Below are 111958 nucleotides of genomic sequence, written 5' to 3' on the forward strand. Positions count from 1 at the left end.
GACTGGCCGCGCACTTCGCCAGCGGTAACGGCAACTGTCGCGATCGTGTTCTGGCTTATTATCAGGAGACGCTGGCCCAGTTTTGTGCCCAGGGCATTATCAGCGGCTGTCTGACGGTGAAACTGTCTGCCGAGGTGTGCGATCTCTCTGAAGATATGCGCACCGCGATGGATAAAGGGGCCACGGGTGTGATCACCCTGCTGGCGCAGGCGCTGGCGAAAGGTCGTGAAGAGAAGTCACTGACCTTCGTCGGCGAGCCGCTTACCCAGGCGCAGGTGCTCTACTCCCTGTGGCTGGGTGCCAACCTGCAGGCCAAAATGTCCCGCAGCGCGCTACCGCTGGAGAGCGCGCTGGACCATGTTAAGAACATCATTGCCACGCCTGGCGTTTAACAGGCGTTTTTATTTCATGATTTACTAGACGACCGGTCTACTCAGGAGCCACTATGTCAGCCGAAAAATTGTTCACCCCGCTTAAAGTGGGCGCGATCGTTGCACCTAACCGTGTCTTTATGGCACCTCTTACTCGTCTGCGCAGCATTGAGCCGGGCGATATCCCAACCCCGCTGATGGGCGAATACTACCGCCAGCGCGTCAGCTCGGGCCTTATCATCTCCGAAGCGACCCAGATCTCTGCCCAGGCCAAAGGCTATGCAGGCGCACCTGGCCTGCACAGCCCGGAGCAGATCGCCGCGTGGAAGAAAATTACTGACGGCGTGCATGCTGAAGACGGCCGCATCGCGGTCCAGCTGTGGCACACCGGCCGTATCTCTCACAGCAGCATCCAGCCTGGCGGCGAAGCTCCGGTCTCTGCCTCTGCCCTCAACGCGGGCACCCGCACCTCTCTGCGTGATGAAAACGGTCACGCGATCCGCGTCGATACCACTACCCCGCGCGCGCTGGAATTGGACGAGATCCCAGGCATCGTCAACGACTTCCGCCAGGCAGTCGCTAACGCCCGTGAAGCCGGTTTCGACCTGGTCGAGCTGCACGGTGCCCACGGCTATCTGCTGCACCAGTTCCTCTCCCCGTCTTCTAACCAGCGTACCGACCAGTACGGCGGCAGCGTAGAGAACCGCGCCCGTCTGGTGCTGGAAGTGATTGATGCCGTATCCAAAGAGTGGAGCGCCGATCGCATCGGGATCCGCGTCTCGCCAATCGGTTCTTTCCAGAACGTCGACAACGGCCCGAACGAAGAAGCCGACGCGCTGTACCTGATTGAAGAGCTGGCCAAACGCGGCATCGCCTATCTGCACATGTCCGAGCCAGACTGGGCCGGCGGCGAGCCCTACACCGACGCGTTCCGCCAGAAAGTGCGCGACCGCTTCCCGGGCGTGATCATCGGGGCCGGTGCCTATACGCCAGAAAAAGCGGAAGACCTGATTAACAAAGGGCTGATTGATGCCGTGGCCTTCGGTCGTGCCTACATCGCCAACCCGGATCTGGTGGCGCGTCTGCAGCGCAAAGCCGAGCTGAACCCGCAGCGTCCGGAGAGCTTCTACGGCGGCGGCGCGGAAGGTTATACCGACTACCCTTCTTTATAATCCCTTCATTGATAGCGGCGATGATTCGCCGCTATACTAAAACATCGTTTCTGTTCAAGATGATAAAAAGCTAAGAGGATAATATGCGCCTACTTCACACCATGCTGCGCGTTGGCGATCTGCAACGTTCCATCGAGTTCTACACCAACGTGCTGGGCATGACCCTGCTGCGCACCAGCGAAAACCCGGAATATAAATACTCCCTGGCGTTTGTGGGTTATGGTCCGGAGAGCGACGAAGCCGTTATCGAACTGACCTATAACTGGGGTGTTGAGAGCTACGAGCTGGGCACCGCCTACGGCCATATCGCGCTGGAAGTGGATAACGCGGCAGAAGCCTGCGAGCGTATCCGCAGCAACGGCGGCAACGTAACCCGTGAAGCCGGTCCGGTTAAAGGCGGCACCACGGTGATCGCTTTTGTCGAAGATCCGGACGGTTATAAAATCGAACTGATCGAAGCCAAAGACGCCGGTTGCGGTCTGGGTAACTGATCCCTGCGGGCGCGCCATGCGCCCGTTGTTTTACTGCATCTCATTGCAAAATTTGCCATAATGCCCACTGCTTTTTACCCCTTGTAAGAGATCCAGATGTCCGATAACGCTCAACTTACCGGTCTGTGCGACCGTTTTCGTGGTTTTTATCCTGTAGTCATTGATGTCGAAACCGCTGGATTTAACGCCAAAACCGATGCGCTGCTGGAAATTGCCGCCATCACGTTGAAAATGGATGAACAGGGCGATTTGCTGCCGGACTCCACGCTGCATTTCCACGTCGAACCTTTTGAAGGGGCGAACCTGCAGCCGGAGGCGCTGGCGTTTAACGGCATTGATCCGCATAACCCTCTGCGCGGGGCGGTCAGTGAATATGACGCGCTGCATGCCATTTTTAAAATGGTGCGCAAAGGCATGAAAGATCAGAACTGTAATCGCGCCATTATGGTGGCGCATAACGCGACCTTCGATCACAGCTTTATGATGGCCGCCGCCGAGCGTGCGTCACTGAAGCGTAACCCGTTCCACCCGTTTGTCACCTTCGATACCGCCGCATTAAGCGGGCTGGCGCTGGGGCAAACCGTGTTGTCGAAAGCCTGCATCACCGCCGGCATTGAGTTTGACGGCACCCAGGCGCACTCTGCCTTGTACGATACCGAGCGCACCACGGAACTATTTTGTGAAATCGTTAACCGCTGGAAACGCCTCGGCGGCTGGCCGCTACCGGAAGCTGACGACAACGCATAAAAAAAGCGACCACAGGGTCGCTTTTTTATTTACCGGGCCCGGTGGATCACTCGGCGCCTGGCTCTTCAGATTTGTATTTTGCAGCCGTCTCTTTGATCAGCTGTTGCAGTTCGCCACGCTGATACATCTCAATCAGGATGTCGCAGCCGCCAACCAGTTCGCCGTCAACCCACAGCTGCGGGAAGGTCGGCCAGTTCGCGTATTTTGGCAGCTCAGCGCGGATATCCGGGTTCTGCAGAATATCAACGTAAGCAAAACGTTCGCCACAGGCAGAAAGCGCCTGGACCGCCTGAGCGGAGAAACCACAGCTTGGCAGTTTCGGAGAACCTTTCATGTACAGCAGGATCGGGTTTTCAGCAATCTGCTGCTGAATTTTTTCAATAATAGTAGTGCTCATGTTTTGCTTCCTTTAACTTCTGTTACGGCAATCGTCTGACATTGTAGCGTTTCAGACCGACAACGGAAAATAACATTTTTGTCACTTATATGATTTTACCGCGCGTGCCTTAAAGATGCATTCAGAACCTAACTTATCGCCAGATTAGCTGCGGTTTTGTTCAGCTAATGTACAGAATGCCCCTGTGAAAAAGTGATATTTTTGCACTCGCTAACGAAACGTAGTTTTAGATGCAAAAAGTTTATTAACGTCGGGCCTTTTTATAGATTAGAATCGACGGGTTTTGTAAATCATACGCAGGTTTGTTTATAACCCGCTATTACCAGAGGATTGCCCAGTGGCGCGAATAAATACATTCTCGATCACGCTCTGTGCTTTGCTGTTTACGTCTCTCACCTTCACGCCGGTGGCTAACGCCTCAGAGCAGGCGCGGCCTTCTGCCGCGCATAAAACGCATCTGGCGAAAGCAACCGAACCTAAGAAAAAAAGCAGTACCAGCAAAACCACCAAAAAAGAGAGCACCAGTAAAAAGAGCAGCACCAAAAAAAGCCTCGCAAAAACACAGACAACCCATTCCAGCAAGAAAAGCCGCACCACTTCCCGCAGCGCCAGCCGTACCACGCAAACCGCCTCCCGCGTTGTGACAGAAAAATGCACCACCCGTAAAGGGCGTAAAGCGCAGTGCGTAAAAACCAGCAAAACCACGACGCTTGCCGAAGCGCATAAAGTGCGGATGCAGAAAGCGCAAAAAACGGCAATGAATAAGCTGATGGGTCAGATTGGAAAGCCTTATCGCTGGGGCGGTACTTCTCCGCGTACCGGCTTCGACTGCAGCGGCCTGGTTTATTACGCTTATAAAGATCTGGTTAAATTCCGCATTCCACGCACCGCTAACGAAATGTATCACCTGCGTGACGCCTCCCCGGTCGATCGCGGTGAGCTGGAGAGCGGCGACCTGGTGTTCTTCCGCACGCAGGGTCGTGGCACCGCCGATCACGTTGGCGTCTACGTCGGCAACGGCAAATTCATTCAGTCCCCGCGTTCGGGCCAGGACATTCAGATCACCTCCCTGAGCGAAGACTACTGGCAGCGCCATTACGTCGGCGCGCGTCGCGTCATGAAGGCCAACACCCTCCGTTAATCCCCTGCCCCGCCGGTACGCTGGCGGGGTAAGTTCCTCTTTTGCATACCCTTTCAATTTGCTACTCTATCCCTTCATTCAGTAGGGCTATTGAATGGATCACTATAATAAGGAGAGAAGCAATGTCGTTTGAATTACCTGCATTACCGTATGCAAAAGACGCCCTGGCCCCGCACATCTCGGCGGAGACCCTGGAGTACCACTACGGCAAACACCACCAGACCTATGTTACCAACCTGAACAACCTGATCGCCGGCACCGCCTTCGAAGGGAAATCCCTCGAAGAGATCGTGCGCACATCTGAAGGCGGCGTGTTTAACAATGCCGCTCAGGTGTGGAACCACACCTTCTACTGGCACTGCCTGGCCCCGAATGCAGGCGGCGAACCGACGGGTGAGCTGGCTGCGGCCATCACTGCCGCGTTCGGCAGCTTTGCGGAGTTTAAAGCGAAGTTTACCGATGCCGCAGTGAAGAACTTTGGCGCTGGCTGGACCTGGCTGGTAAAAGAGGCGGACGGCACACTGGCTATCGTTTCTACCTCTAATGCGGGAACGCCGTTAACCACCCGCGCGATCCCACTGCTGACCGTCGACGTCTGGGAACATGCGTATTACATCGATTACCGTAATGCGCGCCCGAATTACCTTGAGCACTTCTGGGCGCTGGTAAACTGGGAATTTGTGGCGAAGAACTTCGCCGCATAATGAAAACGCCGAAGGAATTTCCTTCGGCGTTATTTTTATTCGGTGGCGCAAACCGGCGCAGGCTGTTTTCGCCCGGAGGCAAAGACCAGAATAAGCCCCAGCGCCGCGATAATGGCGCCCATCACCGGTACAAAGCTGTAACCCATCCCGCTGGAAATCACTGCCCCACCGGCCGCCGCCCCCAGCGCATTCCCCAGGTTAAAGGCACCGATATTCACCGACGACGATAACCCCGGCGCATCGCTGGCCACGCGCATCACGCGCATCTGCAACGGCGGAACTACCGCGAAGGTCGCCATGCCCCACACCACCATCGCCACGGCCGCCCCCACTTCATTACGCGCCAGCCACGGAATAGCCAGCATAATGACGATCAGCAGCAGTAAAAAGCCTTTCAGGGTGCCGCTCACGGATTTGTCCGCCAGCTTGCCGCCCAGATAGTTGCCGATGGAAAAACCGACGCCAATCAGCACCAGCATGGCGGTGATAAAGGCCGGTGTCGCCTGGTTGATATCATGTAACACCGGGGCAATGTAGGTATAGAGGGTGAACATCGCGCCAGCGCCGAGAACCGTGGTCAACAGGGCAGAGAGCACCTGCGGACGCAGCAGCACCGCCAGCTCTTTGCGTACCTCCGGCTTTTCACCCGCCCCACCAGCCGGCAGGGAGAAGAACAGCGCAATCATCGACACCACGCCCAACAGTGCGGTGGCCAGGAAGGACATTCGCCAGCCAATTACTTCGCCCATCCAGGTTGCAGCCGGCACGCCGCCGATATTGGCGATGGTCAGGCCCATAAACATGGTGGCGACGGCGCTGGCCTGCTTGTGCTTCGGCACCACGCTGGCCGCCACTACCGACCCGAGGCCAAAGAAGGCGCCGTGGTTCAGGCTGGTCAGGATACGCGACAGCATCAGGGTGGTGTAATCCGGCGACAGCGCCGAGAGGACATTACCGACGGTAAAGATCGCCATCAGGAAGATCAGCGCATTGCGGCGTCCGCGATGGGACAGCAGCAGGGTCATCAGCGGCGCACCCACCATCACGCCGATGGCGTAGGCGCTGATCAGCATCCCTGCAGCGGGAATAGAGACATCCACGCCCCGGGCGATAACCGGCAACAGGCCCATCGGGGAAAATTCGGTCGTGCCGATACCAAAGGCACCAATGGCCAGGGCCAGCAGCGGAAAATTGATTCTCATACTTCAACTCCAGACACCGTGTCGTGAGGCGACACAGAACAATGAAGGCGAAAGCATGACATCAATCGCAAAAAATGAGAAGTTAACAATTTAGCAAAAGATTTTTGCAGGGTGCGTAACAATCAGCGGAAGGAACGAGGGAGAGCTGACCTCTCCCGCATCAATCAGTGCAGTGCCGCAGTCAGACCGCTGGCAACAATCAGGCTCAGAACAATAATAGTGGTAATCAACGAAAACTTAAGATCGGTACTCATCAATTTTTCTCCTTTTAATCACCCTACGAAGAGTGAGCTTGCTCATTTTTACACAGTTCAGGGTAAAAATCTTGCTGGATTTAGATTGATATCGGTTTTTGCTCTTCCCCTTTTGCCCAAGATAAGACAAAATTCCACGCTAAATTTATTAGCGTACCGGCCATTGACCCCCTCCTGACGTCCTGTGTCGTTTTCCCGGCGTACCGCAATTCAAATTGCGCAATTAGGGCGAGTGAAGGCAAACGTTTACCTTTTGGTTTTTCAGGAGCTTAGATATGGTCTGGAGTGACATCTGATGGCAACAATTAAAGACGTGGCGAAACGCGCAAACGTTTCCACTACAACCGTATCACATGTTATTAACAAAACCCGCTTTGTGGCGGAAGAGACCCGCAACAACGTCTGGGCGGCCATAAAAGAGCTGCACTACTCTCCCAGCGCCGTGGCCCGCAGTCTGAAGGTTAATCACACCAAATCTATCGGCCTGCTGGCGACCAGCAGCGAAGCGCCCTATTTTGCGGAAATTATTGAAGCGGTAGAGAAGAACTGCTTCCAGAAGGGCTACACCCTGATCCTCGGCAACGCCTGGAACAGCCTCGAAAAACAGCGGGCCTATCTGTCGATGATGGCGCAAAAGCGCGTCGACGGTCTGCTGGTGATGTGTTCCGAATACCCGGAACCCCTGCTGACGATGCTGGAAGAGTATCGCAATATTCCAATGGTGGTGATGGACTGGGGCGAAGCCAAAGCGGACTTTACCGACTCGGTGATCGATAACGCCTTTGAAGGCGGCTATATGGCCGGTCGCTATCTGATCGAACGCGGCCACCGTGAAATCGGCGTGATCCCGGGAGCGCTGGAGCGCAACACCGGCGCCGGACGCCTTGCAGGCTTTATGAAGGCGATGGAAGAAGCATTAATCACGGTGCCGGAAAACTGGATCGTGCAGGGCGACTTTGAGCCGGAGTCCGGCTACCGCGCGATGCAGCAGATCCTCTCCCAGAGCCCGCGCCCGACCGCCATCTTCTGCGGCGGGGATATTATGGCGATGGGTGCACTCTGTGCCGCCGACGAGATGGGCCTGCGCGTTCCGCAGGACGTGTCGCTGATCGGGTATGATAACGTGCGCAACGCCCGCTTCTTTACCCCGGCGCTGACCACCATCCACCAGCCGAAAGATTCGCTGGGGGAGACCGCCTTCAACATGCTGCTGGACCGTATCGTCAATAAGCGCGAGGAGTCTCAGTCCATTGAGGTCCATCCACGCCTGATTGAACGCCGCTCCGTTGCGGATGGTCCGTTCCGCGACTACCGCCGTTAATCCTCTCCGGGAGTCAGCCCCTCTGGCTCCCGCAGCCACTCCCTGTTCATCGTTTCACTGTCGCCAAGATAATCCAGCAGCCAGGCCAGAGCCGGTGACATATCGTTTTGTTGCCAGGTCAGGCAGCACGCCGCATCCGGGAAAGGGTTTTCCAGCGACAGCGCCACCCATTTGCCGCTGTCGATCCACGGACGGGCAAAGTGCACCGGCACCATTCCCACGCACAGTCCGGCCGAGAGGCAGGTGGCTGAGGATTCCCAGTCCGGGGTCACGATCCGCCGCTGGTTGTCCAGCAGCCAGGTGATGCGTTTGGGCAGCGAGCGGGAGGTATCTTCGCGCACCAGCGAGGGCCAGTTGCGCAGGGTATCATCGCTAAGCGGCCCTTCCATGGCGGCCAGCGGGTGATGGTTGGCGACCACGCAGCTCCAGCTCAGCGTCCCCATATCGCGAAACGCATAGCGTCCCCCGACCGGGATCGCCTGGGTGGCACCGATCGCCATCTCCACCCTGCCGTCCGCCAGCGCGTCCCAGACGCCGTTAAAGACCTCCTGGGACACCCGCAGTTCGACGTCGGAAAAGTGGCGGTAAAAATCGACAATCATCTGCCGGGTGCGCTCGGGGCGGACGATATTATCCACCGCGATGGAGATATGGCTGCGCCAGCCGTTGGCGATCTGCTGGCACTGCTCGCGGGTGATCTGCATTTTTTTGATAACAGACCGTCCCTCTTTAAGGAACCACGCCCCGGCGGGGGTCAACTCCACGTCGCGATGACGCCGCTCAAACAGCGGCACCGCCAGCCACTCCTCCAGCTGACGCACGGTGTAGCTGATGGCGGAGGGAACGCGATGCAGCTCCTGGGCTGCCCCGCTGAAGCTGCCGTTACGCGCCACGGCATCCACCACTTCAAGAGAATATTCTGACCACATTTTCTGCCTGCAAATTTTTTGAATGCAACCGCCAAATATTAGCGTTTCACAAGCGGGTTTGCACTCCCTACACTCACCGGCTACCCCTACCTGCGCCCAAACGGAGAATAGAACAATGACACCCGGGAAAGGATTTTTAGTCTGGCTCGGCGGCTTAAGCGTGCTGGGCTTCCTCGCCACCGATATGTACCTGCCTGCTTTTTCGATCATGCAGGAGGATCTGCAAACCCCGGCGGCGGCCATCAGCGCCAGCCTGAGCCTGTTCCTGGCGGGTTTTGCCTTTGCCCAGCTGCTGTGGGGCCCGATGTCCGACCGCTTTGGCCGTAAGCCGGTGCTGCTGGCCGGTTTAGCCATTTTTGCTCTTGGCTGCCTCGGCATGCTGTGGGTTCGCGATGCCACCTGGCTGCTGGTGCTGCGCTTTATTCAGGCGGTGGGGGTTTGCGCCGCGGCGGTAACCTGGCAGGCGCTGGTGACCGATTACTATCCGGCCTCACGCACGAACCGTATTTTTGCCACCATCATGCCGCTGGTCGGGCTCTCTCCGGCGTTGGCCCCGCTGCTGGGCAGCTGGATCCTCGCCCACTTCAGCTGGCAGGCGATTTTTGCGGTACTGTTTGCGATTACTCTGGTGCTGATGATCCCGGCCTTTAGCCTCAAACCGGCGGCGGCTAAAAAAGGCCAGTCTGAACAACGCGTGACTTTTGTATCGCTGCTGCGTTCGCGCACCTACCGCGGCAACGTGCTGATTTATGCCGCCTGCTCCGCGAGCTTCTTCGCCTGGCTGACCGGTTCGCCGTTTATTCTGAGCGACATGGGCTACAGCCCGGCGGCGATTGGCCTGAGCTACGTGCCGCAGACCATCGCCTTCCTCATCGGTGGCTATGGCTGCCGCGCCGCGCTGCAGAAATGGCAGGGTCACCAGATGCTGCCGTGGCTGCTGGGCCTGTTTGCCGTCAGCGTGATTGCCACCTGGGCGGTCGGGTTTATCACGGGTGTGGGCCTGGCCGCGCTGCTGATCCCCTTCTGCCTGATGGCGGTGGCGAACGGCGCGATCTACCCCATTGTCGTGGCGCAAGCGCTGCGTCCCTTCCCGCAGGCAACCGGCAGCGCCGCCGCCCTGCAGAACACGTTGCAGCTGGGTCTCTGCTTCCTGGCGAGCCTGCTGGTGTCCTGGCTGATTGCCACTCCGCTGCTGACCACCACCAGCGTGATGGTAGCGACCGTGGTGCTGGCGGCGCTGGGCTATCGGATGCAGTACGTCCCCGCGGGCCAGCAGGATGAGCGTCTGCACGCCGAATCATCCCGGGCCTGACGGAATTATTGATTAGCTTGCTAACAATATCCTGTTGAATCACCAGGATATCAGTCCTATACTGACTTGAGCGTTCTGATAAATACTAAAAATATTAAGTGTTAACGGGAGCCGGAGTGCTCCCGTTTTACCATGGATGGCCTTTCGGCAAGGGTCCTCTCCCTTCCTCTGTTCTACGTCGGATATTAGCCTCACGGGTTACACCGTGAAATTTCTCACTCTACATAAAGAGCGTCTACGCTATTTATGGATTCTGATCACATCAGGTGATGGAGAAGCTATGAGTTCATCGTGTATAGAAGAAGTCAGCATCCGGAATGATGACTGGTTCCGGATCGTTAATGAATTGCTGAGCCGCGCGGGTATTACCATCAACGGCCCGGCCTCCTCCGATTTACAAATTAAACACCCCGATTTTTTTAAACGCGTCCTGCAGCAGGGCTCGCTGGGTCTTGGCGAGAGCTATATGGACGGCTGGTGGGAGTGCGAGCGGCTGGATATCTTTTTCAATAACGTCCTGCGGGCGGGGCTGGAAAAGCAGTTGCCCAGCCACCTGAAGGATACGCTACGGATCGCCACCGCCCGCCTGTTCAACCTGCAAAGTAAAAAGCGCGCCTGGATCGTCGGCAAAGAGCATTACGATCTTGGTAACGATCTCTTCAGCCGCATGCTCGACCCCACCATGCAGTACTCCTGCGGTTACTGGAAAGAGGCAACCACCCTCGAACAGGCGCAGCAGGATAAACTCCGTCTGATCTGTGAAAAACTGCAGCTGAAACCCGGCATGCGGGTGCTCGATATCGGCTGCGGCTGGGGCGGGCTGGCGCATTTTATGGCGCATCATTATGGCGTCAGCGTGGTGGGCGTGACCATCTCAGCGGAGCAGCAACGCCTGGCCCAGGCGCGCTGTGCCGATCTGGATGTCACTATTCTGTTGCAGGATTATCGCGATCTGCGCGACCAGTTCGATCGCATCGTCTCTGTGGGGATGTTCGAACACGTCGGGCCGAAGAACTACCGCACCTATTTTGAGGTGGTGGATCGTAACCTGAAACCGGATGGTCTGTTTCTGCTGCACACCATCGGCTCTCAAAAAACCGATCATCGCGTCGACCCCTGGATCGATAAATACATCTTTCCGAATGGCTGTTTACCTTCAGTACGCCAGATCGCCAATGCCAGTGAACCCCATTTTGTCATGGAAGACTGGCATAACTTCGGCGCTGATTACGATACCACCCTGATGGCATGGCATGAACGTTTCCTCGCCGCCTGGCCGGAGATCGCAGACAACTATTCCGAACGATTTAAACGGATGTTCAGCTATTACCTGAATGCCTGTGCCGGGGCGTTTCGCGCCCGGGATATTCATCTGTGGCAGGTGGTGTTTAGCCGCGGCGTGGAGCACGGCCTGCGGGTGGCGCGCTAAACAAAACACCCCGGCAAGCCGGGGTGTTTTTTTATTACGCGTCGTTGAGCGTCTGTTGGATGGCGGCCGCCTCTTTAGCCGCCAGCACCCGCTCCACGGTATCGACCACCGCCTGAGTTTGCGGATCGATTTCAATATTGACCCGATGGCCCAGCTTTTTATTGCCAAGGGTGGTGCGCTGCAACGTCTCCGGGATCAGGTGTACACAGAAACGGGTTGGGGTCACTTCGCCCACCGTCAGGCTGATGCCGTCCACGCCAATAAATCCTTTATAAAGGATGTATTTCATTAACGACGGATCCTGAACTTTAAACCAGATCTGGCGGTTATTTTCCGAGGTCAGGATTTTAGAAATTTCAGCGGTAGTCATAATATGGCCCGACATTAAATGTCCGCCGATTTCATCGCTGAATTTCGCCGCGCGTTCCACGTTCACAATATCCCCTTCAGCCAGATCGCCCAGGTTAGTGATACGCAGCGTTTCCTTCATTAAATCGAAACTGATCAGGTTCCCGTTGATTTCGGTGACCGTCAGGCAGCACCCGTTGTGCGCAACCGATGCCCCGGTCTCCAGCCCATCGAGCATCTCATCCGGCAGGGCGACGACGTGGGTGCGGAAGTTGGGTTTTTCATCAATAGACACCAGTTTCGCGGTGCCCTGCACAATACCAGTAAACATGCTTACGACTCCTGTTTGTTCCTTCGGTGAAGACACCGTTTTATCGCACCACAATAACAGTTGAAAATAGAGGTTGCCAGTACCCCACCTTTTCTGGCGATTTTTTCACTAGATAATTAGCTTATCCCCGCTACAATAGCTGGAATTCCCCGCATCTTCTTTTTGCTGCTTTTTCGCAGCGGCTTTTTCTCTTTCAAATAACAACAATATCAAAGGTGTTCACGTGCAGAAGTACTTGATTGAAGCGCGTCAGTTATTAGCTCTGGCGATCCCGGTAATACTCGCGCAAATTGCCCAAACCTCGATGGGATTCGTCGATACCGTGATGGCGGGCGGCTACAGCGCCACCGACATGGCCGCGGTCGCCATCGGCACCTCTATCTGGCTGCCGGCGATTTTATTTGGTCACGGCCTGCTGCTGGCGTTAACCCCGACCATTGCGCAGCTCAACGGCTCCGGGCGTCGGGAGCGTATTGCCCATCAGATCCGCCAGGGGTTCTGGCTGGCCGGTTTCGTCTCGGTGCTGATCATGATCGTCCTGTGGAACGCGGGCTATATTATTCATGCCATGCGCAATATCGATCCGGCCCTGGCCGATAAGGCCGTGGGTTATTTACGCGCCCTGCTCTGGGGGACGCCAGGATATTTATTCTTCCAGGTGGCACGAAACCAGTGCGAAGGCCTGGCGAAGACCAAACCGGGCATGGTGATGGGGTTTATCGGGCTGTTAGTGAATATTCCGGTGAACTACGTCTTTATTTATGGCCATTTCGGCATGCCGGAACTGGGCGGCGTCGGCTGCGGCGTGGCGACGGCGGCGGTGTACTGGGTGATGTTCTTTAGCATGCTGTCGTACGTTAAGCGCGCGCGTTCCATGCGCGATATTCGCAACGAAGCCGGTTTCAGCAAGCCGGACATGGCGGTGGTAAAACGTCTGGTGCAGCTGGGCCTGCCTATTGCCCTGGCACTGTTCTTTGAAGTGACGCTGTTCGCGGTGGTGGCGCTGCTGGTCTCCCCGCTGGGGATTGTCGACGTGGCCGGTCACCAGATCGCCCTTAACTTCAGCTCGCTGATGTTCGTGCTGCCGCTGTCGCTGGCCGCCTCCGTGACCATTCGCGTCGGCTATCGCCTCGGCCAGGGTTCTACCCTGGATGCGCAAACCGCCGCCCGCACCGGGATTGGCGTTGGGGTATGCATGGCGGTCTGCACCGCGCTGTTCACCGTCACGCTGCGGGAGCAGATCGCCCTGCTCTATAACGACAACCCGGAAGTGGTGATCCTCGCCTCCCAGCTGATGCTGCTGGCGGCGGTGTATCAGATCTCCGACTCCATTCAGGTGATCGGCAGCGGCGTGCTGCGTGGCTACAAAGATACCCGCTCGATCTTCTTTATCACTTTTATCGCCTACTGGGTGCTGGGGCTACCGAGCGGCTATATTCTGGCCCTCACCGACCTGGTGGTGGATCGGATGGGCCCCGCCGGTTTCTGGATGGGCTTTATTATCGGCTTAACCTCCGCCGCGATCATGATGATGCTGCGCATGCGTTTCCTGCAACGCCAGCCATCAAGCGTGATTTTGCAACGCGCTGCACGCTAATTGCGCAGTAGCCGCCCGCGGGCGGCTACTTTCTCCGCATTTTGCGCGGGAATGAAGCAATCGCGTGAATTCGTGAAGAAATTTGCAGTTTTCCTCTTGCCTGATGCCCGCACTGCCGCTAATATTCGTCCCCGTTGTCACACACAACAATGCGTTCATAGCTCAGTTGGTTAGAGCACCACCTTGACATGGTGGGGGTCGTTGGTTCGAGTCCAATTGAACGCACCATTCTCTACAGTGCGTCCGTAGCTCAGTTGGTTAGAGCACCACCTTGACATGGTGGGGGTCGGTGGTTCGAGTCCACTCGGACGCACCATTTCAGCAAGTCCTCAGTTATTCCTTTTTTTACTCTTTCGCAAATCAAAACGACTCACACGCGTTATTTATGCTTCCCGCATACCGTACTGATGCCGCTGACAAATCGCGCAGCGATCCGTTTCCGCGTTAAAGGTATAAAATGCACGCTGGCAGCAGCGGCAGGTTTTTTGATGCCATGGAAAGCGCAGCGTCATGTTTTCTCCTACCCGCTCCTCAATGCGAATGGCGTCCACGGGACAGACCACCGCGCAGCTGTTACAGCCGGTACAGGATGAGGACGAAAACGTCAGCGCCCCCTCGCTCAGGCTCAATGCCTTCTCTCCACAAACTCTGGTGCAGGCCCCGCACACCGTACACTGCGCCCGATCCAGCAACAGCTGATATTCGCTAATTGCAGATAATGCCTGACGACGGGCCCGACGCCCGATGTTCACGGTGGCAGACTGCACGTCCGTTTCGCTGGCCTTAATAAAGTGTCGCCGCCCGGCGTTGATTGCTTTTTGTTGCGGCGGGAGGATCTGCCAGACCGGGGCATTCAGCTCCCGGAGCCGGATATTGAGTGCCGCAACGGCGCGCACCCAGCCGGGAAAGGCCTCCATCTCCATCTCCACCGCCCGGATCCCGTGCTGCTGATGCCACATCAGTAATTCATCCACGCAGGGCTCCAGCGTGGAAAAGGGGGCCACCAGCGTTGATGCCGTATAGTGGCGGGTTTCAGGGCGAATATTTTGCAGCGCATCCGTCGGACAGACGAACAGGCAGCGGCCACAGCGCAGGCAATCCAGCGCGTTAAGGGTCGGGGTGGTGGCAGTGGCGGTAATGGCCTGCACCGGGCACACCGCCACGCAGGCCTCGCAGTCGTGACGGGAAAGCTGATTATGCAGGCAGGACTCCCCCACGCCGGGCGGCGCGGGGGGGTGCGTGAGGCGAAACAGCGCCATCAGTTAATGCAGAAGAACATAAAGCGGAACAGCACTTCAGCCAGCACCAGCAGCAGACTGCCGACCATCAGCCCGAGCTTGCCCTGCCGCCATGCGCTTACCGCAAACAGCAGCGCGCCGAGCACGGATAAGATCCAGCTGAACAGCCGCAAACCGCTGAGCTGGGCAAACATCTCCATGGGCTGGTGCGGGAACGTGACAACGCCGCTCAGGCTGGCGCTCGCCAGATATGCCACATAGCCCGGCTGCGCCAGCAGGCGGATGGTGACAATCGCCACCACCAGCGCCGCCGCGAAACGCATCACTGTCTGCCGCTCCCGGGCGACGGACCGGGCTTTCAGCATCGGCAGCCATGCCAGCGCCACCGCGCCCAGCACCCCAACCGCCCCGTAAAACATCAGCCAGGTGTTGAAATGGCTCCAGGTGATGACCGACGTGTGGGCGTAGATCGCACTCATGCACCAGACATCAATCAGCCCCAGCACTGTGGCAACCGGCAGTAGCAGCGGGATCAGCTGCTTTTTGACCAGCATCACCAGGGTGCACAGCCCCAGCGCCGCCAGATAGAGACTGGCAAAGACAATCTCCCGGCTCAGCCATGAGCTGGCGACGTGGCGCAGGGCATTAAACGCGTTCAGCGGATAGCCAAGGTGCAGGGTGGAAACCATCAGCCCCAGCCCCCCGGCTACGCAGGCGATCAGCATGCCTGGCAGCAGCTGAGGTTTGACCTCCGGCACGCGCGCTCCCGCCCGGGCGGACAGGGTCAGAAACAGGGTCATGCCCACCGAGCCCTGCACCAGCAGGGTAAAGATCAGAAGCGGTAACTCATGCATGCGGCTGTTCCTCTTTTTCTGCGCCCTGATGCGCTTTAATCACCAGGTTAGGGTGCGTGATGGACGAATCCGGCAGGCCCTGCACATCGCAAAGGTTGCCGTACTTCGCGCGCAGCTCTTCGATCGGCCCGAACTGGATCGCCCCCAGCGGACAGGTAGCCACGCAGATCGGCTGTTCGCCTTTGGCCTGCAAATCCACACAGAAGTCGCATTTTGACATCTGCCCGGCCTCCTCATTCATCTGCGGCGCACCGTAAGGACACGACCAGGCGCAGTAGCCGCAGCCGACGCATTTGTTGGTATCGACGCGGACAATGCCATCCCCCGGACGCTTATGCATCGCCGTAGTCGGGCAGTTTTTGGTGCAAATCGGATCCGCGCAGTGGTTGCAGGAGATCGACAGAGTGAAGGCATAAACGTTATTGGCATAGCCGCCCTGCCCGGTCGGGATAAACCCGCCGCCTTTTACCTCGTAGACGCGGCGGAAACGACGCCCCACTTCGAGGTTGTGCTTGTCTTTGCAGGCCACCTGGCAGGCTTTGCACCCGGAGCAACGGGACGAGTCAATGAAGAAGCCAAGCTGCTTATCGCTGACCGGTGGGTATTCCTTATACTGCTGACTCATACTTTGCGACCTCCACAAGCATGGTTTGATGAGAATTGCCTTTCGCAAGCGGAGTAATACGGGCGGAACTCAGGACGTTGGCGCATCCGCCGTGGTCGACGCCGTCGGCATCCGGCTGCCACCAGGCCCCGGCCTGCATGGCTACAACGCCAGGCATAATGCGTTGGGTAACTTCCGCCGGAACCTGACAGACCCCGCGCTGGTTGTGAATGCGCACGCTGTCCCCCTGACGGATCCCCCGCTGTCGGGCATCCGCCGGGTTGATCCACAGTTTTTGCACCTGCACTTCCTGCAGCCAGGGGTTGGCATACTGGGTGGAGTTGGCGCGGTTTTTCCCTTTCCAGGTGATCAGCTGGAGCGGGAACTGCTTCGCAAGGGCATCTTCCGGGCCTTCGTGCGCCGGAACGTAATGCGACAGCGCCGGGATCTCCGGGTTGTTCATGTCGTACAGACGCTTCGAGAAGATCTCAATTTTGCCTGACGGCGTCGGGAAGGGATGATTCTGCGGATCGCGGATGTTGTCTTCAAACGCCACGTGCGGCTTGCTCCTGAAGAGGTGCTGACGTTTTTCCCGCAGCTCGGCGAAGGTCGGCAGGTGCTCATCCGGCATCGAAAGGCGGGTCTGCTCCCAGATATGTTCAATCCACTCCTGCTCGCTGCGCCCCTGGCTGAAGGCTGTTTCAATCCCCAGTCTGGCGGCCACTTCACGCTGCCAGTCATAGTCTGAGCGCCGCTCAAACTCCGGCTCGATCAGCTTTTCTGACAGGATCAGGTAGCTTGCCGTGCCCCAGGTTTCCCCGATGTTCCAGCGTTCCATAAAGCTGGTTTCCGGCAACAGCAGGTCCGCATAGCGGGCGCTCGGCGTCATGAAGAGGTCGCTGGCGACGATAAACTCGATCTTCGACTCATCTTCCAGGACCTTCACCGCCTGATGCAGATCCGGGTTCTGGTTCGCCAGGTAGTTTCCCGCCAGCGAGAAGAGGATCCGGATATTGCTGTTGAGCTTATCTGCCCCTTTCAGCCCCTGCTCCGGCGTGACCTGGCTGGCATCGTCGGCGGCCTGCACCCAGTTCATGATCGAGATCGACGCTTTCATCGGGTTGTCCGGCATCTCCGGGCCTGCGGCAAATTTACGGTTGCTGCTGCCACCGTAGCCCGCCGCCCAGCCGCCCTTGATCCCGACGTTGCCGGTAATGGTCGCCAGCAGCGTTGACCCACGGGCGGTACGCTCGCCACAGTTGTGGCGCTGCGGGCCCCAGCCCTGAATCAGGGCCGCCGGTTTGGTGTTGGCGTAGTCACGTGCCAGCTGGCGAATGGTCTGCGCCGGGACGCGGGTGATCTTCTCCGCCCACTCGGGGGTTTTAACCTGGCCGTCTTTGTCCCCCATCAGGTACGCCATCAGCGACTCGTTGGCGGGCACGCCTTCCGGCATGGAGGCCTCATCAAAGCCCAGGGTATAGCGATCGATAAAGGCTTTATCGTGCAGATTTTCGCTGACGATGACGTACATCATCGCGTCCATCAGAGCGTTGTCGGTGGCAGGTAGCAGCGGGATCCACTCATCGGCCAGCGACGCCACGGTATCGGAGTAGCGCGGGTCGACGACGATAAAGCGGGTGCCGTTCTGTTTCATCTGCTGAAAATAGTGGTTGGTATGGCCGAAGATGGTTTCGGTCGGGTTGTGCCCCCAGAGGATCACCAGCCTGGTGTCCGCCAGGGTATCCAGCGAGTTACCGCTGGCGGCGGTGCCGTAGGTATAAGGGGTGGCGACGGCGGTGTTGCCCATACTCACCGAGTGGTAGTACTCCAGATAGCCCCCGGTGAGGTTGAGCAGCCGACGCATCATTTTATCGCCGGAGAAGGTGCCCCCGCTGGTGGCGGTATTGTTGTGCACAAAGCGGCACTCGGGGCCGTATTTGGCGGTGATGCGTTGCAGGTTATCGGCGATAAGCGTGGTGGCCTCTTCCCAGGAGATGCGTTCAAACTTCCCCTCACCCCGTTTGCCGACGCGCTTCAGCGGATATTTCAGCCGATCCGGATGATAGACAAACTTGCGGTAGCTGCGGCCGCGCACGCAGGCGCGCATCACCGGCATCTGTGGATCAAGCGCGCTATCCGGACGCGTGGTAATTTGTGTCACCACGCCGTCCGCGACGTGCGCGCGAATATCGCATTTGCCGCCGCAGTCAAAGGTGCTACAGGTCTGGACGACGCGTTCAGCGGCGTCAGCCGTCTCGGGTGCCGTACCGGCAGCGGTTTTCGCGGCAAGCGCCTTGCCGGACATCACAAAGGGCAGCGTCACCAGGGCTGAGCTCGCCTTGAGCAGTCCTCTGCGCGTGATGGCGGGAAAAAGTGCGTCCCTTTTTTCTTTGCGTTCTGACATAGTATCCCCCTCAAAAAGAGGGGCATTCTTGCCTATAACGCTAATGAGTTAATTGATATGTATCAATTGCGAAAATGTGTCGTGATTCAGGCAGGTTATTTTTAATTTTTTTAGATAAAACAATTGAGTGTGTGAATGCTCTACTTTATAGCCATTCACAAAACTAATGATTTAGAGGTATCCCCGGGCTGCCGGTTTGCTCATTTTGCATTTTCATCCACACTTATTTTTCATGGATTAAAAACGTGCGTGCCTGAGACGGCTTTCAGGCAGGCTAAAAAAGGGTGAGCATTGATGAAAAGGATCGCCATTATCGGCGCAGGGCCGACCGGCATTTATACGTTTTTCTCGCTACTGAACCATCGGACGCCGCTTTGCATCACGGTCTTCGAGCAGGCTGAAAAAGCCGGTGTCGGCATGCCCTACAGCGACGAAGATAACTCCAGACTGATGCTGGCCAATATCGCCAGCATTGAAATCCCGCCCCTGTTTTCAACCTATATCGACTGGCTGCGCACCCAGAACGACGCCCATCTGGCGCGCTACGGCGTGGAGAAATCGACCCTGCACGTGCGGCAGTTCCTGCCGCGCATTCTGCTGGGGGAGTATTTCCGCGATCAATTCGTGCAGCTGGTTGAGGAGGCGAAAAAAGCGGGCTTTGAGATCGCGGTGCGCGAGTCCTGCCAGGTCACCGACGTGGAGGCCACCCCGGACGGGGTCAATATCCTGGCGGAAGGTGACGCCGCACCGACGCTGTTCGACCTTGCCGTTATTGCCACCGGACACGTCTGGCCTGAGGAAGATGCGGCCTCTCGCTCATACTTCCCCAGCCCCTGGTCCGGGCTGATGGAGGCCAGGATCCGCGCCTGCGACGTGGGCATTATGGGCACCTCCCTGAGCGGGCTGGACGCGGCGATGGCCGTCGCCGTTCAGCACGGCAAATTCATCGAGTCGGATGATGAACAGATCCAGTTCCGGTTAGACGAGGGCAGCGAAGCGCTGAAGATCGTGCTGATGTCCCGCTCGGGCATCCTGCCGGAAGCCGACTTCTACTGTCCGATCCCCTACGAGCCGTTAACGCTTGCCACCGAACCGGCAATCGACGCCGCCATTGAACAGGGCTCCGAGGGCTTACTCGACCGCATCTTTGCGCTGATCGTTGCCGAGCTTCAGCACGCCGACCCGCAGTGGTGCGACGCTATAGCGCTGGAGACCCTCACGGCCGACAGCATTCGCGACGCCTGGTTTGCCGACCGGGAAAAACACGGCCCGTTCCGCTGGGCGGTCGCTAACCTCGATGAAGTGGAGCGCAACAAGCGCGACAAACGCACGGTGCCCTGGCGCTACACCATCCTGCGCCTGCACGAAGCCGTCGAGAAAATTGTGCCGCACCTGACGAAACAGGACAAGGCACGCTTTAAGGCCGGTCTGGCACGTATTTTCATCGACAACTATGCGGCAATCCCGTCCCAGTCGATCCGCAGACTGTTGGCCCTGCGCGAAGCGGGCATCATCAGCATTCTGACCCTGGGTGACGATTATGAGATGGCGGTAAAAGAGGACCGGACGGTGATCCACGCCCGGGGCGAGGCCTGGTATTTCGATGTGTTTATCGACGCGCGCGGGCAGCAACCGCTCAAAACCAAAGACCTGCCGTTCCCGGTTCTGCGCCACCAGCTGGAGTCGGCTGGCGAAGAGATCCCCGAGGTCGGGGATGACTACACCCTTCTCGCCCCGGACTACTTGCGCGGGAAAATTGCCTTCGGGGCCCTGCCGTACCTGATGCACGACCGCCCCTTTGTTCAGGGGCTGGTGGTGTGCGCCGAAATTGGCGAGGCGATGGCGAAAGCCGCGGTGCAGCCCGCCACACGGGTGCGCCGACGGCTGCCGTTTACGCCAGACTAAACGCGGTTTCGCAGGCTGCGGCCAGCGCCAGCAGTGCCGATTCCTCCCCGCCGGGGGCGAGGATCTCCAGCCCCACGGGAAAGCCGGTTGGCGTGGTGCCGCAGGGGAGCGTGATGGCGGCAAAGCCGCTGATAGCCGCCAGCTCGGGCGCGCAGCCGGGCGGCATTTTCTCCAGGCTGTACGGGATCCGCCCCACCGTCGGATAGACAAAACCGTCCAGCCGCCCCTTCTCCGCCAGCAGCCCCAGGGTCTGGCGCAGCCGACGCCGCAGCTGCCGTCCGGCCAACCACGGGGGCGTTCTTAACCTCTCGCAGGTGAGCATTTGGGTCAGCAGCGGCCTGAACTCCGGCAAAAACTGCCCGGAGGCGACAATCGCCCCCAGATCCGCAGGTGCGCCAGGGTGCTGCTGCAGCCAGGCGTCAAAGGCCACGCGAAATTCATACAGGCTCAGGCAGGTGGCACTCGCCACCTCGGGCAGGATCGGCAGGTCAATGTCGACGAGTGTCGCGCCCTGCCGTCTCAGGGTCGCGAGGGCGTCATACCAGACCGCCAGCTGATCAGGATCCTCCCCTTCCAGCACGCGGATCGCGCCGAGCCGCACGCCTTTCAGCGACACCGGTTCAACGGCGGACGGCATCTGCCCATGGATAATGGCGTGCAGCAGGGCCGCGTCCTGCACGCTGTGCACCATCGGGCCCACCGTGTCCTTACTCAGGGAGAGCGGCGCGATGCCCTCCATCTGCCCCCTGCGCACCCGCGGCCTTAACCCCACCAGCCCGGTATAGCTGCACGGAATACGGATTGAGCCGCCGGTATCGGTGCCCAGCGCCCCCTCCGCCATCCCGGCCGCCACCGCCGCGGCGCTGCCCCCGCTGGAGCCGCCCGCGGTAAGGGTCGGGAAGTGGGGATGGCGCACGTCCCCGCCGAGCGAGCTGCGGGAGCGGACGTCAAAGGCAAACTCGGACATGTTCGCCCGGGCCAGAATAATCGCCCCGGCCTGCCGCAGCCGACGCACCACCAGCGCATCGGTGCTCGCCCGCAGCTGAGCCAGCGCGGCGCAGCCCAGGGTCAGAGGCAGCCCGGCGCAGGCGATGTTATCTTTGACGATCAGCGGCACGCCGTGCAGAGGGCCGGTAAGCTGGCCGCGACGGCGCAGCGACTGATACTGCGCCGCCTCAGCAAGGGCATTCGGGTTAACCCCGAGAAGGGCGTTAAGCTGCGGATTTGCGTTGATAATCGCCAGCCGTTGGGTTATCTCCGCAACAGCGTCCGCCGGGGGAATCAGCCGTGGTCTTTTCATCGCATCCCTTATCATGCCGGAGGCCAGGCCAGCGCCCGACCTCCCGTCACCCTTAGTCGCGCAGCCCGGAGATGATGGCGTCCAGCGCCTCCGGACGCAGACGGATCTCCGCGGCGCGGCGGTGGCCCTGCATCCCCTCGGTACGGCTCTGGCGGATTGCCGGCTCCGCAATCGCGGCGATGCCCTGCTCGTCGATCCACTGATGGGTACAGATTTTCACGTAGGCCCCTACCCACAGCCCGCCGGTATAGCGCGCCGCCGCCATGGTCGGCAGGGTATGGTTGGTGCCGCAGCATTTATCCGAGAAGACCACGCTGGCGTTCTGGCCGATAAACAGCGAGCCGTAGTTGCGAATTTTCGCCGCCGTGCCGTGCGGATCCCGGGTATGCACCTGCAGATGCTCGGTCGCCATGTAGTCGGCGAAGGCGATCAGCTGCGCTTCGCTGTCACAGACCACGATTTCACCCTGACGACGCCAGGCCTCGCCCGCCGTGACGGCGGTAGGCAGCGACTTGAGCTGGCGCTCGATCTCCGAAAGCACGCCTTCGGCAATCGCCTGACTGGTGGTCGCCAGCCCCACGCGGGTGTGGACATCATGCTCGGCCTGGGCCAGCAGATCGGCGGCAATAATGCGCGCATCCGCGCTGTCGTCGGCGATGGTGAAGATCTCGCTCGGCCCAGCCAGGGCGTCGATCCCCACCTTGCCGAACACCTGGCGCTTGGCCTCATTCACAAAGGCGTTGCCCGGCCCGACGATTTTATCCACCGCCGGGACGCTTTCGGTACCCCAGGCCATGGCGGCGATAGCCTGCGCGCCGCCGATTTTAAAGATCCGGTGTGCCCCTGCCAGGTGGCACACCGCAATCATCGCCGGATGCGCCCCGGGGGGCAGACAGGCAATGATCTGTTCACACCCGGCCACCGTCGCGGGCACGATGGACATCACCGGTGCGGAGAGGATCGGGTAGCGGCCTCCCGGGACGTAGCAACCCACCGTCTGAACGGGGATAATACGGTGTCCCAGATGGACGCCGGGCAGGGTTTCCACCTCCAGCGGCTGCATGGTGGCGAGCTGAGCCTCGGCAAAGCGGCGCACCTGCTGGATGGCAAACTCGCTGTCGCGCCGGGTCTGGGGATCCATCTCCCTGAGCGCGGTTTCGATCTCCTCGGTGGTGACTTCAAACTGCGCTGGCACCAGCTTATCAAACTGCTGTGAGAAATCTTTCAGGGCCGTGTCGCCGTCACGCTTCACGCGCTCGATAATGGCGCTGACCGTGTCGGTTAACGACCTGTCGGCCTGCGCATCCTGCCCCTGAGGACGTTTGATCCAGCTCACCTGGTCAACGATTGACTGTACAGACATTATGCTTCCTCCATTTGACCCAGTTTGATTTGCGCCAGCAGTGCCAGGTGATCGTAAACCACCCACTCGTCGACGATTTTGCCGTTGATAATGTGGTAGTGAGACATGCCCATCACGAACAGGCGCTCGCCGGTCGGTTTACCCAGCTCGCCGTAGCCCAGATGGTGACCCTCAATGATCCAGCGCACTGCCACCTTGGTACCGCCCTCCTCGCACGGATTGGAGCAGATGTGCTGCGGCAGCCAGGCGCCGTCCGGGATCATGCCGATTAGGGCCAGCGTCTGGTGCGTCACCGACGCGGTGCCGTACAGCTCTTTCATCAGCGGGCCGTGCCACTGGACGTTCGGGGCGTAAACCTCTTTGATCTTGCCCAGCATCCGGCGGTTGTAGATCTCGTGCAGCCAGCGCAGACACTGCTCTTCGGTGTCGGTGTGGGCAATGGAGACGTCGCAGACCATCTCCGGCGGATACTGCCCCAGCATACGGCCATTTTCGCCGATGTCGGTGACGCGAAAGCCCTTGTCGAACTGCTCTTTCGCCATGTTAAAGGCGATCTCGTCGGTATTGAGCCCCAGCTGCTTCATCAGGGACATGTTGTCGCTCACCACCCACTCCCGGTAGATTTTGTTTTCGTGGATCATACAGTCGGCCACGGTGCGGGTGACAAAGGTGCGATTGGTCGGTTTGCCCAGATGGCTGAACTGGGTGTGGCGGCCGCTACCGGTGACCAGATGCGAGGTATAGAAGCCGTCCACGTCGTTACCGTTCCAGATCACCTGGGTCGCCATGCCGCGGCGTTCCGGGAAGGCCACCAGGCGCTGTAAGGTATCCTGCACCACCTGCTCGCGGGTATAGAGGGTGCCCAGCGCGTTATATAAGACGCAGTTGTGCGTATAGTGGGTATAAATTAACCCCACGTCGCGTTCATCCCATATTTTATGGGTGCAGCGAACAATATAATCGACAATATCGGTATAGCAATCATCAAATCCCCGTAAGGATTGTACGCGCTGGCGTTTCTCCGGCACTAAATCCATAAAGTCCCGGCGTTCAACCTGTAATACCGGTTCTTCGCGGGTGAGTTTATTATTTTTCTCAGGTACGGCTGGCGCTTTATTTGTTGCTTCGGTTGAAGACATATAAACTCCTGCATCTATTTTCAGACAATACGATCCCGCACCCGGAATGGATGGAGAAGAGCGCCGCAATATTCATTGCGGCAGAGGTAAAAAATATTTTTAGATAACGATAATGCGCTTAATTAACGAGTTGTGACCAGATAGCTAATTCATCAATTCCTAAATATTCACGAATAATTAATCCATCGCGCAGTTCCAGCTGGCTGATACCGGTAATAGAGACCGGTTTACGGGTCGGAACGCCAAACTTGCCGTAGCCGTCGTGCCAGGTCAGGAGCGACCAGCGCAGCGAGATACGCACCGGCTCGTTGGGATCCCGACGCACGATCAGGTGGTGCAGCTGCACCTCGCTGTCCGCAAAGGAGGCCCGGTAGCCCGAGAGCAGCGCGGCGATCTCCTGCTCGCCGGTGCCGATGCAGTGGCCTGGGGCATAGAGCGTGGCGGCAGGATGGTACAGGCCCGGCACGGTGCCGCTGTTGCCCCCCGCCCACATCGTCAGATAGCGCTCCACCACCCCGGCAATCGGCCCTTCGACGTCATCACCTTCAGGCCCACCCGCCCAGCGGGCGTCGAGGGTTTCGGCGCTTTCCCGGGCGATGCCCAATTGGTTCTGCATCACCCCAAGATTGCGGGCAAACTCCTGCACGTTGAGCCCCAGCTGGGCCACAATCGCCGCCCGGTCCTGCAGGAGCCACTCCTGGCGCACGGCCCCCTCGGCGCAAATTCGATCCGCCCAGGTGCGCACCCAGACGGTTTTCCCGGTCGGCGGACCGAAGAAGCCCTCCCCCTGATGGCGAATACAGGCGATGGTGCGCTGGGCGGCGTAATACTCCTCCCCGGGGTTCTCCGTCACCAGAATGTCTTCCGTCAGCACCGTACGCTGGGGGAAGCTGTGCATCGCCTCGAGGGTCAGGCGCATAAACTGCGCGAGATCGGTGAGCTGTTTCTCCGGAGTGATAAAGACCACCGGCGTGGCGTAAAAGTCGGCCAGCTGACCAATGTCCTTCTGCTCCCAGACCACGTGCGTCAGGGTGCGAATAAACTGTTGAATGGAGTCGAACTGGGGGCTGAATCCCGGCAATCTGCTCATTTGTCCTCCTGGGTCTGGAACACGTAATTACCCTCTGCATCAATAGTGCCCGTATGCGGACGGCGCGCAGAGTGGCGAACCACCAGCCTGCCCGGGACGATGACCTGCTCGGGCTCGATAGTGCCGCTGTCGATCTGCTTCATCAGTAACTCCACCGTGGCGGCGACCATCGTCTCCACCGGCTGCGAGGCGGAGGTTAAGGCATAGGATGCCCAGCCGGACGGGCCGATATCGTCATAGCCAATGATGGAGACGTCCTCCGGGATCCGCAGGCCAAACTCGTAGCGCGCCACGTCCATCACGATAACGGCCATATGGTCGTTGGCAACGAAAATGGCGTCCGGCGCGGGTGAAGCTGAAAAGAGGGTATAAGCCGCCCGGGCAGTCTGCTGGGGATCATAGTTGCCATTGACCACCCGGACATCGTCAATTCCCTGCTCCTGCAAAGCGCCCAGATACCCGCGCTGGCGGGCAATGTTGACGGACGAATCCGCCACGCCGCCTACAAATGCAAACCGCTGATGCCCTGCGGCCAGTAAAAATTCGGCAATCTGACGGGCGGCCGCCTCGTTATTGCTGTTGACGCTTGAGGCCATCCCGCTCTCTTCGCTGCGGTTAAACAGCACCACCGGGATCCCGGCGGCCAGACACTCCTCCGACAGATCCAGCGACAGCGTGACCGAGGCCAGCACAATGCCGTCCACGCGGTACTGCATGATCTGGTCGAAAATCCGATCCACGTTGCCCTCGCGGTCACCGACAAACAGCAGCAGGTGATAGTTGAGGGTGTCCAGCTTTTGCGCCAGCGCCTCCAGCACCTGGGGGTAAAACTGGTTATCAAAATAGGAGATCACCACCCCGATGATGCGCGAGCGGGCGGTGTTGAGCGAACGCGCAATGGCGTTTGGCCGGTAGCCCAGCTCCCGTGCCGCCTTCAGCACCTTTTCACGCGTGGCAGGCGAAATACTCGCCCCCGGCGTGAAGGTGCGGGACACCGCCGACTGTGATACTCCCGCCAGCTGCGCCACCTGCTGCGAGGTCACCGCTGTAAAAGTCTTACGTTTCATTACGTGTGTTCCTTATCCCTTTCGCTTCCCCATTCTGGCACAGATTCAAGGCGTTATGCCCGATACCTGCCGTAACCCCCCGCGAAACTGCGCTTCAGGAAGCGGGTACTTTTTAGTCTTACACCATCTTTGCATGCGTATGCAACAGCCAGAATTATTTTTTTCACAATGGTGACAAACGACCTTTACAAAATTGAAACCTTTTCGTAACTTCAATTTTTGAATACGTATGCAGCGCAGTTTTCATACCGTCAATGGTACCGGGCAGATTGGGCAGTCATCATAAGGAGCGGGCCGGTAAAGTTGTACCTGGATGGTTATAACCCATTACTTCTGAAGAGGTTCTCAACCATGTTTCGAGCACTGTTACGCCGACCGGAAGCCCGGCTGTTCTTTATCATCAGCGTGTTGTTTTTTATCTGTATTCACAGCATTGATGCATTTCTGGCCCCGATGATGATCAATCAGGGGATGGAGCCGCAGGTGATGGGGATCATCATGGGAGCCAGCGGCCTGGCGACCCTGCTGATCCGCTTCCCGCTGGGGATTGTCTCCGACGTGGTGAAGAGTCGGAAAATCTTTATCCAGTTTGCGCTGGTGCTGCCGATCGTCGCCTGGCCGCTGGCCTGGCTGGAGCCGAACGCCATCACCCTCTATCTGGCAAAAGCGGCAGACGGCGTTACCGCCGCCACCTGGGTGCTCTACAACATCCTGTTTATTCGCTACTTTGATCAGAAAGATGCCCCTGCCGCGGTGGCCTTTCTGGCGCTGGCCGGGCCGCTGGGAGTGTTCCTTGGCAACTGTATCGGCGGTCTGTTAATTCACTATTTTGCAAACAACATCGCCTTTTTCGTCTCCTGCGTCTCGGCGCTGGTGGCACTGTTCCTTACCACCCGCATCCGCGACGTCCACGATCCGCTAAAAGCCCCGACCCTGAAAGCCTGTATCGCCGGGGCCCGCCTGCAGCTGGCCGATCGCTCGGTGTGGCTGATTGGCATCCTTGCCACCATCGTCATCCTCGTGCCCTTTGCCACCCGCGACACCCTCACCCCGATCTATGCCGAGCAGCTGGGTGCCCGCGCCGGGATCCTGACCCTGCTGAGCAATATCCATCTCATCTTCTACGCCCTGGCTATAGCCCTGTGCAGCAGCGTCTTTTATCAGCGCCTGGGGCTGGTCAAAACCGCGGTGTTGGGCATTGTGCTGCAGGTCATCTCAACCTTTGGTATCCCCTTCACCAGCAATCTGTATCTGATCTACCTGCTGCAGGCGCTGGCCGGGTTCTCCTTCGGGATGGCGTTTGCGGCCTTTATGTCCCTGAGCGTGGTCAACACCACCTCCGATGAGCAGTCGACGCGAATGGGGCTGTTCCAGACCATCTACTCCTGCGGCATGTTCGCCGGACCGGTGATCATGGGCGTGATGATGCAGCACATTAATTTGTCGTCCGGCTATCTGTTTATTGCCGCGCTGTCCGTCGTGGCGGCGATTGCCACCCCGCTCTCGGTGCGCTGGGTCTATTCCCGTAAAACACCGGCGTCGACTGAATTAGCGCTTAATAGCACCCTCGCGCCCGCGCGCGACCAGTAATTTTTATTCCCGATTAAATAATCCCGGCCCGCCGGGAGGGTACCCCTCATCATAAATACAGAAGGAAGAGAGTGTGGCTTATCTACTTAAAAGCAGTAAACCGGTTCAGGAACGTCAGGATGCACAGCGACAAATAAGGGAAACGGTGGAGCTTATTCTTGCGGATATTGAAAAACGCGGGAATAAAGCCATTCGCGAACTGTCTATTAAATTCGATGGCTATGACCGCCAGGATTATCGCCTGACCGATGCAGAAATTAATGCCTGCATCAAAAAATTGAGCCGTCAGGATATTCACGATATTGAGTTTGCTCAGGAGCAGGTTTTTAATTTTGCCCGGGCGCAAAAAGCCTGTCTGCTGGATCTGGAAATCGAGACCCGCCCCGGGGTGATCCTCGGCCATAAAAATATTCCGATTAACGCGGTGGGCTGTTATGTCCCGGGCGGAAAATATCCGCTGCTGGCCTCGGCGCACATGTCGATTATTACCGCCAACGTGGCGGGCTGCTCCCGCATCGTCAGCTGCGCCCCGCCGTTCGGCGGCGAGCCTGCCCCGGCCATCGTAGCGGCGCAGAAGATGGCCGGGGCCAACGAGATCTACGCCCTCGGCGGCATTCAGGGGATTGGCGCGATGGCGCTGGGCACCGATGCCCTGGCCCCGGTGGATATGCTGGTCGGGCCGGGCAACGCCTTTGTGGCGGAGGCCAAGCGCCAGCTGTTTGGCCGGGTCGGGATTGACCTCTTTGCCGGTCCCACCGAAACCCTGGTGATCGCCGACGACAGCGTCGATGCCGAAATCTGCGCCACCGACCTGCTGGGGCAGGCCGAGCACGGCGTCACCACCCCGGCGATTCTGCTGACCAACTCACTGGCGCTTGCCAAAGAGACGCTGCGGGAGATCGACCGCCTGCTGGAAAAACTGCCTACCGCCGACATTGCCCGCCAGGCCTGGCACGACTACGGGGAAGTCATCGTCTGTGACAGCTACGACGAAATGCTCGCCGAAGCGGATCGCATCGCCTCTGAACACGTCCAGGTGATGACCGACCGGGACGACTGGTTCCTCGCCAATCTGACCAACTTCGGCGCGCTGTTCCTCGGCCCGCGCACCAACGTCGCCTACGGCGACAAGGTGATCGGCACCAACCACACCCTGCCGACGCAAAAAGCGGCGCGTTACACCGGCGGCCTGTGGGTCGGTAAGTTCATGAAGACCTGCACCTGGCAGAAGGTCCTCAGCGATGAAGCCACCGCCGAGATCGGCAGCTACTGCTCGCGGCTGTCGCTGCTGGAGGGCTTCGCCGGTCACGCGGAGCAAGCCAACGTTCGCGTGCGCCGCTACGGTCAGGTGGAGGTGCCTTACGCCACCCCGGCCCCGGTCAGAGAGAAGGTGTAACCATGATCTTTCCTGAGATGCCCTCCTTTGGCCTGCACGGCAAGCGCGCGCTGGTGACGGGCGGATCCCGAGGGCTGGGGTTTGCCTGCGCCGTCGCGCTGGCCCACGCCGGGGCACAGGTGTGGATCGCCGCCCGGGATCGCCAGGGGCTGGACGCCGCCGCAATGCTCGCCTCTGAGCACCAGCTGGTGCTGCACCCGGTGGCGCTGGATATCACCGACGTGGCGCAGGTGGAGTCGGTGCTTGCCGATCTGCCCGCGTTCGACATTCTGGTGAACAGCGCCGGGCTGGCGCGCCATGAGCCCTTCCTGACGGCCAGCGAGGCCAGCTTCGATGCGGTGATGGCGGTCAACGTGCGGGCGACCTTCTTTATCAGCCAGCGGGTGGCGGCGCGAATGCGCGATCGGCAGATCGCCGGATCCATCATCCATCTCTCCTCGCAGATGGGCCACGTCGGTGGCCCCCGCCGCAGCGTCTACTGCGCGTCGAAATTTGCCCTGGAAGGGTTAACCAAAGCCATGGCGCTGGAGCTGGGTGAAGACGGGATCCGGGTCAACACCCTCTGCCCGACCTTTATTGAGACCGCGCTTTCCGCGCCGTCGCTGGCCGAGCCCGAGTTTCGCCGCTACGTGCTGGACAACATCAAGCTGCGTCGGCTGGGCAAGGTGGAGGACATTATGGGCCCGGTGGTCTTCCTGGCCTCCGATGCCGCCGGGATGATCACCGGCAGCGCGCTGATGGTCGACGGCGGCTGGACCGCAACCTGAGGAGTGAGACTGTGGATAATCACGCCCTGCCGCTGGTTTTGCTTGGCGGCACCCTCTGTAACGCCCGGCTCTGGCAGCCGGTGCTGGCCCGGCTCTCTCTGTCTGCGGTGATCTGCCCCAGGCTGACGGCGGACAGGTCGGCGGAACAGGCCGCGCAGCGGCTGCTGGAACAGCTCCCGCCGCGCTTCCTGCTGGCCGGGTTTTCGCTGGGGGCAATAGTGGCCCTGCAGATGGTCGCAGATGCCCCCGGGCGCATTGCCGGACTGGCGCTGCTGTCGGTCAATCCCCTTGCCGTTCCGCCGGAACAGGCCCCGGCACGGCGCGAGGCGGTGAGCGCCGCCCGGCAGCAGGGACTCACCCGCTGGCTCTCCTCCAGCCTGTGGCCGACGTACGTGGCCCCCTCGCGGGTGGCTGACCAGGCCTTACGCGATCTTATCTGCCGGATGGCGGAGGAGAGTGGCCTCGAGACCCTGGCGGCCCAGACGGAGATCGCCATTACCCGGCAGGATAATCGCGGGGCGCTGGCCTCGCTGGCCAGCCCCATCATCATTATCAACGGCGTGCAGGATCCCATCTGCACGCCCCATCACCACCGGCTGGTTGCACAGAGCGCCCCGCAGGCGAGGTGCGTCAGCCTCGCCGCGGCCGGGCACTTCACGTTGCTCGAAGCGCCCGATGAGGTCGCGCCCCCGCTACGCCAGTGGATTCAGGAGTGTACAGATGCGCAAGAATAAACTCAGGGCGGGACGTGAAAACGCCGCCATTATCAACGGCTGGCTGGCGATCCCCTCCAGCTACAGCGCCGAAATCCTCGGGCATCAGGGCTATGACGCGGTGACGGTCGATCTCCAGCACGGGATGATCGACTTCGCCAGTGCGCTCGCCATGTTGCAGGCGCTCTCCGCCACCCCGGCGGTGCCGCTGGTGCGAGTGGCCGATAACGATCCGGCGCAGATCATGCGTATGCTGGATGCCGGGGCCTACGGCATTATCTGCCCGATGATCTCCACCCCGGAGGAGGCCCGGCGCTTTGTCGCCGCCTGCCGCTATCCGCCGCTGGGCAACCGCTCTTTTGGTCCGGCCCGCGGCTTGCTCTACGGCGGGGCCGATTACCCTCAGCACGCCAATGACGAGATTCTGACCCTGGCGATGATCGAAACCCGCGACGGGCTGGCGAACCTCGAGGCGATCCTGGCGACCGAGGGGCTGGACGGGGTGTTTATCGGCCCTAACGATCTGTCCCTGACGTTGACCGGCAGCGCCAGCGCCGAATCCCGTCATCCGGAGATGCTGGCCGCCGTTGAGTTGGTTGTCAGCCGCTGTCGCCAGCAGCAAAAAATCGCCGGGATCTTTTGTACCTCCGGCGAGGCCGCCGCCCGGCGTATCGGCGAAGGCTTCCAGTTTGTCACCCCCGCCAACGATGTCATGCAACTTGGCCGCGCCTCGCGCGAAGCCGTCGCTCAGGCGCGCGGCAACACGATCCCCACGATCGGCGCATCAGGCTATTAACAGGAGAGAAAATGAAAGCACGTCACATTACCCCGGAACAGGCCAGAAGCCGTCTGGTTGCCCCTGAAGATATGGTCTCCTGCAATCTGGCGTTTATCGATTGCAAACTTCCCGGCTCCCACCTCAAGCAGAACTACTCTTTTATTGGGCCGGGCGTGACCCAGTCCTCCGCCCAGGTGGTGAACATCCCGGAGCCGCACGGCTTTAACATTGGCGCTGCGGCCATGCCGAAAGGGGTGACCAACAACCTGCACCTGCACTTCACCGCCGAAGTCTTTTTGATCCATGAGGGGACCTGGCGATTCCGCTGGGGAGCCAACGGCGAAAACGAAGCCGAGTTCAGCGCTCCGGCCATTCTGTCGATTCCGACCTGGATCTTCCGCGGCTTTACCAACGTCAGTAAAGAAGAGACCTGCGGCATGGTCTACACGGTGCTGGGGGGCAACCACACCGGGGGGATTATCTGGCATCCGTCGATTCTGGACGCCGCCCGCGAGTACGGCCTGTATCTGAGCAAGGAGAATATGCTTATCGACGTCAACGCGGGGGACACGCTGCCGGAACCGGCGGGGCTACTGACCCCGCTTGCACCGGAAGAGATTGCCGCCCTGCGTCACTACTCCGTGGAGGAGATGCGTCAGCGGGCGGTGACCGGCGAAGATCGTCGCTGGTCGGCGGCGGGGCTGCTGGATTCGGTGCTGCCGGGCCACGGGGGCGAAATTGCGCCGGTGATTGGCTTCGGCATCAGCCAGGATAAACACGCGACTCCCGCTATCGTTAATCCGCACGGCTTCTCCGTGGAGTGGCTGCGCCTGAAATCCGATCATCTGGTCGGGCGTCATCTGTGCCCGGACGTGCAGGTGATCATGGTCTTTAAGGGCACCCTGGAGGTGACCTGGAATGTGGACGGTGAAGAGGTGAGCATTATCGCCCCTGAGCGCTCGGTGATTTCGATTCCGGAGAACAGCTGGCGCTCTTACCGCGCGCTGAGCGGCGATATGGAATGCATCCTCACCACCGAGGGCGATCGGCGTAAGCGCATCTACTGGGATGAAAAGATCCTTGCCCAGGCCAGAGCGGCCAATCGCTGCCTCGATCCGGACGGTTATGTCACGGCGGAGGATCTGCTGCCTGAAACGGCGAAGCGGGCGGGACGCAGGCTGGAAGCGCTGCCTTAAAAGACTCAGGGCGGGAAAACCCGCCCTGAAGGTGCGTGTTACTCGAAGTAGACGCCCGGGTTTTCGGACAGGGAGACGAAGGTTTTCGACTCTTTGTCCAGGGCGCGAATGTCCCCGCTTTCGATATCGTAAACCCAGCCGTGCAGGCGGATAGCGTTGTTACGCAGGCCGACCGCCACCGACGGGTGGGTTTTGATGTTGCTCAGCTGGGCGAAGACGTTTTCCTGCACCATGGCGTTGACCTTGTCGGTCGGGGTGTCCCAGGTTTTATTCTCCACCACCGCTTTGGCGGCATCGGAGTAACGCAGCCAGTGCGACACGGCCGGCATCGGCTCGAGGTTGGCGTTGTCGGCAATTGCCTTCATAGCACCGCAGTTGGAGTGGCCGCAGATCACGATATCGGTGACGCCCAGCGCCACTACGGCATATTCGATGGTGGCGGAGACGCCGCCCGGCTCTGGTCCGAAAGGTGGCACGATGTTACCCGCATTACGAATGACAAAGAGCTGTCCCGGCTCCTGCTGGGTGACTAATTCCGGCACCAGACGGCTGTCAGAACAGGAGATGAACAGCGCTTTGGGATTCTGGCTGGAGGCCAGACTGCGGAACAGGTCTTTACGTTGCGGAAAAACTTCTTTTTGAAAGCTGAGAAAACCTTCAATGATATGTTGCATAGCAAAGTCTCATTTTTTTGTGATTGTACAGGCATGATCGAGATCACGGTTTTTCGAGTTTACCCACCGGGCCCGAGTTCAGACAAGCAATATATTTCTGCGCCGACCGCATGACAATCTCCCGCGCGTGGGCGGAAATGTTCTGCCCTTCAAAGGCCCCGTAGAGCCGTTCGAAGCGCACATCGTCCAGACGGGCGGCGATCCTGCTTACCTCACTGGCCGGCAGCGGCAGCATATTCGGGTAGCTCCACATAAAGGAGACCGCGTCTTTTCCCGGGGTCACCTGCAGGATATCCCCGGCCAGCACTACACCCCCGTCAAAATTCCAGTGCAGCACCGTACCCCCGGCAAAGTGGCCGCCCAGCCGCAGCAGCCTGACCTGCGGGGCAATCTCAAGGGCATCCCCCTCCCAGAAGCGCAGGGCGGGACTGTCGCGCATCACCCACTGGCGATCGCTGGCATGCAGATACACCGGGGCATCAAAGGCCGCGGCCCAGTCCTGCATGGTGGTGTAGTAGTGCGGGTGGGAGATGGCAATGGCGTCGATCCCGCCCAACGCCGTCACCAGATCATGGGTGGCGGGGTCGAGGTTGGCGATGCAGTCCCACAGCACGTTCCCCTGCGGGGTACGCAGCAGGATCGCCCGCTGGCTGATGGCAAAGGTGGGAACGGTTTTGATGCTCAGCAGATTCTCTTCGAGCTGCTGCCACTTGTTGCTGTGGGTGGCGGTCAGGGTGCTGAAATCCACCCACGCCTGCCCGGTCGCGGGCACGTACTGGCGTTCATCTTCGCAAATGGCGCACTGTTGCGGTTCCACGTCATAGGACGTGCCGCAGGTTTTACAGAGGACGATCATGAGGTCTCCTTAGCCGGATAAGAGATGAGTATGGCAAGGATTATCCTTATGTGCGCTGGGGTGCCTCACTCCCTTGTTTTGCTCTATAATACGACCTGGAACAAAAACCGAACAAAGCAGGTAAATGATGGAAATTGATCTCAACAATCTGGTGTTTGACGGGCTGGATGAAGCGGAAGAACGTAACGCAGAACGCCTTGAAGATGCGGATAAAAAAGCCCAGGCGATTGTAGCGGACGATGACTGCGGCGACGCCTGCAAGATCTGATGTAAAAAGCCCCGGCGATCGTCCGGGGCTTTTTGCCGGGTGGCGCCTTTCGCCTTACCCGGCCTACAACACTACCCCTAGGCCGGAAAATGATTACGCTTTCGTCATAGCCTCAATCGCTTGCTGGGCGCAGGCTTCATCCAGATGCCCACCCGGCGCGCCGCCAATCCCGATGGCCCCGATCACTTCATCCCCTTCCTTCACCGGCAAACCACCGGCCAGCAGCAGCAGACCCGGGATATCACGCAGGTTCTGAGCCCCCGCGTTGCTTTGCGCGGACTCCATTACCTTGCCTGAGGCATTTTTGGTGCTGAGCGCGGTAAAGGCTTTCATCTCGCTGGCTTTCAGGGTGTGCGGACCGGCATTGTCCGTGCGCTGTACCGCTTTAACCACCCCGGCACGATCCACCACCGTGACGCTGACCTGATAATTTTTGGTCGTGCAGGCCTGAATAGCCGCGCTGGCTAACGCGTTCGCCTGGGTCAGGGAGAGATTCTTTTGCGTCACGGACTGGGCCTGCGCCGATACGCTGACCATCCCGACCACACAGACTGCTGCCATCATTAACTTTTTCATCGCACATCCTCGGGTAAGTGGAAACAGATGCAGCGTACCGAAGCGGGCGAAGGAATGTTATTCGGTTGACTACGGGGTTATCCTGGTAGTTCTACGGATTGCAATTTGTCATATTCCCGGATGGCCTGTACCAGGCTGGCGACCCCCAGCTTGAGGAACACCGCTGCCCGGTGCGCTTCCACCGTTCGCGGCGAGAGGTTGAGTCGGGCGGCGACCTCTTTATTACTGCTCCCCTCCATCAGGGCCAGCAGCACCTCGTGTTCCCGGGCAGTGAGCTGCTCAAACAGCGCCCTGACCCGCCTGGCCTCCTGCCAGCGCCCCACCCGCTGCTGGCTCTCGGCCAGCGCGGCGGCGATGGATTCAATCAACTTGTCGGCATCCAGCGGCTTGGTGAAAAACTCAAACACCCCGTTATGAAACGCCCGGCGACAGGCATCGATGGTGCCGTGGCCGGTCATCAGGATCACCGGCAGCAGCGGCCAGGGCCATGCCCCCTCCTCCAGCCAGGCCAGCCCGCCTTTACCCGGCATGCGCATATCCAGCAGCAGGCAGCCGGTCAGGGCCTTCTCCTCGCCGTGAGCAGCGGTGAAGGCGGCAATACTCTCGTAAGGCTCAACGCGCCACTTCATCCCGGAGAGCAGAAACACCAGCGACTCCCTGACCGAGGCATCATCGTCAATTAACCAGATGACGTTATCCATTTTTCTGACTCCCGTGATAAGCAAACTGCAACCGGACCCTGGCCCCGCCTTCCGGGGGGTTATCCAGCGTCAGGGTGCCATTCATTCTGGTGACTAACGACTCCGTTAAGGTCATGCCCAGGCCGATACCGCCCTGCCGCCCGCTATAGAAGGGCATAAAGGCGTTATGTAAGGCATCCGGGGTAAAGCCCGGCCCGCCGTCGGTAATCTCAATCTGAATGAACTCCCCGCTGCGCTGGCTGCGGATGTGTACCCAGCCCGCCGCTCGCTCCTGCTGCGCCTGGATGGCGTTGCTGAGGATGTTATGCAGCACCTGCTCCAGCCACAGCCGGTCGGCGCAGAGAGTGCGGGCATCCGGGGCAAAATCATGGGTAAGACGGACGGGACTGGCGGTGCGCTCGTGCTCCAGCAGGTTGCCCACCTGTTGCCAACAGCGGGCCAGATCCACCTCGACGAGGTCCACCCTCTCCTGAGTAACATGTTCCCGAAAGCGGGTCAGCAGCTCGCCTATTCGCTGGGTTTGCACCAGCGCCGAGCCGAGAGCCTGAGAGACCGCCTCGGGGTTACCCTGCCGCAGCTGACGCTGCGCCCCCTGGATCCAGGTCTGGACCGCGGTCAGAGGCTGGTTGATCTCATGCACGATGCCCGCAGTGATCTCCCCCAGGGTATTGAGCCTGGCATGCTGGTAATAGCGGGCGCGCTGGTCGGCGTTTTGCCGCTGCTTACGCTGCCAGAGGATCACGCCGCCTGCCGCCATCACCACGGCCCACCCCAGCCAGAGCAGAAAATGCGGCACCAGGGCCACGTTCAGCCACGCCGGTCGGGCGTCGGCCCGCAGAATAAAGGGTTGGGTGTGCTGAGTGAACTGGCGTTGCCAGTGCCAGAAGGCCTCCGTCGGCGGCGGCGAGGCGTCGCCGCGGAGATCCAGGCTGAGGCGGGTAAAATGCGGCCAGGCACCGATCACCGACCGGGTATCAATGAGTACCCGGATCTGTCGCCAGGGGTTGTAAAGCCAGTACTGCCTGTCGCCCACGGGTTCAACCCGCGCGGCGTCGAGGGCACGCCCCTGGGTCTTTTGCAGGTCGAGGATTTGCGGGAATTTTTTACGCAGCGCCGCCAGTTCTTCGTCGCCATTTAACAGCGGCAGCACCGATTCGTTCTGCGTCAGAACCGCCCCCGCCTCGGCAAAGGCCGCGGCAAACTCCCGGTCCAGATCCCAGAACTGACGGCGGATCTGTTCGGCATACAGCAGCACGCTGCTCAGCAGGCAGGCAATCAGCCAGATCAGAAATCCACGTTGTAAAAATTTTTGGCTGTTCATTCATTTATCTGACGCGAGAAAAGACGCCAGAGACCTTAGCAGGAAGCTAAGCGGGGGACAAAACTTGCGGTGATTTTTGGATGTTAGCGTCCAGAATGGCGGGGCGTGCGCGGGATCACGCACACCTCGTTCCAGTAGGTTTCCCGCACGTGGCGGTGTTCAGCGTTGCGTTTGCTCATGGAACCACTCCGGGTCGATGTTGGCGATGTCCACGCCATACAGGCTGGCAACCGGCAAAATGGATTCAATAATACGCTGCGCGCTGTTCTCTTCCGGTTTCGCGGCAAAAAACCGCCGTAACGTACTCATCAGTTTGCCCATTGCCCTGTTCCTCATCTGTTCAGTATGTATGCAGTAAACCAGCAATCTGGCGCGGCGAGAAATGCCGATTCCGGCAGAAGATGTGCGCGGATCGCAAAAGCAGCTCTTCTTTTTACCGGTCGGTAACAGGCTGTTCACTAATGATTTTTTTCACATAGCAAAGACGATATTGGCATTTGGCGGCCAGGGACGGTTATGGGAGCGTAGCAGGACAAAACAAAAAAACAGACTCAGAGGATACTATGGCAACATACAAAAAACTGGCACTGGCATTGAGTTTGCTGGCCGCAGGTGGGATTGCTTCGACGCAGGCGCTGGCAGACCAGCTGGCCGATATCAAGGCGGCAGGGGTGGTGAAAGTCGCAACCTTCGACGCTAACCCGCCGTTCGGCTCGATAGATGCAAAAAGCCACGACATCGTCGGCTATGACGTGGATTTCGCCAAAGCGCTGGCGAAAACCCTCGGGGTGAAGCTGGAGCTGGTCGCCACCAACCCGGCTAACCGTATCCCGCTGCTGCAGTCGGGCAAGGCGGATCTGATCGTGGCGGATATCACCATCACCCCGGAGCGGGCCCAGGTGATCGATTTCTCCACTCCCTACTTCGTGACCGGGCAGCAGTTCCTGGTTCCGGCCAAAGGGGCGGATAAACTGGAGGCCTACAGCAAGGCGCGAATCGGGGCGGTCAAAGGCACCACCGGGGAGCAGGCGCTGCATCAGCGCTTCCCGCAGTCCCGCGTGCTCTCCTATGACGATATCCCGCTGGCGCTGACGGCGTTGCGCAACGGCAACGTGCAGGCGATCACTCAGGACAGCACCATTCTGGCCGGGCTGCTGGCCCAGGCCCCGGACAAAGCCAACTTTAAAATTCTTCCTGACCTGCTGAGTAAGGAGGAGATCGGCGTCGGGGTGAAGAAAGGGGAAACCGCGCTGCTGAAAGTGGTGAACGACGAGCTGGTGAAGCTGGAGAGTAACGGCGAGGCGGCGAAGATCTACGACGTCTGGTTTGGTCCACAAACCCCCTCCCCGCAGCCGCGCGCCTTTAAAATAGAAGCCCAGTAATATGCTGTCAGGTTTATTTTCACGCTCCGCGGCACCTGCCGCGGATTTTTCACATCTGGCGCAGGCCAGCGTCACCTTTTCTGAGGTGGCAAAACGCTACGGCGACCGCCCGGTGCTGAAAGGCATCAATCTCAGCGTCACGCCGGGTGAAGTGGTGGCTATTCTTGGCCCTTCGGGCTCCGGGAAATCGACGCTGATCCGCCTTATTAACCAGCTGGAAACCCTCACCTCAGGCGACATCCTGATCGACGGCAAATCGACGCGTCAGCTTAGCCGCCAGGCATTGCGCCAGCTGCGCAGCCGGGTTGGGTTTGTCTTTCAACAGTTCAACCTCTACAGCCATCTGACGGCCCGGCAAAACATCGCCCTGGCGCTGAAGCACGTTCACGGCTGGCGGCCCGCCGAGGCCGACACCCGCGCTGAGGCGCTGCTGGCGCAGGTGGGCCTGCCGGATAAAGCCGATCATTATCCGGAGGCCTTATCCGGCGGACAGCAGCAGCGGGTGGCGATCGCCCGGGCGCTGGCCTCCTCGCCGCAGATCATCCTGTTTGATGAGCCCACCTCGGCACTCGATCCGGAGATGATTGGCGAAGTGCTGCTGGTGATGAAGGCCCTCGCCCACAGCGGGATCACCATGATTGTCGTCACCCATGAGATGCAGTTTGCCCGGGAGATTGCCGACCGGGTGGTGTTCATCGACGGGGGGCATATTCTGGAGGTGGCTCCGCCGGAGCAGTTCTTCCAGCATCCCACTCATCCGCGCACCCAGCGTTTTCTGCAGAAGGTGCTTAACCCGCTGCATCCGGGAGGCGCGTGATGCCGCCCCTCGACTGGCAAGGGGTGCTGACCGGCCAGCCCTTGCAGTGGATCCTCTCCGGTTTTCTCACCACCCTGTGGGTGACCCTGGCGGGAATGGTGGTCGCCAGCCTCATCACCCTCGCCTGTCTGGGATTGCGTCTCGCCGGGGGACGCATCGGGGCGAAAATCGTCGCCGCGTGGATCTCGCTGTTTCGCAATACCCCCCTGCTGGTGCAGCTCCTGTTCTGGTATTTCGCCGCCTGGAACGGGCTGCCTGCGGATTTGCGCACCTTTGTGATGGACGATCACCCCTGGTCGGTGCTGCCGGGCCAGGTCTGGTGGTTCACGCCGGAGTTTCTCTGCTCCGCCTGGGGGCTGGGGGTCTTTACCTCCGCCTTTTTGACCGAGGAGATTTCCGCCGGGCTGCGCGCCGTGTCGGCCGGGCAGCGGGAAGCCGCCCTGGCGCAGGGCTTTTCCGCCTGGCCGCTGCTGCGCTACATCCTGCTGCCGCAGGGGCTGGCGAACGCCTGGCAGCCGGTGGTGGGTCAGTATCTTAACCTGATGAAACTCTCGTCGCTGGCGAGCGGGATTGGCTTTGCGGAACTGACCTACCAGGTGCGGCAGATCGAGAGCTATAACGCCCACGCCCTGGAGGCGTTCAGCGTCGGCACGGTGCTGTACCTGCTCAGCGGCGTGGCGATGGGCGTCCTGCTGACGAAACTGGGTCCTGCACGCGAACGGCGGCAAAGAGCCGCGCTGATTCCCCGGAGTGAAAAGAAATGCTAGCCGGATTCACTGTGATTACCGATAACCTGGATTATCTGCTCTGGGGGCGGGCCGCGGCCGGGCAACCCGGCGGCGTCTTGCTGACGCTGATGATGGCCTTCGGCGCGGCGGCGCTGGCGTTACCCGGCGGGATTGCGCTGGCGGGGCTGGCGTGGCGATTTCCGGGCGTCATACGCAGCACCCTGTTTCTGTGGGCCGAGATCATTCGCGGTATTCCGCTGATATTTGTCATTTTCTGGCTGTGGTATCTGCTGCCGTTGATGACCGGCGGCGATCTCCCCGGGGCGCTGACCGTGACCCTGGCGCTGGCGTGGTTTACCGCCGCCGCGGTGATGCACTCGGTGCTGGCCGGGCTGCGGGCGCTGCCTGCCGGGCAGGTTGAGGCAGCGCAGGCGCAGGGGTTTGGCGCGCTGCAAACGCTCGTGTGGGTGCTGCTGCCGCAGACGTTGCGCAACACCTTACCTTCGCTGCTGGGGATTTTTATCAGCCTGCTGAAAGATACTTCGCTGGCCTTTATCGTCAACGTCCCGGAGTTGACCACCGTCGCAGGCCAGGTCAACAACCGGGTGCAGATCTACCCGGCGGCTATCTTTGTCTTTACGGGGGTGGTCTATTACCTGCTGTGCTGCGGAATTGAACAGCTGGCAAAACGCTGGCAGGTTAACCGGCCAGCGCTTTAACGACGGTTTCCATCGCCTGGGTGGTTAATTCACTGCGTTGCACCCGCTGGTTCGCCAGCGCGGTGCGCAGGACCCCGGCGATCACAATATGTTTCGGCTCCTGCCCGAGATCGCGCATCTCCAGCACCACTTTACCTACCACGCGACACATCTCCTGATACAGCGCTTCGTCTTTGGTGACATTGCCCATGACCTTCACTCCATTGCCTGAAAACGCCAGCTTAAAGCATTCATTAGCCTTATACAAAAAAGAAGCCCGGCGAGAGACTCACCGGGCTTTTTAAACGCAGAATCAGGGGATTAGTTGTTAACCGGGATCACGGCGCCTTTGTATTTGGTGCGGATCCAGTCCTGAATCTCTTTAGAGTGCAGCACGTCCACCAGCGCCACGATATCCTTCTTCTTCTCATCGCCACGGTGCACGGTGATGATGTTGGCGTACGGGTTGTTTTCACCGCTCTCTACCGCGATCGGGTCGTGAACCGGATCCAGACCGGCGTCGATGGCGTAGTTGGCGTTGATTACCACCGCAGCGCCTTCGTCGTTGTTGTACATCTGCGGCAGCAGAGAGGCTTCAACGTTCGGGGTAAACTGCAGTTTTTTCGGGTTCTCAACGATATCGCTGATGCGCGCGGTCACTTTGTCGATGCCCGGCTTCAGCTTGATCACGCCCTCTTTCTCGAAGATAGAGAGAATACGACCCTCTTCAGAGACCGCATCACGCATGATGATTTTGCCGCCTTCCGGCAGATCCTTCAGCGATTTGTACTTTTTGGAGTAGATACCGATTGGCTCGATGTGGATCGCACCGGCGCTGACGAAATCGTACTCTTTGTCCCCGGCGTGATCTTTCAGCACGCTGTTCAGGTACGGGATGTGCTGGAAGTAGTTGGCGTCGATGTCACGACCGGCCAGCGCGGTGTTCGGCAGGATGTAATCCTGGAACGGTTTGATCTCCAGGTCGATACCCTGCTTCGCCAGAATCGGCTTCGCCTGCTCCAGGATTTCCGCATGCGGCGTGTTGGACGCGCCCACGGTCAGGGTATCAGCCCAGGAGGCAAAGCTCAGGGCGCTCAGGGTTGCTGCGGCGATCAACGTCAGTGTCTTTTTCATGATGATGGTTCCTGTGTGTTATTAGTGTTTATCTTTTATCTAACAGTGATGTGATGATGTCGCCGCAGAACTGGATAATGAAAACGATGATCAATATGGTCACCGTTGCCACCAGCGTGACGTCACCATGGTTGCGTTGGAATCCTTCCAGATAAGCCAGATTTCCCAGACCACCGGCACCAATCACCCCCGCCATTGCGCTGTAACTGACCAGCGCAATCAGCGTTACCGTGATCCCAGAGACCAGGGCAGGTGATGATTCCGGCAGTAAAACCCGAAAAATTAAGGTGCTCAGTCGGGCACCCATTGAGCGCGTCGCCTCGATCACCCCTTTGTCCACTTCACGCAGGGCAATCTCCACCAGACGTGCATAGAACGGCGCGGCACCGACTATCAACGCGGGCAGCGCGGCATTCGCCCCGAGGATGGTCCCCACCACGGTTTTGGTGAAGGGGATCAGCAGCACAATCAGGATGATGAACGGGATAGAACGGAACACGTTCACCACAATCGAAATCACGCTGTAGACCGTGCGGTTGTGGAACATGCCACCCCGGGCGGTTAAAAACAGCGCCAGGCCGAGGACCAGCCCGAGCACAAAGGTCGCGACGCCGGAGAGGGCCGTCATGTACAGCGTTTCCAGGGTGGCGGCCCAGAGCTGGTCCCATTTCAGGTGCGGGAAGAGATTCTCAGCCATGTTTAACTACCTCGCCTTCAATATCACTGTGCTGCAGGTCGGCGAGGATATTGTTCAGTTGTTCTTCGGTTGCCACCACGTGCAGCCAGAGCTGGCCGAACACGCCGTGGGCGGTTTGCGTCATTTTGCCGTGCAGGATGTTAAACGGCAGGCCGTAGCGCAGGGTCAGCTCCCCGACAATCGGCTTGTGGGTACTGTGGCCGGTGAATGTCAGCTTGATGACGGTGCCTTCCAGCTCGTTCGCCAGCTCGGTGTTGAACGTCTCTTCTTCAGCGTACTGGCTGACCTGACGGACAAACTGTTGCGTAATCGGCTGCTGCGGGTGGGTGAAGACCTGCAGCACCTCGCCCTCTTCCACGACTTTGCCGTTTTCCATCACCGCCACGCGGTCACAGATTTTGCGCACCACGTGCATCTCATGGGTGATGAGCACGATGGTCAGCTTGAAGCGACGATTAATGTCGAGGAGCAGATCGAGGATCTGATCGGTAGTCTGCGGATCCAGCGCTGAGGTGGCTTCGTCGCAGAGCAGCACATCCGGGTTATTTGCCAGCGCGCGGGCAATGCCGACGCGCTGCTTTTGCCCACCGCTGAGCTGGGACGGGTAAGCCTGTTCGCGGCCTTTCAGCCCCACCAGCTCCACCAGTTCCGCCACGCGGGCGTTAATTCTGGCTTTGGGCACCCCGGCAATCTGCATCGAGAAGGCGATGTTCTCGCTCACGGTGCGGGACCACAGCAGGTTGAAGTGCTGGAACACCATACTGATCTTCAGCCGCGCCTGGCGCAGGGTTTCGCCTTTGGCGGCGGAGATGTCCTGCCCGTTAATAGTCACGCTGCCGGCGGTCGGTTTTTCCAGCCCGTTGAGCAGGCGGATTAAGGTGCTTTTACCGGCACCGCTGTAGCCAATAATTCCATAAATCTGTCCCTGCTCTATCGTCAGGTTCACGTTATCAACGGCCGTCAGCGCCACTTTTCCGTTGTCAAAAATCTTCGAAATATTCCTGAGTACTATCATTCTTATCGTGATCCGTCGCTCATGGCAGTTTAGCAGTATGGATGTCCAAAAGATAGTAAACAGCCGTTATCAGGTTTGAAATGACCAAAAAGGAATTTCTTATAACAGCAAGGAATAACGAGCGGAATGACTGGCCGCAGAGGATTTAGATGAATTTCAGCAATCATTATCTGCCAGATGCATATCCCACAGCCCCTTCCCGGCAAAAATGGCTATTTTTACAGCATTTCATGCGGATTCAGCCATCCTGACATCCGGACAACTTTACGTCTTGCTGTCCTTACTTCTGAAATCATGATGAATATTCATTTCTGTTCTAAAAGGCAGTGAAACGTTCTTTATAGAGAAAATTTTACGGCCCTATCATCCGGTCATGACCCTCTGACAGGAAAACATCATGACGATTTACCACTCCGTCACCGAACTGATTGGCCAGACGCCCCTCATCCAGTTACACAAGCTGGATACCGGCCCCTGCTCGCTGTTTCTGAAGCTGGAAAACCAGAACCCCGGTGGCTCAATTAAAGACCGCGTCGCGCTGTCGATGATTAACGAAGCCGAGCGCAGCGGCCAGCTCCAGCCCGGCGGCACCATTATTGAGGCCACGGCAGGCAATACGGGGCTGGGTCTGGCGCTGATTGCGGCCCAGATAGGCTACTCGCTGATCCTGGTGGTGCCGGACAAAATGAGCCGCGAGAAGATTTTCCACCTGCGCGCGCTGGGGGCTCAGGTGGTACTGACCCGCTCGGACGTTAATAAAGGCCATCCGGCCTATTATCAGGATTACGCTCAGCGTCTGGCGAACGAGCTGCCGGGCGCATTCTATATCGACCAGTTTAATAACGAAGCCAACCCGCTGGCGCACCGCACCACCACCGCGCCGGAACTCTTTGAGCAGCTCGAGGGGAAGATTGACGCCATCGTGGTTGGCGTCGGCTCCGGCGGGACGCTGGGCGGCCTGCAGGCGTGGTTTGCGGAACACTCCCCGCAGACGGAGTTTGTGCTTGCCGATCCGGCCGGGTCGGTGCTGGCCGACCAGGTGGAGACCGGACGCTATCAGGATGCCGGATCCTGGCTGGTGGAGGGGATAGGCGAAGACTTTATCCCGCCGCTGGCCCACATCGAAGGGGTGAATCGCGCCTGGCGGATCACCGACCGGGAAGCCTTCACCACCGCCCGCGATCTGCTGAAAACGGAAGGCATTCTGGCGGGCTCCTCCAGCGGCACTCTGCTGGCCGCGGCGCTGAAATATTGTCAGGCCCAGACTACGCCGAAGCGCGTGGTGACCTTCGCCTGCGACAGCGGCAACAAATACCTTTCGAAGATGTTCAACGACGACTGGATGCGGCAGCAGGGGCTGATCGCCCGCCCGCAGGCGGGGGATCTCTCGGATTACATCGCCCTGCGTCACGATGAAGGTGCCACCGTCACCGCCGCCCCGGATGACACCCTCTCCACCGTGCTGGCACGCATGCGTCTGTATGACATCTCCCAGCTGCCGGTGCTGGAAAACGGTCGGGTCGTCGGCATCATCGATGAGTGGGATCTCTTGCGCCATATCGGCGGCGAGGGGGAGCGTTTCGCCCTGCCGGTGACGGCGGCAATGACCCGGCAGGTTGAGTTCCTCGATAAGCACGCCCCGGAGAGCGCCCTGCACGCCATCTTCGACCGTGGCCTGGTGGCCGTAATTAATGACAACGACCGTTTTCTGGGCCTGATCACGCGCAGCGACGTGCTGACCGCCTGGCGCAACCGTCTCCAGCCATAAAGGAATAATGATGAAAAACTTAGCGACCCTGAGCGTCCACAGCGGCGAATTTAACGATCAACACGGTGCGGTCATGCCGCCCATTTACGCCACCTCGACGTTTGCGCAACCGTCGCCGGGGGAACACACCGGCTACGAATATTCCCGCAGCGGCAACCCGACCCGTCATGCGCTGGAAACCGCCATCGCCGAACTGGAGGGCGGCACGCGGGGCTACGCCTTTGCCTCCGGCCTGGCGGCCATTTCTACCGTGCTCGAACTGCTGGACAAAGACAGCCACATTGTCGCCATTGACGATGTGTATGGCGGAACTTACCGCCTGATTGAGAACGTGCGCAAACGCAGCACCGGGCTGCAGGTCAGCTGGGTCAAACCGGACGATCTGGCCGGGCTGGAGGCGGCGATCCGCCCGGAAACCCGGATGCTGTGGGTGGAAACCCCGACCAACCCGCTGCTGAAGCTGGCCGATCTCAACGCTATCGCCGCTATTGCGCATCGGCATAATCTCATCAGCGTGGCGGATAACACCTTTGCCTCGCCGGTCATTCACCGTCCGCTGGAGTCAGGTTTTGATATTGTGGTGCACTCTGCCACCAAATACCTGAACGGCCACTCGGACGTAGTGGCCGGACTGGCGGTGGTGGGTGATAACCCGACCCTGGCCGAAAAGCTCGGCTATCTGCAAAACGCCGTCGGCGGGGTTCTGGATCCCTTCAGCAGCTTCCTGACCCTGCGGGGTATTCGCACCCTCTCCCTGCGCGTCGAAAAACACAGCGCTAACGCCCAGACGCTGGCACAGTGGCTCGAGCAGCATCCGCAGGTGGAAAAGGTGTTTTATCCGGGCCTGGAATCACACCCGCAGTATCAGCTGGCCCGCAGCCAGATGGCACTGCCGGGCGGGATGATTTCCATTGTGGTGAAAGGGGATGCGCAACGTGCCGGTGACGTGATCCGCAAGCTGAAATTGTTCACCCTCGCGGAAAGCCTGGGCGGGGTGGAGAGCCTGGTCAGCCAGCCTTACAGCATGACCCACGCGTCAATCCCCTTAGCACAGCGGCTGGCAAACGGCATTACCCCGCAGCTGATCCGCCTGTCGGTGGGGATCGAAGATGCGCAGGATCTGATTGCCGATCTCAGTCAGGCGCTGAAAGATTAACCAAAAAACGGCAGGCCCCTCGCCTGCCGCCATAGGTTGTCATCATGCCTTAACGCCTTGATAACAATCCGTTGTGAAACGGCATATAATATTTTTGAAACGCTGTTTTTCTTTCCCTTTTGCGCATTTTTAAGCGTATAATGTGCGCCTAATCCCTGGTGAATGGTTTCAGCGCTTGGAATACAAAAAACAACGTACAACTTCTCCTCTCCTTCGTTGGGCTGTCACTCAGGCACACTTTCTTCTGCACGCTCATTTGATGTCTCCTATCCTTAGTGCGTGTCATATACGATTTTGCAACACAGGTTTGACTCCGCGGCAGTGCGCCCCTGGAGCGAGATTTCCATATCCTTCCCAACTTAAAGACTAAGACTGTCATGAAAAAGACGAAAATTGTTTGCACCATCGGCCCGAAAACCGAATCTGAAGAGATGCTGACCAAAATGCTGGACGCCGGCATGAACGTTATGCGTCTGAACTTCTCTCACGGTGACTATGCTGAACACGGTCAGCGCATCCAGAACCTGCGCAACGTGATGAGCAAGACCGGTAAAAAAGCAGCAATCCTGCTGGATACCAAAGGTCCAGAAATTCGTACCATTAAACTGGAAGGCGGTAATGACGTTTCGCTGAAAGCGGGACAGACTTTCACCTTCACCACTGACAAGTCCGTTGTCGGCAACAGCGAAATCGTTGCTGTGACTTATGAAGGCTTCACCAGCGATCTGTCCGTTGGCAACACCGTCCTGGTGGACGATGGCCTGATCGGTATGGAAGTCACCGCTATCGAAGGCAAAAACGTTGTTTGTAAAGTGCTGAACAACGGCGACCTCGGCGAAAACAAAGGCGTTAACCTGCCAGGCGTTTCCATCGCCCTGCCTGCTCTGGCAGAAAAAGACAAACAGGACCTGATCTTCGGCTGCGAGCAAGGCGTTGATTTCGTTGCTGCGTCCTTCATCCGTAAGCGTTCTGACGTGGTTGAAATCCGTGAGCACCTCAAAGCGCACGGCGGCGAGCACATCCAGATCATCTCCAAAATCGAAAACCAGGAAGGCCTGAACAACTTCGACGAAATCCTCGAAGCGTCAGACGGCATCATGGTTGCACGTGGTGACCTGGGCGTTGAGATCCCGGTTGAAGAAGTGATCTTCGCGCAGAAGATGATGATCGAGAAGTGTGTTCGCGCACGTAAAGTGGTAATCACCGCGACCCAGATGCTGGATTCGATGATCAAAAACCCACGTCCAACCCGCGCAGAAGCCGGTGACGTAGCGAACGCCATCCTTGACGGTACCGATGCAGTAATGCTGTCCGGTGAATCCGCGAAGGGTAAATACCCGCTGGAAGCCGTTTCCATCATGGCCACCATCTGCGAGCGTACTGACCGCGTGATGAAAAGCCGTCTGGACTACAACAACGACAGCCGTAAGCTGCGCATTACCGAAGCGGTATGCCGCGGTGCGGTAGAAACCGCTGAGAAACTGGAAGCGCCACTGATCGTGGTTGCCACTCAGGGCGGTAAATCTGCTCGCGCTGTGCGCAAATACTTCCCGGATGCGACTATCCTCGCGCTGACCACCAACGAAACCACCGCCCGTCAGCTGGTGCTGAGCAAAGGCGTTGTGCCGCACCTGGTGAAAGAGATCGCCTCTACCGATGATTTCTACCGTCTGGGTAAAGAAGTGGCCCTGCAGCTGGTTGAGCGTGGCCTGGCGCAGAAAGGTGACGTTGTGGTGATGGTTTCTGGCGCGCTGGTACCAAGCGGCACCACTAATACCGCATCTGTTCACGTCCTGTAATAATATCGAACGAATTAATTTGTATAAAAAGCGTCCTTCGGGGCGCTTTTTTTATTTCCGCTATCAACCAAACTTATTAAAAAAGCAAATCGGGTTTTTCTATTTAACGGGTACGTTTTCTAAGATGAATCCGATGAAAATTGTCTGTTTTTGCACAATATTTTTCACGAAAAAGTCAAAACAGGTGTTTCTTTGAGCGAACGATCAAAAATAGGCATATTCCCATCAAAAAAATATTCTCAACCTAAAAAACTTTGTGTAATACTTGTAACGCTACATGGAGATTAACTCAATCTAGAGGGTATTAATAATGAATCGTACTAAACTGGTACTGGGCGCGGTAATCCTGGGTTCTACTCTGCTGGCAGGTTGCTCCAGCAATGCTAAAATCGATCAGCTGTCTTCTGACGTTCAGACTCTGAACGCTAAAGTTGACCAGCTGAGCAACGACGTGAACGCAATGCGTTCCGACGTTCAGGCTGCTAAAGATGACGCAGCACGCGCTAACCAGCGTCTGGACAACCAGGCTACTAAATACCGTAAGTAATAGTACCTGTGTTAATAAAATGGCGCACATTGTGCGCCATTTTTTTTACCCTGAATTTCGCTTTACTGAATCGCCACTTCATGCCCACCCTGAGTCGCTGCCACCGGCAGTTGCGTATTACGGGCTGACAACCCCGTACTCTCGACCTGCGGCCCGGCCCCAGTCGATACCACCACTGGGATCCCTGCCCGACGCGACAACGCTTTGTTCACTAACGTCTTATCGCTACCGCTCTGCGCCATAAAGGATGCAAGCGCACTGGATTGCGCGATCGCCAGGGTTTGCGGGTTTTCCCCCTCCACCGACGCCAGTGGACGATGCACTTCAACGTAGCGTTTACCGTCCGGCTCAACCGAGAACTTCACCGGCTCGTTGATGATCTGCACCCGCGTGCCGACCGAGGTCTGGGCGAAGAGCGCTTTGATATCCGGCGCATTCATGCGCATACAGCCGGAGCTGACGCGCAGCCCAACGCTATCCGGTGCGCTGGTGCCGTGGATCAGGTACTCACCGTTACCCACGCCCAGACGCAGCGCAAAGCGCCCCAGCGGGTTATTCGGCCCGGCGGGTACCACCGGGGGCAGCTTGATGCCCTGCTCCAGCGAGCGCGCTCTGATGCCCGCTGTGGGGGTCCAGGTAGGATTAGGGATTTTCTGGCTAATGCGGGTGACGGTCACCGGCGTTTCCAGACCCAGTTGGCCTATCCCCAACGGATAGACCTGCACGATATTTTCCCCCGGCGGATAGAAGTAGAGCCGCAGCTCCGCCAGGTTCACCACGATCCCCTCCCGGGGAGTGTCCGGCAACAGCATTTGCGATGGAATGGTGATCTGCGTTCCCGGCGCCGGATAGACCGGGGCGATAGTATTATTGGTTTCGAGGATTAGGTGCGCAGCGGTATTAAACCGGCGCGCAATGGACTGCAGCTTATTATCGCCTTCCTGAATCACATAGGTCTGATTTTGCCCGATAAGCCGACTGCCTGCCGGTGGCAAGGGATAATCCACCGCCCAGGCGCTATTAAGCGCGCTGAGCGAACCAAAGAGAATAAGAGTTACAAGGGACGCGCGCTTCATGCTGAGATTCCTTATTCACTGACTGAGCGTCAGAATGCTGAAAAACCCACGAGGCGGGAACCACCTCGTGAAACAGAATGATAGCTGTCCTGTAAGTTTAGCTAATGTTGGCGGCTTTGGTGCGGATTGCGCGGATCATCGCCTCAAGCCCCTGAGAGCGGGAAGGCGTTAAATGCTGGGTAAGCGCCATTTTTTCAAACCACGGGCGCACGTCAAAAGCGACAATATCCTGAGGGGACATCTGTTGATATAAAATAAACACGACAGCAATAAGGCCTTTTACTATTGCCGCATCACTGTCGCCCGCTAATTCAATCATTCCGGACGCGTTCTGGTGCATTATTATCCACACCTGGCTCTGACAGCCCTGAATACTATTTTCAGGGATGCGCGCGCTTTCACTGAGGGCAGGCAGACGCTGCCCCAGCTCGATGATGTAGAGGTATTTCTCTTCCCAGTTTGCGCAACGGGTAAAGTTGCGCAGCAATTTATCTCTGTCTGGCAATGCAGCCATCTCTTGCCCTCTTTTAGCCCAGCAGGTGGTGGATTCTTTTCAACCCGGCCACCAGTCTGTCGACCTCTTCCAGTGTGTTGTACATCACCAGCGATGCGCGGCACATCGCCGGTACCTGATAGAACGCCATCAGCGGCATGGCGCAGTGGTGTCCGGTGCGCACCGCCACCCCGTAGTTATCGAGGAAACTGCCGACGTCATAGGCGTGGTGTTTGCCAAGGTTAAAGGCGATCACCCCCTGACGATCGGCCGGGCCGTAGAGCGTCAGATCCGGCACGCTGGCCAGCTCGGCCAGGGCGTAATGCATCAGCGTCTGCTCGTACTCGGCAATGGCATCAAGGCCAATGGCGGAAACGTACTCCATCGCCGCCCCAAGCCCGATAATGCCGCCGGTGTTGGGCGTTCCGGCTTCAAAACGCCACGGCGCGCGCGCATAGGTGGTGCCTTCGCTCAGGCTGACGGTGGCGATCATCGATCCGCCACCTTCCCACGGTGGCATCTGCTGCAGGATTTCGTCTTTGACGTACAGTACGCCGATCCCGGTCGGGCCGTAGAGCTTATGCCCGGAGAAGACGTAAAAATCACAGTCCAGCGCCTGCACGTCCACGGTGTGATGCATCACCGCCTGCGCGCCGTCCACCAGCACTTTCGCGCCGACCCGATGGGCTTTAGCAATGATCTCTGCCACCGGGTTTTCGGTGCCCAGCACGTTGGAGATTTGGGTGATGGCCACCAGCCGGGTGCGTTCGTCCAGCAGGGTATCCAGCTGTTCAAGCTGGAGCGTGCCGTCCTGATTCAGCGGGATCACCCGCAGTTCGGCCCCGACGCGCTCGCACAGCATCTGCCAGGGCACAATGTTCGCATGGTGCTCCATCTGGCTGATGATGATGTTATCGCCCGCATGGACTTCAGCGCTGCCCCAGCTGTTCGCCACCAGGTTGATCCCTTCGGTGGTGCCGCGCACAAATACCAGCTCTTCCGGCGAGCGGGCATTCAAAAAGGCTGCCGCCCGGGTACGGACGTTCTCCATTCGCTGCGTGGCTTCGGCGCTGAGGGTGTGGATCCCCCGATGCACCGCCGCATAGCCGTGCCGGTAAAACTCTGCCTCGGCCTCGATCACCTGCGCGGGCTTTTGCGCGCTGGCGGCGCTGTCGAGATAGGCAAGCGGCAGACCGTTCACTTCACGGGTCAGGACGGGGAAATCCGCCCGCACTTTCTCTACAGGAAAACTCATGCCACACCTCCGGGCAGACGCTGGCCGATACGCGCCAGCACCTGCTGTCTTAAGGTTTCATCTCCGAGCGCTTCGGTCAGCTCGGCGGCAAAGGCGTAAATGATCATTTTCTCTGCCGCCTGCTTATCAATACCGCGGGAGCGCAGATAGAACATCTGCTCATCATCAATGCGACCCACCGTTGCCCCGTGGCTGCACTTCACGTCATCGGCGTAGATTTCCAGCTGCGGTTTGGTGTCCACCTCCGCCAGCCGGCCCATCAGCAGATTGTTGTTGGTCATCTGGCCGTCGGTTTTGATGGCGTGCTGCACCACGTTAATCAGCCCGTTAAAGACCGCCCGGCCCTTATCGCTGACGATGGTTTTGTGCAGCTGACGGCTGTTGCAGTAGCCCTTGTTGTGCTCGAGCCAGGTACGGGTGTCGCACACTTCGGTTTTCACCGGCATCGCCAGGCTGTTGATGCGCAGCGTAGTGTTTTCGCCGTTGAGCTGGGTGCTGGTGTTATGGCGCAGTACCGCACCGCCCAGCAGGAAGCTGTGGCTGTAGGCCGCCGCATCGGCAGCGAGCAGCAGATCGTTATGGGCGAAGTGATGGCTCGCCGCATTCTCAAACGCCAGCTTGATATGGTGCAGCTGGGCGTTGGCCGCCACGTTCATGGTCAGGCGCGAGCCGGTAAAGTGCCGCGCAGGGGTCAGGCTGGCGTAGTGCTCAATCACGGTCGCCTCAGCCCCTTCACCCAGTTCCAGATGGTGGCGATAGTGGGCAGTGTTGATCTCCTCCCCCTCCAGCCCCTGGGTGATGTGCATCAGCAGCAGCGGCTTCGCCGGGCGGGCGTTACGCTTCACGCGAATATGGGTCACGCTCTGCGCCAGGCTCTCGGTGAGATGCAGGAACAGCTCCGGCTGTACCGGTGCCGCCAGGCTATGGCGCTCGTCGTTGATCGCCACCTCAAACCCGCTGCCGTCGGTGCTGTCGCTCAGTTCCGGGCTAAAGCGCCCGTCAACAAACACCAGCCGCGTAGCGTCGAGGGTGAGCGCCAACGCATCGCGATCGCTTGCCGTCACGCTGGCGGGCCGGGTTACGAACTCGCCGTTCAGCAGCCCATCCAGCGGGGTATATTTCCAGTTCTCATGCTTACGCGTCGGCAATCCGAGACGCAGCATCTGCTGCAGGTGCTGCTGGGCCTGCTCCGAGCGCGTCCCGCCCTGGGCCTCAAACAGACGATGCCACTGCTGCAGCGCGTTACTGCTGTTCGCTAAGCCAGCCATAGCCCTGCTCCTCCAGCTGTTTCACCAGCGTGAAATCACCGGATTTCACAATCCGCCCCTGATAGAGCACATGCACGTAGTCCGGCTTGATGTAATCGAGAATACGCTGGTAGTGGGTCACGATGATGAACGACCGCTTGCCGTCGCGCAGGGCGTTAACACCGTCGGCGACAATCTTCAGGGCGTCGATGTCCAGCCCGGAGTCGGTTTCGTCGAGGATGCACAGCTCCGGCTCCAGCACCGCCATCTGCAGAATGTCGTTACGCTTCTTCTCCCCACCGGAAAAACCGACGTTGACCGAGCGGGTGAGCAGATCTTCCGGCATCTTCAGCAGCTGGATCTTCTCTTCCATCAGATCCTGAAAATCAAAGCGATCCAGCTCCTCTTCGCTACGGTATTTGCGCACCGCATTGAGGGCAGTCTGCAGGAAGAACTGGTTGCTGACGCCGGGGATCTCCACCGGATACTGGAAGGCCATAAAAATGCCTTCGCCAGCACGATCTTCCGGTGAGAGCTCCAGCAGATCTTTGCCTTTGAATTCCACCGAGCCGCCGACCACTTCGTAATCTTCACGCCCGGCGAGGGTCGCCGAGAGCGTACTTTTCCCCGAGCCGTTCGGCCCCATAATGGCGTGGACTTCCCCCGGACGCACGTCCAGGCTCAGGCCGCGCAGGATCGCTTTATCTTCCACACTGACCTGTAAATCTTTAATGCTTAACATGTGCTTTCCTTAATCCTTAACCGACGCTGTGTTCAAGGCTGATCGCCAGTAATTTCTGCGCTTCAACGGCAAATTCCAGCGGCAGTTCAGAGAACACATCCTTACAGAAGCCGTTCACGATCATTGAAATGGCATCCTCTTCGCTGATGCCGCGCTGCAGGCAGTAGAAGAGCTGATCTTCACCGATCCGCGAGGTGGTGGCCTCGTGCTCCAGCTGGGCGCTGTTATTGCGGCACTCGACATACGGGAAGGTATGCGCCCCGCAGTCCGGGCCAATCAGCATCGAGTCGCACTGGGTAAAGTTACGCGCGTTGGTGGCGGTCGGCATGATCTTGACCAGCCCGCGGTAGCTGTTCTGGCTTTTGCCCGCCGAGATCCCTTTCGAGATGATGGTCGATTTAGTGTTTTTACCGATGTGGATCATCTTGGTGCCGGTATCGGCCTGCTGATGCCCGCTGGTCAGCGCCACCGAGTAGAACTCGCCGATGGAGTTATCCCCGCGCAGAATGCAGCTCGGGTACTTCCAGGTGATGGCGGAGCCGGTTTCCGACTGGGTCCAGGACATCTTGCTGTTTTCGCCTTCGCACAGGGCGCGCTTGGTGACGAAGTTCAGGATGCCGCCGGTGTTGTTATCCCCAGGGAACCAGTTCTGTACCGTGGAGTATTTCACCTCGGCGTCTTTATGGATGATCACCTCCACCACCGCGGCGTGCAGCTGATAGCTGTCGCGTACCGGGGCGGAACAGCCCTCGATATAGCTGACGTAGCTACCCTCATCGGCCACCAGAATGGTGCGTTCAAACTGGCCGGTTTTCTCGGCGTTGATGCGGAAATAGGTCGACAGCTCCATCGGGCAGCGCACGCCTTTCGGCACATAGATGAAGGTGCCGTCGGAGGCCACCGCCGCGTTCAGGGCCGCAAAGAAGTTGTCGTTGCCCGGCACTACGGTGCCGAGGTACTTCTTCACCAGCTCGGGGTGATCGTGAATGGCTTCGCCAAAGGAGCAGAAGATGATCCCCTGCTCGCCCAGCTTCTCCCGGTAGGTGGTGGCGACCGAGACGGAGTCGAAGATGGCGTCCACCGCCACCTCACGCCCTTCGCGCACCGGCACACCGAGCTGCTCGAAGGCCTCTTCCACCTCTTTGCTTAAAAAGGCGTTAGCGCCGGTCTGCTGCACCGCGCCCGGCTCGGAGGCGCAGGTGTCGTCGCAGTTGCCGCACGAGGGCGCAGAGTAGTAGCTGTAATCCTGATAGTTCAGCTTGTCGTAATGCGCTTTCAGCCAGTGCGGCTCTTCCATCTCCAGCCAGGCGTTAAACGCGTTCAGGCGGAACTCCAGCATCCAGTCTGGCTCGTTACGCTTGGCAGAAATGGCGCGGATGACCTCTTCGTTGATCCCTTTTGCGAGCTCATCGGTCTGCAATTGGGTGAAGAAGCCCTCTTTGTAATTAATATGGCCGCCGGACCAGGTGTTGACGTCGTCAGTTGCTTCAGTATGTCGAGACATAATACCGCCTATACCCCAAAACTTTCGCCGCAGCCGCATTCGTTCTGGGCTTTCGGGTTATTGAATTTGAATAACTGGTTTAAGCCTTCGCGCACGTAATCCACTTCTGTACCGTCAATAAACGGCATCGCCTGCAAAGGGACATAGAGCCGGGCACCGTCCTGCTCGAAAAGCAGATCGTCTTTCGCCGGTTCGCTGACGGTATCCAGTACGTAACCAAATCCGGCGCAGCCGGTGGTCTTAACGCCTAACCGCACGCCCAGCATGCCCGCCTGTTTACTCACCAGCTCGCGGATGTGCGCCGCGGCGGCCGGTGTTAGTGACAATCCACGCCACGCAAATTCTGTCGGATCAAATGTTTCTGAATGCTGTTGCATAAATCCACCTCTTCTAGTGCGCCCCCAGGGCATAACACCATGTTAGTGATAATGATTATCACTTCAACCCCTCAGTTGCAGGGGCATTCGGCTTAACCGCCCTTTTTGGCTACTTTCATTAAGCATAGACCCTGCTACGGGGGTTAACAGGGATGTTCACATTTGGTTAACTTTATGATCTGAAAGATGATTTGTTATTGATTCGCGGCAATCGGGGATAAATGCAAAATATGTATAGAAAATGCCTATTTTTGGGATAGGGAATGGACCGAGACGGCTGCTCTTACCTGTAAGCGTATTCTGAAACAGCCCCGGCGAGGGCGCTTGACCGACTGCGGGTGCGCTATCCTTGTTGTATTAAGGCCAGCAACAGGAGGGGAGATGCTTACTGCACTGTTAATTACCGCCGTCCTTGCCGTGGTCATTACTGCTCTGGTTATTTTGTCTGCGATGCAGGATCTCAGAGACGATTATTGAAGATAAACAAAAGGCCGCTTCCGCGGCCTTACTTTTTACACCACCGCAGTGGTCAGCCGCGATGAGCAGCACAGACGCTGCTGGTCATCGAAGATATCAATCTGCCACACCTGATGTCGCCCGCCGGTATGCAGGGCGCGACAGACGCCGCGCACCCGACCGCTGCGCACGGAACGGATGTGGTTGGCATTGACCTCCAGCCCTACCACCTTCTGTTCCCCTTCGGTGCAGAGATAGCCCGCCACCGAGCCGAGGGTTTCAGCCAGCACTACCGATGCCCCACCGTGCAGCAGGCCAAACGGCTGATGGGTGCGGCTGTCCACCGGCATGGTGGCTTCCAGTTCATCCTCGCCGATGCGGGTAAACTGGATGTCCAGCAACCCCACCATGTTCCCGTCGCTCATGGCGTTTAACGCCTGCAGGGTAACGGCACGTTTCCAGATCATCCCATAATCTCCAGCAAAGCCTGCAGCGGATGGCGCACGCCGCTGCCCTCGACGCGTTTGACCTGGCTGCGGCAGGAGTAGCCGGTCGCCAGACAGCGATTGCGCGGCAGACGCTGCATCGCCTGGTGCCAGGAGAGCTCATAGATCCCCAGCGAATTCTTGTGGTTCACCACCTCATGGCCGTAGGTCCCGGCCATGCCGCAGCAGCCGACGCTGACGCTCTCGAGCTTCGCCCCAAAGCGGGCAAAGATCGTGGCCCACTGAGAAGGCGCGCCCGGCAGGGCGGTCACTTCGGTACAGTGGCCGAACAGATACCAGGATTCACCGCTGGTCTCCTGCGGTGTTTGCTCGTCGACAATCGCCGGAAGCCATTCGTGCACCAGCATGACGTGGAAGTCGCCGCGCTTGTCGCCGAGAGTCTGCTTGTACTCATCGCGATAGCAGAGCACCAGGGCCGGATCGACGCCGACCATTGGCATGCCCAGCTGCGCCACACGGTTGAGGAAGTCAGAGGTCTTTTGCGCCGTTTTGGCGAACCGATTGAGGAAACCTTTAATGTGCTGGGCTTTACCGTTCGGAGAGAACGGCAGCAGCACCGGCTGATAGCCGAGCCGCTCCACCAGCCGAATAAAGTCCGCCACCACCTGCGCATCGTAATAGCTGGTAAAGGGATCCTGCACCACCAGCACGGTTTTCGCTTTCTGCTCCGGGCTCAGCGCTTCAAGCTGTTCCAGGGTCAGGTTGGCGGAGCGGTGGCCCACCATCTGACGCTGCAGCGACGGCGTGGAGAGCAGCGGCAGGTCGATCATGCCGATATGCTTCTCGGAGAGTTTGCGCACCAGCGGCTGGTTGATAAAGAAGTTGAAGGTGCGCGGCGCGCGGGCCATCAGCGGGGCATAGCTCTCCACCGTCGCCACCAGATGGTCGCGCATCGGACGCAGATAACGGCTGTGATAGAGCTGGAGGAAGCGCGAACGGAACTCCGGCACGTCGATTTTAATCGGGCACTGGGTGGAGCAGGCTTTACAGGCCAGACAGCCGGACATCGCCTCTTTCACCTCGTGAGAGAAATCGTACTCCCCTTTGCGCGCGTGCCAGCTGTTGCGGGTGCGCTCAACGAGGGTGCGCAGGCTGGCGCGTTTTTCCGGCAGCTCTTTCTCCAGCGCCAGCGGATCCACGCCGCGGTCGGCCAGCAGACGCAGCCACTCGCGCACCAGGGTCGCACGCCCTTTCGGAGAGTGGATACGGTTGCTGGTGATCTTCATCGACGGGCACATCGGGCTTTTGGCATCGAAGTTAAAGCACAGACCGTTGCCGTTACACTCCATCGCACCGCGCCAGGAGGAGCGCACCGCAATCGGGATCTGGCGATCGAAGGTGCCGCGCTTCACCGCATCCACCTGCATCATCGGGGCATCGAGACCCTCCGGCGGGCAGATTTTACCCGGGTTGAGGCGGTTATCCGGGTCGAAAGCCGCTTTGATCTTGCGCAGCTCGCCAAACAGCGCTTCGCCAAAGAAGGCCGGGCTGTACTCCGCGCGGAACCCTTTACCGTGTTCGCCCCACAGCAGGCCGCCGTATTTGGCGGTAAGCGCCACCACGTCATCGGAGATCTGCTTCATCAGCATCTCCTGCTGGGGATCGCACATGTCCAGCGCCGGGCGAACGTGCAGCACCCCGGCATCGACATGGCCGAACATGCCGTAGCTCAGGCCGTGGCTGTCGAGCAGGGCGCGGAACTCCACAATATAGTCGGCGAGATGTTCCGGCGGGACGCAGGTATCTTCAGCAAAGGGGATCGGCTTGGCCGCCCCTTTGGCATTGCCCAGCAGGCCCACCGCTTTTTTACGCATCCCATAGATACGCTCAATACCGGCCAGCTCGTTACACAGCTGCCAGCCAATTACCCCACCCTCGCCACGGGCGATCAGCTCGTCCAGCCGCTGGCACAGGGCAGCGACCTGGCTTTCGATCAGTTCGGCGTCATCACCGGCAAACTCAACGATGTTCAGGCCCAGCATCTCTTTATCGGGCACGTCGGCGATCAGCTCGCTGACCGAGTGCCAGACGATATCTTCCCGCGCCAGGTTAAGCACTTTCGAGTCGACGGTTTCGACCGACAGTGCGCGGGCCTCGACCATAAAGGGAGCATTACGCAGCGCAGAGTCAAAGGAGTTGTACTTCACGTTCACCAGACGGCGCACTTTTGGCAGACGGGTGATATCAAGACGCGCCTCGGTGATGAAGGCCAACGTTCCTTCGGAGCCGGTCAGAATGCGGGTCAAATCGAACTGGCTGAGGTCGTCATTGAAGACATGGCGCAGATCGTAGCCGGTCAGGAAGCGGTTGAGTTTCGGGAATTTGTCGATAATCAGCTGGCGGTTATCGCGGCAGCGTTCCAGCACGGTGCGGTAGATACGCCCGGTGGTAGTGTTGTCCTTGCCGAGCGTCTCGGCCAGTTCAACCGGCATGGGCTGGGTGTCGAGAATATCGCCGCCCAGCAGCACCGCCCGCACGCCGAGGACGTGATCGGAGGTTTTGCCGTACACCAGCGATCCCTGACCGGAGGCATCGGTATTGATCATCCCGCCGAGGGTGGCGCGGTTACTGGTCGACAGCTCCGGAGCAAAGAAGTAGCCGTAGGGCTTCAGGTACTGGTTAAGCTGATCCTTGATCACCCCGGCCTCTACCCGCACCCATCCCTCTTCCGGGTTGATCTCAATGATGCGGTTCATATAGCGGGACATATCGACAACGATGCCGGTATTCAGCGCCTGGCCATTGGTGCCGGTGCCGCCGCCGCGCGGGGTAAAGATCAGCGAAGCGAAACGCTCCTGGGAGGCCAGACGGGCCAGCAGGGCCACATCAGCGGTAGAACGGGGGAAAACGACGGCATCGGGAAGTAGCTGGTAGATACTGTTGTCGGTCGCCATGGTCAGCCTGTCGGCATAACGTGTGGCGGTATCGCCGGTAAAACCCTGTTGCTCCAAAGCCTGCAAAAAATTGAGCACCAGCTGAACGACGCCGGGTGCCTGAGAAATTTGTGGGATCATTACTGTCGACCCTGCCCCATCTGAATAGTTGTAGATAATCGTTTGCGTTGTGTCTCACATTTTGTATCACATTTTATTCATATGCGCCCGACAGAATTACAGGCAGAATCAGCCTGTTAAAAATCGCTGAAATCACTAATGATTAGAGTGATGCAGTTTCCTGTTCTCACCGGCCTTTCCGGTGTATTTCAAAGGTAAATTTCAACTATGGTCAATCGACACCAGCCCAGGGACGTCGCGCAAATTTTGCTGTCGGTGCTGTTTCTGGCAATCATGATTATTGCGTGTCTGTGGATTGTTCAGCCTTTCGTTCTGGGCTTTGCCTGGGCGGGTACCGTGGTGATCGCCACCTGGCCGCTGTTTCTGCGTTTAGAGCGCCTGCTGTTTGGTCGCCGCGCCCTGGCGGTGCTGGTGATGACGTTGCTGCTAGTGCTGCTGTTTGTCATCCCGGTGGCGTTACTGGTGAACAGCCTGGTGGACGGCAGCGGCCCGCTCATCTCCAGCATCACCAGCGGGGATATGACGCTGCCGACGCTGGACTGGCTGAATGACATCCCGCTGATTGGCGATAAGCTATATGCCGGCTGGCACAACCTGCTGGATATGGGTGGCAGTGCCATTATGGCGAAGGTGCGGCCCTATATTGGCGCTACCACCACCTGGTTTGTCGGCACCGCCGCGCACCTGGGCCGCTTTGTCGTCCACTGCGTACTGATGCTGCTCTTCAGCGCCCTGCTCTACTGGCGCGGCGAGCAAGTGGCGCTCGGGGTTCGTCATTTTGCGACGCGTCTGGCGTCGGCGCGTGGCGATGCGGCGATGCTGCTGGCGGCGCAGGCCGTCCGTGCGGTGGCGTTAGGCGTGGTCGTGACGGCGCTGGTGCAGTCGGTGCTGGGCGGCATTGGTCTGGCGATTTCCGGGGTGCCTTACGCCACCCTCTTTACGGTGCTGATGCTGTTAACCTGTCTGATGCAGCTGGGACCCCTGCTGGTGCTGGTCCCGGCGATTGTCTGGCTCTACTGGAGCGGCGACACCACCTGGGGCACGGTGCTGCTGGTCTGGAGCTGCGTGGTGGGCACCATGGATAACGTGATCCGCCCGATTCTGATTCGGATGGGTGCTGACCTGCCGTTAATCCTGATCCTCTCCGGCGTTATCGGTGGCTTGATTGCCTTCGGGATGATCGGTCTGTTTATCGGGCCGGTGCTGCTGGCGGTCTCCTGGCGACTCTTCTCCGCCTGGGTGCATGAAGTTCCGCCACCGCCGACCGATCCCGATGTGCTGCTTGAGGCGCTCAACGAGAAGGAAGCGCTGAAGAAGTAAAATCCCCATTCTGGTGGGTTCGCCCACCAGAAAGTTAAGCATCACTTATCAATCTATTTTTCATTAAGCGCGGCTAAAGCCGCTTTTCTTCGCAAATGCCTTATTCCTCTCATAAAATCTTCACTTTCTTTAAACTATTGAGACGAATCTGATCGACGCAAAAATTCCCCATGCCTACTATTAGGTCACGGTTATGAATCAACAACACCTTGATTTATAAGCATGGAAATCCCCTGAGTGAAACAACGAATTGCTGTGTGTAGTCTTTGCCCAACTCCCACGTTGGGCTTTTTTTTATTCTTTTTCAGCAAGTTACAGTACTATGAATCCAGTTTTACAAGCACTTCATTATGTAAATGGCCCCGAAATTACATTTAAATATCATTAACTTAAACATTTTATATGCAGTCTCTAAACCCGGGACAAATGAAGGGGATAACCGCCCATAAGGGCGGCTAATTTGACTGGCTACTGTTTCTATTATGTCTCTAACTAACAGTTCTCTGCACTGTTCGCGATTAATACTTGTTTCCTGTATTTGAATACCGATCAAATCTCAAGCCATTTTGCGCCGTTCAAGCTAAAACTGATGATGTTCCTATCAATCTTCTGTTAACGCTTTACAATTTTTAAGGGCATATTTGCTCCCTACTGGCTTTGAGACACTCCAGTAGGGATAACTTTCATTTCTTAGCCTTCTTCAACTGTTCTAACCAGAACTCTGCTTTGGTCATAATATCAGCATGGATTCCAAGCCTACGCAGTTCTTTAATATTTGCGTTCCATTGCTCAGAAATTGGGAAATCTAATCCAAACTTCTTAGCTGTTTCCCTGCACTCCTCTAAGAGTTCTTGTCCTTCAATATCACGTTGGGACAATACTCGCCGCTCTGGTTCTGGTGCAGGTGTATTTGCTAAATGTTCCTCAGCAAATAGCAAAGATAACAAACGACGTTCTTTAGCAAGCTCTTGCTCTATCTGTTCTATTCTACTTCTGCAGTTCTCTATTCGTTGCTCCAGGGGTTTAGCTCTCCAGACAGGTTTTAATTCTGGTTTGAACTTCAACATAATTAACTCTGTTTGTTGTTAATAGTGTTGTTAATGGTGATGGGGGTTGCTGGCGTTTCACCCAAAGCCCCTACATGCTGGAAAGCGTTAGCATCCTGTTCAGGGTGATTAGGATCTTTCATGGTGACTAGTGTTATTTGCTTATCAAGTTCACGACTGGCTCCATCAAAGTGATCTACGCCAATCCCAATTAATCCCCCGAACAAAATGTTGCCCCACATCCAGCCATTGCTACTATCGTTAATATCCCCTCTGGTAACAGGGCTTGTTTCCGTTCTTCTCACTTCAACATGATAAGGAGCATCACCACGTTTTAAATTTACGGTAGCAGGAGCAATGCCTTTAGCCACCTCCATTCCATCAGCATTCTTTACACTGAACAATGCAGGTGCGTCAGTGTTGATAGCTACTTTCTGTTTAGTTCCATCCATAATAGAACAGCAAGCAGATAAAGACATTGAACAGACGCAAGCCACAGCCACGGCTTTAATTTTCATTAAATATATTTCCTAAAAGAATTAATAAAACTTAACCACTCTTATTACTTTATTTCAGCGCCTTTTATTCTGGCGCCTTACCTATTTTCAGTTTCAGAATCACTTAAAAATTTTGAAAGTGCCACTGAGTTTTATCAAGCTTTGAAGTGGTATAGTTTTGACAGAGCGCATTTCCATTTTTTCATATCAGCAAGCACGCATTACTATACCATCACAAGTATCAAATTAATTGAAATCATTCGTCATAACCTTCCGCCCCCAGCACTTATGATGCTAAGTGTGCAGGGACTATTCTTAACTGGCAAATACTTGCAATAAAGATCAGCACAAATACATTAAGACAGGATTAATAATTAATTTCCAATTACATCTATTTAACTAAAGCTAAAATTATCAAGCTACTGATAATATTGAGAATGTTTTCATAATGGCACTAATAGCTAAAATACAACAAATTAACTTATTTCACGAAAAAATACTACATGTGTAATAATATGTAAGGCAGAACATATAATCCCTGAGTGATTGAAAAACAGACATTACATTAGTTTTTATTAATTTTACCCCCGCAAACGATATTAAAAGAAAAATAATTACATTGAATAAATAACAATGATTACTTGCAATAGATTAAGCACCACATAAAAGTTAGAACATCAGAGACATACGCATAAGCAGAAAGGATGGGAAGCCGATAAGATAAAAAAGGCGAGGACCAAAGTCCTCGCCTTTATGCCTTACAGCAAGCGTGACGTTACTTATTCAGTTCCGCCAGGCTCAGCCAGGTTTGCACCACGGTATCCGGGTTCAGGGACAGGCTATCGATCCCCTCTTCCATCAGCCAGGCGGCAAAGTCTTCGTGGTCGGACGGTCCCTGACCGCAGATACCCACGTACTTGCCCTGTTTCTTGGCGGCTCGGATGGCCATCGACAGCAGCGCTTTGACCGCGTCGTTACGCTCATCAAACAGCGCAGAGACTACGCCGGAGTCGCGGTCCAGGCCCAGCGCCAGCTGCGTCATATCGTTGGAGCCGATAGAGAAACCGTCGAAGTGTTCCAGGAACTGCTCTGCCAGCAGGGCGTTGGACGGGATCTCACACATCATAATGATCTTGAGTCCGTTCTCGCCGCGCTTCAGCCCCTGACGCGCCAGCTCGTCGACTACCGCTTTCGCCTGATCGACGGTACGCACGAATGGCACCATGATCTCGACGTTGGTCAGCCCCATGTCGTTGCGCACGCGTTTTACCGCCTCGCACTCCAGCGCAAAGCAGTCGCGGAAGCTGTCAGAGACATAACGACCGGCACCGCGGAAGCCCAGCATCGGGTTCTCTTCTTCCGGCTCGTAACGCTCGCCGCCCACCAGGTTGGCGTATTCGTTAGATTTGAAGTCGGAGAGACGCACGATGACGCGTTTCGGGTAGAACGCCGCGCCCAGGGTGGCGATCCCTTCGGTCAGACGGCCGACGTAGAACTCTTTCGGCGAGTCGTAACCCTTCATCATCTCGCGGATCTCTTTCTGCAGCTTCGGATCCTGGTCGTCAAACTCCAGCAGCGCGCGCGGGTGAACCCCGATCATGCGGTTGATGATGAACTCCAGACGCGCCAGGCCGACGCCTTCGTTTGGCAGGCAGGCGAAGTCAAAAGCGCGGTCCGGGTTACCGACGTTCATCATGATCTTCAGCGGCAGATCCGGCATGGTGTCGACGCTGGAGCTCTTCACGCTGAAGTCGAGGATCTCGGCGTAGACGTAGCCGGTATCGCCTTCGGCACAGGAGACGGTGACGTTCTGATCGTCCTTCATGCGCTCGGTAGCATCGCCACAGCCGACGACGGCCGGGATGCCCAGCTCACGGGCGATGATTGCCGCGTGACAGGTACGGCCGCCGCGGTTGGTGACAATCGCCGCCGCCTTTTTCATGATCGGTTCCCAGTCCGGGTCGGTCATGTCGGTCACCAGCACGTCGCCCGGCTGGATACGGTTCATTTCGCTGATGTCGTGGATCACCTTCACCGGACCCGCGCCGATGCGGTGGCCGATGGCACGGCCTTCCGCAATGATGTTGCCTTGTGCGTGAAGCGTATAACGCTCCATCACCTGACCGCGGGAACGCACGGTTTCCGGACGCGCCTGGACGATAAACAGCTTGCCGGTATTACCGTCTTTGGCCCACTCGATATCCATCGGACGGCCATAGTGTTTCTCGATCTGTACCGCCTGCTTCGCCAGCTCCTGCACTTCAGCATCGGTCAGGGAGAAGCGGTCGCACTGCTCCTGCGGCACATCTTCAATCCGCACCTGCTTGCCATGCTCCTGGGTCGGCGCATAGATCATGCGGATTTTTTTCGAACCCATGGTGCGACGCACGATTGCCGGGCGATCCGCTGCCAGGGTTGGCTTGTGAACGTAAAACTCGTCCGGGTTAACGGCACCCTGCACTACCATCTCGCCCAGACCCCAGGCGGAGGTGATAAAGACCACCTGATCGAAACCCGATTCGGTATCAATAGAGAACATCACGCCTGACGAGGCCAGATCCGAACGCACCATGCGCTGCACGCCTGCCGACAGCGCTACGCCGCGGTGGTCATAACCCTGATGCACGCGATAGGAGATCGCGCGGTCATTAAACAGGGAGGCAAACACATGTTTTACCGCCACCAGCACGGCATCGTAGCCCTGCACGTTGAGGAAGGTTTCCTGCTGCCCGGCGAACGAAGCGTCCGGCATATCTTCTGCGGTAGCAGAGGAGCGCACGGCAAAGGAGGCCTGGGCATCATCAGCAGAGAGCTGGTTGTAGGCGTCGTGAATGGCTTTTTCCAGTTCAGGCTGGAAAGGTGTATCGATGATCCACTGGCGGATCTGGGTCCCGGCTTTGGCAAGCTCGGAGACATCATCAATGTCCGTGTTATCCAGTAGTTCGTAAATGCGCTGGTTTACGCCGCTTTGATCCAGAAAATAGTTAAAAGCATCGGCGGTAGTCGCAAATCCATTCGGTACGGAGACACCCATACTGGACAGATTCGTAATCATTTCACCCAGGGAGGCATTTTTGCCTCCAACTCTGTCTACATCATTCATGCCGAGTTGGTTATACCAAAGCACCAGCGGTGACGAGCCATTGTTGGACATCGAAACAATCCTTTTGTGATATATGAACGGGTTTTAAGAAACTCCTTACTGCGTATTTATACTGTCATATTTATTCCCGCTAAAAAAACGGTGAATCGTGTAAGCACTTTTATTTTTTAGCTTTTCAGACTGTTCCCGCTTAAATGCTAACCTGATGATTCGTATGGATTCCCACAAAAAATCTCAGACTTTAGGGTGATTTTGAAAAATGAAACACCCCTTTCATTAAAAATAAAAATAGCGTTTCATTTCTAATTTCCGCCCCGCATTGACTGTTGTATTTTACTTTTTTAATTTATGCTTTCAGTCAATTACATCTGATATACAGAGTGTGCAAAATGGATAATGCTGTCGATCGCCACGTTTTTTATATTTCTGATGGTACGGCGATCACCGCCGAAGTGTTGGGCCATGCGGTGATGTCGCAATTCCCGGTTTCCATCAACAGCATCACGCTGCCGTTCGTGGAAAACGAGAGCCGCGCCCGAGCGGTGAAAGATCAAATTGACGCCATTTTCCAGCAGACCGGGGAGCGTCCGCTGGTGTTCTACTCGATTGTGATCCCGGAAATTCGCAACATCATTCTGCAAAGCGAAGGCTTCTGCCAGGACATCGTGCAGGCGCTGGTGGCCCCGCTGCAGCAGGAGCTGAAGCTGGACCCGACGCCGGTGGCGCACCGTACCCACGGCCTGAACCCGGCGAATATCATCAAATATGACGCCCGTATCGCCGCCATCGATTACACCCTCGCTCATGATGACGGCATCTCGATGCGTAACCTCGATCAGGCCCAGGTCATTCTGCTCGGCGTCTCGCGCTGCGGGAAAACGCCCACCAGCCTCTATCTGGCGTTGCAGTTCGGGATCCGCGCCGCCAACTACCCCTTCATTGCCGATGATATGGATAACCTCGTCCTGCCAGCGGCGCTCAAACCCCTGCAGCATAAGCTCTTTGGTTTGACCATAAACCCGGAACGGCTGGCGGCGATCCGCGAAGAGCGCCGGGAGAATAGCCGCTACGCCTCGATGCGCCAGTGCCGGCTGGAGGTGGCCGAAGTCGAAGCCCTGTACCGGAAAAACAACATTCCGTGGCTGAACAGCACCAACTATTCGGTAGAAGAGATCGCCACCAAAATCCTCGACATTATGGGTCTCAATCGCCGCATGTACTAACAGGCTAGTACAATGGTTCGTAATGCTTTATACTCCCACCCCACATCAGGGCACCGCTTGTGCCCTGCACTTGAATTCAGCGGGGATTGGTTTAAGGTGATGCCCATCACTTCCCGGTAAGTTACCGTTGAAGCACTACATTCTGAGAAATACCATGAATAAAACCGATGAACTGCGCACAGCGCGTATCGATAGTCTGGTGACGCCAGCTGAACTGGCCCAGCGGTACCCTGTATCTGCGGCAGTGGCAGAGAACGTTACAACGTCACGTAAACGTATTGAAAAAATCCTTAACGGCGACGATCGCCGCCTGCTGGTGATTGTTGGCCCCTGCTCTATTCACGACCTCGATGCCGCGATGGACTATGCTCAGCGCCTGAAGGGGCTGCGGGATAAACACCATGCCCGCCTGGAAATCGTGATGCGCACCTATTTCGAAAAGCCGCGCACCGTAGTGGGCTGGAAAGGGCTGATCTCCGATCCCGATCTGAACGGCAGCTACCGCGTGAATCACGGCATTCAGCTGGCGCGTAAGCTGCTGTTGCAGGTTAACGAGCTGGGCGTACCCACCGCCACCGAGTTTCTCGATATGGTGACCGGGCAGTTTATCGCCGATCTGATCAGCTGGGGAGCCATCGGGGCCCGAACCACCGAAAGCCAGATCCACCGTGAAATGGCTTCAGCGCTCTCCTGCCCGGTGGGCTTTAAAAACGGCACCGACGGCAATACCCGCATCGCGGTCGATGCCATCCGCGCCGCCCGCGCCAGCCACATGTTCCTCTCCCCGGATAAGAACGGGCAGATGACCATCTATCAGACCAGCGGCAACCCGTACGGCCACATCATCATGCGCGGCGGCAAACAGCCGAATTATCACGCGCAGGATCTGGCGGAAGCCTGCGATACCCTGCGTGAGTTCGACCTGCCCGAGCAGCTGGTGGTGGATTTCAGCCACGGCAACTGCCAGAAACAGCACCGCCGTCAGCTGGACGTTTGCGATGAGATTTGCCAGCAGATCCGCAACGGCTCTACCGCCATCGCCGGGATCATGGCCGAAAGCTTCCTGCGCGAAGGTACGCAAAAGGTGGTGGTTGGTCAGCCCATCACTTACGGTCAGTCGATCACCGACCCTTGCCTGAGCTGGGAAGATACCGAGGTCCTGCTGGATAAACTTGCCTCGGCAGTCGACAGCCGTTTTTAAAAACCCTGCCGGGTGGCGGCTTCGCCTTACCCGGCCTACAAAAGCGATACCGTAGGCCGGGTAAGCGCAGCGCCACCCGGCTTTTTCCCTGGCCGCACAATTCCCACCTCACTGTTTTTTCATAAAACGCTTGCCGTCAAAATCGATTTGTTGATAATGATTATCATTGTTACATTGATTGCTATTTTGAAAAACATTATGTCACGTATGGATAACACTGCAGCAACGCTCCCTCGTCCTGAAGACAAAACACAGCCAGCCCCGGGCGCGAACGATCGTCGCATCGACAGCAAACAGCTGTTGGGCGAAGCGGGCCGCGTCATTATCGAGCATGACGGCCAGCACTACCTGCTGCGTCAGACACATGCCGGAAAATTAATCCTCACAAAATAAGCATCCTCGCCAGCCACCCAGGTACCCCCAGGCAGCCAGCGCTTTTCACTTTTAAATGGAGAGTGGCTCATGCCATACCTGAATACCGCGTCGTTACGCCCGTCACTGCTGACGCTGGCGATTATCAGTGCCCTGCCGGGGGCGGCTGTTGCCGCTACCGACGATATGACCGTTACCGCCACCGGCAATGCCCGCAGCGCCTTTGAAGCGCCGATGATGGTCAGCGTCATTGACGCCACCGCCCCGGAAAATCAAACCGCCAGCTCTGCCGCCGATCTGCTGCGCCACGTGCCCGGTCTGACCCTCGACGGCACCGGGCGCACCAACGGCCAGGACGTTAATCTGCGCGGGTACGATCGTCGTGGCGTGCTGGTGCTGGTCGACGGCGTGCGTCAGGGCACCGACACCGGCCACCTGAACAGCACCTTCCTCGACCCGGCCCTGATCAAGCGCATCGAGATCGTACGCGGGCCCTCTGCTCTGCTGTACGGCAGCGGTGCGATGGGCGGGGTGATCGCCTATGACACCGCCGATGCAAAAGATCTGCTTCAGGCCGGACAAACCAGCGGCTACCGCGTGTTTGGTACCGCCGCTACCGGCGATCACAGCCTCGGCATGGGTGCCAGCGCCTTTGGCCGTACCGACACCCTCGACGGTCTGGTGGCCTGGTCGAGCCGGGATCGCGGGGATATCCGTCAGGGCGGCGGCGGCACCGCGCCGAATGACGAGGCGATCAACAATATGCTGGCGAAAGGCAGCTGGCAGATGGATGAGGCTCAGTCGTTGAGCGGCTCCCTGCGCTACTACAACAACGCGGCGCAGGAGCCGAAAAACCCGCAGACCATCGAGGCGGACGACAGCAGCAACCCGATGACCGACCGCTCCACCATTCAGCGGGACGTCCAGCTGGGGTATCACCTCGCCCCGGCGGGCAACGACTGGCTCAACGCCGATGCCCGCATTTACTGGTCTGAGGCGCGCATTAACGCCCAGAATATCGACGGCACTGGCGAGTTCCGCCAGCAGACCACCAAAGGCGGCAAAGTGGAGAACCGCACCCGCCTGTTCGCCGACTCCTTCGCCTCGCACCTGCTGACCTACGGCGGAGAGTATTACCGTCAGGAGCAGGAGCCGTCCGGTGCCACCACCGGCTTCCCGGATGCCAGCATCGACTTCAGCTCCGGCTGGCTGCAGGATGAGATCACCCTGCGCGATCTGCCTGTGACCCTGCTGGGCGGCACCCGCTACGATAACTACCGCGGCAGCAGCGATGGCTACGAGGATGTGGATGCCGATAAATGGTCTTCCCGCGCCGGGATCACCGTGTCACCAACCGAGTGGCTGATGCTGTTTGGCTCCTATGCTCAGGCCTTCCGCGCCCCGACGATGGGCGAAATGTATAACGACGCTAAACACTTCTCCATTGGCCGGTTCTACACCAACTACTGGGTGCCGAACCCGAACCTGCGCCCGGAAACCAACGAAACTCAGGAGTACGGGTTTGGTCTGCGTTTTGACGATTTGATGCTGGCTGGCGATGCGCTGGAGTTCAAAGCCAGCTACTTTGATACGCATGCCAAAGATTACATCTCCACCACCGTCGATTTTGCCGCGGCTACCACCATGTCGTACAACGTCCCGAACGCCAAAATCTGGGGCTGGGACGTGATGGCGAAATACTCCGCCAGCCTGTTTAACCTGGACCTGGCCTATAACCGCACCCGGGGTAAAGACAGCGACACCGGCGAGTACATCTCCAGCATCAGCCCGGACACCGTCTCCAGCAAGCTGGATGTCCCCCTGGCGCAGAGCGGCTTCAGCGTCGGCTGGATCGGCACCTTCGCCGATCGCTCCACCCACGTGAGTAGCAGCTACAGCCACCAGCCGGGCTATGCGGTGAACGATTTCTACGTCAGCTATCAGGGCCAGCAGGCGCTGAAAGGCGTGACCACCACCCTGGTGCTCGGCAACGCCTTCGACAAAGAATACTGGTCGCCGCAGGGCATCCCGCAGGATGGTCGCAACGGCAAGATTTTCGTGAGTTATCAGTGGTAATTACCCTGCCCCGGTACTGCCGGGGCGTTTATCCGGAAGGAAGAGACAATGAATCACTACACACGCTGGCTTGAACTCAAAGAACAAAACCCGGGGAAATATGCGCGTGACATCGCTGCGCTGATGAACATCAGCGAAGCCGAACTGACCTGGGCGCGGGTGGGCCATGATGCGTGGCGTCTGCACGGCGACATCCGCGCGATCCTCGGCGCGCTGGAAGCAGTGGGCGAAACCAAATGTATCTGCCGCAACCAGTATGCGGTTCATGAGCAGGTGGGCACCTTCACTAACCAGCACCTGAACGGCCATGCCGGGCTGGTGCTCAACCCGCGCGCGCTGGATCTGCGCCTGTTCCTCCACCAGTGGGCCAGCGCGTTTCATATCACCGAGACCACCGCCCGCGGCGAACGCCAGAGCATCCAGTTTTTCGACCAGCAGGGCGATGCCCTGCTGAAGGTCTATACCACTGACCACACCGACGTGTCGGCCTGGGGCGACCTGCTGTCCCGCTTTATCTTCGCCGATAACCCGCCGCTGGCGTTAAAAGCCGCCGATCCGGCCATCAACGTGGCAAACGCCGACGCGGCAGCGGTGGAGAGCGAGTGGCGCGCCATGACCGACGTCCACCAGTTCTTCGGCCTGCTGAAGCGCCACAGTCTCACCCGGCAACAGGCGTTCCGCCTGGTGGGCGACGATCTGGCCTGCAAGGTGGAGAACAGCGCCCTGGCGCAGCTGCTCAATAGTGCCCGCCAGGACGGCAACGAGATTATGATTTTCGTTGGCAACCGCGGCTGCGTGCAGATCTTCACCGGCGCGGTAGAGAAAGTGATGCCGATGAAGGGCTGGCTGAACATCTTCAACCCGGCCTTTACTCTGCATCTGCTGGAAGAGTCCATCGCCGAGAGCTGGGTGACGCGCAAACCGACCGCCGACGGGCATGTCACCAGCCTCGAACTCTTTGCCGCCGACGGGACGCAGATCGCCCAGCTGTACGGTCAGCGCGCGGAAGGCGAGCCCGAGCAGCGCCAGTGGCGGTCACAGATCGACGCCCTGACGGTAAAAGGGCTGGCCGCATGAGAAAACTGCTCGCCCTGCTTGTCGCCCTACCGCTGGCCGCTACTGGCGCGGCACAGGAGAAGATCGTCGCCCTCGGCGGCGACGTGACGGAGATCGTCTACGCCCTGGGAGCGGAAGGTTCGCTGGTGGCGCGCGACAGCACCAGCCAGTGGCCGGAGCAGGCCACTGCTCTGCCGGACGTAGGCTACCTGCGCCAGCTCAATGCCGAGGGGATCCTGGCGATGCGTCCGACGCTGGTATTAGCCAGCGCCCAGGCGCAGCCTTCGCTGGCGCTGAAACAGGTCGGGCAGAGTCACGTCAGCGTGGTGACGGTGCCGGGCAGCAACGCGCTCAGTGCGATCGACGAAAAGGTGCGCGTGGTGGCCGAGGCGACGCACCGCGTTGCCGAAGGGGAAGCCCTGCGTAAGCGCCTGCAGCAAGAGCTGGCCGCCCTGCCCGCCACGCCGCTCAACAAGCGGGTGCTGTTTATCCTCAGCCACGGCGGGATGACCGCCATGGCTGCCGGGCAGGATACCGGGGCCGATGCGGCGATCCGCGCGGCCGGTCTGCAAAACGCGATGCAGGGGTTCTCCCGCTACCAGCCGCTCTCTCAGGAAGGGGTCATTGCCAGCCAGCCCGATCTGGTGGTGATTTCCCGGGACGGCATCAACGCGATGGGTGGAGAAGCGAATCTGTGGAAGCTGCCGGGTCTGGCGCAAACCCCTGCCGGACGGAATAAACAGGTATTGCAGATTGACGATATGGCGCTGCTCGGGTTCAGCGTGCGCACCCCGCAGGCCATCGGGCAGCTGCGCAGCAAAGCCGGGCAGCTGCCCTGATGCCTCGCCGGATCGGCTACTCCCTGTGGGGGCTGGCCATAGCGCTGGCGCTGATGACGCTGCTGGCTACCGGTTTTGGCGCGTTGCGCCTGCCGGTGTCCCTGCTGTGGAGCGGCAGTGACGAGGCGCTGCGCCAGATCTGGCTCACCATTCGCCTGCCGCGGGTGCTGCTGGCGCTGGTGATTGGCGGCTCGCTGGCGCTGGCGGGCTGCGTGATGCAGGGGCTGTTTCGTAACCCGCTTGCCGACCCCGGCCTGCTGGGGATCAGCAGCGGTGCCGCCTGCGCCGTCGCCCTGTGGGTGGTGTTGCCCGTTACCCTGCCCGCCCTGCTGATGCTCTACGCTCCGATGCTGGCGGCCTTTCTCGGCGCGCTGGCGGCCACAGTGGTGATCTTTCTGCTCAGCCAGCAGCGGGAGAGTTCCCTCTCGCGGCTGCTACTGGTGGGGATCGCTATCAACGCCCTGTGCGGGGCGGCGGTGGGCGTGCTCTCCTGGGTGAGTAACGACGCCCAACTGCGTCAGCTCTCCCTGTGGGGGATGGGCAGCCTCGGCCAGGCCCAGTGGTCCACCCTGCTGGCAGTGGCCTCGCTGATGATCCCCACCGTGGTGACGATCTGGCGGCTGGCGTCGGCCCTCAACCTGCTCCAGCTGGGCGAAGAGGAGGCGCACTATCTGGGCGTCGACGTGCGCCTCGTCCAGCGGATTTTACTCCTGTGCAGCGCCCTGCTGGTGGCCGCCGCGGTGTCGGTCAGCGGGGTGATCGGCTTTATTGGTCTGGTGGTGCCGCACCTGATGCGCATGTGGCTGGGGTCGGATCACCGGGCGGTGATCCCCGGCTCGGTGCTGGCGGGGGCCTTTCTGCTGCTGATGGCCGATACCGCCGCGCGCACGCTGGTCGCCCCGGCGGAGATGCCGGTGGGGCTGCTGACCAGCATTCTCGGCGCGCCCTGGTTCCTGTGGCTTATTTTCCGTCGTGGAGGTCAGCATGGCTGAACCCTTGAAGGCCGAAGGCGTGACTTATCGCGTCGCAGGCCGGGCGGTGGTGAGCGACGTCTCATTGTCGCTCGCACCGGGTGAACTGGTGGCGCTGATTGGCCCTAACGGTGCGGGGAAATCGACGCTGCTGCGCCTGTTAACCGGTTTTATCAGGCCTGATACCGGGCGCTGTCTGCTGGACGGAAAAGGTCTTGATGAGTGGAGTACTCAGACGCTGTCGCGCCAGCGGGCGGTGATGCGCCAGCAAACGCAGCTGGGCTTTGACTGGCCGGTGGAGGCGGTGATCGGGATGGGACGGTCACCCTGGACGTCACAGCCAGAACCGCAGGTGATAAGCCAGGTAATGGAAATGACCGGCTGTCAGCCGCTGGCCGGTCGTCAGTATGCGGCCCTGTCGGGCGGAGAGCAGCAGCGGGTACAGCTGGCCCGGGCGCTGGCGCAGCTGTGGTGCGACGGCACGCCGCGCGGCTGGCTGTTCCTCGACGAGCCCACCTCGGCGCTGGATCTTTACCATCAGCAGCATCTGCTGCGGCTGTTGAAAACGCTGACCGCCGAGGGGCAGTTGCATGTCTGCGTAGTGCTGCACGATCTCAATCTGGCCGCCTTATGGGCCGACCGGATCGTACTTCTTCATGAGGGCAGGATTGTCTCTCAGGGGACGCCAGCGTCGGTGCTGAAGGCAGATGACCTTGCGCGCTGGTATGGCGCGCAGGTGCATGTGGGGCAGCATCCGTTGAACGCCATTCCTCAGGTGTTTCTAACCCCTTAACGGATAGGTATCACCAGTAATTTTTCTGTTCTTAACGCAATGAAATAATTACAGGATTATAAAAGACTTACAGCGGCTCCCTGGTCCGGCTAAAAATCGCTGAGGCGTTGACCGCAGGCCGGGGCGAGGCGCATGGATGCGCCGAGAGGGCGTGACCTACAGGGATGTAGGATCACGCCCGACCCGATAGCCGGAGGGAATAAGCCGAAGGCACCGCAAAGCGGCGATTTTCTTTGCCGGGAGCCGGGATTGTTAAGGGGCGGCGGCAAGCCCCTTAACACGTTCACGGGTGACGCGGCTGACAGAGAAGTGCAGAACATAAGGTGAACGGAACAACCACCTGAGTCGCATGTTCCTCCTCACCCAGCCCTCTCCCTTAAGGTGAGCGGGCCAACCGTGCCACCATTTCTGGGGAGGTCTTACCCCCTAACTCGAACAGCTCACTTCCAGCCGCTTACCCCAGTCGGGTGGGCGGCTGATGTAGTCATCGCTGCGGTCGGCAAACGGGGTGCGCAGAGCGTCGTGCAGCCGGTGCAGCTCGGCGTAATCGCCTTTTTCCGCCTGCTCGATCGCCCGCTGCGCCAGCCAGTTGCGCAACACCATCGCCGGATTGACGGCATTCATCTGCGCCTGACGCGCATCATCCGCGATATTCTCCTGCTGGAGACGCGCGCGATACGTCGCAAACCAGTCATCAAAGGCCTGGCGGTCGATAAACTCGTCGCGCAACGGTGAGGCGGCGCTGTGCTGCTCGGTTTGGCCCAGCATACGGAAAGTACGGGTGTAGTCGCTGCCTTCCCGCGCCATCAGCGCAAACAGATTATTGAGGATCTCGTTGTCGCCCCACTCCTGGGTCATCATCCCCAGCTTGCGGCGCATCAGCTTGCCGTACTGTTGCAGCAGGACCTCCTGATAGCCATCCAGCGCATCGTTGAGCGCATCAACCTCGATAAACGGCGACAGGGATTGCGCCAGCCGCTGGAGGTTCCACAGCCCTACCGCCGGCTGGTTATCAAAGCTGTAGCGCCCCTGATAATCCGAGTGGTTGCAGATATAGCCCGGCTGGTAGTCGTCGAGGAAGCCGTACGGGCCATAGTCGATGGTCAGGCCAAGGATCGACATGTTATCGGTGTTCATCACCCCGTGAGCAAAGCCCACCGTCTGCCAGCTGGCGATCAGCGCGGCGGTACGCGCCACCACGTCCCGGAACCAGAGAAGGTACTTATCGGCATCGTCCTTCAACTGCGGCCAGTGATGGTTAATCACAAAATCCGCCAGCTGACGGACTTTCTCCGGCTCGCGGCGATAGTAGAAGTGTTCGAAATGACCGAAGCGGGCATGGCTCTGGGCCACGCGGATTAGCATCGCCCCCTGCTCCATGGTTTCACGCGCCACAGGGGTGTCGCTGGTGACAATCGACAGCGCCCGGGTGGTGGGGATCCCGAGGGCGTGCATCGCTTCCGAGGCCAGGCTCTCGCGGATGGTCGAACGCAGCACGGCGCGCCCGTCGCCCATACGTGAATAAGGGGTGAGCCCGGCCCCTTTCAGGTGCCAGTCCATCGTTTGTCCGTTGGCCAGCTGCTGTTCGCCGAGCAGGATCCCCCGCCCGTCCCCCAACTGTCCGGCCCAGACGCCGAACTGGTGGCCGCTGTAAACCTGAGCCAGCGGCTGCATGCCCGGCAGCAGGGTTTCGCCGCCAAAAACGCCAGCGCCCTTTTCGGGACTAAACAACGAGGCCGGGATTGCCAGTTCGTCGGCCAGCGCCGTGTTATGCCAGATCAGACGGGCATTATCGAGTGGGGTGGGTTTCAGAGCCGTATAAAAGCCGGGTAGTTCATCATGCCAGTGCGCGGTAAAAGACAGGGTCATAGGTCCTCCTGCTTTTAGTGTAGTGGGTTTATCAGAGGTTAAACACCGGGTAAGACAAGGGTTATCCCTGCACCAGAGAGGTGATGCGCTCCAGGGGAACGGCAGGCCACAGACTGCCCTGCATGGCGCTGAAGCCAAAAGCCGACAGCCGCTGCAGGGCAACGTCGTCGTCCACGCCGGCGACCATCAACGACTGACAGTAAGGCGAAACCTGAGTCATGATCGCCCCTAATAACAGTTCAAATGTATTATCTGTTAAATGCTGTTGAATAAAGTTTTTATCCAGCGCCACGCGTTTAAACATGCCATCAAAAATGGCTTTGGTGGAGGCATCTCCGGCACCGAAATTGCCAAGCACCAGCGGAAAACGCAGGGCAAAGTCCATCAGCGCCGTATTCATATTGCCTTTATTCAGATCGGGATAATTCTCATTAATAGTAAACTCCAGCCATGGATGCTGTTCACATATTGAAACACCATTTTGATCCATGAGCAGGTATTCGACAATTGTCGGTGAAATATTTATCCAGGCCGTGAGCTGTTGCTGAATAAAAAAGAGTTTGCAGCTGTCGAGCATCGCCAGCTGTTCCTGAAACAGCATCAGCTCTTGCTCAGGGGAGAGATACGGACGCACCAGCTCGGTCGGAATGCGGACCTGGTTGTCCACCCCAACAAAGTTCACGACTATTTCAAGGCCTGTCAGCGCACCTGAATCATGCCGTGCAGGCAGTAATAACAATTCAGACTGATAAGCAATATCCAGCATCACAATCATGGCGTCCGACCCGGTTTAAAAACGATACAAGACATCCTGAAACATATGCTGAAGCAATTCAACTTTATGGATTTTAATAAGATTAATTTCATTCGTTCCATTAAATATTCGGAATTTCCTTAGTCCTGAAATAATCTTATCCTGGATACCGCTTAATAGCCAGTTATCACTAACTACCAGAATTGCATCAAATTAATTCAGCGGCTAAGCAATTCTTATCAATTAAAGCCGGCTAACTAATACCATTTCGGATGAAAGAGAATGTCGCGCCGGGCGGCGCGACAGGATTATATACGTCGGGCCTGCCAGAAATTCTTGCGCCAGTAGACGTTATTGAGGGAGGAGCGCATCACGCCGCGGCTGGTGGAGGCATGAATAAACTGATTATCGGTATCGTATATCCCGACGTGCAGCCCGCTTTCGCCGGAGCCGGTTTTAAAGAACACCAGATCGCCCGGGAGCAGCTCATCTTTATCGATTTCGGTGCCAATCGTCGCCTGCTGACGCGTTTCGCGCGGTAGCTGCAACGCAAACTGGTCGCGGAAGGTCAACAGCACAAATCCCGAACAATCAATCCCGCCACGGGACATGCCGCCGTAGCGATACGGGGTGCCGCTCCAGTGATGCAGCTGATCGTTGAGCCCTGCAATCACGGCGATAGAATCAGACAGCCGCGCGTTAGGTGGCGGTGCGCGATGGCTGCTGCATCCTGCAAGAAATAGCGCGGCCACAAGAAGAAAACAGAATCGCATTCCTGACGAATCCTCTGATTTTTTGTGCTTTCCGTAATTTAGCCTGTGAATATGTCGCGACGCAACAAGCGGCTATTCCTGAGAAGTCGAAATGATCATTCTGTGACCTTCGATATCCAGACGGCGGAACGGCATGTCGTAGGCTTTTGCCAGATTTGGCGGCGTCAGCACGCTGTCGCGCGTGCCGCTGGCAATCAGCTGACCCTGCTTCAGCAGCCAGACGCGATGGGCGTGGCGCAGCGTATGGTTTAGATCGTGACTGCTCATCACCACCGCAATTCCCTGCCGGGACAGTGCGCTTAACAGCCGGTCGAGCGCAACCTGTTGGGCAACGTCGAGGCTGGTCATCGGTTCGTCCAGCAACAGGAGCTGGCCGTGCGGACTGGCACCCGGGTGAATTTGCAGGATAACCGCGGCCAGCCGCACGCGCTGCCACTCCCCACCGGAGAGCTGGCTGACGTGGCGCGAGAGCTTATCTTCGATACCCAACGCTCCCGCCACCTCACTGAGCAGCGCTTTTTGCTGATTGTCATGCTGATGCAGCGTCAGATAGTGCCAGACCGGCATGGCGAAGGGCGCGGTCTGCTGCTGGGCCAGATACGCCCTGCGGCAAGCCAACGAAGCAGGAGACCAGCGGGAGAGCGATTCGCCCTGCAACAGGATGTCGCCCTGTCCGGTACTCAGCCCGGCCATGCGTGCCAGCAGTGTGCTTTTACCTGCCCCGTTCGGGCCAACCAGGTGCAGGATCTCTCCCGCATTCACCTGGGCGGTAAGCGGCTGCAGACGCCCGGCTTCGGCCACGCCATTGAGCTGCATCAGAACCGACATTACTTCGCCAGCGCCAGCTTGATCGCTTCCATCAGGATCGGATCTTCAGGGGTCATATCCGGCGCAAAACGCTGGACCACTTCACCATCACGGCCAATCAGGAATTTTTCGAAATTCCACAAGATGTCATCAGGGTACAGCGGCGCACGGCCTTTGCTCGCCAGGCGCTCATAAAAACCGCTGCTTTCAGGGGCAACCGCCACCGGGGCGGCGGCAATCAGTTTCTGATACAGGGGATGACGCGCTTCACCATTGACGTCGATTTTGCTGAACATCGGGAAGGTGATGCCATAGGTGGTGCTGCAGAAGGTTTTGATCTCTTCTTCGCTACCTGGCTCCTGCCCGAGGAACTGGTTGCACGGGAAACCGAGCACGGTAAAACCGTCCTTTTCCCAGGCTTTATGGATGTTTTCGAGCTGCTCATACTGCGGCGTCAGGCCGCATTTCGATGCCACGTTCACCACCAGCAGCACCTTGCCTTTATAGTCTTCAAGGGTGGTGGTTTTGCCATCAATGGTCGTCACTTCGGTGTTCAGAATATCGTTCGGCATAGCATTCTCTCAGGTTATGGTTCAGATGGGCTGTACTTAACGTCCGGCTTTTAAGAGTAGCCAGATAAACACGGGCGCGCCCAGCGTTGCGGTCACCACCCCAATGGGCAGCTCCGCAGCGTTGAGCGCCAGGCGCGCGATAATATCCGCGAAAAGCAGCGCTGCGCCGCCTGTTACCGCCGCTGCGGGCAATAACAGCCGGTGATCGGTAATACCACACAAACGCAGCATATGGGGAATGACAAGGCCGATAAATCCAATAGCGCCAGCCAATGCCACGCTCACGCCCACCATCCAGCCGATGGCAACCACCAGCGTGTTGCGCCAGAAAGTGAGCGGTAAACCGAGCTGGCGGGCCGAAATCTCCCCCAGCACCAGAATGTTCAGCGGTGATGCCTGAAAACAGGACCAGACGATAGCGGGTGCAAGCAGCAGCATCAGCCAGCCCTGACCCCAGTCCACGCCGCCGAAGCCGCCCATCATCCAGTACATCAGCTGGCGCAGATCGAAGGCGGTAGAGAAGTAGACCGCCCAGGTCATCAGGGCGCTACAGATGATCCCCAGCGCCACCCCGGCCAGCAGCAGGCGGCTCACGGAGAGGTGACGGCGGGCGAAACGCAGCAAAATGAGAGTGATGATCAGCGCCCCGGCGATGGCGCAGAGGCTTAAACTCCAGCCCGATAGCGCCCCGCCGCCGAGCATCACGGCGGTAATCAGTCCTACCCCGGCCCCGTTTGACACGCCCAGTAATCCAGGCTCCGCCAGCGGGTTGTCGAACAGCGCCTGCATGATGGTCCCGCTGAGCGCCAGCGCCGCGCCCACCAGCACCACTGCCAGGGTGCGCGGCAGGCGGATCTGCCAGATAAACAAATCCCCACGGGGCGTAAACCACGCCTCAGGCCCAATCCACCGATCGCCAGCGCACAGGCTCAACCCCAGCGCGATAACCAGCGCCAGTATCAGAAAGAGCAATTTACGCAGATCGGAACGGTACTGCTGACGGGCAAATTCGGGCATCGGAGTCATTTTGCGGATGAATGATGTAACTGATTTTACGGTGGGTTTACAGTAGCGCAAAGAAAAAAGGCCGCATCAGCGGCCTTTTTGGTTAGATCATATCACTCTGCTTTGGGTGAGGCGTTTTCGACACGGCTTTTTAACTTCTGGCCGGGTCTGAAGGTCACCACGCGGCGAGCTGTAATGGGAATATCCTCACCCGTTTTCGGGTTACGGCCCGGACGTTGATTCTTGTCGCGCAAATCAAAGTTACCAAAGCCGGAGAGTTTTACCTGCTCACCATTTTCCAGAGCGCGACGGATCTCTTCGAAAAACAGCTCAACCAGCTCTTTGGCATCCCGTTTGCTAAGCCCAAGCTTATCAAACAGATATTCGGACATTTCAGCTTTTGTAAGCGCCATAGGTTCAATCCCTCAATGATGCCTGGAATCGCTCTTTTAATGCCTCTACACATTTGGCGACGGTAGCGGCAATCTCCTCTTCTTCGAGTGTACGGCTGGTATCCTGAAGGATCAGGCTGATAGCAAGGCTCTTGAAGCCCTCTGCTACGCCCTTGCCGCGGTACACGTCAAATAAGTTTACGCCAACTACCTGATTTACGCCAACTTTCTTACATTCGGCCAAAATATCTGCTGCGGGCACATTTTCGGCCACCACAACGGCGATATCACGACGGTTCGCAGGGAAGCGGGAAATGTCTTGAGCCTGAGGAATGACGCGGTCTGCGACCTTGTTCCACTCCAGTTCAAACGCCAGCGTGCGACCGTTGAGATCCAGCTTGCGCTCCAGCTCCGGGTGCACAACACCAATGAAACCAACGCGTTCACCTTTCAGATAAATCGCGGCACTCTGGCCCGGATGCAGGGCTGGAATGGCTTCAGCACGGAACTCAATTTCAGACAATTTACCGGTCAGATCCAGCACCGACTCCAGGTCACCCTTCAGGTCGTAGAAATCAACGCTGTTTTTGCTCAGATCCCAGTGTTCTTCATAGCGGTTACCGCAGATGGCCCCCGCCAGCATCAGATCCTGACGGATGCCGAGGCTAGCCTGGGTGTCCGGCACAAAGCGCAGACCGGTTTCAAAGATGCGCACGCGGCTCTGCTGACGGTTCTGGTTATAGACGATGGTGCTCAGCAGACCGGTCAGCAGCGACAGACGCATGGCGGACATTTCGCTGGAGATTGGGCTTGGCAGAATTAAGGCTTCCTGGCCCGGGTGGATCAGCTGCTGCACTTTCGGGTCAACGAAACTGTAGGTGATCACTTCCTGATAACCTTTGTCATTGAGCATGGTTTTCACACGCTTCAGCGAGAGGTCGGCTTCACGATGGGTGCCCATCACCAGCCCAGCCTGCACCGGCTCATCAGGAATGTTGTTGTAGCCGTAAACGCGGGCCACTTCTTCCACCAGATCTTCTTCGATCTCCATATCGAAACGCCAGCTCGGCGCTACGGCGGTCCATTGGTCCTGACCTTCGGTCACTTCACAGCCCAGACGACGCAGAATGTCGCTCACCTGCGCATCGGCAATGTGATAACCAATCAGGCGATCCAGCTTGCTGCGACGCAGGGTGATGGTGGCAGGCTTCGGCAGATGCGCTTCGCTGGTGACATCGATAACCGGACCGGCTTCGCCGCCGCAGATGTCGATCAGCAGGCGAGTCGCACGTTCCATCGCTTTGTACTGCAGGGCCGGATCCACGCCGCGCTCATAGCGGTGAGACGCATCGGTATGCAGGCCATGACGACGGGCGCGACCGGTAATGGACAGTGGGCTGAAGAAAGCGCACTCCAGCAGCACGTTCTGGGTTTCATCGTTCACGCCGGAGTGGTCGCCGCCGAAGATACCGCCCATCGCCAGCGCTTTGCCGTGATCGGCAATCACCAGGGTGTCGGCATTCAGTTTGGCTTCGCTGCCGTCCAGAAGAACCAGCATTTCGCCCTCTTTCGCCATGCGCACGACGATCCCGCCTTCGATACGATCTTTATCGAACGCGTGCATCGGCTGTCCCAGCTCCAGCAGGACGTAGTTGGTCACGTCAACCACCGCATCGAGGGAGCGAATGCCGCAGCGACGCAGCTTCTCTTTCATCCACAGCGGGGTGGGTGCCTTAACGTTGATCCCCTTCACCACGCGGCCCAGGTAGCGCGGACAGGCGTCAGCGGCTTCAACCTGAATTGGCAGGGTGTCGGCGATGGTGGACGCCACTGGCGCGATCTCAGGCGCGTTCAGTTCGGTCTGGTTCAGTACCGCCACGTCGCGGGCCACGCCGATGATGCCTAAGCAGTCGGCACGGTTTGGGGTAACGCTGATCTCGATGGTGTTGTCATCGAGCTTCAGGTATTCACGCAGGTCGGTGCCAATTGGCGCATCCGCTGGCAGCTCAATGATGCCGGAGTGATCGTCGGAAATACCCAACTCGGAGAACGAGCACAGCATGCCTTCAGACGGCTCGCCGCGCAGTTTCGCCGCTTTAATTTTGAAATCGCCCGGCAGCACCGCACCGACGGTCGCCACGGCCACTTTCAGGCCCTGACGGCAGTTTGCCGCGCCGCAGACGATATCGAGCAGGCGTTCGCCGCCCACGTTAACTTTGGTAACACGCAGTTTGTCTGCGTTCGGGTGCTGACCGCACTCCACCACTTCACCCACGACCACGCCGTTAAAGGCGCCAGCAACCGGCTCAACGCCGTCCACTTCCAGGCCCGCCATGGTGATCTGGTTAGAGAGCGCCTCGCTGTCGAGCTCGGTGTTCACCCATTCGCGTAACCACAGTTCACTGAATTTCATTGTTCTGTCCTGCCCTTATTTAAACTGTTTGAGGAAACGCAGATCGTTTTCGAAGAAAGCGCGCAAGTCGGTCACGCCGTAGCGCAGCATGGTCAGACGCTCCATTCCCATACCGAACGCAAAGCCGGAGTAAACTTCCGGGTCAATGCCAACGTTACGCAGGACGTTCGGGTGCACCATGCCGCAGCCCAGCACTTCCAGCCATTTGCCGTTTTTACCCATCACGTCAACTTCTGCGGACGGTTCGGTGAACGGGAAGTAGGACGGACGGAAACGAACCTGCAGATCTTCCTCAAAGAAGTTGTTCAGGAAATCGTGCAGCGTGCCCTTCAGGTTGGTGAAGCTGATGTTTTTATCAACAATCAACCCTTCCATCTGGTGGAACATTGGGGTGTGGGTCTGATCGTAGTCGTTACGATAGACGCGACCCGGGGCGATGATGCGGATCGGCGGTTCCTGCTCCTTCATGGTACGGATTTGCACGCCTGAGGTCTGGGTACGCAGCAGGCGCGTGGCATCGAACCAGAAAGTGTCGTGGTCAGCACGTGCCGGGTGATGGCCTGGGATATTCAGGGCATCGAAGTTATGGTAATCGTCTTCGATTTCCGGGCCGGTCGCCACGGTAAAGCCGAGCTCACCGAAGAAACTTTCAATGCGGTCGATGGTGCGGGTGACCGGGTGCAAGCCACCGTTCTCAATACGACGACCCGGCAGGGAGACATCGATGGTTTCGGCAGCCAGACGGGCGTTCAGCGCGGCGCTTTCCAGCGCATTTTTACGCTCGTTCAGCACCTGCTGAACCTGCTCTTTGGCTTCGTTAATCACCGCACCTGCAGCCGGACGCTCTTCTGGCGGCAACTCACGCAGGGTAGTCATTTGAAGGGTCAGGTGCCCTTTCTTGCCCAGATATTCGACGCGGACGTTGTCTAACGCGGCAACATCTGAGGCCTGGTTAATGGCGGCCGTTGCACTGGCAACCAGCTCTGCGAGATGTGACATGGTTTTCCTCGTTATGTAGCGATATTTACAAGCGTCAGATACAAAAAAAGCCTCCATCAGGAGGCTTTCTGGCGCTGTTTTCCGTTTCGTCTTTCACGCGCTAGCCTCCTGATGTCAGGTGCTAAAGTAAAAGAAGAAGCGGAAAATAGCAGCATTCATGCTTGCATTACCTTGTGTGGTAAGGGACCTAACGCCTTATTGAAAAGGGTCGGCGGAAAATTGTCAACGTTTTGATGCTGTTGAAACGAAAAGAGGGAGCAGAGCTCCCTCTTTCAACTGGCTTATGCCAGAGCTGCTTTCGCTTTTTCGACCAGAGCGGTGAACGCTACTTTGTCGAATACTGCGATGTCAGCCAGGATCTTACGGTCGATTTCAACAGAGGCTTTTTTCAGGCCGTTGATGAATTTGCTGTAAGAAATACCGTTCTGACGTGCTGCTGCGTTGATACGCGCAATCCACAGTTGACGGAACTGACGCTTACGCTGACGACGGTCACGGTAAGCGTACTGACCTGCTTTGATAACAGCCTGGAAGGCAACGCGGTATACGCGTGAACGCGCACCGTAGTAGCCTTTAGCTTGTTTCAAAATTTTCTTGTGACGTGCACGTGCAATTACACCACGTTTTACGCGAGCCATGTGTGCTCTCCTGTATCTATATTCTTAGTAAAAAAATTAAACGTTAACGGCTTATGCGTACGGCAGGCACGCGATAACCAGACCCAGATCGCCTTTAGACACAAGGCCTTTTGGACGCAGGTGACGTTTACGCTTAGTAGATTTTTTGGTCAGAATATGACGCAGGTTTGCGTGCTTACGCTTAAATCCACCACCACCGGTTTTTTTGAAGCGCTTAGCAGCACCGCGTACGGTCTTAATTTTTGGCATCTTAATAACTTCCACTTCGCATTGTTAAATAAACGAAACCCAGGCGAACAAAACCTGCGAAGCCTGTCGGCTCCACAGGAATTGCTACTTGAAGGCCTACTGTTTCTTCTTAGGAGCGAGCACCATGATCATCTGGCGGCCTTCGATCTTCGTAGGGAAGGATTCGACTACAGCCAGTTCACTCAGATCGTCACGGACGCGGTTAAGCACTTCCATACCGATCTGTTGGTGGGCCATCTCACGACCGCGGAAACGCAGTGTGATCTTGGCCTTATCGCCATCTTCCAGAAAGCGTATCAGGCTGCGGAGTTTTACCTGATAGTCGCCATCGTCGGTACCAGGACGGAATTTGATTTCCTTAACCTGGATAACTTTTTGTTTCTTCTTCTGTTCCTTAGAAGACTTACTCTTTTCATAAAGGAACTTGCCGTAGTCCATGATACGACAAACTGGCGGTTCGGCGTTAGGGCTGATTTCAACTAAATCTACTCCAGCTTCTTCAGCCTTTTCGATTGCTTCTCTCAGACTCACAATCCCCAGCTGCTCGCCTTCCAGACCTGTTAAGCGAACTTCCTGGGCGCGAATCTCGCCATTGATACGATTCGGACGTGCCGTTTGAACTCGTTTTCCGCCTTTAATACCTTATTCCTCCAGTTGTTGAAGACTGCGGCTGCGAATCTCTTGTTGCAGCTTCTCAATCACTTCATTTACGTCCAGGCTGCCCAGGTCTTTACCACGGCGGGTGCGAACGGCAACTTTGCCTGCTTCCACCTCTTTATCACCACAGACCAACATATACGGGACACGACGTAAAGTGTGCTCGCGGATTTTAAAGCCAATCTTCTCATTTCTCAAGTCTGCTTTTACGCGAATGCCCGCATTTTGTAGTTTCTGCGTCAATTCTTTAACGTAATCAGCCTGAGAATCGGTAATGTTCATCACGACTACCTGCACTGGCGCAAGCCAGGTTGGGAAGAAGCCCGCGAACTCTTCGGTCAGGATGCCGATGAAGCGCTCCAGTGAACCGAGGATAGCACGGTGAATCATTACCGGCACCTGACGCTCGTTATCTTCGCCAACATAAGAGGCGCTTAAACGCTGCGGCAGGGAGAAGTCCAGCTGTACAGTACCGCACTGCCATGCACGATCGAGACAGTCATACAGGGTAAATTCAATTTTCGGACCGTAGAATGCGCCCTCGCCCAGCTGGTATTCGAACGGAATACCGTTCTCTTCCAGCGCCACGGCGAGATCCGCCTCAGCACGATCCCAGGTCTCATCGCTACCGATACGTTTTTCCGGACGCGTTGAGAGTTTGACGACGATCTTCTCGAAGCCAAAGGTGCTGTACATATCGTAGACCATACGGATACAGGCGTTAACTTCATCACGTACCTGATCTTCAGTACAGAAGATATGCGCATCATCTTGTGTAAAGCCACGAACACGCATCAGACCGTGCAGCGCACCTGATGGCTCGTTACGGTGGCAGCTACCGAACTCCGCCATACGCAGCGGCAGATCGCGATAGGATTTCAGACCCTGGTTAAAGATCTGAACGTGCCCCGGGCAGTTCATTGGCTTGATGCAGTATTCACGGTTCTCAGAAGAGGTGGTGAACATCGCATCTTTGTAGTTGTCCCAGTGGCCGGTTTTTTCCCACAGCACACGGTCCATCATGAACGGGCCTTTCACTTCCTGATACTGGTACGCTTTCAGCTTGGAACGCACGAAAGTTTCCAGTTCGCGGAAGATAGTCCAGCCGTCGTTGTGCCAGAAGACCATACCCGGCGCCTCTTCCTGCATGTGATACAGGTCGAGCTGTTTACCGATTTTACGGTGGTCGCGCTTCGCCGCTTCTTCCAGGCGTTGCAGATAGGCGTTCAACGCTTTTTTGTCTGCCCAGGCGGTACCGTAGATGCGCTGCAGCATCTTATTGTTGCTGTCGCCACGCCAGTAAGCGCCTGCGGTTTTCATCAGTTTGAAGTGATGACAGAAGCGCATGTTCGGCACGTGCGGTCCACGGCACATGTCGATGTATTCTTCATGATGATACAAGCCAGGCTTGTCATCATGAGCAATGTTCTCGTCAAGAATAGTGACTTTGTAGTTTTCGCCACGCTTCACGAAGGTTTCACGCGCTTCGTGCCAGCTCACGGTCTTCTTGATGACGTCGTAGTTGCTCTCGGCCAGCTCATGCATACGCTTTTCGAGGGCTTCGATATCTTCCTGGGTCAGCGTGTGGTCGAGGTCAACGTCATAGTAGAAACCGTTGTCGATAACCGGGCCGATAGCCATTTTGGTGTTAGGCCACAGCTGCTTGATCGCATGACCGAGCAGGTGAGCGCACGAGTGACGAATGATCTCCAGACCTTCTTCGTCTTTCGCGGTGATGATCGACAGCTTCGCATCGTTTTCAATTAAATCGGAAGCATCAACCAGCGTACCGTTTACGCGGCCAGCAATAGTGGCTTTCGCCAGACCCGGGCCGATATCCAGCGCAACATCCATTGGGCTGACGGCGCGGTCGAAATGGCGTTGGCTGCCATCAGGAAGAGTAATAACAGGCATTTTATGTCCTTATTTGCAGTGATGCCCCACACATAAGAGCATATGCAAAGAAAATAATCTTTAATTTACAGTGAATTGCCAAGCCATCTGACCAACAATCGTCAAATTGGCCCGCAATCATGCACAGGATCGAAATCAGAAAAATGGCAATTTACGATCAGCCTGATGATGGTAACACTAACGCCAGGGTGAAAACACCCTTACGGGCAGATTGAACGCGTTAGTACTTTTGCATGAGTTTAACGTGGAATTTCAAACAGCTTCTCGCAATAGCGGGGGGGTGAGCTATTCTTGAACAGGTCCTTCAACACACTATGGGGCATATTATGAACGTATCCAGCAGAACAGTCGTTATCCTCAACATTCTTTCTGCCACCGCCTTACTTGTGATTCTGGCAGAGAAGTTTCACTGGTTTTGACGCTCCTGTAGTAAACGCCTGATGCGTTAACCTCCCGACGAAGCGCAATTATTCTTGTTCTTTGGTAGATGACAGCGTCCAAAGAACAAGGATGATAGAATGCCAACGAGTCACGTTTGTTTGCAAAACCCCACATATATAAACTGACGTTTTAAATATCTTTACGCCCACGACACAAATAAAAAAACCGGTACATCAGAATCCGGTTTTTTTTATCGGCAACAACGGCCAGTATATCTATTTAACGTGCCTGAAGAATCAATCAGGACCATTCACCGGCAACCAGTTTATGCACGTCGAACGCGTCATCCATGGATTGCCCGGTAGATTGCGAACCTGGGGCAATGTTCGAGCCGGCTTCTACATCAGAGGCTTTGGTAATGCCAATTTGTGCAGAGCTGTCACTGGCAGAGGGATATACAGAATCAGCGGCAAATGCGCCGAACGACAGTGCAGAAAGCACTATTGCTGCAGATGCAGTAATGATTTTGTTCATGATGTTTTTCTCTTACTGAATTAATACAGAACGACTTAAGGCAATATCTAACCTGTGCTGATAGTTTAGATCTGGATCACACTTTTGCCTAGTCAAAATATTTATCAATTCGTGTCAAATAAACTGAATGTTAACAAAACGGGGAATTATGGAGAGAATATGGAGATATCGGCTGCCGCTATATTTTAAAACAGTGTTTATTATTTATCAGCACAAAAATTAAAAACGGGCCAATATATTATTGGCCCGCGGCAATTACATTTTGTAGCCCAGAGAGACTACCGTTCTGCGATCGGTATGCTCCGGTGCAGACGCTGGCGGCTCAGAGTTCCAGGTCACGTTGTAGGCCACTTTCAGCCCGAAATGAGCGTTAATCGCCACGTTCAAGGCGGTCTCGGAGTTGACGGTTGTGTCGTCAGCGCCAAAGACAGAGACGCCCTGGCTAAATTTGGCGTTATCGGTCATCTGCCAGGCGTAGGTACCGGACGCATAGCCCAGCGGCTGGGTTTCCGTGTCACCATCGGTATATTCGTCGTAACGGACACCCGGACCAAATTCAAAGCGGAAGCTGTGTACCGGGCCATTCAGGAACTGGCGACCATAACCTGCTGTGGCAACATCGCGCTCACGGTAACCGTTGTAGCGGTCGGTCAACCAGCTTGCCTGGCCGAAGAGATAGTCGACATCGGTCATGTTGTAACGGCTACGCCCACCCACCGCATATTTCTCGGAAGAGCGTTCATCGTTTGATGAGGTATTGCTCGCGTTACCCCACAGGGACCAGGCAGTCGTGTTGCCATACCAGGTCAGGGTGGTGTCGGCGGTCAGGGAGGAGCTTTTGGTATTGCCTGATTGCGCCAGATAACCTGCGTTCAGGTTGCCTTCAAAAGGTTTCTGTGCAGTGGAAGGATCGTCCATGACAGTAAAAACGGAATCATCGGCTGTTGCATGCATTGACGCAAACAGGCCTCCCGCTACCATCATTGCAGCGGGTACTGTCTTTAAAAGCTTCATTTATAAAGAGTCCGTACAACAAAAAAAGAGACCATTACGGTCCCGGAAACTTTCTTGCGGATCAATGCCATGGGATCCCGCGAAAGGTAACAAATTATAAAAAGGCTCAAATAACATAGCAATGATTTCTTGTTTCATTTTTGGAATAAGAACGATCTCAAACCAGCCGGATATTTATAAATAAAAGTCACGGCGCGCAACGATATTTATATTGAAAATCATATTGTTATTTACTTTCCCTTCTGCCAGTTCAGTGCCAGGCTTAAGGCTATCCTCATTTTAAGGAGATCAGCATGGTTCGTATCTTTACGTTGACGCTCTCCCCTTCTCTGGACAGCGCAACCCTCACGGCACAACTCTATCCTGAAGGTAAACTCCGCTGCAGCGCGCCGGTTTTCGAACCCGGCGGCGGTGGGATTAACGTGGCGCGCGCCATTGTTCACCTCGGCGGAACAGCCACCGCCATCTTTCCGGCGGGCGGCGCGACGGGGGAACACCTTGTCTCGCTTCTGGCGGATGAGCAGGTCGCGGTGGAGACGGTAGATGCCCATGACTGGACCCGACAAAACCTGCACGTACATGTTGAATCTACCCACGAGCAGTATCGCTTTGTGATGCCCGGCGCGACCCTGAGCGAAGATGAGTTTCGCCAGCTGGAAGAGAAAGTGCTGGCCATCGAGAGCGGCGCGCTACTGGTGATTAGCGGCAGTCTGCCGCCCGGAGTCAAAACTGAACGCCTGACCCAGCTGATTCGCGCCGCGCAACAGAAGGGAATTCGCTGTATCGTAGACAGCTCAGGTGAGGCCCTCAGCGCCGCGCTGAGCCTCGGCAACATCGAGCTGGTAAAACCCAATCAGAAAGAGCTGAGCGCGCTGGTCAATCGCGATCTCAGCCAGCCGGATGACGTGCGCAACGCCGCTGAAGAGCTGATAAAGAGCGGTAAAGCCCGGCGGGTGGTGGTGTCCCTCGGCCCACAGGGAGCGCTGGCCGTGGATGAAAGCGGATCGGTGCATGTTGTGCCGCCGCCGATGAAAAGCCAGAGCACCGTCGGCGCGGGCGATAGCATGGTGGGGGCCATGACCCTGAAGCTGGCGCAAGGCGCGTCGTTACGGGAGATGGTCCAGTACGGCGTTGCGGCAGGCAGCGCGGCGACCATTAATCACGGCACCCGGCTGTGCTCGCTGGATGACACGCAGAAAATTTTCACATACCTGACAAATGCCTAAGCGTTGCCCTCCCGGTGATCCGGCGAGGGCGACAAATAGCATGGATCGTCTATGCTAAAAAAATTTCGTGATAACAACGAGGTGAATTATGAGCAGTGGAGAGATCGCGCGCTACGTGGTAACCGTTAAAGTTCATGAAGACTCGCTGACGGAACTCAATGAAATCAACAACCATCTCACCCGCGGCGGTTTTTTACTGACCATGACCGACGAGGATGGCAACCTGCATGAGCTGGGCACCCATACCTTCGGTCTGGTCAGTCCGCTGAGTGAAGATGAGGTCAAAGCGCTGGCCACGGGGCTGGTGGAGAGCGCCACCGGCAAAGAGCCGCAGGTTGAGGTGAAGAGCTGGGAAAACTGGCAAAAAGAGCAACAATAAGTGCCACTGGGGCAACCAAACGGCGCAGATGTGCGTTAGTTCGTGTTTTTTGACCATAGTTTCACGCTAACTTTATGATCTGGCAGACAACATGGGAGAGCGATCATGTGGCAGGCTATCAGTCATCTTTTAAGTGAACAACTGGGCGAAGGTGAAATTGAACTGCGTAACGAGCTGCCAGGGGGCGAGATCCACGCCGCATGGCATCTGCGGTATGCAGGACGCGACCTCTTCGTGAAATGTGATGAACGCGAGCTGTTACCTATCTTCACCGCGGAAGCTGACCAGCTGGAACTGCTCTCCCGCAGCAAAACCGTCTCTGTACCCCATGTCTGGGCCGTTGGCAGCGATCGTGACTACTGCTTTCTGGTGATGGATTACCTCCCTGCCCGTCCTCTCGATGCACACAACGCCTTTATCCTGGGGCAACAAATTGCCCGCCTGCATCAGTGGAGCGAGCAGCCGCAGTTCGGCCTCGATTTCGACAACGACCTCTCAACGACGCCACAGCCCAACGCCTGGCAGCGACGCTGGTCGACCTTCTTTGCCGAACAGCGCATCGGCTGGCAGCTCGAGCTGGCGGCGGAAAAAGGGATGGAGTTCGGCAACATCGATGCCATTGTCGATCATATCCAGCAGCGCCTGGCCTCGCACCAGCCGCAGCCTTCGCTGCTTCACGGCGATCTATGGTCAGGTAACTGCGCGCTGGGTCCGAATGGCCCTTATATCTTCGATCCGGCCTGCTACTGGGGCGACAGGGAGTGCGATCTCGCGATGCTGCCGCTGCATCCTGAACAGCCGCCGCAGATCTACGATGGCTATCAGTCAGTCTCGCCGTTGCCAGCCGGTTTTTTGCAAAGGCAGCCGGTCTATCAGCTCTATACCCTGATGAACCGCGCTATTCTGTTTGGCGGTGAGCATCTGGTGATTGCGCAGAAAGCGCTGGAGCGAGTGCTGGCGGCATAGCGCAAAGACTGCCGGGCAGCACTGCCCGGCAGCAAAGCCTTACACCAGCCCGAGAAGGGAGAACAGGAAGTATCCGGCGATAATCATCAGTACCGGCAGTACGTAAAGTGTGAAGATTTGCAGGAAGATGGTGTGATTCGGCACCACGATACGCGATTCGATCTGCTCGCGGGTTAACCCCTCATCCCCTTTCGCCTTCTCCAGAATCAGCTGCGCCTCCATCCCTTCACGAATCAAGCGCGTCTGCCGACGCATCCTCGCGCCCGAAGCCTGTAGCGCCAGGGCGATAAAGATCAGGGCAAAGATGATCCAGAAGGCAATGTTCATCCCCTGCCGGAAATCGGGCGTCGGTGAGTTGTACCAGAAGAAATTCAGGAACGGCGTGTTGAAACGCATCATCTCGATCATGACGTGGGCAAAATCCAGCATCACGGCATTGATCCCGGCCTGTTTCTCGCTGTGGTCATAGATAAATTTCAGGACGGAAATAATGGTCGAGATCACCGCCGGGATAAAAATTACCCATCCGGCGATTATCTTCAGTATCGCTACACGTCCAGCTTGTTGATATGTCATCGGTTCCTCGGTTTAAAAATACATCCTTTCTGGCTAAGTCTACCTGCTGGTTGTCATTTTCGCCCGTTCTTTGCGGGTGATATGGTAAATTGCCAGGATTAGGTAGCCCTTACCCCTGATAAACCCACGAAAGGAGAAGTTGCATGTCGACGCCGCGTCAAATTCTTGCAGCCATTTTTGATATGGATGGATTACTGATTGATTCCGAGCCGCTCTGGGATCGTGCTGAACTGGATGTGATGGCCAGCCTGGGGGTGGACATCAGCCGCCGTCACGAACTGCCGGACACCCTTGGCCTGCGCATCGATATGGTGGTTGAACTCTGGTATGCCCATCAGCCGTGGGTCGGGCCGGGCCGGGACGAGGTCACCGACCGCATCATCAACCGGGCCCTGACGCTGGTTGAAGAGAACCGCCCGCTGCTCAACGGCGCGCGTGAAGCCGTAGCCCTGTGCAAAGCGCAGGGGCTGAAAGTGGGCCTCGCCTCCGCCTCGCCGCTGCACATGCTGGAAAAAGTACTGATCATGTTTGATCTGCGCGACAGCTTTGATGCGCTGGCCTCGGCAGAAAAACTGCCTTACAGCAAGCCGCACCCGCAGGTGTATATGGACTGCGCCGCGAAGCTGGGCGTCGACCCGACCACCTGCGTGGCGCTGGAAGACTCTGTTAACGGCATGATTGCCAGCAAAGCGGCGCGGATGCGCTCTATTGTCGTTCCCGCAGAAGAGAATCAGCAGGACGCCCGCTACGCGCTGGCAGACGTTAAACTGACCTCGCTGCAGGCGCTTACCGTGGCGCATCTGCGCGGGTAATTAGCGACGGCGGGCAACGCCCTGTTGCCCGCAAATATGATCCACATATTATTTTTGAAACATCATTTCATTTTAATTTGAAATTCCCTTTCCCTGCTTCTATGCTTATCTCAGAACAACTATACCCCCCTACTTTCTGAGGTCTGTATGATACTGGATGCCTTTAATCTTTCAGGAAAAGTTGCCATCGTTACCGGCTGTGATACCGGCCTCGGCCAGGGCATGGCGCTGGGTCTGGCCCAGGCAGGCTGCGATATCGTAAGCGTCAATCGCCGGATCCCGGAAGAGACCGCCGCTGGCGTTAAAGCGCTGGGCCGCCGGTTTATGGCCATCCAGGCCGACCTCAGCAAGCAGGATGCCATTAATGCTATTGTCGGGCAGACGGTAGCCGAAATGGGCCGCGTGGATATTCTGGTGAATAACGCCGGGACCATTCGTCGGGAAGATGCCCTCACCTTCAGTGAAAAGGACTGGGATGAGGTGATGAACCTTAACCTGAAGTCGGTCTTTTTCCTGTCGCAGGCCGTGGCCCGCCAGTTCATCGCCCAGGGGCAAGGCGGAAAAATTATTAACATCGCCTCCATGCTGTCGTTCCAGGGCGGGATCCGGGTTCCCTCTTATACCGCCTCGAAAAGCGGCGTGCTGGGGATCACCCGCCTGCTGGCTAACGAGTGGGCGCACCACGGCATTAACGTTAACGCCATCGCGCCGGGCTATATGGCAACCAATAACACCCAGCAGTTACGCGACGACGAACAGCGCAGCAAGGAGATCCTCGACCGCATCCCGGCAGGCCGCTGGGGTAAGCCGGAAGATCTGCAGGGCCCGGCGGTATTTCTCGCCTCGTCGGCCTCGGACTACGTCAACGGCTATACCCTCGCCGTTGATGGGGGCTGGCTCGCACGTTAACAGCTTTGTGACAAAGAGTTACACCGTCACTACTTCCGTATACTGTATAAAATCCCTATACTGGATGAATTGACAGTTTAGTGGGTTTTATCATGACGGCGGAAGGTCATCTGCTCTTTTCTCTCGCCTGCGCAGTGTTTGCCAAAAACGCTGAGCTTACACCGGTGCTGGCGCAGGGTGACTGGTGGCATATCGTGCCATCGGCAGTTTTGACCTGCCTGTTACCTGATATCGATCACCCCAAGTCGCTGCTCGGGCAGCGGCTGAAGTGGATCTCTAAACCCATTGCCCGCGCCTGCGGCCATCGCGGCTTTACCCACAGCCTGTTGGCGGTGTTTGCTGCGCTCACCCTCTTCTATTTAAAAGTACCGGACAGCTGGCTGATCCCGGCGGATGCTATCCAGGGGATGGTGCTGGGCTATCTGAGCCATATTCTGGCCGACATGCTCACTCCGGCAGGTGTTCCCCTGCTGTGGCCCTGCCGCTGGCGTTTTCGTCTGCCGATCCTCAGGCCGCAAAAAGGTAACCAGCTGGAGCGCGCTCTGTGCATGGCCCTGTTTGCCTGGGCAGTGTGGATGCCGCAGACGCTGCCGGAGAACGGGGCGGTGCGCTGGTCCTCGCACATGATTAATTCGCTGCAGTTTCAGTTCAACCGCTTTATTCATCATCAAAGTGAACAGTAACTGGACGAATCCCGCCGTTTTGGCATAACCCATTCCATTTGGATATAAGCGACCCGATCACACTTCTGATAATCTTGCGGCAACAAGGTCGGACCTAATACCGATCTGCAATTTAATCAGGAGAACGGGGATGAATTTTCCATTAATCGCGAACATCGTGGTGTTCGTCGGCTTACTGCTGTTGCTGGCGCAGTCGCGTCATAAACAGTGGAGCCTCGCCAAAAAAGTGCTGGTCGGTCTGGTGATGGGCGTGGTCTTTGGCCTGGCGCTGCAGGCCATTTACGGTTCCAGCAACCCGGTACTGAAAGACTCTATCCAGTGGTTTAACATTGTCGGTAACGGCTACGTCCAGCTGCTGCAGATGATTGTTATGCCGCTGGTGTTTGCCTCTATTTTGAGCGCGGTCGCCCGCCTGCATAACGCATCCCAGCTGGGTAAAATCAGTATCCTGACCATCGGTACGCTGCTGTTTACCACCCTCATCGCGGCCCTGGTGGGCGTGCTGGTCACCAATCTGTTTGGCCTGACCGCAGAAGGTCTGGTGCAGGGGACCGCGGAAACCGCGCGCCTGACCGCCATCGAGACCAACTATGCAGGGAAAGTCGCGGATCTTACCGTACCGCAGATGGTGCTCTCCTTTATCCCGAAAAACCCGTTTGCCGATCTGACCGGGGCTAGCCCGACGTCGATCATCAGCGTGGTGATTTTCGCCGCCTTCCTCGGCGTGGCTGCGCTGAAGCTGCTGAAAGATGACGCTCCAAAAGGCCAGCGCGTGCTGACCGCCATCGATACCCTGCAAAGCTGGGTGATGAAGCTGGTGCGTCTGGTGATGCAGCTGACCCCGTACGGCGTACTGGCGCTGATGACCAAAGTGGTGGCAGGCTCAAACCTGCAGGACATCATCAAGCTGGGCAGCTTCGTGGTCGCCTCTTACCTCGGTCTGGGCATCATGTTTGTGGTCCACGGCATTCTGCTCGCCGTGAACGGCGTCAGCCCGCTGAAATACTTCCGTAAAGTGTGGCCGGTCCTGACCTTCGCCTTTACCAGCCGCTCCAGCGCTGCCTCCATTCCGCTGAACGTGGAAGCGCAGACCCGTCGTCTGGGCGTGCCGGAATCAATCGCCAGCTTCTCGGCCTCTTTTGGTGCGACCATTGGTCAGAACGGTTGTGCAGGTCTCTACCCGGCAATGCTGGCGGTAATGGTCGCGCCGACGGTAGGCATTAACCCGCTGGATCCGGTGTGGATTGCGACCCTGGTCGGGATTGTGACCGTAAGCTCTGCCGGCGTGGCCGGTGTGGGTGGCGGCGCAACCTTCGCGGCACTGATTGTACTGCCTGCGCTGGGTCTGCCGGTGACGCTGGTGGCGCTGCTGATCTCCGTTGAACCGCTGATCGACATGGGTCGTACTGCGCTGAACGTCAGCGGCTCCATGACTGCGGGTACGCTGACCAGCCAGTGGCTGAAGCAGACCGATAAAGCGGTACTGGACAGCGAAGAACATGCGGAACTGGCGCACCGTTAATCGCCTCGCCCGTTAAAAAAAACCGCCTTCAGCAATGAAGGCGGTTTTTTATTATCTGTTAATCATCAATCTCTTCTTCCTGACGGACCTGAAGCGCCCAGCGTTGAGCTGACTCCGGCACGGTAAACGCCGGGGAACGACGGAAATGCTCGCCAGTCAGCACAAAGGCCACATATTTACCGCGTAACAACCAGACGTCACGAAAGCCATCCAGTTTGCTGGCATGTTCTGGCGGCGCGGGTTCAACCCGTGGCTGGTAACTGATAACAGGACGATTTTGTTGGCGAAGAGGTTTCATAAGCAGCGGGTTCACTAAAGCAAACTCATAAATCAGTAAATTCCTATGATAGCCGATTGCCCCTCCTGCGTCGCGCCCCGCGTATCTCATCAAGCGTAAGTGATAGCTATAAATCGGGTTTTCACCCGGCCCCCCGTCGACATTGTTCTATAGTTAATGAGTTTTGACGCAATTACGACCGCATTTCAGCAATGAAAACAGGAGACGAGTGCAATGTCGCAAAATGATAAGACTCACCACCCGCAGCAATCCCCGGTACATGACGAAAATGAAGCGAAACCCGGACTGGACTCCCTGGCCCCGGACGATGGCTCCCACCGTGCCAGTCCTGTCCCTACCCCGCCAGGCCAGCAGCCCACAGCCCCAGGCAGCCTGAAGGCACCGGACACCGGCAATGAGAAGCTGAACGCGCTGGATGCCGTACGTAAGGGCGGCGAAAATTACCCGCTCACCACCAACCAGGGTGTGCGCATCGCTGACGATCAGAACTCGCTGCGCGCCGGTACGCGCGGCCCGACCCTGCTGGAAGATTTCATCCTGCGGGAGAAGATCACCCATTTCGACCATGAGCGCATCCCGGAGCGTATTGTCCACGCCCGCGGCTCGGCCGCGCATGGCTATTTCCAGCCGTATAAGAACCTGAGCGATATCACCAAAGCCGCCTTCCTCTCCGATCCGGATAAGATCACGCCGGTGTTTGTCCGTTTCTCTACGGTGCAGGGCGGCGCGGGCTCCGCCGACACGGTCCGCGATATCCGCGGGTTCGCCACCAAGTTCTACACCGAAGAGGGGATTTTTGACCTTGTGGGCAACAACACCCCGATCTTCTTTATTCAGGATGCCCACAAGTTCCCCGATTTTGTCCATGCGGTGAAGCCGGAGCCCCACTGGGCGATCCCGCAGGGCCAGAGCGCACACGACACCTTCTGGGATTACGTCTCGCTGCAGCCTGAAACCCTGCACAACGTGATGTGGGCGATGTCCGACCGCGGCATTCCCCGCAGCTATCGCACCATGGAAGGCTTTGGCATCCATACCTTCCGCCTAATCAATGCCGAAGGCAAAGCCACCTTTGTGCGTTTCCACTGGAAGCCGGTGGCCGGGAAAGCCTCGCTGGTATGGGATGAGGCGCAGAAGCTCACCGGGCGCGATCCGGACTTCCATCGTCGCGATCTGTGGGAAGCTATCGAAGCGGGTGATTTCCCGGAATATGAGCTGGGTTTCCAGCTGATCCCGGAAGAGGACGAGTTCAAATTTGATTTTGACCTGCTCGACCCGACCAAGCTGATCCCGGAAGAGCTGGTGCCGGTTCAACTGGTGGGCAAAATGGTCCTCAACCGTAACCCGGACAACTTTTTTGCCGAGAACGAGCAGGCCGCCTTCCATCCAGGGCACATCGTCCCGGGGCTGGACTTTACCAATGACCCGCTGTTGCAGGGCCGTCTGTTCTCCTACACCGATACGCAAATCAGCCGTCTGGGCGGGCCGAACTTCCACGAGATCCCGATCAACAAGCCAACCTGTCCGTACCATAACTTCCAGCGTGACGGGATGCACCGGATGGAGATCGATACCAATCCGGCCAACTACGAGCCCAACTCGATCAACGATAACTGGCCGCGCGAGACCCCGCCGGGGCCAAAACGCGGTGGCTTTGAGTCGTATCAGGAGCGCGTGGAAGGAACCAAAATCCGCGAACGCAGCCCGTCGTTCGGCGAGTATTACGCTCATCCGCGCCTGTTCTGGCAGAGCCAGACTCCCGTCGAGCAGGAGCACATTATTGGCGCTTTCAGCTTTGAGCTGAGCAAAGTGGTGCGAACCTATATCCGCGAGCGGGTGGTCGATCAGCTGGCGCGGATTGATATCACCCTTGCCCAGGGGGTAGCTGAAAATCTGGGGCTGACGCTCACCGACGAGCAACGCAATCTGGCCCCGCCGCAGGACGTCAGCGGTGTGAAAAAGGATCCGTCCCTCAGCCTGTATGCCGTTCCCGGCGGGGACATTAAAGGCCGCGTCGTGGCGGTACTGCTCAACGATACCCCGCGGGCGAGCGACGTGCTGGCGGTGTTGCAGGCGCTGAAGGCCAAGGGCGTACACGCGAAGCTGCTCTACTCGCGGATGGGCGAAGTGACCGCCGATGACGGCTCGGTGCTGCCGGTGGCAGCGACTTTTGCCGGATCGCCATCCTTAACCGTGGATGCGGTGGTGGTGCCCTGCGGCGATATTCAGAGCCTGCTCAACAACGGGGATGCCGCCTATTATCTGCTGGAAGCCTACAAGCACCTCAAGCCGATTGCGCTGGCGGGCGATGCGCGCCAGTTCAAACCGCTGTTGAAGGTGGCGGATCAGGGCGAAGAGGGAATTATCGAAGGCGACAGCGCAGCAGGCGCGTTTATGGACGAGCTGGTATTGCAGATGGCGGCGCACCGGGTCTGGTCGCGTCGCAGTAAAACCGCCAGCATTCCGGCGTAAAAAAAGCCGGGTGGCGGCTTCGCCTTACCCGGCCTATAAATTCGCTACAACTCTGTGCCGGTGGGACATGCGTTTACCGGGTCCAAAAAACCGTAGGCCGGGTAAGCGCAAGCGCCACCCGGCATTTCCTCACAAATCCCCGAATGTCCCCAGCCTGTACCCGCGCTCAGCAATCGCGTATTTCAGCGACGTCGAGGTCAGCACGTCCAGCTCCGTCAGCCGCGGCCAGCAATAGGCGCTTTTACGGATAGTGTTATCAATAAACGCCGGGTGCGCCATCACCTCCAGCGATCGCTCGCCCTGCTGCACGGAGCGATCCAGCACGCTCAGGAACAGTGCCTCACTGATTTCCTCGCCATAAAATGCGCTGCTGAAACCGTCGGTGGTCGGCGGCAGATCGCCATCCAGCTCCCCGATCCCTTCGACCAGAGGATCGACACGCAGCGCCACCCCTTTGCGGCGGGCAAACTCGGCCACCAGCGGGAAGATGGCCGGGATCATATGCACATGGTGATGGCTGTCGATATGGGTCGGCTCGCGTCCGAAGAGATCGACAAAGCGATTGAACTGACAGTCCAGCTCGCGGGCAATCTCCTCCAGCGGCAACGTCCCCTGCTCTGCCATCTCCCAGATCCATTTCCCCAGCAATCCCTCACGCGTCAGCCCTGGCATCGGCGTCAGCGGCATGCCGAGGGTCAGCACAAAGTGCATTCCGACACCCAGTTCCGGCAGCACCCGGCTAAGTTCAGCGGCGTGCTCAATCGCATCGCCGTTGACCATGGCGGTGGTCGAAGTCACCACGCCATGCCGACAGGCTTCCACGATGCCGTAGTTCTGCCCTTTTGACAGGCCAAAATCATCGGCATTGACGATCAGCAGATATTCCATAGCGATCCCTCTTAGTGCTGCTCGCTTTTCAGCTTATCGATAGCGGCAGCAAAGTTCGGCAGCCATTTTTCATGGGCCAGAATCAGATCCCGCGCCAGCTTCTCGGCATCGCGGTCGGACTGCACCAGCGGGCTCAGGTTCAGGGCCAGCAGGACGTCGTTCAGCTCGCCGCTGATTGCCGCCTGGCTTGCCGCCACTTCAAAACCCTTGATGGTGTGGATCAGGCCCATCACTTTGTCATCAAAATGGGTCAGACGCGGATGCGGCTTCGCCCCCTCGCGGCCAAGGATACAGGTCATCTCCACCGCCCAGTCCGCCGGGATATTATCAATGTGGCCGTGGTGCGGCACGTTGACGTAGTGCTCCGCCTGCTTGTCGTTGTAGATGGCGTTGATCACTTCGCAGGCCGCATCGGAGTAATAAGCCCCGCCGCGCTGCTCCAGCTCTTTCGGCTTCACGTTCAGATCCGGGTTCTTATACAGGTCAAACAGCTCTTTTTCCACCTTCTGCACCACCTGCGCCCGGGCACCGCCTTTGTAGTACTCGCCCATTTCGATGACCAGCATCTCCTTCAGCTTGAAGTAGTAGAGCAGATAGGAGCACGGGAGCAGGTTCAGGGAGCGGATCAGCCCTTCGCTGAACGGCAGGTCGAAGATGTTCTTCACCGAGCTGGCTTTCAGGGTGCCCGACGCCACGCCGTCCAGCAGTTCCGCAAAGCGTGACTCGCCGTTAACCAGCACGTCTTTAATAAACACCATGTGGTTCAGGCCGAACAGGTCGATGGAGAGCTCGTCGTTATCGGTCAGGGCCAGCACGTCGCGGATAAACATCTTCATGCCGATTGGAATGTTGCACACCCCAATAAAGCGTTTGAAATCGGTGTGGCGGTAGACCGCCTCGGTCACCATCCCGGCCGGGTTGGTAAAGTTGATCACCCACGCCTGAGGGCAGATCTCCTGCACGTCTTTGATAATATCGAACACCACCGGAATGGTACGCAGCCCTTTGAACAGGCCGCCAGCGCCGTTGGTCTCCTGACCCAGATAGCCGTAGCTCAGCGGGATACGCTCATCCAGCTCGCGCGCCTTCAGTTGGCCGACGCGCAGCTGGGTGGTAACGAAATCGGCATCTTTAAGCGCTTCACGACGATCGAGGGTTTTATGCACGGTCATCGGCACACCCGCTTTTTTCACCATCCGCTGACAGAGGTCGAAAATAATATCGAGCTTCTCCTGACCTTCGGCCACGTCCACCAGCCACAGTTCGCTGACCGGCAGCTCATGATAACGCTTGAGGAACCCTTCCAGTAATTCCGGGGTATAGCTGCTTCCGCCGCCGATGGTCACTACTTTCAGTTTCTTTTGCATAATATTCTCCCTGGGAGATCCGCCTATTAAGTATAGCGATCCCGTCCCATGTATTTGGGCAAGTATTGAAGGCGATATTCCCGGCGGCGATCCGCCGGACGTTAATTAATTACCGTGATATTTTTCCGGTAGCTGTTCGGTGTAAAGGAGGTCAATTTCTTAAAGGTTTTAATAAACAGGCTCGGACTGCTATAACCGGATTCGTAAGCAATATCCGTCACCGAATAGTTGGTGATCTCCAGCTGTTTTCTGGCGAAATTGATCCGTATTTCATTAATGATTTGCACCGGCGTTTTCTGATAATAACGCTGGGTCGCTCGGGTCAGGTATTCCTGAGATTTACCCGACAGCGCCACCATATTCTCCAGCGCGTTTTCCCCAAAACGCAGTTTGTCGTGCATCATTTCAACGGTGGTGCGCAGCCATTGCGGGATATCGTCCGCCGCCTGCTGCTCTTCGCGATAGTGGCGTAAGCGGTTCACGACGTAGAAGGTTACCGTTTCAATGAATTCATCGAACTCATTATCACGAAAGTTAAGCGAGGCAATCACGGTGTCGATCCAGTTCAGGAATTCACTTTTGACGTGATACACCTGCGAGGCGACAAAGCAGAACGGCAGCAGCGGCGCGTAGTGGGTGTCGAAGAAGCGTTTACTGATGCCGACGTTGAGAATGCGCGTGGCACCAAAGTCATAAAAGCTCTGATGATGAGAGCCCATCGGGATAAAGACAAAGTCCCCGCGCTCCAGCAGCACCCGCTTGCCGTTGATCTCCTGGAAATAGCGGCCGGTCAGCACAATGGTGAATTCATAGTAGTCATGCTGATGCAGACCGCTGATGCTCTCCACCTTGTTGTAGATGAACACATGAAAATTTTTACCATTGAACAGCTGTTGTTCCCGGGCGGTAGTGATTTCCATGGCGCTGACCTCCTGCTATCCGTCTGACTTACTGCATTTTCTCGTGAAGTTCGATGAGTTCCGCTACCAGCTCACGCGCCAGCATGGAGGTCATCAGATGATCCTGGGCATGTACCAGCACCAGGCTGACCTTCATCTTACCTTCACCCTGATCGCTTTCGATCAGTTTTGTTTGTACCAGGTGCGCTTCATTCAGCGCGGTGCGCGACTGAGCCATCATCTCTTTCGCGGTGGCAAAGTCACCCTGCTTGGCTTTTTTCAGGGCGCCGTACGCCAGGCTGCGCGCCTGACCGGAGTTGATGATAAGCCCCATCACCACTTCTTCAAGGTCGTTCTCGGCGACGTCTTCTGCTTCTGCAACAACATTCTCTAAATCAAACATCTCGGTTTCTCCTGTACTGACGCGGGTTGCCCCGCATCATACGACATCAGAATTTCAGTGCGAGGGCGATATCTTCTTCGCTCTCTTCTTCATCAATGGTGGTCTGGGCCTTGTTGGCGATGGCGACGAATGGCATGTAAAGCACGGTTGCCACACCGAGGTTGAATATCGCCAGCAGGAAGGCCGCTACGCTGCCGTTGGTGTTAAAGAAGGCTCCCAGACCGGCTGGCATGGTCCATGGCGCGATGTTGGTCACCGGCGGGATAATCCCCAGGTAGTAAGCGGTCAGGGTAATGGCAGCCAGCAGCGGTTGCACCAGGATGAACGGAATGAACATCACCGGGTTCATGATAATCGGCAGACCGAAGAGGATAGGCTCGTTAATCTGGAAGATGCCTGACGGCAGAGCCAGCTTCGCCACCTGACGGTGATCCGCACGACGGGAGGTAATAAACACCGCGATGATCAGACCCAGCGTCGCCCCGGTACCGCCCAGGAAGATGTAGGAGTCGAGCATCGGTTTGGCCCACACGTGGAAGGTTTTACCCGCCGCCAGCGCCGCGTCAACGGAGCCGTACTGCTGATAAAGCGCCACGTTTTCCAGCGCCCACGGGGTCATGATGCCGCTGTCCAGCGCGGCCAGCGCCAGAGAGCCGTGCACACCGAAGAACCACAGCAGGGAGGTGAAGATCACGTAAGCCCAGCCCACGACGCCACCCATCGAGGCCAACGGTGTGGAGATAGTGTCCATGATGATCTGGTGGAAGTTGGTGCCCCAGTGAGAGAGCGCCCAGGCGATGGTCCCCATGATGGAGAGAATAATGAAGCCAGGGATCAGCGCCGAGAAAGAGCGGGACACCGAGGCCGGCACGCTGTCCGGTAAACGAATCACCCAGTTGCGACGGATAATAAAGGTAAACATTTCCGCCACGACCAGACCGATCACGATCCCGGAAATGATGTTAGCCCCGCCCAGCCAGTTGGCCCCTACCGCGTAGGCTTCACCGACGCTGTAAGGTGTTACGGTCATAAAGGCCGCAACAGATAATAAACCGGCGGCCAGCGAATCGACTTTACGCTCTTCCGCCAGCGCCATCCCAATAAAGAAAGGTGCCATCAGCGACATAATACCCAGCGTACCGTTGTACACATTGCCGCCGATGGCCTTGAAACCATTTAACGTTTCAATAGTTGAGGGATCTAAACGCACACCTAATGAATAGAAGAATGAACCATCACCGAAGCTAAGAAAAACGTTGTTAATTAAAACGAACATGGCACCGGCCAGGGTTAACGGCATGACTTTAATAAAGCCGTTTTTAATGGCGTTGACATGCGGTTGCTTTCCTATTTTAACTGCAAAAGGAAGGAGTACCTTTTCAAGCGCAGCAATAAATCTACTCATAGAAAATGCCCTTAAATGCCGCAAAAATATTGCGGCGTAAGTGTGTGTGAAATTGCTCTTTGACGGGAAAAATAAAAAATAAATTAATTAGCAGCTTTTTTAATCGCTGCTACAGCAGCTTTAAGAACACCCAAACCATCCACTTTGCCGTACAGCGCAGAGTCGATGACTTCAACGGGTTTATTCGGTAACAGACGTTGGATCTCAGGCAACATATAGGCAATTTGCGGCCCTAACAGCACGACATCCGCGCTGGTGCCTTTCTCGCCAGCCAGGGTTTCCGGGAAGGCTTCAATGATGACCGGTACTTCGTACTTCTCTGCCTGCGCGCGCATCTTTGACACCAGCAGTGACGTTGACATGCCCGCTGAGCAAAACAGATAGATATGTTTCTTTTCCATAGCAATTTCCCTCTTATGTGCTCACCGCTTTCGCCGCGATATCCCCGCCTTGACCGACCGGGTCCCTCTTTGGCGTATCTGATGAATGGAGTATACGGCAACTGCTACAGGAGGAATAATCTGTGAGAAACCACAATTGTCTCTCCTTGACCTGTCGTTATGACACCCTTCACATTTTAGGTAAATAATTCGCGGAGAGAATTAAGGTGACTGGCGACGTAAAAAAACCGGCCTGCTGGCCGGTTTGTCGCTTTGCTCAGGAAAAGGCGTTATCAGGCCTTAGGTGCCTGCGGGTCAGTGTCGTATTCCGCACAGGTCTGGTAGCCGGAGTTAATCACGTGGCCAGTATCGTCAAGGGCCACAAAGTAGGTTTCTGTTTTACCATCCCGTTGACCCAGGATGTATGTCTGGCAGGTACCACGAGCGTGGATCATCGTCACTTCTGATGACGGCTTACCGGCCAGCTGCTGTACCTGTGCACGGCTCATCCCTTTTTTAACGTCTTTTACGACGGGCTCTTTAAACTGGTCCGCGGTACGGTCATACGCGGTACACCCTGCCAGTAAAGTCATGACTGCCGCTGCGCCTAACATTCCTGCTAATTTCTTGTTCATATTCCGTCCTCTTGTTTATCAGCGTGTTATGTAAGCCTGGAATAGAAAACCACATTTTTCAACCTCAAGCGTGACGGCAAAGTTTTTTCGGAAAATTCCTGTAAAACAATTATAAGTGGCTAAATCGCCTGAATTCGCTTCATTCAAATGTGTGATCCTTGTCGTTTTCCGCATGACGGGTTAGCTTTAACAGAACATTCATCAGGCAAATTTGTGTAACGGAGGGGCTAGATGGCTCTGCAACAAGAGATTATCCAGGCGCTGGGTGCCAAACCCACCATCAATGCGGAAGAAGAGATCCGCCGTAGCGTCGATTTTTTGAAATCCTATTTAACCCGCTACCCGTTCCTGAAGACGCTGGTGCTGGGCATCAGCGGCGGTCAGGACTCCACCCTCGCCGGGAAGCTCGCCCAGATGGCGATCAGCGAACTGCGTGCCGAAACGGGTAACGAAGCCCTGCAATTTATCGCGGTGCGCCTGCCCTACGGCGTGCAGTTTGACGAGCAGGATTGCCAGGATGCTATCGCCTTTATCCAGCCGGATCGCGTGCTGACGGTAAATATTAAAGAAGCGGTGCTGGCCAGCGAAAAAGCGTTGCGCGACGCGGGCATTGAGCTGAGCGACTTTGTGCGCGGCAATGAAAAGGCCCGTGAGCGGATGAAAGCCCAGTACAGCATCGCCGGGATGACCAGCGGCGTGGTGGTGGGCACTGACCATGCCGCCGAAGCGCTGACCGGTTTCTTCACCAAATATGGCGACGGCGGCACCGACATCAACCCGCTGTTCCGCCTCAACAAGCGCCAGGGCAAACAGCTGCTGGCGGCGCTGGGCTGCCCGGAGCATCTGTATAAGAAAGCCCCTACCGCGGATCTGGAAGACGATCGCCCTTCCCTGCCGGATGAAGCCGCACTGGGTGTGACCTATGAAAACATTGACGATTATCTGGAAGGCAAGACGCTGGATGAAGGTACCGCCCGCATTATTGAAGGCTGGTATCTGAAGACCGAACACAAACGTCGCCCGCCGATCACGGTATTCGACGACTTCTGGAAACAATAATTCTGTCGGGGCGGCGTCTGCCGCCTCTTTTTTAACCACAGCACAGCTGCTACACTGTATGCCTGAACAGTATCAGGAGTAAGTTGTGAGCAGGCGTCAATCGGCACCGCGGCTTGAATTCGAAGCGGCAGCTATCTATGAATATCCCGAACATCTGCGCCCGTGGCTTGAGGCACTGCCCAAGCAGCCTGGCGTCTACTTCTTTCATGGCGACAGCGATGCTATGCCCCTGTATATCGGCAAAAGCGTCAATATTCGCAGCCGGGTGTTGTCGCATCTGCGTACCCCGGACGAGGCGGCCATGCTGCGCCAGTCCCGGCGTATCACCTGGATCCAGACCGCGGGTGAGCTGGGTGCCCTTCTGCTGGAGGCGCGTTTAATCAAGGAGCAGCAGCCGCTGTTCAATAAACGCCTGCGCCGCAATCGCCAGCTCTGCTCCCTGCAGATCACCGAGGGCAAGCCGCAGATCGTCTATGCCCGGGAGGTCGATTTTTCCCACACCCCGAATCTGTTTGGCCTCTTCGCCAACCGTCGGGCGGCGCTGCAAACGTTGCAGAGCTTGGCCGATGAGCGTCAGCTCTGTTACGGCCTGCTGGGGCTGGAGTCGTTGAGCCGCGGGCGGGCCTGTTTCCGTTCTGCGCTGAAGCGCTGCGCTGGTGCCTGCTGCGGGAAAGAGAGCGTTGAGGATCATCAGCAGCGACTTGTCGAGGGGTTGCAGGCGATTGGCGTCACCTGCTGGCCGTGGGACAGCGCCGTGGCGCTAAAAGAGTCGCGCCCGGACATGACCCACTTTCACATCATCCACAACTGGCTCTGGCTGGGTGCCGTCGACAGTCTGGACGAGGCGGCGGACCTGCTGCGCACGCCCGCTGGTTTCGATCAGGATGGGTATAAAATTCTCTGCAAACCGCTGCTGACCGGTAACTACGAAATCATTCCGCTCAGTGTCCCGGAAGCCAGAAAATCTCGCTGAACAGCAGAGTTCCCTCCTCCTTCAGCAGCCGCAGCGTATGGTTGCCTTCATGCCACCATGCGCCCTGATCGGGGGTGAGCAGCTTCTCCCCCAGCTGCCACGCTCCGCTCAGCACAAACACCACCCCGCCGCGTGACGCAAAGGTGGTGAAGGTGCGATCCGCTACCCGCACCTTTGCCCGGCAGCGATCCCGGCGGGTCATGATATTGAAATCCATCGACATCTGTCCCTCCAGCAACTGGGCCTTAACCGGCAGATCCCCGGCGAAGCTGAAGGGCTGATGACGCTGAAGGGTGTGCGTAAACGCCTTCCCGCCATCCAGATGCACCTCTCCCCCCTCCAGCAGGGTGATCACCCGATCGATGCCGGGTGAGACCGAAAAGTCGCCGTTGCTGGCCAGGGAGGCAATACTGGCACGCCAGTTAAATTCCCGGGTTGCCGGGGGAAAACAACATATTTCGCGCGTCTCACCGGCCCCGTTACGCCAGAGGCTAATCGGCATTTTGCGGATATCAAAGAATTCCATCACCACTCCAAATGGCGCAATACGCACCAGAGCAATCCGCGCGGGGCGGTCGCTTTTTGATTGTTATCGTTAGGTCATCACTGTGTAGTATCGGCAGATGTGCACAACGGCCTTAGCGCGACGGCCAAAAAATCCGTAACGTCAGACATTTCAAATACATTGTGCAAATCGATAACAGGAGAATACCGGGATGGCGGCGGCTGGCAAGAGGCAGGAAAAGAAAAAACCGCCGGACCTGTCCACAGCGTATTTGCTTGGGTGAACAGGACTCCGGCGGTCTTGAATGGCTGAACCGATTATTCGGCTGGTGGGGTCATTTTACCTTCCGGCGCGGAACGTTCTGTCAGACGCTTCTCAAAATTCGCATCAAACTGTTTTTTCTGTTCCGGGGTCAGAATGTTGTAAATCTTGTTCTGGGTTTCCAGGTGCGCCAGCATGCGGGCTTTGTTCTGCTCGGCCATCTTGTCGACCTGCGCCTGGGCTTTCGCTTTATCGAAGCTGTCGCTGGCGATGATGTCATGCATTGCGCGGCGCTCTTCTACCGGCGGACGCTTCATCTGGTCGCGCTGGCTTTTCATGATGTCGCGGATCTGCGTTTTCTGCGCATCCGTCAGGTTCAGGTCTTTAAACATCATGTCGTGATGCATACCCGGCTTACCTTTGTGATGCATCATTTTGCTGTCGGTCGGTGCTGCGGTAGTGGTGGCGGTATCCGCAGCGAACGCCGCGCTGGTAGCGCCCAGAGCCAGGGTAGAGGCAACAAACAGTGCAGTTAATTTACGCATAATTTTGTCCTTCCTTTCAGTTATTCTTCGGCGCTATGCCGTGTTGACGAGATTAACTTTACGGGGTTTATCGTCAATTAATCAGAGCAAGGGTAAAACAATGAAAGTGTAAAAAACAAAATATCGTCAAATATGGAGGAAATAAGGATAAAGCGTGGAGAGTTGAAACAAAAATAGACATGCGACTGATTTTAAAGAGATTGTGAAGGAGTATACCGGGGGAAAGATTAATAATAAAGCAAACAGCCAGGAATAATCTGTAATAAAACGGCAGCCAAATGAAATGGCGGAAAAAATAAACAACCCCACCGCGTTATGCTGATGGGGTTATGCAGTTTCAGGAGACTTTTTCCAGCATCAGTCCGGCGCGTAAACCAAAGGCTACGGCAGGGTTCGGGAAAAGAACGTATTCGGTCGGCTTGTGAACTTCATAACGCTCCTCGCCATCCTCTGCCAGCAAAACGCCCTGGCGGAACGGGGTGAAGTTCAGGGTATGCGCCGCCATGTGCAGCACAAAGGCCTCGCTGCGGCGGGTGATCTGCTGCACCACCCGGTACTGCTCCACCGGCTCAGTATGTTGCTCAGGTGCCTCGCCGCTCAGCAAGGCATACAGCGCCTGATGGGTGGTGGCAAAGCGGGTCAAATCGTTATGGCCGAACGGCAGCGCCTTGCCCAGCTCCAGGGTACAGGCCAGAGCGCCAAAGCGTTCGCAGCTGAAATGGGTAAAGGTACCACCCGGTGCCTGATGATAGACCAGCGCTTCCAGCCCGGCATCCCCCAGCCACTGAATAAAGGCTTCATCCCAGGGCTGACTGCGCTGAGGCAGCACGCCAAAACGCTCATGATAGGAGGCGCGGATCGCGGTATGCAGATCCAGGTGCCAGCGCTCGTCTTCCGCCTGCTGGTAAAAAGCGGTAATCCGCTCCTCCAGCAGCGCCGCTCGCGCGGTCTCGTCGCAGGGCGGAAATTGTGCTCCGCGCCCGCTGAACAGACGGTTGATATCGCAGGTCAGGTAGCGCTTGCCTGCCCGCAGCGCGGGCGGATTGCCGTAGATGACAAGCAGGCGGCAGCGCAGGGTCAGTTCGCCGCGGAACAGCGCCCCGATCAGCAGGTCGACAATTTCCACCGGCGCGGTTTCATTGCCGTGGATCCCGGCCGAGAGCACCAGTGCGCGCGTGCTTGCCACTTCCGGGGTCAGCTCCAGTATGCCGCGTGCCAGCCAGCGCCAGTGAAACGACGCCCCTCTGCCCTCCATGTGGGGAGGCGTCTCATCGGCCATCGTCAGCGCCAGAAAATTTTCCATCACGCCTCCTTTATTGCTGGAACGGGTAGACGGACCCGAGCTGCAGAATTTGCGTCAGGGCATCCAGCGCCTCGCGCCCTTCGCGCAGCAGCTGCGGATCCACCAGGTCGGCCTGAGTCAGGCGATCCCGGTAGTAGCGATCCACCCAGTCATTGAGGGTGTTGAACAGGGTCTCGTTCATCATCACCGCCGGATTAACCGCCCGCAGCTCCTCAGAGGTCAGCACCACGCGCAGGCGCAGACACGCCGGGCCACCGCCGTTAGCCATGCTCTCGCGCAGATCGAACACCCTCAGCTCGCTGATAGGGTTATCCTCCGCCACCAGCCCGCTCAGATAGCGCCAGACGCCCGGATGATTCTGTGACTCCTGCGGCAGGACCAGCATCATGCTGCCATCGTCCCGGCTCAGCAGCTGGCTGTTAAACAGGTAGGTTGCGACCGCATCCTGCACCGTGACCGCCTCAGTCGGCACCTCGATAGGCATAAAGCCAGGCACCCGTTCGCGCAGCGCCTGCAGCAGCTCGGCCTGGCGCACAAACGCCTGCTCATGGCAGAACAGCACCTGCCGGTTTGACACGGCGATCACGTCGTTATGGAACACCCCCTGATCAATCACCAGGGGGTTTTGCTGGGCGAACATCAGCTGCCCGGGGTTGACCTGATTCAGCCGGGCAACGGCCTGGCTTGCGGCCAGGGTCTGGCGTGCCGGGTAGCGGGCGGGGGCTTCATGGCCCCCCTCTTCGCGGCCATAGACAAACAGCTGCAGGCCCGGCTCGCCGTAGTCACCCCCGAGGCGGTTATGGTTAGCCGCCCCTTCGTCGCCGAACATGGCCACCTGCGGCAGCGCCGTATGCACGCTGAAGCGGGAGTCATCGCGGAAAATAGCGCGCAGCACCTGTTCGGTGGTGCCGGCTTCGCTGGCGCGGTGGAACTTGTTGTTCAGGTTGGCCACGGTTAAGTGCACTTTCCCGTCCAGGGTATCCGCCGATGGAGCCACCGTCGCGGCATTAGCGACCCACATCGAGGAGGCCGAACTGGCGGCAGAGAGCAGCTGCGGCATCTGGGTGCCCGCCTTCTCGACAACCTGTTCATCGCTGCCGGTAAAGCCGACCTGGCGCAGCACGCCGACGTTAGGCCGCTCCTGGGGCGGGATCACCGCCTGAGGAAAGCCTGCATCCGCCAGCGCCTTCATCTTTAACAGCCCCTGCTTTGCCGCCAGCTGCGGGTTGGAGATCTGAAACCGGTGCTTCGTCGAGGCCTCGTTGCCGAACGACAGTCCGGCATAGTGGTGGGTCAGGCCCACCAGCCCGTCAAAGTTAACTTCACGCGCTTTCATGGCGCTTCTCCCGTGTAAAATCGAGCCCCGGACTCAACTGCTCCGGCAGGACGATGGTCGGGGTTTCGAGGCTCGCCATCGGCCAGGCGCAGTAATCTGCCGCATACCAGGCGCTGGCGCGATGGTTCCCGGAGGCTCCCACGCCGCCAAAGGGGGCGGTACTGGCCGCGCCGGTGAGCGGTTTGTTCCAGTTGACGATCCCGGCGCGCGCCTCCAGCAGCAGCTGGTCGAACTTCTGACGATCCGGGGAGATCAGCCCGCACGACAGGCCGTAGCGCGTGGCGTTGGCCATCGCGACAGCCTGGTCGAAATCGTCATAGCGCCAGACGCAGAGCAGCGGACCGAAGACCTCTTCGTCCGGCACATCACTCACGCCGGTCATCTCGACGATCCCCGGAGTTAATAATGAGGTGCCCGCCTGCACCAGACGCGGATCCAGCAGCGACTGGCCGCCGCGGGCGACATGCTCCCGCCAGACGTGATAGACGTTTTTCGCCGCCTGCTCGGAGATCAGCCCGCCGATAAACGGCTGGTCGTTGTCATCCCACGCGCCTGGTACCAGCTTCGCGCTCACCTCCACCAGACGGGCGAGAAAAGCATCCCCTTCGGCACCGCGTTTCACCAGCAGGCGACGGGCGCAGGTACAGCGCTGTCCGGCGGTGATAAAGGCCGACTGGATGGTCAGGTGGACCGCGGCGTCGATATCCGCCGGATCCTCAACAATCAGGGCA

At 57.6% G+C, this 111958-nt stretch carries 114 protein-coding genes, 2 tRNA genes, 1 other RNA gene and 1 other annotated feature (2 of these 118 only partly in view); of the genes, 50 read left to right on the top strand and 67 right to left on the bottom strand.

What is annotated here, in order from left to right; all coding sequences use genetic code 11:
• The 4 genes from WFO70_RS06955 to rnt all read left to right on the top strand — a co-directional run.
• Positions 1–392, top strand: partial view of a TetR/AcrR family transcriptional regulator gene (locus tag WFO70_RS06955; protein ID WP_337015358.1) — the 3' portion only. 208 nt of this gene lie to the left of the window's left edge; 392 of the gene's 600 nt are visible here — the last part of the coding sequence; its start codon lies beyond the left edge, outside the window; it ends in the stop codon at positions 390–392.
• A 53-nt stretch (positions 393–445) separates the two neighbouring features.
• Positions 446–1543 (top strand): alkene reductase, encoded by a 1098-nt coding sequence (locus WFO70_RS06960; protein WP_337015360.1) that lies wholly within the window; start codon positions 446–448, stop codon positions 1541–1543.
• 83 nt (positions 1544–1626) lie between these two features.
• On the top strand, positions 1627–2034 hold the full coding sequence (gene gloA / locus WFO70_RS06965) for a lactoylglutathione lyase (protein WP_337015361.1): 408 nt from the start codon (positions 1627–1629) through the stop codon (positions 2032–2034).
• A gap of 96 nt (positions 2035–2130) precedes the next feature.
• Positions 2131–2781: a ribonuclease T gene (rnt, locus tag WFO70_RS06970; RefSeq protein ID WP_337015362.1), complete on the top strand. Its 651-nt coding sequence runs from the start codon at positions 2131–2133 to the stop codon at positions 2779–2781.
• Positions 2782–2827: 46 nt separating this feature from the next.
• On the opposite strand, the gene grxD is transcribed toward rnt, so the two are convergent.
• Complete coding sequence (gene grxD / locus WFO70_RS06975) at positions 2828–3178, bottom strand: monothiol glutaredoxin 4 (RefSeq protein WP_337015364.1); 351 nt, start codon at positions 3176–3178, stop codon at positions 2828–2830.
• A gap of 337 nt (positions 3179–3515) precedes the next feature.
• On the opposite strand from grxD, the gene WFO70_RS06980 reads away from it, so the two are divergent.
• Complete coding sequence (locus tag WFO70_RS06980; RefSeq protein ID WP_337015366.1) at positions 3516–4319, top strand: C40 family peptidase; 804 nt, start codon at positions 3516–3518, stop codon at positions 4317–4319.
• 122 nt (positions 4320–4441) lie between these two features.
• Positions 4442–5023 carry a superoxide dismutase [Fe] gene (sodB, locus tag WFO70_RS06985; protein WP_337015367.1) on the top strand — a complete coding sequence of 194 codons (582 nt, stop codon included), beginning with the start codon at positions 4442–4444 and terminating at the stop codon, positions 5021–5023.
• Positions 5024–5058: 35 nt separating this feature from the next.
• Here sodB and WFO70_RS06990 read toward each other — a convergent pair whose 3' ends face one another.
• Both WFO70_RS06990 and cydH read right to left on the bottom strand, forming a co-directional pair.
• Entirely contained in the window at positions 5059–6225 is a 1167-nt protein-coding gene (locus WFO70_RS06990) for an MFS transporter (protein ID WP_337015368.1), read from the bottom strand.
• Positions 6226–6389: 164 nt separating this feature from the next.
• Positions 6390–6479 carry a cytochrome bd-I oxidase subunit CydH gene (cydH, locus tag WFO70_RS06995; RefSeq protein ID WP_106993692.1) on the bottom strand — a complete coding sequence of 30 codons (90 nt, stop codon included), beginning with the start codon at positions 6477–6479 and terminating at the stop codon, positions 6390–6392.
• Between the two features lie 295 nt (positions 6480–6774).
• Here cydH and purR point away from each other — a divergent pair, with 295 nt between their 5' ends.
• Positions 6775–7800, top strand: a complete 1026-nt coding sequence (gene purR, locus WFO70_RS07000) for an HTH-type transcriptional repressor PurR (protein ID WP_333849909.1) — start codon at positions 6775–6777, stop codon at positions 7798–7800.
• On the opposite strand, the gene punR is transcribed toward purR, so the two are convergent.
• Complete coding sequence (punR, locus tag WFO70_RS07005; protein WP_337015370.1) at positions 7797–8729, bottom strand: DNA-binding transcriptional activator PunR; 933 nt, start codon at positions 8727–8729, stop codon at positions 7797–7799. The two genes, purR and punR, sit on opposite strands and share 4 nt — an antisense overlap.
• Before the next feature lie 115 nt (positions 8730–8844).
• Here punR and punC point away from each other — a divergent pair, with 115 nt between their 5' ends.
• The gene (gene punC / locus WFO70_RS07010; protein ID WP_337015371.1) at positions 8845–10041 is read left to right on the top strand and encodes a purine nucleoside transporter PunC; all 1197 of its coding nucleotides are present in this window, start codon (positions 8845–8847) and stop codon (positions 10039–10041) included.
• A 280-nt stretch (positions 10042–10321) separates the two neighbouring features.
• Positions 10322–11470: a cyclopropane fatty acyl phospholipid synthase gene (cfa, locus tag WFO70_RS07015; RefSeq protein ID WP_337015372.1), complete on the top strand. Its 1149-nt coding sequence runs from the start codon at positions 10322–10324 to the stop codon at positions 11468–11470.
• A 34-nt stretch (positions 11471–11504) separates the two neighbouring features.
• Here cfa and WFO70_RS07020 read toward each other — a convergent pair whose 3' ends face one another.
• Positions 11505–12149: a riboflavin synthase subunit alpha gene (locus WFO70_RS07020; RefSeq protein ID WP_142489221.1), complete on the bottom strand. Its 645-nt coding sequence runs from the start codon at positions 12147–12149 to the stop codon at positions 11505–11507.
• A 223-nt stretch (positions 12150–12372) separates the two neighbouring features.
• Here WFO70_RS07020 and mdtK point away from each other — a divergent pair, with 223 nt between their 5' ends.
• From mdtK to WFO70_RS07035, 3 genes are all read left to right on the top strand, one after another.
• Positions 12373–13746, top strand: a complete 1374-nt coding sequence (gene mdtK, locus WFO70_RS07025; protein WP_337015375.1) for an MdtK family multidrug efflux MATE transporter — start codon at positions 12373–12375, stop codon at positions 13744–13746.
• A gap of 151 nt (positions 13747–13897) precedes the next feature.
• Positions 13898–13974, top strand: a tRNA-Val gene (locus WFO70_RS07030).
• Between the two features lie 11 nt (positions 13975–13985).
• Positions 13986–14062, top strand: a tRNA-Val gene (locus WFO70_RS07035).
• 67 nt (positions 14063–14129) lie between these two features.
• Here the strand turns inward: WFO70_RS07035 and WFO70_RS07040 are convergent.
• Genes WFO70_RS07040 through WFO70_RS07055 form a run of 4 tightly spaced genes read right to left on the bottom strand, consistent with a single transcriptional unit; the run spans position 14130 to position 18846 of the window.
• A complete protein-coding gene (locus WFO70_RS07040; RefSeq protein WP_337015377.1) occupies positions 14130–15005 on the bottom strand; it encodes a 4Fe-4S binding protein in 876 nt (291 codons plus the stop codon).
• On the bottom strand, positions 15005–15838 hold the full coding sequence (locus WFO70_RS07045) for a dimethyl sulfoxide reductase anchor subunit family protein (RefSeq protein WP_337015378.1): 834 nt from the start codon (positions 15836–15838) through the stop codon (positions 15005–15007). Before WFO70_RS07045 ends, WFO70_RS07040 begins: the two co-directional genes overlap by 1 nt.
• Positions 15831–16463 (bottom strand): DMSO/selenate family reductase complex B subunit, encoded by a 633-nt coding sequence (locus WFO70_RS07050; RefSeq protein ID WP_337015380.1) that lies wholly within the window; start codon positions 16461–16463, stop codon positions 15831–15833. Before WFO70_RS07050 ends, WFO70_RS07045 begins: the two co-directional genes overlap by 8 nt.
• Positions 16447–18846, bottom strand: a complete 2400-nt coding sequence (locus tag WFO70_RS07055; protein ID WP_337015382.1) for a DMSO/selenate family reductase complex A subunit — start codon at positions 18844–18846, stop codon at positions 16447–16449. The genes WFO70_RS07050 and WFO70_RS07055 overlap by 17 nt, the downstream gene beginning before the upstream one ends.
• A 294-nt stretch (positions 18847–19140) precedes the next feature.
• Between WFO70_RS07055 and WFO70_RS07060 the strand changes: the two genes are divergently transcribed.
• Positions 19141–20751: an FAD-NAD(P)-binding protein gene (locus tag WFO70_RS07060; RefSeq protein ID WP_337015384.1), complete on the top strand. Its 1611-nt coding sequence runs from the start codon at positions 19141–19143 to the stop codon at positions 20749–20751.
• Here the strand turns inward: WFO70_RS07060 and WFO70_RS07065 are convergent.
• From WFO70_RS07065 to WFO70_RS07085, 5 genes are all read right to left on the bottom strand, one after another.
• A complete protein-coding gene (locus tag WFO70_RS07065; protein WP_337015386.1) occupies positions 20738–22051 on the bottom strand; it encodes an amidase family protein in 1314 nt (437 codons plus the stop codon). The two genes, WFO70_RS07060 and WFO70_RS07065, sit on opposite strands and share 14 nt — an antisense overlap.
• A gap of 52 nt (positions 22052–22103) precedes the next feature.
• A complete protein-coding gene (hisD, locus tag WFO70_RS07070; protein ID WP_337015388.1) occupies positions 22104–23414 on the bottom strand; it encodes a histidinol dehydrogenase in 1311 nt (436 codons plus the stop codon).
• Complete coding sequence (locus tag WFO70_RS07075; protein ID WP_337015389.1) at positions 23414–24553, bottom strand: nuclear transport factor 2 family protein; 1140 nt, start codon at positions 24551–24553, stop codon at positions 23414–23416. Before WFO70_RS07075 ends, hisD (WFO70_RS07070) begins: the two co-directional genes overlap by 1 nt.
• 118 nt (positions 24554–24671) lie before the next feature.
• Positions 24672–25643 carry a nuclear transport factor 2 family protein gene (locus WFO70_RS07080; protein WP_337015390.1) on the bottom strand — a complete coding sequence of 324 codons (972 nt, stop codon included), beginning with the start codon at positions 25641–25643 and terminating at the stop codon, positions 24672–24674.
• The gene (locus WFO70_RS07085) at positions 25640–26710 is read right to left on the bottom strand and encodes a LacI family DNA-binding transcriptional regulator (protein WP_337015391.1); all 1071 of its coding nucleotides are present in this window, start codon (positions 26708–26710) and stop codon (positions 25640–25642) included. Before WFO70_RS07085 ends, WFO70_RS07080 begins: the two co-directional genes overlap by 4 nt.
• 351 nt (positions 26711–27061) lie before the next feature.
• Here WFO70_RS07085 and WFO70_RS07090 point away from each other — a divergent pair, with 351 nt between their 5' ends.
• The 6 genes from WFO70_RS07090 to WFO70_RS07115 all read left to right on the top strand — a co-directional run bounded on the left by WFO70_RS07090 (position 27062) and on the right by WFO70_RS07115 (position 33150).
• Positions 27062–28300 (top strand): MFS transporter, encoded by a 1239-nt coding sequence (locus WFO70_RS07090; RefSeq protein WP_337015393.1) that lies wholly within the window; start codon positions 27062–27064, stop codon positions 28298–28300.
• A gap of 73 nt (positions 28301–28373) precedes the next feature.
• Positions 28374–29696, top strand: coding sequence for a histidinol dehydrogenase (hisD, locus tag WFO70_RS07095; RefSeq protein WP_337015394.1), 1323 nt, complete (start codon positions 28374–28376; stop codon positions 29694–29696).
• 2 nt (positions 29697–29698) lie between these two features.
• Entirely contained in the window at positions 29699–30463 is a 765-nt protein-coding gene (locus WFO70_RS07100; protein ID WP_337015395.1) for an SDR family NAD(P)-dependent oxidoreductase, read from the top strand.
• Between the two features lie 11 nt (positions 30464–30474).
• Positions 30475–31197 (top strand): alpha/beta fold hydrolase, encoded by a 723-nt coding sequence (locus tag WFO70_RS07105; RefSeq protein ID WP_337015396.1) that lies wholly within the window; start codon positions 30475–30477, stop codon positions 31195–31197.
• Positions 31184–31972 (top strand): HpcH/HpaI aldolase family protein, encoded by a 789-nt coding sequence (locus WFO70_RS07110; RefSeq protein ID WP_337015397.1) that lies wholly within the window; start codon positions 31184–31186, stop codon positions 31970–31972. The genes WFO70_RS07105 and WFO70_RS07110 overlap by 14 nt, the downstream gene beginning before the upstream one ends.
• Before the next feature lie 11 nt (positions 31973–31983).
• Positions 31984–33150 (top strand): cupin, encoded by a 1167-nt coding sequence (locus WFO70_RS07115; protein ID WP_337015398.1) that lies wholly within the window; start codon positions 31984–31986, stop codon positions 33148–33150.
• A gap of 38 nt (positions 33151–33188) precedes the next feature.
• Here WFO70_RS07115 and WFO70_RS07120 read toward each other — a convergent pair whose 3' ends face one another.
• Both WFO70_RS07120 and WFO70_RS07125 read right to left on the bottom strand, forming a co-directional pair.
• A complete protein-coding gene (locus WFO70_RS07120) occupies positions 33189–33824 on the bottom strand; it encodes a carbonic anhydrase (protein ID WP_337015399.1) in 636 nt (211 codons plus the stop codon).
• A gap of 43 nt (positions 33825–33867) precedes the next feature.
• Positions 33868–34680 carry an MBL fold metallo-hydrolase gene (locus tag WFO70_RS07125; protein WP_337015400.1) on the bottom strand — a complete coding sequence of 271 codons (813 nt, stop codon included), beginning with the start codon at positions 34678–34680 and terminating at the stop codon, positions 33868–33870.
• Between the two features lie 127 nt (positions 34681–34807).
• Between WFO70_RS07125 and WFO70_RS07130 the strand changes: the two genes are divergently transcribed.
• A complete protein-coding gene (locus WFO70_RS07130) occupies positions 34808–34948 on the top strand; it encodes a hypothetical protein (RefSeq protein WP_032617828.1) in 141 nt (46 codons plus the stop codon).
• A 93-nt stretch (positions 34949–35041) separates the two neighbouring features.
• Here the strand turns inward: WFO70_RS07130 and WFO70_RS07135 are convergent, their stop codons facing one another.
• From WFO70_RS07135 to WFO70_RS07150, 4 genes are all read right to left on the bottom strand, one after another.
• Positions 35042–35524, bottom strand: a complete 483-nt coding sequence (locus tag WFO70_RS07135; protein ID WP_337015401.1) for a GlcG/HbpS family heme-binding protein — start codon at positions 35522–35524, stop codon at positions 35042–35044.
• 77 nt (positions 35525–35601) lie between these two features.
• Complete coding sequence (locus tag WFO70_RS07140) at positions 35602–36225, bottom strand: response regulator transcription factor (RefSeq protein ID WP_337015402.1); 624 nt, start codon at positions 36223–36225, stop codon at positions 35602–35604.
• Positions 36218–37546, bottom strand: coding sequence for a sensor histidine kinase (locus WFO70_RS07145; protein WP_337015403.1), 1329 nt, complete (start codon positions 37544–37546; stop codon positions 36218–36220). The genes WFO70_RS07140 and WFO70_RS07145 overlap by 8 nt, the downstream gene beginning before the upstream one ends.
• A 159-nt stretch (positions 37547–37705) precedes the next feature.
• Complete coding sequence (locus tag WFO70_RS07150; protein WP_166182259.1) at positions 37706–37867, bottom strand: hypothetical protein; 162 nt, start codon at positions 37865–37867, stop codon at positions 37706–37708.
• A gap of 242 nt (positions 37868–38109) precedes the next feature.
• On the opposite strand from WFO70_RS07150, the gene WFO70_RS07155 reads away from it, so the two are divergent.
• The 4 genes from WFO70_RS07155 to WFO70_RS07170 are packed head-to-tail and all read left to right on the top strand — an operon-like array spanning position 38110 to position 41192.
• Positions 38110–38928: an ABC transporter substrate-binding protein gene (locus WFO70_RS07155; protein WP_337015404.1), complete on the top strand. Its 819-nt coding sequence runs from the start codon at positions 38110–38112 to the stop codon at positions 38926–38928.
• A gap of 1 nt (position 38929) precedes the next feature.
• Complete coding sequence (locus WFO70_RS07160; RefSeq protein ID WP_337015405.1) at positions 38930–39745, top strand: amino acid ABC transporter ATP-binding protein; 816 nt, start codon at positions 38930–38932, stop codon at positions 39743–39745.
• The gene (locus tag WFO70_RS07165; protein WP_337015406.1) at positions 39745–40512 is read left to right on the top strand and encodes an amino acid ABC transporter permease; all 768 of its coding nucleotides are present in this window, start codon (positions 39745–39747) and stop codon (positions 40510–40512) included. The genes WFO70_RS07160 and WFO70_RS07165 overlap by 1 nt, the downstream gene beginning before the upstream one ends.
• Positions 40506–41192, top strand: a complete 687-nt coding sequence (locus WFO70_RS07170; protein WP_337015407.1) for an amino acid ABC transporter permease — start codon at positions 40506–40508, stop codon at positions 41190–41192. The genes WFO70_RS07165 and WFO70_RS07170 overlap by 7 nt, the downstream gene beginning before the upstream one ends.
• Here the strand turns inward: WFO70_RS07170 and fumD are convergent.
• The 4 genes from fumD to WFO70_RS07190 form a co-directional block, all read right to left on the bottom strand.
• Complete coding sequence (gene fumD, locus WFO70_RS07175) at positions 41173–41382, bottom strand: fumarate hydratase FumD (protein ID WP_337015409.1); 210 nt, start codon at positions 41380–41382, stop codon at positions 41173–41175. The two genes, WFO70_RS07170 and fumD, sit on opposite strands and share 20 nt — an antisense overlap.
• 110 nt (positions 41383–41492) lie before the next feature.
• Positions 41493–42305, bottom strand: a complete 813-nt coding sequence (locus WFO70_RS07180) for a MetQ/NlpA family ABC transporter substrate-binding protein (protein ID WP_039029111.1) — start codon at positions 42303–42305, stop codon at positions 41493–41495.
• A 28-nt stretch (positions 42306–42333) separates the two neighbouring features.
• Positions 42334–43002 carry a methionine ABC transporter permease gene (locus tag WFO70_RS07185; protein ID WP_032617773.1) on the bottom strand — a complete coding sequence of 223 codons (669 nt, stop codon included), beginning with the start codon at positions 43000–43002 and terminating at the stop codon, positions 42334–42336.
• Positions 42995–44017 carry a methionine ABC transporter ATP-binding protein gene (locus tag WFO70_RS07190; protein ID WP_337015411.1) on the bottom strand — a complete coding sequence of 341 codons (1023 nt, stop codon included), beginning with the start codon at positions 44015–44017 and terminating at the stop codon, positions 42995–42997. The genes WFO70_RS07185 and WFO70_RS07190 overlap by 8 nt, the downstream gene beginning before the upstream one ends.
• Before the next feature lie 397 nt (positions 44018–44414).
• Here WFO70_RS07190 and WFO70_RS07195 point away from each other — a divergent pair, with 397 nt between their 5' ends.
• Both WFO70_RS07195 and WFO70_RS07200 read left to right on the top strand, forming a co-directional pair.
• The gene (locus WFO70_RS07195) at positions 44415–45785 is read left to right on the top strand and encodes a pyridoxal-phosphate dependent enzyme (protein ID WP_337015412.1); all 1371 of its coding nucleotides are present in this window, start codon (positions 44415–44417) and stop codon (positions 45783–45785) included.
• 10 nt (positions 45786–45795) lie between these two features.
• The gene (locus WFO70_RS07200) at positions 45796–46941 is read left to right on the top strand and encodes a trans-sulfuration enzyme family protein (protein ID WP_337015413.1); all 1146 of its coding nucleotides are present in this window, start codon (positions 45796–45798) and stop codon (positions 46939–46941) included.
• On the opposite strand, the gene WFO70_RS07205 is transcribed toward WFO70_RS07200, so the two are convergent.
• A complete protein-coding gene (locus tag WFO70_RS07205) occupies positions 46938–47141 on the bottom strand; it encodes a hypothetical protein (RefSeq protein WP_337015414.1) in 204 nt (67 codons plus the stop codon). The two genes, WFO70_RS07200 and WFO70_RS07205, sit on opposite strands and share 4 nt — an antisense overlap.
• Between WFO70_RS07205 and ynhH the strand changes: the two genes are divergently transcribed.
• The 3 genes from ynhH (at position 47084) to lpp (ending at position 49287) form a co-directional block, all read left to right on the top strand.
• Positions 47084–47311 (top strand): protein YnhH, encoded by a 228-nt coding sequence (gene ynhH, locus WFO70_RS22480; RefSeq protein ID WP_442913357.1) that lies wholly within the window; start codon positions 47084–47086, stop codon positions 47309–47311. The two genes, WFO70_RS07205 and ynhH, sit on opposite strands and share 58 nt — an antisense overlap.
• A gap of 7 nt (positions 47312–47318) precedes the next feature.
• Positions 47319–48740: a pyruvate kinase PykF gene (pykF, locus tag WFO70_RS07210; RefSeq protein ID WP_337015415.1), complete on the top strand. Its 1422-nt coding sequence runs from the start codon at positions 47319–47321 to the stop codon at positions 48738–48740.
• 310 nt (positions 48741–49050) lie between these two features.
• Positions 49051–49287 (top strand): murein lipoprotein Lpp, encoded by a 237-nt coding sequence (gene lpp, locus WFO70_RS07215; protein WP_001082307.1) that lies wholly within the window; start codon positions 49051–49053, stop codon positions 49285–49287.
• Positions 49288–49349: 62 nt separating this feature from the next.
• On the opposite strand, the gene ldtE is transcribed toward lpp, so the two are convergent.
• The 9 genes from ldtE to ydiJ form a co-directional block, all read right to left on the bottom strand.
• A complete protein-coding gene (ldtE, locus tag WFO70_RS07220) occupies positions 49350–50363 on the bottom strand; it encodes a L,D-transpeptidase LdtE (protein WP_337015416.1) in 1014 nt (337 codons plus the stop codon).
• A gap of 97 nt (positions 50364–50460) precedes the next feature.
• Positions 50461–50877: a cysteine desulfuration protein SufE gene (gene sufE / locus WFO70_RS07225; RefSeq protein ID WP_337015417.1), complete on the bottom strand. Its 417-nt coding sequence runs from the start codon at positions 50875–50877 to the stop codon at positions 50461–50463.
• A gap of 13 nt (positions 50878–50890) precedes the next feature.
• Complete coding sequence (gene sufS, locus WFO70_RS07230) at positions 50891–52111, bottom strand: cysteine desulfurase SufS (protein ID WP_337015418.1); 1221 nt, start codon at positions 52109–52111, stop codon at positions 50891–50893.
• A complete protein-coding gene (sufD, locus tag WFO70_RS07235; protein ID WP_337015419.1) occupies positions 52108–53379 on the bottom strand; it encodes a Fe-S cluster assembly protein SufD in 1272 nt (423 codons plus the stop codon). Before sufD ends, sufS begins: the two co-directional genes overlap by 4 nt.
• Positions 53354–54100 carry a Fe-S cluster assembly ATPase SufC gene (sufC, locus tag WFO70_RS07240; RefSeq protein WP_333849953.1) on the bottom strand — a complete coding sequence of 249 codons (747 nt, stop codon included), beginning with the start codon at positions 54098–54100 and terminating at the stop codon, positions 53354–53356. Before sufC ends, sufD begins: the two co-directional genes overlap by 26 nt.
• Positions 54101–54116: 16 nt before the next feature.
• Positions 54117–55604: a Fe-S cluster assembly protein SufB gene (gene sufB, locus WFO70_RS07245; protein ID WP_337015420.1), complete on the bottom strand. Its 1488-nt coding sequence runs from the start codon at positions 55602–55604 to the stop codon at positions 54117–54119.
• 8 nt (positions 55605–55612) lie between these two features.
• Positions 55613–55981 carry a Fe-S cluster assembly scaffold SufA gene (gene sufA, locus WFO70_RS07250; protein ID WP_106993654.1) on the bottom strand — a complete coding sequence of 123 codons (369 nt, stop codon included), beginning with the start codon at positions 55979–55981 and terminating at the stop codon, positions 55613–55615.
• A 512-nt stretch (positions 55982–56493) separates the two neighbouring features.
• Positions 56494–56904: a 1,4-dihydroxy-2-naphthoyl-CoA hydrolase gene (menI, locus tag WFO70_RS07255; protein ID WP_337015422.1), complete on the bottom strand. Its 411-nt coding sequence runs from the start codon at positions 56902–56904 to the stop codon at positions 56494–56496.
• Entirely contained in the window at positions 56901–59957 is a 3057-nt protein-coding gene (gene ydiJ / locus WFO70_RS07260) for a D-2-hydroxyglutarate dehydrogenase YdiJ (protein ID WP_337015423.1), read from the bottom strand. Before ydiJ ends, menI begins: the two co-directional genes overlap by 4 nt.
• 207 nt (positions 59958–60164) lie before the next feature.
• Here ydiJ and ydiK point away from each other — a divergent pair, with 207 nt between their 5' ends.
• Positions 60165–61277, top strand: a complete 1113-nt coding sequence (gene ydiK, locus WFO70_RS07265) for an AI-2E family transporter YdiK (protein WP_337015424.1) — start codon at positions 60165–60167, stop codon at positions 61275–61277.
• A gap of 187 nt (positions 61278–61464) precedes the next feature.
• An RNA gene (gene rprA, locus WFO70_RS07270) (antisense sRNA RprA) lies at positions 61465–61575 on the top strand.
• A gap of 385 nt (positions 61576–61960) precedes the next feature.
• Here rprA and WFO70_RS07275 read toward each other — a convergent pair.
• The 3 genes from WFO70_RS07275 to ppsA form a co-directional block, all read right to left on the bottom strand.
• Entirely contained in the window at positions 61961–62344 is a 384-nt protein-coding gene (locus WFO70_RS07275) for a hypothetical protein (protein ID WP_337015425.1), read from the bottom strand.
• A gap of 2 nt (positions 62345–62346) precedes the next feature.
• Entirely contained in the window at positions 62347–62841 is a 495-nt protein-coding gene (locus tag WFO70_RS07280) for a hypothetical protein (protein WP_337015426.1), read from the bottom strand.
• A 754-nt stretch (positions 62842–63595) separates the two neighbouring features.
• Positions 63596–65974: a phosphoenolpyruvate synthase gene (ppsA, locus tag WFO70_RS07285; RefSeq protein ID WP_337015427.1), complete on the bottom strand. Its 2379-nt coding sequence runs from the start codon at positions 65972–65974 to the stop codon at positions 63596–63598.
• 338 nt (positions 65975–66312) lie between these two features.
• Between ppsA and ppsR the strand changes: the two genes are divergently transcribed.
• The 8 genes from ppsR to WFO70_RS07325 all read left to right on the top strand — a co-directional run bounded on the left by ppsR (position 66313) and on the right by WFO70_RS07325 (position 74454).
• A complete protein-coding gene (gene ppsR / locus WFO70_RS07290) occupies positions 66313–67146 on the top strand; it encodes a posphoenolpyruvate synthetase regulatory kinase/phosphorylase PpsR (RefSeq protein ID WP_142489193.1) in 834 nt (277 codons plus the stop codon).
• A gap of 154 nt (positions 67147–67300) precedes the next feature.
• Positions 67301–68347 carry a 3-deoxy-7-phosphoheptulonate synthase AroH gene (gene aroH, locus WFO70_RS07295; RefSeq protein ID WP_337015428.1) on the top strand — a complete coding sequence of 349 codons (1047 nt, stop codon included), beginning with the start codon at positions 67301–67303 and terminating at the stop codon, positions 68345–68347.
• 156 nt (positions 68348–68503) lie between these two features.
• Positions 68504–68740, top strand: a complete 237-nt coding sequence (gene hemP, locus WFO70_RS07300) for a hemin uptake protein HemP (RefSeq protein WP_337016637.1) — start codon at positions 68504–68506, stop codon at positions 68738–68740.
• A 69-nt stretch (positions 68741–68809) separates the two neighbouring features.
• Entirely contained in the window at positions 68810–70795 is a 1986-nt protein-coding gene (locus WFO70_RS07305; protein ID WP_337015429.1) for a TonB-dependent hemoglobin/transferrin/lactoferrin family receptor, read from the top strand.
• 48 nt (positions 70796–70843) lie between these two features.
• Positions 70844–71872 carry a hematinate-forming heme oxygenase ChuS gene (chuS, locus tag WFO70_RS07310; RefSeq protein ID WP_337015430.1) on the top strand — a complete coding sequence of 343 codons (1029 nt, stop codon included), beginning with the start codon at positions 70844–70846 and terminating at the stop codon, positions 71870–71872.
• Positions 71869–72690, top strand: coding sequence for a heme/hemin ABC transporter substrate-binding protein (locus WFO70_RS07315; RefSeq protein WP_337015431.1), 822 nt, complete (start codon positions 71869–71871; stop codon positions 72688–72690). Before chuS ends, WFO70_RS07315 begins: the two co-directional genes overlap by 4 nt.
• Complete coding sequence (locus WFO70_RS07320; RefSeq protein ID WP_337015432.1) at positions 72690–73682, top strand: FecCD family ABC transporter permease; 993 nt, start codon at positions 72690–72692, stop codon at positions 73680–73682. Before WFO70_RS07315 ends, WFO70_RS07320 begins: the two co-directional genes overlap by 1 nt.
• Entirely contained in the window at positions 73675–74454 is a 780-nt protein-coding gene (locus WFO70_RS07325; RefSeq protein ID WP_337015433.1) for a heme ABC transporter ATP-binding protein, read from the top strand. Before WFO70_RS07320 ends, WFO70_RS07325 begins: the two co-directional genes overlap by 8 nt.
• A gap of 426 nt (positions 74455–74880) precedes the next feature.
• Here the strand turns inward: WFO70_RS07325 and selO are convergent, their stop codons facing one another.
• From selO to thrS, 14 genes are all read right to left on the bottom strand, one after another.
• Positions 74881–76323, bottom strand: coding sequence for a protein adenylyltransferase SelO (selO, locus tag WFO70_RS07330; RefSeq protein ID WP_337015434.1), 1443 nt, complete (start codon positions 76321–76323; stop codon positions 74881–74883).
• A gap of 61 nt (positions 76324–76384) precedes the next feature.
• Positions 76385–77098 (bottom strand): EAL domain-containing protein, encoded by a 714-nt coding sequence (locus WFO70_RS07335; RefSeq protein ID WP_337015435.1) that lies wholly within the window; start codon positions 77096–77098, stop codon positions 76385–76387.
• A gap of 287 nt (positions 77099–77385) precedes the next feature.
• Positions 77386–77850 (bottom strand): NlpC/P60 family protein, encoded by a 465-nt coding sequence (locus WFO70_RS07340; protein WP_337015436.1) that lies wholly within the window; start codon positions 77848–77850, stop codon positions 77386–77388.
• 72 nt (positions 77851–77922) lie between these two features.
• Positions 77923–78678, bottom strand: coding sequence for a vitamin B12 ABC transporter ATP-binding protein BtuD (btuD, locus tag WFO70_RS07345; RefSeq protein ID WP_337015437.1), 756 nt, complete (start codon positions 78676–78678; stop codon positions 77923–77925).
• Entirely contained in the window at positions 78678–79229 is a 552-nt protein-coding gene (locus tag WFO70_RS07350) for a glutathione peroxidase (protein ID WP_337015438.1), read from the bottom strand. The genes btuD and WFO70_RS07350 overlap by 1 nt, the downstream gene beginning before the upstream one ends.
• Before the next feature lie 36 nt (positions 79230–79265).
• A complete protein-coding gene (gene btuC, locus WFO70_RS07355) occupies positions 79266–80246 on the bottom strand; it encodes a vitamin B12 ABC transporter permease BtuC (protein ID WP_337015439.1) in 981 nt (326 codons plus the stop codon).
• A 101-nt stretch (positions 80247–80347) separates the two neighbouring features.
• Positions 80348–80647, bottom strand: a complete 300-nt coding sequence (ihfA, locus tag WFO70_RS07360; RefSeq protein WP_006820203.1) for an integration host factor subunit alpha — start codon at positions 80645–80647, stop codon at positions 80348–80350.
• Positions 80648–80651: 4 nt separating this feature from the next.
• Entirely contained in the window at positions 80652–83039 is a 2388-nt protein-coding gene (gene pheT / locus WFO70_RS07365) for a phenylalanine--tRNA ligase subunit beta (protein WP_337015440.1), read from the bottom strand.
• A 15-nt stretch (positions 83040–83054) separates the two neighbouring features.
• Positions 83055–84038 carry a phenylalanine--tRNA ligase subunit alpha gene (pheS, locus tag WFO70_RS07370; protein ID WP_106993635.1) on the bottom strand — a complete coding sequence of 328 codons (984 nt, stop codon included), beginning with the start codon at positions 84036–84038 and terminating at the stop codon, positions 83055–83057.
• Between the two features lie 40 nt (positions 84039–84078).
• Positions 84079–84202, bottom strand: a sequence feature (Phe leader region).
• Positions 84153–84197, bottom strand: coding sequence for a pheST operon leader peptide PheM (gene pheM / locus WFO70_RS07375; protein ID WP_001386830.1), 45 nt, complete (start codon positions 84195–84197; stop codon positions 84153–84155). Its footprint overlaps the feature before it by 45 nt.
• A gap of 117 nt (positions 84203–84319) precedes the next feature.
• Complete coding sequence (gene rplT / locus WFO70_RS07380; RefSeq protein ID WP_000124850.1) at positions 84320–84676, bottom strand: 50S ribosomal protein L20; 357 nt, start codon at positions 84674–84676, stop codon at positions 84320–84322.
• 51 nt (positions 84677–84727) lie between these two features.
• Positions 84728–84925, bottom strand: a complete 198-nt coding sequence (rpmI, locus tag WFO70_RS07385; RefSeq protein ID WP_003030583.1) for a 50S ribosomal protein L35 — start codon at positions 84923–84925, stop codon at positions 84728–84730.
• Between the two features lie 96 nt (positions 84926–85021).
• On the bottom strand, positions 85022–85564 hold the full coding sequence (gene infC / locus WFO70_RS07390; RefSeq protein WP_023616141.1) for a translation initiation factor IF-3: 543 nt from the start codon (positions 85562–85564) through the stop codon (positions 85022–85024).
• Positions 85565–85567: 3 nt separating this feature from the next.
• Complete coding sequence (gene thrS / locus WFO70_RS07395; protein ID WP_142489179.1) at positions 85568–87496, bottom strand: threonine--tRNA ligase; 1929 nt, start codon at positions 87494–87496, stop codon at positions 85568–85570.
• A 326-nt stretch (positions 87497–87822) separates the two neighbouring features.
• Between thrS and yncL the strand changes: the two genes are divergently transcribed.
• Entirely contained in the window at positions 87823–87915 is a 93-nt protein-coding gene (gene yncL / locus WFO70_RS07400; RefSeq protein ID WP_337015441.1) for a stress response membrane protein YncL, read from the top strand.
• Between the two features lie 262 nt (positions 87916–88177).
• On the opposite strand, the gene WFO70_RS07405 is transcribed toward yncL, so the two are convergent.
• Together WFO70_RS07405 and WFO70_RS07410 are read right to left on the bottom strand one after the other, a co-directional pair.
• Complete coding sequence (locus WFO70_RS07405) at positions 88178–88411, bottom strand: hypothetical protein (RefSeq protein ID WP_337015442.1); 234 nt, start codon at positions 88409–88411, stop codon at positions 88178–88180.
• 255 nt (positions 88412–88666) lie between these two features.
• The gene (locus WFO70_RS07410; RefSeq protein WP_337015443.1) at positions 88667–89425 is read right to left on the bottom strand and encodes a DUF481 domain-containing protein; all 759 of its coding nucleotides are present in this window, start codon (positions 89423–89425) and stop codon (positions 88667–88669) included.
• A gap of 293 nt (positions 89426–89718) precedes the next feature.
• On the opposite strand from WFO70_RS07410, the gene pfkB reads away from it, so the two are divergent.
• The 3 genes from pfkB to WFO70_RS07425 all read left to right on the top strand — a co-directional run bounded on the left by pfkB (position 89719) and on the right by WFO70_RS07425 (position 91996).
• The gene (pfkB, locus tag WFO70_RS07415) at positions 89719–90651 is read left to right on the top strand and encodes a 6-phosphofructokinase II (RefSeq protein WP_337015444.1); all 933 of its coding nucleotides are present in this window, start codon (positions 89719–89721) and stop codon (positions 90649–90651) included.
• Between the two features lie 88 nt (positions 90652–90739).
• Complete coding sequence (gene ghoS / locus WFO70_RS07420) at positions 90740–91030, top strand: type V toxin-antitoxin system endoribonuclease antitoxin GhoS (protein ID WP_337015445.1); 291 nt, start codon at positions 90740–90742, stop codon at positions 91028–91030.
• Between the two features lie 105 nt (positions 91031–91135).
• Positions 91136–91996 carry a fructosamine kinase family protein gene (locus WFO70_RS07425; RefSeq protein ID WP_337015446.1) on the top strand — a complete coding sequence of 287 codons (861 nt, stop codon included), beginning with the start codon at positions 91136–91138 and terminating at the stop codon, positions 91994–91996.
• A 39-nt stretch (positions 91997–92035) separates the two neighbouring features.
• On the opposite strand, the gene WFO70_RS07430 is transcribed toward WFO70_RS07425, so the two are convergent.
• Positions 92036–92572 (bottom strand): YniB family protein, encoded by a 537-nt coding sequence (locus tag WFO70_RS07430; RefSeq protein WP_337015447.1) that lies wholly within the window; start codon positions 92570–92572, stop codon positions 92036–92038.
• 143 nt (positions 92573–92715) lie between these two features.
• Here WFO70_RS07430 and hxpB point away from each other — a divergent pair, with 143 nt between their 5' ends.
• From hxpB to WFO70_RS07450, 4 genes are all read left to right on the top strand, one after another.
• Positions 92716–93384, top strand: coding sequence for a hexitol phosphatase HxpB (hxpB, locus tag WFO70_RS07435; RefSeq protein ID WP_337015448.1), 669 nt, complete (start codon positions 92716–92718; stop codon positions 93382–93384).
• 147 nt (positions 93385–93531) lie between these two features.
• Positions 93532–94293 (top strand): 2-dehydro-3-deoxy-D-gluconate 5-dehydrogenase KduD, encoded by a 762-nt coding sequence (gene kduD / locus WFO70_RS07440; protein ID WP_337015449.1) that lies wholly within the window; start codon positions 93532–93534, stop codon positions 94291–94293.
• A 92-nt stretch (positions 94294–94385) separates the two neighbouring features.
• Positions 94386–94976, top strand: coding sequence for a metal-dependent hydrolase (locus WFO70_RS07445; RefSeq protein WP_032617729.1), 591 nt, complete (start codon positions 94386–94388; stop codon positions 94974–94976).
• Between the two features lie 130 nt (positions 94977–95106).
• Positions 95107–96498: an L-cystine transporter gene (locus tag WFO70_RS07450; RefSeq protein ID WP_337015450.1), complete on the top strand. Its 1392-nt coding sequence runs from the start codon at positions 95107–95109 to the stop codon at positions 96496–96498.
• Between the two features lie 58 nt (positions 96499–96556).
• Here WFO70_RS07450 and cedA read toward each other — a convergent pair whose 3' ends face one another.
• Positions 96557–96811, bottom strand: a complete 255-nt coding sequence (gene cedA, locus WFO70_RS07455) for a cell division activator CedA (protein WP_337015451.1) — start codon at positions 96809–96811, stop codon at positions 96557–96559.
• A gap of 198 nt (positions 96812–97009) precedes the next feature.
• Here cedA and katE point away from each other — a divergent pair, with 198 nt between their 5' ends.
• On the top strand, positions 97010–99268 hold the full coding sequence (gene katE, locus WFO70_RS07460; protein WP_337015452.1) for a catalase HPII: 2259 nt from the start codon (positions 97010–97012) through the stop codon (positions 99266–99268).
• 129 nt (positions 99269–99397) lie between these two features.
• Here the strand turns inward: katE and chbG are convergent, their stop codons facing one another.
• The 7 genes from chbG to osmE form a co-directional block, all read right to left on the bottom strand.
• The gene (chbG, locus tag WFO70_RS07465; RefSeq protein ID WP_337015454.1) at positions 99398–100156 is read right to left on the bottom strand and encodes a chitin disaccharide deacetylase; all 759 of its coding nucleotides are present in this window, start codon (positions 100154–100156) and stop codon (positions 99398–99400) included.
• 11 nt (positions 100157–100167) lie between these two features.
• On the bottom strand, positions 100168–101523 hold the full coding sequence (locus WFO70_RS07470; RefSeq protein WP_337015455.1) for a 6-phospho-beta-glucosidase: 1356 nt from the start codon (positions 101521–101523) through the stop codon (positions 100168–100170).
• Between the two features lie 101 nt (positions 101524–101624).
• On the bottom strand, positions 101625–102443 hold the full coding sequence (gene chbR / locus WFO70_RS07475; protein ID WP_337015456.1) for a transcriptional regulator ChbR: 819 nt from the start codon (positions 102441–102443) through the stop codon (positions 101625–101627).
• Positions 102444–102471: 28 nt separating this feature from the next.
• A complete protein-coding gene (chbA, locus tag WFO70_RS07480; RefSeq protein ID WP_337015457.1) occupies positions 102472–102825 on the bottom strand; it encodes a PTS N,N'-diacetylchitobiose transporter subunit IIA in 354 nt (117 codons plus the stop codon).
• A gap of 46 nt (positions 102826–102871) precedes the next feature.
• Positions 102872–104230: a PTS N,N'-diacetylchitobiose transporter subunit IIC gene (gene chbC, locus WFO70_RS07485; protein ID WP_337015458.1), complete on the bottom strand. Its 1359-nt coding sequence runs from the start codon at positions 104228–104230 to the stop codon at positions 102872–102874.
• An 83-nt stretch (positions 104231–104313) separates the two neighbouring features.
• Positions 104314–104631, bottom strand: a complete 318-nt coding sequence (gene chbB / locus WFO70_RS07490) for a PTS N,N'-diacetylchitobiose transporter subunit IIB (RefSeq protein WP_103823836.1) — start codon at positions 104629–104631, stop codon at positions 104314–104316.
• Positions 104632–104903: 272 nt separating this feature from the next.
• Positions 104904–105245 carry an osmotically-inducible lipoprotein OsmE gene (osmE, locus tag WFO70_RS07495; protein WP_337015460.1) on the bottom strand — a complete coding sequence of 114 codons (342 nt, stop codon included), beginning with the start codon at positions 105243–105245 and terminating at the stop codon, positions 104904–104906.
• Between the two features lie 231 nt (positions 105246–105476).
• On the opposite strand from osmE, the gene nadE reads away from it, so the two are divergent.
• Together nadE and cho are read left to right on the top strand one after the other, a co-directional pair.
• Complete coding sequence (nadE, locus tag WFO70_RS07500; RefSeq protein WP_337015462.1) at positions 105477–106304, top strand: ammonia-dependent NAD(+) synthetase; 828 nt, start codon at positions 105477–105479, stop codon at positions 106302–106304.
• Positions 106305–106389: 85 nt separating this feature from the next.
• Positions 106390–107277: an excinuclease Cho gene (gene cho / locus WFO70_RS07505; protein ID WP_337015463.1), complete on the top strand. Its 888-nt coding sequence runs from the start codon at positions 106390–106392 to the stop codon at positions 107275–107277.
• Here cho and ves read toward each other — a convergent pair.
• From ves to astD, 5 genes are all read right to left on the bottom strand, one after another.
• On the bottom strand, positions 107246–107803 hold the full coding sequence (ves, locus tag WFO70_RS07510; protein ID WP_337016639.1) for an environmental stress-induced protein Ves: 558 nt from the start codon (positions 107801–107803) through the stop codon (positions 107246–107248). The genes cho and ves overlap by 32 nt on opposite strands.
• 296 nt (positions 107804–108099) lie before the next feature.
• On the bottom strand, positions 108100–108588 hold the full coding sequence (gene spy, locus WFO70_RS07515; protein ID WP_337015464.1) for an ATP-independent periplasmic protein-refolding chaperone Spy: 489 nt from the start codon (positions 108586–108588) through the stop codon (positions 108100–108102).
• A gap of 337 nt (positions 108589–108925) precedes the next feature.
• The gene (astE, locus tag WFO70_RS07520; RefSeq protein ID WP_337015465.1) at positions 108926–109891 is read right to left on the bottom strand and encodes a succinylglutamate desuccinylase; all 966 of its coding nucleotides are present in this window, start codon (positions 109889–109891) and stop codon (positions 108926–108928) included.
• A 10-nt stretch (positions 109892–109901) separates the two neighbouring features.
• Positions 109902–111227 (bottom strand): N-succinylarginine dihydrolase, encoded by a 1326-nt coding sequence (gene astB, locus WFO70_RS07525; protein ID WP_337015466.1) that lies wholly within the window; start codon positions 111225–111227, stop codon positions 109902–109904.
• A protein-coding gene (gene astD, locus WFO70_RS07530) for a succinylglutamate-semialdehyde dehydrogenase (RefSeq protein WP_337015467.1) crosses the window boundary here: on the bottom strand, positions 111214–111958 show its 3' portion. Its footprint extends 743 nt past the window's final position; 745 of the gene's 1488 nt are visible here — the last part of the coding sequence; its start codon lies beyond the right edge, outside the window — the gene reads right to left on this strand; the stop codon is at positions 111214–111216. Before astD ends, astB begins: the two co-directional genes overlap by 14 nt.

Source organism: Leclercia sp. AS011, from assembly GCF_037152535.1.
In the GTDB taxonomy this organism is placed as follows: Bacteria; Pseudomonadota; Gammaproteobacteria; order Enterobacterales; family Enterobacteriaceae; genus Enterobacter.

What these genes read in the sequence shown, in the direction of transcription:
- WFO70_RS06990 (WP_337015368.1), bottom strand. Translation starts at nt 6,225, where the DNA reads ATGAGAATCAATTTTCCGCTGCTGGCCCTGGCCATTGGTGCCTTTGGT.
- WFO70_RS07350 (WP_337015438.1), bottom strand. Translation starts at nt 79,229, where the DNA reads ATGCCGAACGATATTCTGAACACCGAAGTGACGACCATTGATGGCAAA.
- WFO70_RS07150 (WP_166182259.1), bottom strand. Translation starts at nt 37,867, where the DNA reads ATGGGCAAACTGATGAGTACGTTACGGCGGTTTTTTGCCGCGAAACCG.
- WFO70_RS07155 (WP_337015404.1), top strand. Translation starts at nt 38,110, where the DNA reads ATGGCAACATACAAAAAACTGGCACTGGCATTGAGTTTGCTGGCCGCA.
- WFO70_RS07040 (WP_337015377.1), bottom strand. Translation starts at nt 15,005, where the DNA reads ATGGCGCTGTTTCGCCTCACGCACCCCCCCGCGCCGCCCGGCGTGGGG.
- WFO70_RS07085 (WP_337015391.1), bottom strand. Translation starts at nt 26,710, where the DNA reads ATGAAACGTAAGACTTTTACAGCGGTGACCTCGCAGCAGGTGGCGCAG.
- ghoS (WP_337015445.1), top strand. Translation starts at nt 90,740, where the DNA reads ATGAGCAGTGGAGAGATCGCGCGCTACGTGGTAACCGTTAAAGTTCAT.
- menI (WP_337015422.1), bottom strand. Translation starts at nt 56,904, where the DNA reads ATGATCTGGAAACGTGCCGTTACCCTGCAGGCGTTAAACGCCATGAGC.
- WFO70_RS07315 (WP_337015431.1), top strand. Translation starts at nt 71,869, where the DNA reads ATGAGAAAACTGCTCGCCCTGCTTGTCGCCCTACCGCTGGCCGCTACT.
- chbG (WP_337015454.1), bottom strand. Translation starts at nt 100,156, where the DNA reads ATGGAATATCTGCTGATCGTCAATGCCGATGATTTTGGCCTGTCAAAA.
- WFO70_RS07120 (WP_337015399.1), bottom strand. Translation starts at nt 33,824, where the DNA reads ATGCAACATATCATTGAAGGTTTTCTCAGCTTTCAAAAAGAAGTTTTT.
- sufS (WP_337015418.1), bottom strand. Translation starts at nt 52,111, where the DNA reads ATGAGTTTTCCTGTAGAGAAAGTGCGGGCGGATTTCCCCGTCCTGACC.
- WFO70_RS07130 (WP_032617828.1), top strand. Translation starts at nt 34,808, where the DNA reads ATGGAAATTGATCTCAACAATCTGGTGTTTGACGGGCTGGATGAAGCG.
- WFO70_RS07190 (WP_337015411.1), bottom strand. Translation starts at nt 44,017, where the DNA reads ATGATAGTACTCAGGAATATTTCGAAGATTTTTGACAACGGAAAAGTG.
- WFO70_RS07065 (WP_337015386.1), bottom strand. Translation starts at nt 22,051, where the DNA reads ATGAAAAGACCACGGCTGATTCCCCCGGCGGACGCTGTTGCGGAGATA.
- WFO70_RS06960 (WP_337015360.1), top strand. Translation starts at nt 446, where the DNA reads ATGTCAGCCGAAAAATTGTTCACCCCGCTTAAAGTGGGCGCGATCGTT.
- WFO70_RS07135 (WP_337015401.1), bottom strand. Translation starts at nt 35,524, where the DNA reads ATGAAAAAGTTAATGATGGCAGCAGTCTGTGTGGTCGGGATGGTCAGC.
- WFO70_RS07425 (WP_337015446.1), top strand. Translation starts at nt 91,136, where the DNA reads ATGTGGCAGGCTATCAGTCATCTTTTAAGTGAACAACTGGGCGAAGGT.
- WFO70_RS07305 (WP_337015429.1), top strand. Translation starts at nt 68,810, where the DNA reads ATGCCATACCTGAATACCGCGTCGTTACGCCCGTCACTGCTGACGCTG.
- hisD (WP_337015388.1), bottom strand. Translation starts at nt 23,414, where the DNA reads ATGTCTGTACAGTCAATCGTTGACCAGGTGAGCTGGATCAAACGTCCT.
- WFO70_RS07090 (WP_337015393.1), top strand. Translation starts at nt 27,062, where the DNA reads ATGTTTCGAGCACTGTTACGCCGACCGGAAGCCCGGCTGTTCTTTATC.
- lpp (WP_001082307.1), top strand. Translation starts at nt 49,051, where the DNA reads ATGAATCGTACTAAACTGGTACTGGGCGCGGTAATCCTGGGTTCTACT.
- sodB (WP_337015367.1), top strand. Translation starts at nt 4,442, where the DNA reads ATGTCGTTTGAATTACCTGCATTACCGTATGCAAAAGACGCCCTGGCC.
- thrS (WP_142489179.1), bottom strand. Translation starts at nt 87,496, where the DNA reads ATGCCTGTTATTACTCTTCCTGATGGCAGCCAACGCCATTTCGACCGC.
- ves (WP_337016639.1), bottom strand. Translation starts at nt 107,803, where the DNA reads ATGGAATTCTTTGATATCCGCAAAATGCCGATTAGCCTCTGGCGTAAC.
- WFO70_RS07325 (WP_337015433.1), top strand. Translation starts at nt 73,675, where the DNA reads ATGGCTGAACCCTTGAAGGCCGAAGGCGTGACTTATCGCGTCGCAGGC.
- WFO70_RS07075 (WP_337015389.1), bottom strand. Translation starts at nt 24,553, where the DNA reads ATGTCTTCAACCGAAGCAACAAATAAAGCGCCAGCCGTACCTGAGAAA.
- WFO70_RS07045 (WP_337015378.1), bottom strand. Translation starts at nt 15,838, where the DNA reads ATGCATGAGTTACCGCTTCTGATCTTTACCCTGCTGGTGCAGGGCTCG.
- WFO70_RS07445 (WP_032617729.1), top strand. Translation starts at nt 94,386, where the DNA reads ATGACGGCGGAAGGTCATCTGCTCTTTTCTCTCGCCTGCGCAGTGTTT.
- WFO70_RS07115 (WP_337015398.1), top strand. Translation starts at nt 31,984, where the DNA reads ATGAAAGCACGTCACATTACCCCGGAACAGGCCAGAAGCCGTCTGGTT.
- osmE (WP_337015460.1), bottom strand. Translation starts at nt 105,245, where the DNA reads ATGAACAAGAAATTAGCAGGAATGTTAGGCGCAGCGGCAGTCATGACT.
- yncL (WP_337015441.1), top strand. Translation starts at nt 87,823, where the DNA reads ATGAACGTATCCAGCAGAACAGTCGTTATCCTCAACATTCTTTCTGCC.
- WFO70_RS07200 (WP_337015413.1), top strand. Translation starts at nt 45,796, where the DNA reads ATGAAAAACTTAGCGACCCTGAGCGTCCACAGCGGCGAATTTAACGAT.
- WFO70_RS07450 (WP_337015450.1), top strand. Translation starts at nt 95,107, where the DNA reads ATGAATTTTCCATTAATCGCGAACATCGTGGTGTTCGTCGGCTTACTG.
- punR (WP_337015370.1), bottom strand. Translation starts at nt 8,729, where the DNA reads ATGTGGTCAGAATATTCTCTTGAAGTGGTGGATGCCGTGGCGCGTAAC.
- hemP (WP_337016637.1), top strand. Translation starts at nt 68,504, where the DNA reads ATGATTATCATTGTTACATTGATTGCTATTTTGAAAAACATTATGTCA.
- rpmI (WP_003030583.1), bottom strand. Translation starts at nt 84,925, where the DNA reads ATGCCAAAAATTAAGACCGTACGCGGTGCTGCTAAGCGCTTCAAAAAA.
- WFO70_RS07180 (WP_039029111.1), bottom strand. Translation starts at nt 42,305, where the DNA reads ATGAAAAAGACACTGACGTTGATCGCCGCAGCAACCCTGAGCGCCCTG.
- rnt (WP_337015362.1), top strand. Translation starts at nt 2,131, where the DNA reads ATGTCCGATAACGCTCAACTTACCGGTCTGTGCGACCGTTTTCGTGGT.
- WFO70_RS07140 (WP_337015402.1), bottom strand. Translation starts at nt 36,225, where the DNA reads ATGGATAACGTCATCTGGTTAATTGACGATGATGCCTCGGTCAGGGAG.
- WFO70_RS07145 (WP_337015403.1), bottom strand. Translation starts at nt 37,546, where the DNA reads ATGAACAGCCAAAAATTTTTACAACGTGGATTTCTGATCTGGCTGATT.
- WFO70_RS07280 (WP_337015426.1), bottom strand. Translation starts at nt 62,841, where the DNA reads ATGAAAATTAAAGCCGTGGCTGTGGCTTGCGTCTGTTCAATGTCTTTA.
- WFO70_RS07055 (WP_337015382.1), bottom strand. Translation starts at nt 18,846, where the DNA reads ATGTCAGAACGCAAAGAAAAAAGGGACGCACTTTTTCCCGCCATCACG.
- WFO70_RS07160 (WP_337015405.1), top strand. Translation starts at nt 38,930, where the DNA reads ATGCTGTCAGGTTTATTTTCACGCTCCGCGGCACCTGCCGCGGATTTT.
- kduD (WP_337015449.1), top strand. Translation starts at nt 93,532, where the DNA reads ATGATACTGGATGCCTTTAATCTTTCAGGAAAAGTTGCCATCGTTACC.
- aroH (WP_337015428.1), top strand. Translation starts at nt 67,301, where the DNA reads ATGAATAAAACCGATGAACTGCGCACAGCGCGTATCGATAGTCTGGTG.
- grxD (WP_337015364.1), bottom strand. Translation starts at nt 3,178, where the DNA reads ATGAGCACTACTATTATTGAAAAAATTCAGCAGCAGATTGCTGAAAAC.
- pykF (WP_337015415.1), top strand. Translation starts at nt 47,319, where the DNA reads ATGAAAAAGACGAAAATTGTTTGCACCATCGGCCCGAAAACCGAATCT.
- WFO70_RS07335 (WP_337015435.1), bottom strand. Translation starts at nt 77,098, where the DNA reads ATGATTGTGATGCTGGATATTGCTTATCAGTCTGAATTGTTATTACTG.
- WFO70_RS07050 (WP_337015380.1), bottom strand. Translation starts at nt 16,463, where the DNA reads ATGAGTCAGCAGTATAAGGAATACCCACCGGTCAGCGATAAGCAGCTT.
- cfa (WP_337015372.1), top strand. Translation starts at nt 10,322, where the DNA reads ATGAGTTCATCGTGTATAGAAGAAGTCAGCATCCGGAATGATGACTGG.
- pfkB (WP_337015444.1), top strand. Translation starts at nt 89,719, where the DNA reads ATGGTTCGTATCTTTACGTTGACGCTCTCCCCTTCTCTGGACAGCGCA.
- WFO70_RS07470 (WP_337015455.1), bottom strand. Translation starts at nt 101,523, where the DNA reads ATGCAAAAGAAACTGAAAGTAGTGACCATCGGCGGCGGAAGCAGCTAT.
- WFO70_RS07195 (WP_337015412.1), top strand. Translation starts at nt 44,415, where the DNA reads ATGACGATTTACCACTCCGTCACCGAACTGATTGGCCAGACGCCCCTC.
- chbB (WP_103823836.1), bottom strand. Translation starts at nt 104,631, where the DNA reads ATGGAAAAGAAACATATCTATCTGTTTTGCTCAGCGGGCATGTCAACG.
- WFO70_RS07430 (WP_337015447.1), bottom strand. Translation starts at nt 92,572, where the DNA reads ATGACATATCAACAAGCTGGACGTGTAGCGATACTGAAGATAATCGCC.
- pheT (WP_337015440.1), bottom strand. Translation starts at nt 83,039, where the DNA reads ATGAAATTCAGTGAACTGTGGTTACGCGAATGGGTGAACACCGAGCTC.
- WFO70_RS07080 (WP_337015390.1), bottom strand. Translation starts at nt 25,643, where the DNA reads ATGAGCAGATTGCCGGGATTCAGCCCCCAGTTCGACTCCATTCAACAG.
- cydH (WP_106993692.1), bottom strand. Translation starts at nt 6,479, where the DNA reads ATGAGTACCGATCTTAAGTTTTCGTTGATTACCACTATTATTGTTCTG.
- WFO70_RS07320 (WP_337015432.1), top strand. Translation starts at nt 72,690, where the DNA reads ATGCCTCGCCGGATCGGCTACTCCCTGTGGGGGCTGGCCATAGCGCTG.
- WFO70_RS07165 (WP_337015406.1), top strand. Translation starts at nt 39,745, where the DNA reads ATGCCGCCCCTCGACTGGCAAGGGGTGCTGACCGGCCAGCCCTTGCAG.
- WFO70_RS07060 (WP_337015384.1), top strand. Translation starts at nt 19,141, where the DNA reads ATGAAAAGGATCGCCATTATCGGCGCAGGGCCGACCGGCATTTATACG.
- WFO70_RS07185 (WP_032617773.1), bottom strand. Translation starts at nt 43,002, where the DNA reads ATGGCTGAGAATCTCTTCCCGCACCTGAAATGGGACCAGCTCTGGGCC.
- astB (WP_337015466.1), bottom strand. Translation starts at nt 111,227, where the DNA reads ATGAAAGCGCGTGAAGTTAACTTTGACGGGCTGGTGGGCCTGACCCAC.
- sufD (WP_337015419.1), bottom strand. Translation starts at nt 53,379, where the DNA reads ATGGCTGGCTTAGCGAACAGCAGTAACGCGCTGCAGCAGTGGCATCGT.
- ihfA (WP_006820203.1), bottom strand. Translation starts at nt 80,647, where the DNA reads ATGGCGCTTACAAAAGCTGAAATGTCCGAATATCTGTTTGATAAGCTT.
- WFO70_RS07340 (WP_337015436.1), bottom strand. Translation starts at nt 77,850, where the DNA reads ATGCGATTCTGTTTTCTTCTTGTGGCCGCGCTATTTCTTGCAGGATGC.
- chbC (WP_337015458.1), bottom strand. Translation starts at nt 104,230, where the DNA reads ATGAGTAGATTTATTGCTGCGCTTGAAAAGGTACTCCTTCCTTTTGCA.
- ydiJ (WP_337015423.1), bottom strand. Translation starts at nt 59,957, where the DNA reads ATGATCCCACAAATTTCTCAGGCACCCGGCGTCGTTCAGCTGGTGCTC.
- WFO70_RS07410 (WP_337015443.1), bottom strand. Translation starts at nt 89,425, where the DNA reads ATGAAGCTTTTAAAGACAGTACCCGCTGCAATGATGGTAGCGGGAGGC.
- fumD (WP_337015409.1), bottom strand. Translation starts at nt 41,382, where the DNA reads ATGGGCAATGTCACCAAAGACGAAGCGCTGTATCAGGAGATGTGTCGC.
- rplT (WP_000124850.1), bottom strand. Translation starts at nt 84,676, where the DNA reads ATGGCTCGCGTAAAACGTGGTGTAATTGCACGTGCACGTCACAAGAAA.
- gloA (WP_337015361.1), top strand. Translation starts at nt 1,627, where the DNA reads ATGCGCCTACTTCACACCATGCTGCGCGTTGGCGATCTGCAACGTTCC.
- sufE (WP_337015417.1), bottom strand. Translation starts at nt 50,877, where the DNA reads ATGGCTGCATTGCCAGACAGAGATAAATTGCTGCGCAACTTTACCCGT.
- selO (WP_337015434.1), bottom strand. Translation starts at nt 76,323, where the DNA reads ATGACCCTGTCTTTTACCGCGCACTGGCATGATGAACTACCCGGCTTT.
- ldtE (WP_337015416.1), bottom strand. Translation starts at nt 50,363, where the DNA reads ATGAAGCGCGCGTCCCTTGTAACTCTTATTCTCTTTGGTTCGCTCAGC.
- chbR (WP_337015456.1), bottom strand. Translation starts at nt 102,443, where the DNA reads ATGGAAATCACTACCGCCCGGGAACAACAGCTGTTCAATGGTAAAAAT.
- purR (WP_333849909.1), top strand. Translation starts at nt 6,775, where the DNA reads ATGGCAACAATTAAAGACGTGGCGAAACGCGCAAACGTTTCCACTACA.
- nadE (WP_337015462.1), top strand. Translation starts at nt 105,477, where the DNA reads ATGGCTCTGCAACAAGAGATTATCCAGGCGCTGGGTGCCAAACCCACC.
- astE (WP_337015465.1), bottom strand. Translation starts at nt 109,891, where the DNA reads ATGGAAAATTTTCTGGCGCTGACGATGGCCGATGAGACGCCTCCCCAC.
- WFO70_RS07020 (WP_142489221.1), bottom strand. Translation starts at nt 12,149, where the DNA reads ATGTTTACTGGTATTGTGCAGGGCACCGCGAAACTGGTGTCTATTGAT.
- btuD (WP_337015437.1), bottom strand. Translation starts at nt 78,678, where the DNA reads ATGTCGGTTCTGATGCAGCTCAATGGCGTGGCCGAAGCCGGGCGTCTG.
- chbA (WP_337015457.1), bottom strand. Translation starts at nt 102,825, where the DNA reads ATGTTTGATTTAGAGAATGTTGTTGCAGAAGCAGAAGACGTCGCCGAG.
- WFO70_RS07275 (WP_337015425.1), bottom strand. Translation starts at nt 62,344, where the DNA reads ATGTTGAAGTTCAAACCAGAATTAAAACCTGTCTGGAGAGCTAAACCC.
- btuC (WP_337015439.1), bottom strand. Translation starts at nt 80,246, where the DNA reads ATGCCCGAATTTGCCCGTCAGCAGTACCGTTCCGATCTGCGTAAATTG.
- hxpB (WP_337015448.1), top strand. Translation starts at nt 92,716, where the DNA reads ATGTCGACGCCGCGTCAAATTCTTGCAGCCATTTTTGATATGGATGGA.
- WFO70_RS07100 (WP_337015395.1), top strand. Translation starts at nt 29,699, where the DNA reads ATGATCTTTCCTGAGATGCCCTCCTTTGGCCTGCACGGCAAGCGCGCG.
- ppsA (WP_337015427.1), bottom strand. Translation starts at nt 65,974, where the DNA reads ATGTCCAACAATGGCTCGTCACCGCTGGTGCTTTGGTATAACCAACTC.
- ppsR (WP_142489193.1), top strand. Translation starts at nt 66,313, where the DNA reads ATGGATAATGCTGTCGATCGCCACGTTTTTTATATTTCTGATGGTACG.
- spy (WP_337015464.1), bottom strand. Translation starts at nt 108,588, where the DNA reads ATGCGTAAATTAACTGCACTGTTTGTTGCCTCTACCCTGGCTCTGGGC.
- WFO70_RS07125 (WP_337015400.1), bottom strand. Translation starts at nt 34,680, where the DNA reads ATGATCGTCCTCTGTAAAACCTGCGGCACGTCCTATGACGTGGAACCG.
- WFO70_RS07405 (WP_337015442.1), bottom strand. Translation starts at nt 88,411, where the DNA reads ATGAACAAAATCATTACTGCATCTGCAGCAATAGTGCTTTCTGCACTG.
- chuS (WP_337015430.1), top strand. Translation starts at nt 70,844, where the DNA reads ATGAATCACTACACACGCTGGCTTGAACTCAAAGAACAAAACCCGGGG.
- sufC (WP_333849953.1), bottom strand. Translation starts at nt 54,100, where the DNA reads ATGTTAAGCATTAAAGATTTACAGGTCAGTGTGGAAGATAAAGCGATC.
- sufB (WP_337015420.1), bottom strand. Translation starts at nt 55,604, where the DNA reads ATGTCTCGACATACTGAAGCAACTGACGACGTCAACACCTGGTCCGGC.
- WFO70_RS07170 (WP_337015407.1), top strand. Translation starts at nt 40,506, where the DNA reads ATGCTAGCCGGATTCACTGTGATTACCGATAACCTGGATTATCTGCTC.
- punC (WP_337015371.1), top strand. Translation starts at nt 8,845, where the DNA reads ATGACACCCGGGAAAGGATTTTTAGTCTGGCTCGGCGGCTTAAGCGTG.
- katE (WP_337015452.1), top strand. Translation starts at nt 97,010, where the DNA reads ATGTCGCAAAATGATAAGACTCACCACCCGCAGCAATCCCCGGTACAT.
- ydiK (WP_337015424.1), top strand. Translation starts at nt 60,165, where the DNA reads ATGGTCAATCGACACCAGCCCAGGGACGTCGCGCAAATTTTGCTGTCG.
- sufA (WP_106993654.1), bottom strand. Translation starts at nt 55,981, where the DNA reads ATGCAACAGCATTCAGAAACATTTGATCCGACAGAATTTGCGTGGCGT.
- WFO70_RS07110 (WP_337015397.1), top strand. Translation starts at nt 31,184, where the DNA reads ATGCGCAAGAATAAACTCAGGGCGGGACGTGAAAACGCCGCCATTATC.
- pheS (WP_106993635.1), bottom strand. Translation starts at nt 84,038, where the DNA reads ATGTCACATCTCGCAGAGCTGGTTGCCAGTGCAACGGCCGCCATTAAC.